Here is a 111,625-nt window from a genome sequence, read left to right on the forward strand (position 1 = left end):
TCGGCCGGCCCCCCCCCCCCGCCCCGGGCCGGGGCGGCCCCCGGCCCGGGGGGGCACCCCCCAACGCCGCACCCCCCCCGCGGCCTAGTGGTGCGTGGGCCCATGCGTGGGGATGTGCACCTCCTGTGCATGACATGTGCGCAACCACAGAGGTCCCGTAATGCAAGACGTTTCCGGGCCAGTCGTCGTGTCCCGGTCACGGCGACCGCCACAGCGGTCGCCGTCACTCTCGGCTCACCGCTGACGCCGGCAGCCGGCCGCGGCCACCCCGTCCGGGGAACACGCAGGAGTGGCTGGACAGTGTGACGAAGGCGACAACGGCCACGCTGCCGGTCTCGTACGACGACGGAAAGACCTGGCGGCCGGTGTCGCTGCACAACCCGCACGGCGGCCGCTGGACCGCCGAGATCCGGACTCCGCGCACGTCAGGGGGGTTCGTGTCGCTGAGGGCCACCGCCGGCGACGGGGCGGGCGGCACCGTCAGCCAGGAGATCATCCGGGCCTTCGGGCTGAGCTGATGGGGATGCGTTCGGAGGGGGTGGTGGTCGGCAGCACCCCCTCCGACCACGTATGATTGTGCCGTTGGTGAGCGCCGTTAGCTCAATTGGCAGAGCAGCTGACTCTTAATCAGCGGGTTCGGGGTTCAAGTCCCTGACGGCGCACCTCCACGAGGCGCCCTTCCTCCGGGAAGGGCGCCTTCGCGTTTTCCCCTTCGATTTCCCCTCTCATGAGAAAATGGGGGTCGAACAGGACCTGTCTTCACTGCGGCCCGTACGGAGGGCGGGTGGCGGCTACGCTCCCGTACACCGTTTCGGGGGTAGGCGGCAGGAAAGAGGACCGGTATGCGTACGCACGACCTCGGGGCCAGGGTCGGCGAGGCAGACGCGAAACAGGGAGACGTCAGCGCCGCGCCTGGCGGGCTGCTGGACTTGTTGCGGGTCGCCGCATTCGTCCTGGACTACGACGGGCGGGTCACCCTCTGGAGCCCCGAGGCGGAACAGCTGTTCGGTTACACGCCGGACGAGATCCTGGGCCACAGCGGTGCGAGGCTGGTCGCCCCGGAGAACTTCGCCCTGGTCACGGAGCTGTTCGAGCAGGTCAGGGCGGGCGAGGCCTGGGCGGGCGTCTTCCCGGTGCGGCGCAAGGACGGTACCGACCAGTACGTGGAATTCCGCAACATGCGGCTGGACGACGTCGACGGGCGGATCTACGCCCTCGGTATGGGCGCCGACGTCGCCACCGTACGGAGCGTCGAGACCGACCTGGCCATCTCCAGCAGCCTGGTCGAGCAGTCGCCGATCGCGATCGCGGTCTTCGACACCGACCTGCGGCTGGTGCGGGCCAACCAGGCCGAGGTGGAGATCACCGGGATACCCTCGGCCGCCATGCTGGGCCTGCGCGCCGGCGAGATCGCGCCCGAGGTCGACTCCGAGGCGATCGAGGCCGCCATGCGCGAGGTGCTGGCGACCGGGCAGCCGCTGATCGACCGCCAGCTCATCGGCCGGACCCTGGCCGACCCGGACCGTGACCACGCCTGGTCGGTCTCGTACTACCGGATCGACGACCCCGCCGGGAATGTGCTGGGCCTGGCGGCCTCGGCCATCGACGTGTCGGAGCGGGTACGGCAGACCAATGAGATCGCCGAGGCGCGCGGCCGCCTCGCCCTGATCGCCGAGGCCGGTACGCGGATCGGCACCACCCTGGACCTCAACCAGACCGCCCGCGAGCTGGCCGACGTGGCCGTTCCACGGCTCGCCGACATGGCCGCCGTCGACGTCCTCGACTCCGTCCTGAGGGGGCGTACCTCTGCCGACGCGGCCATGGCCGACGACGGCTCCGCGCAGTTCCGGGCGCTGGCGGTCGCGTCCGAAGACCCCACCGACGCCATCAACGCCGCCGACCCGGTCGGTGAACTCGCCTCGTACGGGCCGACCCGGCTGATCACCAAGAGCGTCCGGCAGGGCAAGCCCGTTCTGGTACGCCAGGTGGACGCCCGCATGATGCGGCGCATCGCCCGCAACGACGAGGCCGCGGGAGTGCTGCTGGCCTCCGGCGCCCACTCCTATCTGGCGGCGCCGCTGATCGCGCGCGGCGATGTGCTGGGCACGCTCAGCCTCTTCCGTACGAAGAACCAGCGCCCCTTCGACGACGAGGACCGCACCCTGGCCTGCGAGCTGGCCGCCCGCGCCGCGATATCCATCGACAACGCCCGGCTCTACGCCGCCGAGCGCGAGACCGCCCTCGCCCTGCAGCGCAGCCTGCTCCCGCAGGCGCCGCCGGAGATCGACGGCATGGAGATCGCCTTCCGGTATCTGCCGGCGGTCAGCGACATCGGCGGGGACTGGTTCGACGTCCTGCCGCTCAAGGGCGGCAAGGTCGGGCTCATCGTCGGCGACGTCATGGGCAAGGGTGTGCAGGCCGCCGCCATCATGGGCCAGCTGCGCACCGCCACCCGGGCCTTCGCGCAGCTCGGCCTCGCCCCCGACGAGCTGCTGCGGCACCTCGACGACATCCCGGTCACGCTGGGCGCCGAGACGATCGTGACCTGCGTCTACGCGGTGTGCGACCCCCGCACCGGGCGCTGCGTCTTCTCCAGCGCCGGGCATCTGCCCCCGGTGATGATCCCGCCCGAGGGACGGGCCCAGCTGCTCGACGTCCCGGTCGGCGCGCCGCTCGGCGTGGGCGGCGTTCCGTTCGGCATCGCCGAGTACACGCTGGAGGAGGGCGCAATGCTCGCCCTCTTCACGGACGGGCTGGTGGAGGACCGCCGCAAGGACATCGACGTCGGGCTGCAGCTGCTGCTCGGCCTCCTCGAAGGCGACCACCGGCCCCTAGAGCAGACCTGTGACCTGGTGCTCGACGCCCTCCACCGCGCGCCCGACGACGATGTGGCGCTGCTGCTGGCGCGGCTGGGTTAGGGCCAGTCTTGTGCATCAGGCTGGATCAGGGAGCCGCAAGGTGCCGTGCCTGGGGGCACTCCCCCGGCCTTCGGCCGGGGGGACCCCCACCCAGCGTCCAGCTGGGGGAGCGTCGCGAGCCCGGCATGATCCGGCCGACAGGCCCTAGCGGACCACCACCGCCCGGCTCAGCCGCGGATCGGCCGCCGACGCGGCCAGATGTACCGCCCGTCGTCCCGTCCCCAGCACCCAGCGATGGGCCGCGGGGTCCCAGGAGGACAACAGCCGGGCCGGGATGCGCAGGGTGAGCGTGCGGGAGCGGCCGGGCGCGAGGTCGATCCGCTGGTAGCCGGCGAGGGTCTTGCGGGCCTGTGGGAGGGCGAGGTCCGGCGACGGGCCGACGTAGACCTGGGGGACGTCGCTGCCGCGCCGCTGCCCGGTGTTGCGTACGGTGAAGCGCACCCGCAGGCCGTGTCCCTCGGGCTCGGCGGCCAGGCCCGAGTAGGCGAACGTCGTGTACGACAGTCCGTGCCCGAAGGGGAAGAGCGGCTCGACGCCCTCCTCGTCGTACCAGCGGTAGCCGATGCGGATGCCCTCGGCGTAGCGTTCCTCGCCGCCCACGCCGGGATAGCGGCGGTGATCGCCGGACACCGGGTGCCGGTCGTCGGCGGCAGGGAAGGTCTGGCTGAGCCGGCCGCCGGGGTTGGCGTCGCCGAAGAGCAGGGCGGCGGTGGCGGCGGCGCCCTCCTGGCCCGGGTAGTACATCTGCAGCACGGCCGCGGTGCGGTCCAGCCAGGGCATGGCGGCGCTGGAGGAGGTGTTGAGGACCACCACGGTCCGGGGGTTGGCCGCGGTGACCGCCTCGATCAGCGCGTCCTGGTTGCCGGGCAGCCGGATCGTCGTACGGTCCCGGCCCTCGGTGGCGTCCTCGTACGCGAAGACCACGGCCGCGCGTGCGGCCCGTGCCGCCTTCGCCGCCGCCGCGACGTCCTCGGCGCGCGAGGCGCTGGTGATCCTCGCGAGGCGGAAGGTCCGGCCCCCGGTGCCGCCTGTGCCGGTGACGGTGAGCCGGTGGGCGCCCGCCGTCAGCTTCAGGGTCCTGCGGCGGACGGACATGCCGTCGGCGGTCGTGGAGATCAGCCCGCCGCTGAAGTTCTCGGCGTATCCGGCGCGTTGGGGGAACAGCTCCGTGCCGCCGTCCAGGACGACCTCGGGGCGGTCGGCGTGCGCGCCGGTGTAGTGGATGAGGAGGGTCCACGCGTCGTCGTCCCGGTCGGCCGTCACGTCGATGTCGTGGGTGTAGGTGGCGCCGGGTGCGATGGCGTGCTCGTGGAAGACCCTGCCGTAGACGTCCTCTCCCAGCGCGTACGTGACCTCGCCGCCCCGCTCGGCCCGCGCCCGGATCGCCTTCAGGGGGCTGTCCGCCCGGTCCGCCACGACATGCGCGCTGCCGCCGCCGCTCACGAACGGCACCGAGCCGGTCGGGCCGATCACGGCGATGCTGCGGGCCGCCGCGCCGGCCAGCGGCAGCGCCGCGCGCTCATTGCGGAGCAGCACCCCACCCCGCGTGGCGACCTTCAGCGCGGTGCGGGCCCCGGCGGAGGCGTCCCGGGCCGGGCGGGCCGGCACGGCCCCGCCGAGCAGCCCGAAGCGGTCCATGACGATCAGGACGCGCCGCACCGAGCGGTCGACCAGCGCCTCGGGGACCGTGCCGTCGGCGACCGCCTTCTTGAGCGCGGCCCCGAAGTACGTACCGTCGGGCATCTCCATGTCCAGGCCCGCCCGGATCGCCGGGGCCGTGCTGTGGGCGGCGGACCAGTCCGTCATCACCCAGCCGCCGAAGCCCCACTGCTCGCGCAGCACCGTGCCGAGCAGATACGGGCTCTCGCAGGCGAAGGTGCCGTTGACCTTGTTGTACGCCCCCATCACCGCGCCCACCCCGGCGCGGACGGCGGCCTCGAAACCGCGCAGCTCGGTCTCGTGCATCGCCTGCTCGTCGGCCACGACATTGATCGACTCGCGCTCGTACTCCTGGTTGTTGAGCGCGAAGTGCTTCACCGTCGCGATCAGCCCCTGGCTCTGGATCCCGCGCACCTCGGCGCCGACCAGGTCCGCCGCAAGCAGCGGATCCTCGCTGAAGGTCTCGAAGTTGCGGCCCGCGTACGGGGTCCTGATGAGGTTGACCATCGGCGACAGCAGTACGTCCTGGCCCAGCGCCCGGCCCTCCCGGCCGATCACCCTCCCGTACTCCCGCGCCAGCCCCGGATCGAAGGCCGACGCCAGCAGCGCGGGCGCCGGCAACGCCGTCGCGGGCGCGGTCACCCTCACCCCGGCCGGGCCGTCCGACAGCCGCAGCGACGGAATCCGCAGCCGTGCCACACCCGGGATGTACCCGGCCTGCCCGAGCGGCGCCGGGTCGGTCGCCCCATGCAGCAGGCTCAGCTTCTCGTCGAGCGTGAGCCGCCCGAGCAGCCGCTCGACCCGTCTCCCGTCGGCCGCCCTGGCCCGTCCGGTCGTGGCGGTGACGACGGCCACGGCCCCGCCGAGGATCCGTAGAACGGTACGGCGGGAGACGGACGCGGACGCGGGTGCGGGCATGCCGGGCTCCTTCCCTGAAGCTGACCCCCCATCAGCTACCAGGGAAGGACCCCGAAGTCACGCCCACCGCGCCGGGCCGGCCGGGTGGTCAGCCGCCGTGCACGCCGTTCGTCGCGGCGATCTGCTTCCAGGACTTGGGCTGCTCGGCGTCGGCCCGTACGCCCAGGGCAGTCGCGGCGGGGGCGGCGGGCTTGGCGGTGGCGTAGAGCCAGGTCTGGAACAGCGCGCCGAGGTCCTGGCCGGAGATCTGCTCCGCGAGGGCCTGGAAGTCGGCGATAGTGCCGTTGCCGTAGCGGCGCTCGGTGGGCCAGGTCTTGAGGAGCTGGAAGAAGTCGTCGTCACCGATGGCGTTGCGCAGGGCCTGGATGGCGAGGGCGCCGCGGTCGTAGACGGCGATGTCGAACTGGTTCTCCGGGCCCGGGTCACCGGGCGCGACGGTCCAGAAGGCGTCCGTGGCGGGGTGGAGGTCGTAGACGTAGTCGGCGAGTTCCTGCGCGGTGCCCTCGTCCTCGTGCTCGGACCAGAGCCACTGGGCGTAGCGGGCGAAGCCCTCGTTGAGCCAGATGTCGGACCAGCGCTCCAGGGAGACACTGTCGCCCCACCACTGGTGGGCCAGTTCGTGCACGACCACCGAAGTGTTGGAGCCGTTGGCGAACTGCTTGGGGCTGTAGAAGACCCTGGTCTGGGTCTCCAGCGCGAAACCGCTCTTCACGTTGGGCACGTAACCCCCCGCCATGCTGAACGGGTACGGGCCGAAGTAGCCGCTGAGCCAGTCGACGATCTCGCCGGTGCGCTCCACACTGGCGCGGGCGGCGCCGTCGTTGTCGCCGAGGTCGGTCGAGTAGGCGTTGATGACGGGGACGCCGCCGTCGCTGGTGCTGGTGGTGATGTCGAAGTGGCCTATGGCCAGCGTCGCGAGATAGGTCGCCTGCGGCTTGTTCTCCCGCCAGTTGTAGCGCGTCCAGCCCAGCTTGGAGCTGCTGGAGACCAGCACCCCGTTACTGATCGCCTGGGTACCGTCCGGCACGGACACCGACACGTCGTACGTGGCCTTGTCGAGGGGATGGTCGTTGCTGGGGAACCACCACCACGCGGCCTCGGGCTCGTTGGCGTTCACCCCTCCGTCGGGCGTGCGCTGGTACGACGTGAAGCCGTAGCGCTGAACCGCGGACGGAACGCCGTGGTACCGCACGACGACCGTGGCCTGTTTGCCCTGCTCGAGCGGCTTCGCCGGGGTGATCTCCAGCTCCTGCTCACCGGTGGCTGCGAACGCGGCCTTGGTCCCGTTGACCCGCACCTCGTCCACGTCCAGTGCGAAGTCGAGGTTGAAGCGGGTCAGTCCCTGGGTGGGCGTGGCCAGGATGGTCGCCGTACCCTCCAGCTCGTCGGTGGCCGGCTGGTACTTCAGGCGCAGGTCGTAGTGGGAGACGTCGTAGCCGCCATTGCCGTACGTGGGGTAGTACGGATCGCCGATACCGGCGGCGCCGGGTCCGGCGTCGGCGGCCGATGCCGGGACGGCCAGCAGCAGTGCGGCGGTTCCGGCAGTAAGGGCGAGCAGTCTCTTGCGCACAGGGGTCCTCCGGTGCGGTGGGGAGAAGGGACACTCGGACCCTAGGCAGTCCCACCCGCCCCGGGAACCACATTCCCGGCCGTTGCCACAGGGATTTCACAGTGCGCAACGCCCCGGTCGTCACGGCTCCCTGGGCCGCCCCCGCCCTCATCCTTCCCGCCGCGGCCACGACGTCGGGCCTCAGCCGGCCGACGGACTCGGCGAGCTCGATCCACCGCTCGCCCCGGACTGGATCGCAGCGCAATCGAACACTTCACCGGCTATGTAGCGCGCGGCGATGGTCGCAGCCGAGGTGAATGCCTTGCCCAGTTCACCGTCGAGCGTTCGCATCGAAGGAGGGTTGTCCTTCACCTCGACCTGGAGCAGATGATGCTCACTCGTGGGCGTTCCCGGGATAGAGCACGGAATGACCACCCGCGCCCGGTTCCTCTCGACGTACCCAACAGCCGAACCAACCCTGAAGGTCTTGGCATTGGACGGACTCGGCGACTTGACACGCTCCAGGTCGGTGATCGTGTCCGAGTACCAAAGATAATCAATCTCTACGAAGTGCTCTTTACTGTAGAGGTTGCAGTACCCATACGCCGTCCACTTCTTCGGGCGGAAATCGCTGGTCCTCTCCTCGATCACGCCGCCGCTTCCAACAACCGTTTCGAAGGCATCTCCTGTGAGCTTCCCGTCGCACACCGATGTGCTGCGCTTGTCCGTCCGGTCGCTTCCGCTACTGCTGCACCCGGATACGGTCATCAGCATCACGACGAGCGCAGCCGCGCACCGGAGTTTCTGCCGCGATCCGGAAGTCCCGCGTAGTTGAGGGGGGCAAAGCAGCATAGAGATCATCGTCCACTCACCGAAGAGTTCCAGGCGGTTCCTGCGGTATATCCACTTTGAGCAGCTGACGCTACTGAACCGGCCAGCTGATTGAGGTTGGTTTCGGACATGTGCCGCCCCGAACGTGCGATTGCCTGGCGTACCGATTCCGCACTGGAGTCACCCACGGCATTCCAACCGTCCGCATACTTGACATTTGCATCCTGCCTGGCCTCGTCCGTGGTGTCCTTCTGAATCTGCTCCACCACGAGAGCCTGCATATCCTCGACGGCCCAGCCAGCAATTGTTCCCACGATCGGTGCGGAAGCGCTCGTGGCCGCACCAACCGCCATGCCCAGGCCGCGGCCCGCCCATTTATCACCGGTTGACACCGCGTCGTTGAAGTCCTGGTCGGCTGCTGAGTGCTCTTCGTAGATAGCCTGGTCGCGCGCATCGCTCATAATGCCGGCCACGACGCCCCCCGGCTTCGCAACGTTCTCCATCGCGGCGGTCAGGTCTGATGGGTTGCTCTCGGCAACATGCTGCATCCAGATGGCGGTGTTTGCCTGTTGGGCCTCGGTGATCGCGACGTACGCGCCGGGATCCCGCCCTACCGTCGCAAGGAAGGGTTCGAGGGTGCCCATGTCGAGGTTGGCATCGGTCCCGAAGGTCTTGATAGAGCCCTGTTGATTACCGATGGCGGACTGCACGTCCGCCATGTACTCGGCCGTCATGTTGCCCAGGCTGTCCCGCATCGAGTCCCGCGGCGAGTCACTGATCAGGCTGGGGTCGCTTCCGATGGTGTCGACCAGTTGCTTCATCAGCGCTGCCCGCTCGGGAGTGTGCTTCACCGGGGCACCGTCCTCGTCATCGAAGGAGCGGCCCGTCGTGGCTGACTCCATTGCATGGCCGAGGTTGTTGTAGCCACTGGGGTCCTTGGAGTCGCCTGTGTACTCCGCCCCTTCGGGCCACTTGCGGTCCTTCAACAGGTAGTCGAGGTGGTCGACCTGTTCCCCGTCGGCAGTGGAGTCGGAGGTGAGGAACTCGGTGGATGCCTCCGGGTTGTGGCCCAGGGCATCCATGAAGCCCGTCATCGGATCGAGCGCGCCGAGATGGGTTGAGCCCAGGGAACGCGTGCTGCCGCCGCTCCAATAGACATTGGGATTCTGGCCGCCGTTGGCACCGTTCTTCTCTGCGGCGATGAGATTGTCGCCGTAGCCCTGGAGGAAGTCGGTGTCCCATGTGCCGTTACCCATCAGGCTGCTGGTGAGCTGGTAGCCGTTGAGCCCGTAGGGGGACTCGGTGGGGTTGGCGTTGAAGTCGTGCTGGCCTGCTGCCAGGAGGTCGTTCTGGAACTTGGTGACAGCCGGGTCCGGGTGCTTGGCGTGGTCGTCAGAGGTGGTCGCAGTGGCCATGGTGGTGCCCAGGTTCTTCTGGAGTTCCTTGAGCTCGGCCAGCTGCCCCTTGGACAATGTCGTCCCGGCCGGCGGGTTGATGAGCTGGTTGTACTTGCTCAGCATGTTGTCCGCGCCCGTCTCGACCGCGAACCTGCGGGAGAACTCGGGGTCGTTCTTGTTCACCTCAAGGAGGTGATTGAGCTTCGTGATCTCGGCATCGGACAGGCGCCCCTTCTTCTTCATCAGCTTGGACGCCTCGTCGGCCTCGACGGCATCGAGGCTGGTGTAAACGCTGGTGTTGAAGGACTCACTGTCGCCATTGGCATCGCGGTTGAGGCCTGCGGCGGCGGCCTCGTCGGCGGCAGCGGCCTGTTCGAGGATCTCCGTCAACCGGGACTTCAGCGACTTCAGCTTCTTCTCGCGCTCAGGTGCGAAGTCCGGCGCATTGGAGGCGGTCGGGCTGTCCCAGCGGGAGTCCACGTCCTCGATGGCGCCGTTGTCGGATACGCGGAAGCTGTCGTCTGATGCCTCGTCGAGCAGGGCACGCAGCTTGTTCTGGTACTTGGCGAACTCGGTGTGGGCGTCCTGAAGGAGCTTGGCCACGCGGCCGGCCTCGGTCGCGGCGTCCTTGTACTGCTGGCGGGCCTTCTTCATGGTGGCGAACGCCGAGTCTGCGGCATCGCCCTCCCAGTGCCCCTTCAGGTGGTTGATAACCCGTCGGTCGAACTCGCCGTGCAGGCTCTCGTACTTGGCGGGCAGGGCCTTCCAGGAATCGGCGGCGGTGGCCAGCGGGCCGAGGTCGGCCTCTTTGAGGTAGACGAGGGACAGCATGTGCGATGTGGCTCCAGTCCAGCTTCCGGTCTTGTCTTCGGGACTTCCGACTCATCCGAAAGCGGAAGGGGGCGCGGACATGCGCGCCCGTTCTTCTTCCTCGGTTCGGGTGTAATGACCGGTGGTGGTGTGGAGCTTGTCGCTGATGTCCTGAAGCATGCTCTTGAGGTTGAGGACCTGGGTGCCCCAGCGGACGTCCATACTCATCAAGGCGCCTGCGGTCTCCCAGGAACCCCCGTCGGCGACGGCGCCGCCGGCGTGCTTGTTGAGGCCCCTGATCGCGCCGAGGGTGTCGTCATCGGCGGTGTTGTCGACGTTCTCGGTGTCACCGCGCAGCTCGACCAGCGCGTTGGCCGCCTGGTCCATCCGCTGCGTGTCAGCCTTACTGACGCCCGAGGAGCCGCTTCCGCCCCCGCCGCCGGGGTCCGCAGCGACGGAGTTCAACTCCATCGGAGTGCTCCCACCGCTGTCCCCTCGCGCATCGAAGGGAGTACTCATACCTCGCCCCGTCCCCGTTGACAACAAATGCCTGGCATCGTCATCCCAAAATGACGATCAACCGAAGGCATGATACGACCGCCGGAGGACCCTGCCCGTCCGTTCGGCGATCCTCCTCGAGTTGTTCAACGCCTCACTGGTTCGACCACTGGTTGGGGTTCGGGGGCTGCTGATACGGGTTCGGCTGGCTCTGGGGGTACGGGTAGTTCTGCGGCGTGGGCGCGGGCTGCTGCTGGCCGTACGGCGGGTAGCCCGGGCCGGGGCCATAGGCGCCGGGAGTACCGCCGCCGGGGCCGTTGCCGCCACCGCCGCCGTTGCGGCGCGAGGCCTTGACGACCAGGAGGATGACGACGACGAGGACGATGATGCCGACGATGCCCAGGCCGACCCAGAGGAGCGTGTTCCCGCTGCCGGAGTCAGTGGAAGAGCCGGACTGGGGGGCAGCCGTGGCCTTCGACGACGGGTCGGCCGACGCGCTCTGGTGGGCCTGGAGGGACTTGGGGACCGAGAGGGGGCCGTACTCGGAGCCCGCCGGAATGTCCTTGGTCAGGGCGGCAAGGGGCTGGATGAAGCCGTAACCGTAGTGCTTGTCGGGGAGGCTGAGCCCCTTGGCGGAGGTGGGGAGGCCGGCCGTCTTGGTGAGGCGGTTCACGATCTGGCCGGCCGTGAGCTTGGGGAACTTGGCGCGGAGCAGGGCAGCGGCGGCGGAGACGTAGGCGCTCGCCTCAGAAGTGCCATCGCCCGAGCGATATGAGGTGCTGGAGACTGCTCCGGCAGAAACAATGCTCGTAGCCGGGGCGGCTAGCAGAACTTCGGGTCCGTAGTTGGATTTCTCCCAGATCTCGCCGTCATTCTTTACGCCCCCGACCGCGACCACTCCCGGGTACTTGGCCGGATATGCCCCTGCCTGCCTGCCATCATTACCAGTTGCCGCTACTACGACGACGTTGTGCTTCAGTGCGTAGGCGATCGCGTCCTCTTCAGCGCCTGAATCGAGCGCGGCGCCACCGCCCTGTGAAATGTTGATCACCTCGGCACCATGGTCCACCGCATAGCGAATCGATGCGGTGAACTTGTCGTCGTTCTGACCCAGGTCACGGATATCCAGAATCTTCGCCTCCGGCGCGAGCCCCATCACGCCGTCTGCGGAACCCGGCCCGTGACCGTGCCCTGCAATGATCGAAGCCATCTCGGTGCCGTGGTTGTCACCGGCATCCGGCGTGGTCGCCCCTCCGTCCACGAAATCCTTGCCTTCAATCACGCTGCCCTTCAGGTCGACGTGCTGGGCGTTCACTCCGGTATCAATTACAGCGACGGTGACGCCCTTGCCCTTCGAGACCTTCCAGATGGATTCGGCGTCGAACGCCTTGAGCGGCCACTGGTCCTGTCGAGTCTGGTCGGCAGCGGCCATAGGAGCCGATGCGAAGACGAGCGCACCCGCTAGAACCGTGCCGCTCACTGCTCGCAGCGTCCGTCCGAAGCCCATCTGTGTTCCTCTCCCAGCCGTGTGGGGGCGAGCCTGTGTCGGCTACGCCCCCACGCGTCACTAAGTGCTTCCGCACTTCCGTTGGCTACTCGATCACCCTGGGGGCCACGTTCACGTCCGACACCCAGGTGTCTTCGTCCTCGACAAGGTAGTCGGGCCTCTGGCCGGTGCGGGACTCTTCCTCTTCGGCTTCGGTGTTCACGCCCCTGCCGCCCATGCGGCCGCTTCCCTTGCCGACCTTGCCGGCTTCCTTGCCGCCACGGCTCTTGTGGAGGCCGGAGCCACCCTGGGAGCCCTTGCCGGTGCCACCCTCGGCTTCGCCGACGACACCGCCGCGCTTTCGGGCGAGGCTGCTGCCCTTGCCCGTTCCGGTCTTGGACTCCCCCAGCTTGCCCGCGCCGGCGCCGGACTGACCGGACATGCCACGGCCGGCTGCACCTGTACGACCCGCGGTGCTGCTGCCGGAGCCGGCAGTGCCGCCACTGACTCCGCCGAAGGCACCCGCCGCAGTAGCCGACGAGCCACCGACACTGCCTCCGGCCGAGCCACGGGCACCGGTGCCGGCACCGGTACTCACGCCCGAGGCGCCGCCTCCGGTGGTCCCCGCACCCGTCCCGGTCCCGGAAATGCCGTCCAGCCCGGTCCCAACCTGTGGCTTGCTTACCGTGGTCGCCTGCCGCGTGCCGCCGCTGACCGCCGCCTCGCGTGAACCGGTTCCGGAGGTGTTGGGCGATGTCACCGACTTGGAGGACGAGCCCGTACTCCCGCCGCTGGTGGAGCTGCGCCTTGATGTCGTGGCGCTGGGAGATTCTACCGAAACAGGGATGAACGCCACGGGAACGTTGCCACCCGGATCGCCTGGGTAGTTGTCATCTTTATCGCCAAATGTCCCTGTTGGCTTTGTGGTCTTCGTCCACGAACCCATCGTCTGCCTCTGGGTGCTGTAGACGACCGCCAGCTCTTCCATCTTCACGGCCATCTCCAGCTGGGCTTCCTTGCCCTTGGAGAGGTCGCCACGGTTGCTGTCCAGCGCCTGCTGCGTGGTGACACCCTTCGCCAAGTCGGCCTTCAGGCCGGCGTCACTGCGGTGGTGGCCGGTGAAGGCGTCCTTGATGTGGTCGCCGAGGCTGGAGGACTCGTCAGGCTTCTGCATCTTCTCGACGATGCCCTTGTAGTGGGTCAGGGCGTCCGCCGCGCTCTGCATCGCGGTCCCGGTGTACTTGGCGTATGTGGCACCGTCGGTGATCTTCTTGCTGATCTTCTTCGCCTCGGCGGCGAAACCGTCGGCGGAGGACCCTTCCCAGGTCTGGAGGATGTGGTCGACGGCGGTTTCGAGCAGGGCCTTGGCGCCGTCGGCGCCGACGAGTTGCTGTTCGACGGACTTCCAGGCCTTGGCGACGCCGTCGACGGCACCGGGGTCGGCATTGGAGAGCATGGCCTTCATCTCGTCCATGTTCTTGCCCATGGCGAAGTCGGTCTCGACGTGGCCGACGTACGGGCCGTACTGGGGTCCGTGGTACTGGTACTCGGTCGAATCGGTCATGGTGTCAGTTCGTCCCGCTCATGCTCGACTGGGCGTCGTACTCCGAGTTCTGGTAGTTGTCGTGGACTTTCTTCGCTTTCGTACCGAATGCGTCCATGACTTCATGGAGATGCTCGACGATCTCTTCCAGATGCGCCTTCATCTCGACATGCGCCTGCTCAAGCTGATGCGCCTCCGTAAAGCTGGTGCCGAGGGCACCTTTCGGGAGGTGCGTGGTGTGCTTGGCGTCCGTACTCGTCTTGCCCATGGCGCCGATGATCCGGTTGAGCTTGGTGATGGTGGAGTCGAGCTCGCTGAGATCGACTCTGTACTGATCGGCCATGCTGCGATCGCCCCCGTTCGCTACGCCGCCGGGCCCCCAGCACGACCCGCGCAACCTACTCGGCTCAGGCCGTCAACTCCGGTGGGGCGGAGCGGCTTTCTGACGGTGAGCTTTCAATCGACTACGACAAGAGTAGTAGATGGACCCCACAGCCGTCACATGCCCCACCCCCCTATCCGACCTATCCGAGGCTCCCGCACCACACGGCGCCGGTCAGCTCGATCCGAGGGCCGCCTTCATCATCGACCTCGCGATCGGCGCCGCCAGCCCGTTGCCGCTCACCTCGGAGCGCGCCGCGTCGGACTGCTCGACGACGACGGCGACGGCGACCTCCTTGCCGTTGCTGCCCTTGGCGTAGGAGACGAACCAGGCGTAGGGCGTGCCGCTGTTGTTCTCGCCGTGCTGCGCGGTGCCGGTCTTGCCGCCGACCTCGACGCCGCTGATCTTCGCGTTCGTACCGGTGCCGTTCTGGACGACGTTGATCATGGCCTGCTGGAGCTGGGTGGCGGTGCTCTGGCTGACCACGCGGGTGGTGGCCGAGTCCGGGTACGAGGTGATGGCCTTGCCGTTGCCGTCGGTCACCTTGGACACCATGTGCGGGGTGGCGAGCCGGCCGCCGTTGGCGAGTGCCGAGACGACCATGGCCATCTGCAGCGGGGTCGCGGTGTCGCTGAACTGGCCGATGCCGGACAGGGCGGTCTGGGGCTGGTCCATGCCGGAGGGGTAGACGCTCGTGGCCACGCGGACCGGGATGTCGAGCTGGGCGGCGTTGAAGCCGAACTTCTCGGCGGTCGCCTTCACCTTGGCCTCGCCGAGCTGGACCGCGAGCTTGGCGAAGACGGTGTTGCAGCTGTACTGCAGGGCGGTCTCGATGCTGGCGTTCTTGCAGGGGGCCGAGGTGTTCTCGTTCGTGATCGGGGTGCTGGTGCCGGGCGCGGTGTACGGGGCCGGGGAGTTGGTCTTCTGCGTGACCGAGCTGTAGAGCCCGTTCTCCAGCGCGGCCGCCGCGACGACCAGCTTGAAGGTCGAGCCCGGCGGATAGGTCTGGCGCAGCGCGCGGTTCAGCATGGGGCTCGCGCTGTCGGCCTGGAGCTTGCTGAAGGCCTTGCCGTCGGCGGTGGAGCTGCCGCTGAAGGTGGAGGGGTCGTACGAGGGCGTGGAGGCGACCGCAAGGATCTCGCCGGTGGCCGGGTCGATCGCGACGGCGGCGCCCTTCTTGGAGCCGAGCCCGGTGTAGGCGGCCTTCTGCACGGCCGGGTCGATGGTCGTGACGACGTCGCCGGGCTTGGCGGGCGTGTTGGTGAGGGCGTCCTTGACGCTCTTGAGCCGGGTGTCGGTGCCGTCCAGGACGTCCTGGTAGATGCCCTCCAGCTGGGTCGCGCCGTAGACCTGCGAGCTGTAACCGGTGACGGCGGAGTACAGCGAGCCGTCCGTGTAGGTGCGCTTGTACTTCAGGTCACCGCCCGTGGTGGCCTTGGAGCTGGTGACCGGCTTGCCGGCCACGATGATGTCGCCCAGCGGATTCGCGTACTGCGCGATGATGTTCCGCCGGTTGTGCGTCTGGTCCGCGAGGGCCTTGGAGTCGACGGCCTGGACCCAGGTGGCCCGCACGAGCAGCGAGAGCACCAGGAGCAGACAGAAGACCGAGGCGCGCCTGATCGTCGTATTCATCCCACTGGAAGGAACGGGTGAATCGGATGGGATGGTTCCGCCCGATCCGCACAGGTTTTCCACAGCGGCGGCGCTCGGGAGCCCAACCCGTACCCCTACCCCTGTCACGGCGGTGGTGGCCCGCGCACTCATGGGGCGCACGGTGCATCCCACAGGTGTCTCAAAGAGCACATACGCCCTGTTTCCAACTGGTTTCGTCCTTGCGATCAAGAAGGACGTTCCTGGACGCTTGGGATCAAGGACGTGTAATGCACCAATCCGGCCTTTAACAAGGCGAGTTGAGAACGAAGGGAGTGCGTTCAAGGCGTTACCGGGCGATGCCGCGGTCGTTGATGAGTCATAGCCAGCCTCATCCGGACCGAGCACCACCTCACCTGTACGTACGCCCGGGCGGCGGGGGGCCGCAGCTGCCCGGGAACGTGATGCCGTAAGAGATACGGCACACATGCTTCGGGGGGAGCATTGATGACGCCGACACCGACCGGCGCCCAGCAGTACACGACCACCGAACGTCCCGCCGTTCCCCAGCAGTGGCAGCGCGACCCTGCCACACCGGGCCCACGGTACGACTACGAGCATTACAGCCGGCTCGCCGGGCCCATGACCGAGGCGCCCGCCGACCGTCCGTATCGAGTCAAGTACCGCAGCCTGCTGTCCGACGAACCCCACCGCATACGCGCGGCCCTGCTGCTCGGCGCCGCGCCCGTGCTCTCCGCGATCCTGCTGGCCTGGCTGATGCAGCCCGGGCACTGGACCCGCAGAGCCGGCGCCCCGGCCTGGATGACGGTGTGCGACACCGTGATGCTGGTCTCGATCGGGCTCATCGAGCTCTTCCGACTGATCAACGTAAGCTCGAACGCCCACGCGACGCTCGTCGCCCGCGACCCGATACCCGTGGTCCCGGAGGTGGGCACGAAGGTCGCCTTCCTGACCACCTTCGTCCCGGGCAAGGAACCGCTGGCCATGGTGGGTGCCACTCTGGAGGCCGCCACCAGGCTCCGGCACCGCGGCATCCTCCACATATGGCTGCTGGACGAGGGCGACGACCCGGTCGTCAGGGAGCTGTGCGACCGGCTCGGCGTACGGCATTTCAGCCGCAAGGGCGTCGAGAGATGGAACCAGCCCAAGGGCGCCTTCCGCGCGAAGACCAAACACGGAAACTACAACGCCTGGCTCGACGCCCACGGCGACGACTACGAGTTCTTCGCCTCCGTCGACACCGACCACATACCGCTCGCCAACTTCCTTGAGCGGATGCTCGGTTACTTCCGCGACCCCGACACGGCCTTCGTCGTCGGTCCGCAGGTCTACGGCAACTACGAGAACGCCGTGACCAAGGCCGCCGAAAGCCAGCAGTTCCTCTTCCACGCCCTCATCCAGCGGGCCGGCAACGCCTACGGCTCCCCCATGTTCGTCGGCACCAACAACGCGGTCCGGATATCCGCCCTCAAGAGCGTCGGCGGCCTGGCCGACTCCATCACCGAGGACATGGCCACCGGCCTCGAACTCCACCGGCACCGCAACCCCTACACCGGCCGCAAATGGCGCTCCGTCTACACCCCGGACGTCCTGGCCGTGGGCGAGGGCCCGGCCTCGTGGACCGACTTCTTCACCCAGCAGCTGCGCTGGAGCCGGGGAACGTACGAGACCGTGCTGAAGCAGTTCTGGAAAGCGCCCTTCACCCTCTCTCCCGGCCGGTTCCTCAACTACGGCCTGATGCTCGTCTACTACCCGATGACGGCCTTCAACTGGCTTCTGGGCGCGCTGAGCTGCGCCCTGTTCCTCGGCCTCGGCGCCTCGGGCATCCAGATCAACTCCGAGGTCTGGATGATGCTCTACAGCGACGCCGCCGCCCTCCAGATAGGCCTCTACATCTGGAACCGCCGGCACAACGTCAGCCCCCACGAACCCGAGGGCTCCTCCGGCGCCGCCGGCATGGTGATGTCGGCGCTGTCCGCGCCGATCTACGCCCGCTCGCTGCTGGACACCCTGATCCGCCGGAAGAGCAGCTTCGTGGTCACCCCCAAGGGCGACTCGGCCAGCCCGGACCGGCTGCTGTCGACCTTCCGGATCCACATCTTCTGGACGCTGGTCTTCGGCGGCTCGCTCGCGGCCAGCTTCTTCAACCACCACACCCACGTCGCGATGCGCACCTGGGCGACGCTGGCGCTGGTCATCACCACCGCGCCGATCGTCGTCTGGTCCCTGTCGCTGATCCGGGCCAAGTCCGGGAGTGACGGCCGATGAGATACCGACCCAGCCGGCGACTGAGGAAAATGGTCGCCGGAGGCGCCGCCGTGGGCGTGCTCGCCGGTATGAACACCCCCGCGATCTACGCCTACACCACCGAGAAGTACCACGAGTACAAGATCAACCAGCCCGCGTACAAGGCGAAGTACGGCCACTGGGACTTCGTCGACGTGCCCGCGAAGTACCGCATCAACTCCATCCACGCCGCCATGCTGCACACCGGCAAGGTCCTGCTCATCGCCGGCTCCGGCAACGACGAGAAGAACTTCAAGGCCAAGACCTTCCAGAGCGTCCTGTGGGATCCGGTCAAGAACACCTTCAAGGAGATCGACACCCCGAAGGACATGTTCTGCTCCGGCCACGTCCAGCTCGCCAACGGCAATCTGCTGGTCGCCGGCGGCACCGCCCGCTACGAGAAGCTCAAGGGCGACGTCACCAGAGCCGGCGGCGAGATGATCATCAAGAACGAGGACCCGGACAAGCCCCGGGCCTTCCCCCAGGGCACGATCTTCGTCAACAGCGAGAACGGGAAGAAGTTCCACACCGACTTCCCGATCAACGTGCCGCGGGCGACGAAGACGGTGGACAAGAAGACCGGCAAGGTCACCGTCACGGCCAGCAATGCCCGGATCTTCGTCGAGTCCGAGGTCAAGGGCGACAAGGGCATCGTCAACACCGCCGCCCAGTACGAGATCCAGGGCCTCACCGGCGACGACAGGAACAACCTCTACGGCCTCGCCACCAAGCTCGGCATGGACAAGAAGGACTTCCAGGGCATCAAGAACGCCTACGAGTTCGACCCCGTCGCCGAGAAGTACATCCCGGTCGACCCCATGAACGAGGCCCGCTGGTATCCCACCCTGGTCACCCTCGAGGACGGCAAGGTGCTCGCCGTCTCCGGCCTCGACGACATCGGCCAGGTCGTCCCCGGCAAGAACGAGATCTTCGACCCCAAGACGAAGAAGTGGACCTACACCAGGACCCGCTACTTCCCCACCTACCCCGCCCTCTTCCTCACCCAGGGCGGCAAGATCTTCTACTCCGGCGCCAACGCCGGCTACGGCCCCGCCGACAAGGGCCGCGTCCCCGGCATCTGGAACCTGAAGACCAACAGCTTCAAGGCGGTCCCCGGCATCAGCGACGCCAAGGACCTCGAGACCGCCAGCTCCGTGCTGCTGCCGCCGGCCCAGGACCAGAAGGTCATGGTGCTCGGCGGTGGCGGCGTCGGCGAGTCCAAGTCCTCCACCGACCGCACCGCGATCGTCGACCTCACCCAGGACAATCCGACCTTCACGGCCGGCCCCGACCTGTCCGAGCCCACCCGCTACCTCAACAGCGTCCTCCTCCCCGACGACACCGTCCTCACCACCGGCGGCTCCCGGGACTACCGAGGCCGCAGCGCCAGCGACATCCTCAAGGCGCAGATCTACGACCCGGCCTCCAACGCCTTCCTCCAGGCCGCCGACCCCGCCGTCGGCCGCGACTACCACTCCGAGGCCCTGCTCCTCCCCGACGGCCGGGTCGCCGTCCTCGGCTCCAACCCCCTCTACGGCGACAAGGACAACACCACCGTCGGCTTCTTCGAGCAGCGCATCGAGATCTACACCCCCGCCTACCGCTACCGCGACTCCAAGCCCGCCCTCTCCGGCGGCCCGAGCACCATCGAGCGCGGCGGCTCCGCCACCTTCCGTACGGACCAGGCCGCCGGCATCAAAACCGCGCGGCTCATGCGGCCCAGCGCCGTCACCCACGCGACGGACGTCGAGCAGCGCTCCATCGCCCTCGACGTGAAGAAACAGAACGGTGCCATCACCGTCACCATCCCCAAGGACCCGTCACTGGTCCCCTCCGGCTGGTACATGCTGGTCGTGACGGACGGTGCCGGTACGCCTTCGAAGGCGGTATGGGTGCGGGTGCCCTAAGGCCGGGAGGGGGGCGGGTTTGCGCCCTGGTGACCACGTTGCTTAGGTGGACGCCATGAGCAATCCCGCCCTTCCCCTGCGCGTCGGACTGGTCGGCTACGGCCTGGCCGGATCCGTGTTCCATGCCCCGCTGATCGCCGCCACCGACGACCTGACCCTGGACACCGTCGTCACCGCCAACCCCGACCGCCAGGCGCAGGCCCGCGCCGAGCATTCAGGCGTACGGGTCGCGGCGGCGCCGGAGGAGCTGTGGGCGCGGGCGGCCGAGCTCGACCTGATCGTGCTGGCCTCACCGAACCGTACGCACGTGCCCCTCGCGGAGGCCGCGCTCAAGGCCGGGCTGCCCGTGGTGGTCGACAAGCCGATCGCGGGGACCGCTGCCGAGGCCCGGGCGCTCGCCGCGCTGGCCGAGGAGCGGGGGCTGCTGCTGTCGGTCTTCCAGAACCGCCGCTGGGACAACGACCACCTCACCCTCTCCCACCTCATCGACGCCGGTGAGCTGGGCACCGTACAGCGCTTCGAGTCCCGCTTCGAGCGGTGGCGGCCGCAGCCCAAGGGCGGCTGGCGCGAGTCCGGCGACCCGGCGGAGATCGGCGGGCTGCTCTACGACCTGGGCAGCCACCTGGTCGACCAGGCCCTCACGCTGTTCGGGCCGGTGGCCACGGTCTACGCCGAGTCCGACATCCGCCGCCCGGGCGCGCAGGTGGACGACGACACCTTCATCGCGCTCACCCACACCGGCGGCGTCCGCTCCCACCTGTGGATGAGCGCCACGGCCGCCCGCCTCGGCCCCCGCTTCCGCGTGCTGGGCAGCACCGCCGGCTATGTCAAGTACGGCCTCGACCCCCAGGAAGCCGCCCTGCGCGACGGCCTGCGCCCCGGCCCCGGCTGGGGCACCGAGCCCGAGTCCGCCTGGGGCACGGTCGGCGCCGGCGACGACACCCGCACGGTCCCCACCCTCCCGGGCGACTACCCGGCGTACTACGCCGCCATCGCCGCCGCCCTCCGCGACGGCACGCCCCCGCCCGTCACGGCCGCGCAGGCCGCGGATGCCCTGGACGTCCTGGAGGCGGCCCGGCTGTCCGCCCGCGAGGGCCGTACGGTCACGATCCACGGGGACAAGGGATGACCGCCGGCACCGCGGAGGCCACCGCGCTCGTCGCGGAGATCGAGGCCCAGGAACGACGTCTCACCCTCACCCGCTTCACCAACGACGACGCCTGGCGGCTCGGCGTCCTGCTGGTCGACCTCGCCCGCGAGCGCGACGCCGCGGTCGTCGCCGACATCCGGCGCGGCGGGCAGCAGCTCTTCCACTACGCCCTGCCGGGCACCTCGCCCGACAACGACGCATGGCTGGACCGCAAGTGCCGGGTGGTGGACCGCTACCTGGAGAGCTCGTACCTCGTCGGGACCCGCTTCCGCGCCAAGGGCACGACCTTCGAGGCGGCCTCCCGTCTCGACCCGGACCGCTACGCCGCGCACGGCGGCGCCTTCCCGCTGCGCGTCGAGGGGGTCGGCGTCATCGGCACCGTCGCCGTCTCCGGCCTGCCGCAGGCCGAGGACCATGCCCTGGTCGTGGAGGCCCTGACCAGGTTCACGTAACAGTCCGCGCCCGGCCGGCGGATCCGCTCCCCCCGGAGGCCGCCGGCCGGACGCCCCTCACCCGTGGGCGGCCGGACTGCGGGAGAGGTCCGGCTGCCTGGGGAGGCAGGGAAAAACTCGGGTGACGGAATCGGTGACGGAATCGGTGACGGCACACGACCGGCCGCGCGCCGACGGCGTCGTGCTCATCGGGCGCTGTTCGTCCGGGCCTGGGGAAACAGGGGAGGCCACAGACGGCCGCCTACCCAGCGTAGAACAGCCGAGCGCCCGCACGGTAGGGCGACTTGACGCCACGTCACGTCCACGACGTCCGATCCAGCCCCGTTCGGCCCCATCTACACCACCTTCTGACGGTGTGGTATGTCAGGATTGGTACTGACCGGTCTCGTCCCGCCATCCAAGGGGGAGTGGATGCACGGCACCAACACCGGCCCGGTGCGCAGGGCCGCCTGCGCCGTCTTCGCGTTCGGCCTGCTGGCCACACTGCTCGGGGGCTGCATGAGCACAGGGAAGGGGCGCGGCGTCAGGCCCGCCCCGTCGGCCGCGATGTCCGGCGCGCCCTTCTGGGTCAACCCGGACTCCGAGGCCGCCCGCCAGGTCGCCCGCTGGAAGAAGGACGGCCGGGCCGGCGACGCCCGGCTCCTGGAACGGATCGCCTCCGAACCCGTCGCCGAATGGATCGGCATCGACGACCCCCAGGGCCAGGCCCGCGGCTTCACCGAGGGCGCGGCCGCCGCCGGCCGCCGCGCCCTGCTCGTCGTCTACGACATCCCGCACCGCGACTGCGGCCAGTACTCCAAGGGCGGCGCCGCCGACGGCGACACGTACCGGGCCTGGCTCAACGAGGTCGCCGCCGGCATCGGCAACCGCGAAGCCACGGTGATACTGGAGCCGGACGCGCTCACGCACATCGTCGACGGCTGCACCCCTGCCCGCTACCACGAGGAGCGTTACGCCCTCCTCATGTACGCCATCGACACCCTCAAGACCCTTCCCCGCACCAAGGTCTACCTCGACGCGGGCAACGCCGGCTGGGTCCGCGACCCCCGCCAACTCGTCGAGCCCCTCCAGCGGGCCGGCATCGGCCGGGCGGACGGCTTCGTCCTCAACACGTCCAACTTCTACACGACCGAGGCCAACACGGCTTACGGCATGGAGCTCTCCGCCGACCTCGGCGGCAAGCACTTCATCATCGACACCAGCCGCAACGGCCGCGGCCCCCTCTCCGGCGGCCACGACGAAGCCTGGTGCAACCCGCCCGGCCGCGGCCTCGGCGTCCCCCCCACCACCCGCACCTCCGACCGCCACATCGACGCCTACCTCTGGATCAAGCGCCCCGGCGACTCCGACGGCCCCTGCAAGGGCGGCCCCGCCGCCGGCACCTGGTGGCCCGAATACGCCCTCGGCCTGGCCCGCAACGCGGTGCCCTGATCCTTTCCGCCCGGGTTCGGGCCGGCCGTACGGCGAACGGGTGGGATTGGGGCGGGGTGGCCGCGTCGAGGGAGGAGGCGGCGGCGGGGGCGTGAGAGGTTCCGGTCATATGAGATGCCGGAAGAGACTGCTCGTGAGCGCCGCCATCCTGGTCGGCACCGTGGCCGGCGTGCCGCAGGCACAGAGGCCCGCACAGGCCGAGGACTTCCCGATCCGGGCGCGGCTGGCCGGCGGCCCGACGACGTACGAGGCCGGCGGCGAGCCCCACGGCTTCGACGTGGTGCTGCTCAACGCCGGTGGAGCCAAGCGCAGCGACCTGCATCCGGTGATCGTGCTGGTCGACCGGGAGCGGGCGCTGACGCCGCGTCGGATTCGCCTCGACTACGAGGACCCGGCGACCGGCACATGGCAAGCGGTGCACCTCGAACATACGGACAACGCCGAGAACGTCGGCGTCGTGGGCGGCGAGAACGGCCCCGGCACGACGCTCGCGCCGCATGGGAGCCTGACCGTGCGGTTGAGGCTGCGTTTCGAGCGGGGGACGGCACGGGGCCATGTCACGGCCTCGGCGACGGTGATGCAGCGCAGGGGGACGGACGGCGACTGGGTGGGCGAGTCGGGGCCGTACCAGTTCGACGTCACGCCGGCGGCCACGACGGCGGCGCCGACCCAGGCACCGGCTCATGCACCGACCCAGGCACCGGCCCAGACCCAGACCCAGGCACCGGCCCAGACCCAGGCACCGGCCCAGGCACCCGCACCGGCGGCCGTCCCGCCGCGACGCGACCCCGTCGCCGCGCCCCCGCAGCTCGCCGCCACGGGGACCGCCGGCCGCCCGGCCCTTGCCGCGCTGGGCCTGATCGCCATGGGCGCAGCCCTCCTCACGGTGGCGCGGCGCCGCCGTTAGGCTGAGATCATGTCGACACGCAAGCCGATCGAATCGTGGCTCACCGACATGGACGGGGTGCTGATCCACGAAGGCACCCCGATCCCTGGCGCCGACGCCTTCCTCAAGCGGCTGAAGGAGTCCGGGAAGCCCTTCCTGGTGCTGACCAACAACTCCATCTACACGCCGCGCGACCTGCACGCCCGCCTTGCCCGGATGGGCCTGAACGTGCCGGTCGAGAACATCTGGACCTCCGCCCTCGCCACCGCCAAGTTCCTGTCCGACCAGCGCCCCGACGGCACGGCGTACGTCATCGGCGAAGCCGGGTTGACCACCGCGCTGCACGACATCGGCTATGTCCTCACCGACGTCGACCCGGACTACGTCGTCCTCGGCGAGACCCGTACGTACAGCTTCGAGGCGCTCACCAAGGCCATCCGGCTGATCAACGCCGGCGCGCGTTTCATCGCGACCAACCCCGACGAGACCGGGCCGTCCCCCGAGGGCGTGCTGCCGGCCACCGGCTCGGTCGCGGCGCTGATCACGAAGGCGACGGGCAAGGATCCGTACTTCGTCGGCAAGCCGAACCCGCTGATGATGCGGGCCGGGCTCAACGGCATCGAGGCGCACTCCGAGACCAGCGCGATGATCGGCGACCGCATGGACACGGATGTCCTGGCGGGGCTGGAGGCCGGTATGGAGACGGTGTTGGTGCTCACCGGTCTGACGACGACCGCCGACATAGACCGGTACCCCTTCAAGCCCTCACGGGTCGTCAATTCGATCGCGGACCTCGTCGAAGAGATCTGACGGCGCCTGACTCGTACGGAGCATCACCGCGTGCGGCGGCACGCCAGGCGGCGGACCTTCGAAGTACCGGGTGATGACGTGAGCCCGGACGACTGGAGGTTTTCCGCCATGGGCTCTGTCCGTATCCCCTTGTACGCCGCCGGGGCAGCCGCCGCGCTGATGGGGCTGTCCGGCCCGGCCGCCGCCGCGTTCCCCGGGCAGGGGGAGGTGACGGTCACGCCGTCCGCCGTGTCGCCGGGCGGCGACGTGGACATCCGTACGTTGTCCTGCGGGCAGGCCGTTTCCGGCACCGTCAGCTCCAGGGCTTTCGTCTCCACGGTCAGGCTCGCCCCGGCGGCGGACGGCGGGCTGTTCGCCGAGGCGGTGGTCAGTTCCTCCACCACGCCGGGTTCGTACCCGGTGTCCATCAGCTGCGAAGGTCTGACCCGCGCGACCCAGGCCACGCTGACCGTCACCCGCTCGGACACACAGTCGGGCGACAACGGCGACCAGGAGAAGCAGTGGGGCGGCAACGGGGGCAGCAGCGGAGGCAGCGGAGGCGGCCAGGAGAAGCAGTGGGGCAACACCGGCGGCGGGGGCGGCGGGGGCGGAGGCGGCCAGGAGAAGCAGTGGGGCAACACCGGCGGCGGGGGCGGCGGGGGCGGAGGCGGCCAGGAGAAGCAGTGGGGCAACACGGGAGGCGGCAGCGGGGGCGGCGGCAACGGCGGCAGCGGGGGCGGGGGCGGCGGCCAGGACAAGCAGTGGGGCAGCAACGGGGGCAACCAACAGAACCAGCAGAACCAGTGGGGCGGCGGCGGCCAGGACAAGCAGTGGGGCAACACCGGGGGCAACGGCGGCCAGGACACTCAGTGGGGCGACATGCCCGGCGCACCGGTCCCGGCGGGCGGCGGCGGCGCGGCGAAGCTCCTCGCCAGCCAGGGGCAGCACTCGCATGACGCGGGCGTGCCGGGCGTCGTGGCGGCCGGCGTGCTCGCCACGGCCGGGATCGCGGGGCTCGCGATGCACCGCCGCCGGCGCGGCCGCGGCCGGGACTGACAGCCGTGACGCACGGCCGGACCCTGGCGGGCCTCGCCGCCGCGCTCGTCCTGCTGGCGGCCTGGCTCAAGGGCTACATCCACCTCGACGGTGCCGGCGCCCCTGCCCAGGCCGCCGTTTCCGCCGCGTCGGCCGCCAAGGACCGTGGCGGGCGGCCGCCCGCCGTCTACGCCCCGCACCTGCCGCTGCCCGCCGCCCGGCCGCTCCGCGTCGACATCCCGTCGATCGGCGTCCACGCCCCGGTCGTCGCACGCGGCCTGGACCGCTCCGGCGCCGTCGACCCGCCGCCCTACAGCACCCCGGACGTCGCCGGTTGGTACGGCGCCGGGCCGACGCCCGGTGCCAAGGGCGCCGCCGTCATCGTGGGCCACGTCGACACCAAGACGCGGCCGGCCGTCTTCTACCCGCTCAGTACGATCGCCGCCGGCGCGCTCATCGACGTCACCCGGTCGGACCACACGGTCGCCGAGTTCACCGTCGAAGCCGTCCAGGTGGTCGAGAAGTCCGGCTTCCGCCCCGAGCGCGTCTACGGTTCCGACGGGCGCCCCGAACTCCGCCTCATCACCTGCGGCGGCACCTTCGACCACGCCAAGCAGGCCTACTCGGCCAACGTCGTCGTCTACGCCGCCCTCACCGGCACCCACCCCGCGTAAGGAGGGAGGTGCGTGCCGGTGAGGCACGGCCGCAGCCCCGGACGGCCCGCTGCTACGCGCCCTTGAAAACCTGGCGCTGCCGGCCGAGGCCGTCGATCTCCAGCTCGACCACGTCGCCGGCCCGGAGGTACGGCTTCGGGTCCGGCTGACCGAGGGCCACGCCGGCCGGGGTGCCGGTGTTGATGACGTCGCCCGGATAGAGGGTCATGAACTGGCTGAGGTAGCGGACGACTTCGGCCACGGGGAAGATCTGGTCCGCCGTGCTGCCGTTCTGCTTCAGCTCGCCGTTGACCCAGAGCCGCAGGCCGAGCGCCTGCGGATCCGGCACCTCGTCCGCCGTGACGAGCCAGGGCCCCAGCGGGTTGAAGGTCTCGCAGTTCTTGCCCTTGTCCCACTGGCCGCCGCGCTCGATCTGGAAGGCGCGCTCGGAGACGTCGTGGGCGATGGCGTAGCCGGCCACGGCGGCCAGTGCCTCGTCCTCCGACGCGGCGTAGCGCAGTTCGCGGCCGATGACGACGGCGAGTTCGACCTCCCAGTCGGTCTTCTCGCTGCCGCGCGGCACCAGCACCGTGTCCTCGGGTCCGACGACCGTGTCGGGGGCCTTCATGAAGATGATCGGCTCGGCCGGGATCGCTGCGCCGGTCTCGGTCGCGTGGTCGTGGTAGTTGAGCCCGATGCAGACGATCTTGCCGATCCGGCCCAGCGGCGGTGCGACACGTACGCTCGCGTCGAGCACGGGCAGCGTGCCGTCCGCCTCGGCCTCGCGGATCCGGGCGAGTGCGGCGTCATCGGCCAGCAGCGATCCGTCGATGTCCGTCACGAGGGCGGACAGATCACGCAGGACCCCGTCACGGTCCAGCAGCCCGGGGCGTTCCGCCCCGGCGGCTCCGGCTCGCAGCAGCTTCACAGGAGACTCCTTCGTCAGTCCGGATCATTACGTCCGATGAGGACGGTCATCGGATGTCTTGTCAGATCCTCCAATGGCGGGCGCCGCCCCCGCAAGCCCCTTCCCATCTACTGGACGCTGCAGCCAGGCCCGCTCCGCCGCGGTCCAGGCGGTCGTCGTGGCCAGGTACAGGCCCACCGCCAGCGGTACGACGGCGGCCGTCACCAGCGTCCCGAAGGACAGCAGCGGTACGTACCTCGCGACGCCCTCCCCCTTGGGCGCCCGCCGGTACGTCCAGCCTGCCACCGCCGCGATCACCGCGAACAGGCCGAGGAAGACCAGCCCCCGCGCCCCGAGGACCCCGCCGTCCCGCAGCGCGTCGGTGAAGCGCCCGCCGACCGCGACGGCCGACGAGACGCGGTACAGCAGGAAGAACACCGGCAGTTGGGCGAGCAGCGGCAGCATCCCGGCGAAGGGCGACACCCCTTCCTTCGCGTACAGGTCGGACATCGCCCGCTGCAGCTTCTGCGGGTCCCCCTTGTGCCTGCGGCCGAGCTCGGCCACCTGCGGCGCGAGCCGGGCCCGCACCTTCTCACCCCGCGCGGCGGCCCGCGCCAGGGGATGCAGCGCCAGTCGTACGGCGACGGTGAACAGGACGATCGCCGCGCCGGTGGCGACGGCCGCACCACCGCCGCACAGGGGGCGGAGCAGGTCGGCGATGGACATCAGGACATGCGTGAACACGGACATGGCAGTGGAGCCCTCCACGGGTCTCGTCGAGCCGGAATCGGGAATTCGGCGTGACGAGCCGCGCAGGCGGCAGCCTGAAAAAAGGACCGAGCGCCTACGCGGCCGTCGGGACGAGACATCCCGGCGCTCGCGGCCGTGGCCGGCCCGAGGCGTCCGGATCGCGCTGCGACAGGAAGGCGGTACGCCGCTGCCGGTCGCGGACCGCGGTACGGATCCGCCCGTGCGGCACCGGGGTGGCGGCGCTCGCCGAGGCGAAGGCCCGGCAGAGCAGCAGCGCGGCGGCGGCGGCGGTCGCCGCGGTGGCGGCGGTGGCAGCCGCGCCGGCCGGCCCCGACTCGGTCAGCAGGAGCCCGGCCAGCAGGAAGAGAGCCGTACCGAGATACACGCGCAGCGCCGCGGCGTTACGGAACATCCGGCCCACTCCCTTCCCTCTGCCCAGAGCCTAACGCCGGGGGCCTGACTCAGCGCAGCTCCGCCGCCGTCAGCCGCCCCCACACCACCATCCGGTAGCGGGAGGTGAATTCGGGCGTGCAGGTGGTGAGGGTGATGTAGTAGCCGCGCCCGGTCAGCCGCGCCCCGGGATGCAGGCTGCTGTACGGCACCGGTGCGACCACGGTGCCGTCGTGGGCCGAGGTCTGCGGGAGGGTCTTGACGACGACGTACGTGAAGCGTGCGGTGGCCGTCTCGACGGTGACGGTGTCGCCGACGCGCACCCAGTCGAGGTGGCGGAAGGGCTCGCCGTGGGTGTTGCGGTGTCCGGCGACGGCGAAGTTGCCGGCCTGGCCGGGCTGGGCGGTGTGGGGGTAGTGGCCGACGTAGCCGTGGTTGAGGACCTTGGTCTTGCTGATGCCCTCGGCGACGGGGGCGGTGAGGCCGAGGCGGGGGATGCGGAGGACGGCGTACGCCTGAGAGGCGGCGGTTTCCTGCCGCGAGGGCGACGCGGATTGATCCGATGTCTCGGCCTTCGTCGAGGGGGCCGCCGTCGACGGCGAGGCGGCGTGCGGTGTGCCGCCCGCCGCCTCGCCGTCCCACTGCTGCTCCAGCCGGGTGACCTGCCGCTGGGCGGAGGCGTGCGCCCGCAGATTGATCCACCACAGCTGGTGAGCGACCAGCAGCAGTACGACGACCCCGAGGGTCATCGCCGCCTCGCCGAACCCCCACAGCACGCGCCCGGGCCATTTCACGCCCAGCACGATAATTGACGCACCGTCAGATTACTATCCCGAGACGACCCTCGACAGCGTGTAGATCACCAGCCCCGCCAGCGACCCGACGACAGTGCCGTTGATCCGGATGAACTGCAGGTCCCGTCCGACGTTCGCCTCGATCTTGCGGGTGGTCTGGTCGGCGTCCCAGCCGGCGATGGTGTCCGTGATCAGCGAGGTGATCTCGTCCCGGTAGGTGGTCACGACGTACGTCGCCGCGTCCTCCAGCCAGCCGTCCACCTTGGCGGTCAGCGTGGGGTCCTGCGCCATCCGCGCCCCCAGCGACATCAGCGACGCCCGGGCGCGCAGCCGCAGTTCGCTGCGCTCGTCGCCGGCCGCGGCCACCACCATGCCGCGCACCGCGCTCCAGGCCGACTCGATCAGGTCCTGGACCTCGCCCCTGGCCAGCAGGTCCTTCTTGAGCCGCTCCACCCGGGCCCGGGTGTCCGGGTCCGACTGCAGCTCGGTCGCGAAGTCCCCCAGGAAGCGGTCCACGGCGCCGCGCGCCGGATGGCCGGGCATGTCCCGCATCTCGGCGGTGAATCGCACCAGTTCCTTGTAGACCCGCTCCCCGACCTTTCGGTCCACGAAGCGCGGCGTCCAGCCGGGCGCGCCGCCCTGCACCGCGTCCATCACTGAGTCGCCGTGCTCGACCAGCCAGTCGTGGGCCCGCACGACAACCAGGTCCACCACCCGCCGGTGGCCGCCGTCCGCCACGACCCGCTCCAGCATCTTGCCCAGCCCCGGCGCGACCTCCTGCGCGTCCGCGCGGCGCGTGATGGCCTCGCCGACCACCGCCTGCACGTCCGAGTCCCGCAGCACGGTCAGCGCCCCGCGCAGCGCCGCGGCGGCCTGCTCGGTCACCCGGTCCACGTGATCCGGGTCCTCCAGCCACCGCCCGAGGCGCAGCCCGATGCCGACGGCACGCAGCCGGGTCCGTACGACGTGCGCGGACAGGAAGTTCTCCCCGACGAAATCGCCCAGCGACCGCCCCAGCACGTCCTTCTTCGTCGGAATGATCGCCGTATGCGGGATCGGCAGCCCCAACGGCCGCCGGAACAGCGCCGTCACCGCGAACCAGTCCGCCATCGCACCGACCATCCCCGCCTCGGCCGCCGCCGCCACATACCCGGCCCAGGCCCCCGCCCCCGCCGACTCCGCCCACTTCGCCAGCGCGTACACCACCGTCGCCGCCAGCAGCAGCCCGCCCGCCAGCAGCTTCATTTTGCGGACGCCGCGCCGTTTCGCCTCATCGGACGCGCTGTACGACCACGCCTGGGGGGACGCCGCCGTGACCTCCGCCTCCGGCGCCCCCGTTGTCTCCGTCCCGCTCACCGCCGCCCACCTCCCGCCACAGCCCGCCCCGCCGCCCCCGTACTTCCCGGGGGTACGGGGGGTGGCCCCCCGGGAGAACGCAGCATTTTGCGGACGCCGCGCCGTTTCGCCTCATCGGACGCGCTGTACGACCACGCCTGGGGGGATGCCGTGACATCCGGTTCGGTCATATCCGCAGCTCTCATTCGGGGCACCGGCTCCTCCCGTCGTATTGTCCACGCCACATTGCGCGCATTCATGGAACGAAGGACGGGTTCCCGGCGTCCGAGAGGACAGACGGGCAGGTCCAACCCTCTCCATGGGATCATGTGGCGGAGGCGGATACTCCTGTGCAGAACCCTTCCGCCTACCCCACCCTGAGCCCAGGAGACAGCACCGCATGGCCAGATCGACCGGTTATGCCCTGCTCGCGGCCCTCGCCGCACTGGTGGCCGTCGTTTCGGCGGTGATCGGCATCGGAGCCGGCAGGGGCAATGTGGCAACCCGCGTGGAGGCACCCGTGGGGCGGGCGTCCGCATCGGCGGTGCCCGCGGCCGCCGGGACGTGGGTCGGGACGTGGGCGACGGCCCCCGTCGGAGGCGAGCCGGGCACGGCGAACGGATACGCGGGGATGTCGATCCGCAACGTCGTGCACAGCAGCGTGGGCGGCACCTCGACGCGGGTCACGCTGTCCAACGCCTTCGGTACGCGGCCGCTGGCGATCACGCACACCACGATCGCCGTGGCGGCGGCAGGCGACAGCCCGGCGGCCGTGCCGGGGACCATGCGGGCGCTGACCTTCGGCGGGAGCGGCGCGGTGACGATCCCGGTGGGCGGGAGCGCGGTGAGCGACTCCGCGCAGCTGGCGGTGCCGGGTGCGGCGGATCTGCTGGTGACGACGTACTCCCCCACCCCATCGGGCCCGGTGACGTACCACCCGCAGGCCCGCGAGATCTCGTACACCGCGAGTGGCGAGCACACCACACAGACCACCGGCACCTCGTTCACCGGGCAGAGCCCGTACTGGCGCTACGTCACCGCCGTGGACGTCTTCACCGCGCGGTCGGCCGGCGCGGTCGTCGTCCTGGGCGACTCGATCACCGACGGCGTCACCTCCACCGTCGGCGCCAACCACCGCTGGCCCGACCAGCTCGCCGCCCGGATGACGGCCTCCGTCGGGAACACGATGCGGATGGGCGTCCTCAACGAGGGCATCAGCGGCAACCGCGTCCTGCGCGACGGCAGCGCGCTGACCAACCCCAGCGCCCTCAACCGGCTGGACCGCGACGTGCTGGCCAGGGCCGGCGCCAGGACCGTCGTCGTGGAGCTGGGCATCAACGACATCCTCCACTCGGGCGGCCGGATCGACCCCGACGCCATCACCAACGGGCTCCGCCTGATCGTCAGCCGCGCCCACGAGCACGGCCTGCGCGTCGTCGGCGGCACCCTGATGCCCATGCAGGGCAACCCCCGCTTCAGCGAGCGTGCCGAGTCCGTACGCCAGCAGGTCAACGCCCAGATCCGGGCGGGCGAGGTCTACGACGGCGTCATCGACTTCGACCGCGCCCTGCGCGACCCGGCCCACCAGATGCAGCTGCTGCCCGCGTACGATTCCGGCGACCATCTGCACCCCAGCGACGCCGGGTACCTGGCGATGGCCGACGCGTTCGCGCTCGGCGTGCTCAAGGCCGGAACGGTGAGCACCGCATGACCCGCACCGCAGGACTGCCCGGATACGCCGAGCACTTCAGTGAGCCCGAGGGCTACCTCGACTTCGCCCGCTACGGCCCGCCCTCCCGCGACGTCCTCGACGCCACGGCCGCCGCCCTCGCCGCGTCGGCCCGCGCCGACCACACCACCGTCAACGAGCTCATGCGGGCCGAGCCGCGCGCCCGGGCCGCCGCGGCGCGGCTCGCCGGGACGGACGCGGCGCACATCGCGCTGCTGCCCAACACCTCCACGGGGCTCTTCCACGCCGCGTTCGGCATCCCGGCCGGCGTCGTCCTCGTGCCGTCCGCCGACTTCCCCGCCAACCACTACCCCTGGCGCCGCACCGCCGCCCTGGGCCGCGCCGAGCCGCGCTGGCTCGACGCCCGGCCGACCCCGGAGGCCGTACGGGCCGCTCTGACGGGCTCCGATGACGTGGTCGCGGTGTCGCTGAGCGCCGTGGACTTCCGTACGGGCTACCGCGCCGACGTCGCCGCCATCCGCGAGGTCATCGGCGACCGGCTCCTGGTCGTCGACGCCATGCAGGGCTTCGGCGTCGCCGACCTCCCCTGGGAAGTGGCCGACGTGGTCGTCGCCGGCGGCCAGAAGTGGCTGCGGGCCGGCTGGGCCACGGGCTTCGCCGCGCTGTCCGACCGGGCCCTGGAGCGGCTGGAGCCGACGCTGACCGGGTGGACCGGCATCGAGGACGTCGCCGTCTTCGACGACACCGAGCACCCCGTCGCCCCGGACGCGCTGCGCTGGAGCATCACCAATCTGAGCCCGGTCACGGCGGCCGCCTTCGCGGCGGCGCTGGAGCTGGTCGAGCGGGTCACCGTCCCGGCCATCGCGGCGCACGTCGCGACACGGGTGGATGAACTCATCGACGCCCTCCGGGCCCACGGCGGCGAGATCCTCTCCCCCACCGCCCCGCACGAGCGCGCCGGCATCGTCTCCTTCCGCCTCCCCGGCACGGACCCGGCGCGGGTCGCCGAGGCCCTCCACGCCCACGGGGTCACCCCGTCCGTGCGGGCCGACTCCGTCCGGCTTTCCGCCCACGCCTCGACGACCGCCGGGGCGGTCGAGCGCGTACGGGCGGGCATCAAAGCAGCGGGCGACAGCCGATAGGCTCGATGCCATGTCTCGTATCGACGGCCGCACCCCCGACCAGCTCCGTCCTGTCACCATCGAGCGCGGTTGGAGCAAGCACGCCGAAGGCTCCGTCCTCGTCTCCTTCGGTGACACCCGTGTCCTGTGCACCGCCAGCGCCACCCAGGGCGTCCCGCGCTGGCGCAAGGGCAGCGGCGAGGGCTGGGTCACCGCCGAGTACTCCATGCTCCCCCGCGCCACCAACACCCGCGGCGACCGCGAATCCGTACGCGGCAAGATCGGCGGCCGTACGCACGAGATCTCCCGCCTCATCGGCCGCTCGCTGCGCGCCGTCATCGACTACAAGCAGCTCGGCGAGAACACCGTCGTCCTCGACTGCGACGTTCTCCAGGCCGACGGCGGCACCCGCACCGCCGCCATCACCGGCGCGTACGTCGCCCTCGCCGACGCCATCGGCTGGATGCAGCGCAACCACCTCGTCCGCCTCAAGGCCCGCCCCCTCACCGGCACCGTCAGCGCCGTCTCCGTCGGCATCATCGACGGCGTTCCGATGCTCGACCTCGCCTACGAGGAGGACGTCCGCGCCGAGACCGACATGAACGTCGTCTGCACCGGCGACGGCCGCTTCGTCGAGGTCCAGGGCACCGCGGAGGGCGCCCCCTTCGACCGCAAGGAGCTCAACGCGCTGCTCGACCTCGCGGTCGCCGGCTGCGCCGAACTCGACACCGCGCAGCGGCTGGCGCTGGCCGACGTCCTCCAGGCCTGAACTCCGCTGACTCCGCCCTGACTTGGCGGTTTACGCAACCCGGGGGGCGGCGCGGCGCGTATAGAGAGGTATGCCTTCACGCGCCCGCCGCCTCGTCCTTGCCGCCGCCGTCCCGGTCGTCGCCGCCGCTGCCCTCGTCGGCTGCAGCGCCGTCAGCAAGGCCCTCGACTGCGCCCAGACCGCCGCGACCGTCGCCAGTGACGTCAAGGACCTCCAGAACGCCGTCAGCAACGCCGGCGACAGCCCTCAGGCGACGGCCGACGCGCTCGACCAGATCTCCCAGGACCTCAAGTCCGTCAGCGCCGACACCGGTGACCCCGACGTCAGCGCCGCCGTCAAGGACCTCACCAAAGCCGTCGACAACGCGCAGGCCGCCGCCGACAAGGGCCAAGTCCCCGACATCTCCCCCGTCGCCGACGCCGCCGCCGAACTCACCAAGGTCTGCACCGCCGGCTAGCGCTGCGGGCTTTTCCCACCGGGTTGTGGGAGAACGTTCCGCAAGGCGAGCGGCCTACCCCAACCCGGGGGGCGGGGGCGCGGGCCGGGGGGCGGGGGCGGGGGGCCGGGGCAGGGGCAGGGGTCGGGATAATCGACGCCATGACCCGCCTCATTCTCGCCACCCGCAACGCGGGAAAGATCACAGAGCTCCGCGCGATCCTCGCCGATGCGGGGCTGCCCCACGAGCTGGTGGGCGCGGACGCGTACCCCGAAGTGCCGGACGTCAAGGAAACCGGGGTGACGTTCGCGGAGAACGCCCTGCTCAAGGCGCACGCGCTGGCGCGAGCCACGGGGCATCCGGCGGTTGCCGACGACTCGGGACTGTGTGTCGACGTGCTGGGCGGCGCGCCCGGCATCTTTTCGGCGCGGTGGTCGGGGAAGCATGGCGATGACCGCGCCAACCTGGAGTTGCTGCTGGCCCAGCTGTCCGACATCGACGAGGCGCACCGGGGGGCGCACTTCGCGTGTGCCGCCGCGCTCGCTCTTCCCGACGGGACGGAGCGGGTCGTGGAGGGGCGCCTGCTCGGGACGCTTCGGCATGAGCCGGCCGGCGAGGGGGGCTTCGGTTATGACCCGATCCTGCAGCCGCTGGGCGAGTCGCGGACGTGCGCCCAGATGACGCCGGAGGAGAAGAATGCCATCAGCCACCGGGGGAAGGCCTTCAGGGCGCTGGTGCCGGTCGTGCGCGAGCTGGTGAGCTGGTGAGCTGACCGGCGCATAAGCCAGAGCGAGGGGCCGCCGGAAAAGGCTCCGGCGGCCCCTCGCGGGCTGTGCGGCCGGTGGGACTCGAACCCACACGAGGGATTACCTCACTGGGACCTAAACCCAGCATGACTGCCAGTTCCATCACGGCCGCGTGCAGTCAGCCATATTACTGGGTGACCCCGGTGGGCCGGCCTCAGATTTTCAGGTCCTTGAGGAGCTTGGCGACGTGCCCGGTGGCCTTGACGTTGTACCAGGCGTGCTCGACCTTGCCCTCCTCGTCCACGACGACCGTGGAGCGGATGACGCCGGTGACGGTCTTGCCGTAGAGCTGCTTCTCGCCGAAGGCGCCGTAGGCCTCCAGGACGGCCTTGTCGGGGTCGGCGACCAGCGTGACCTTGAGGGATTCCTTCTCGCGGAACTTCGCCAGCTTCTCCGGCTTGTCGGGTGAGACGCCGATGACGTCGTAGCCGGCGCCCGCCAGCAGCTCCAGGTTGTCGGTGAAGTCGCAGGCCTGCTTGGTGCAGCCGGGGGTCAGGGCGGCCGGGTAGAAGTAGACGATGACCTTGCGGCCCTTGTGCTCGGCCAGGGAGACCGGGGTGCCGTCGGCGTCGGGGAGGGTGAAGTCGGGGGCGGTGTCGCCGGGGGTGAGGCGGTCGGCCATGGGGAGCAGCTCCTCGAAAACGGGGTGCCGACGGGCGTCGGAACGTGCGGACTGACAGACTGTCCGTCACGGTACCCGGCGAACTGATGGAGGAGTTGCGGTGTCGGAGGCGGACGCGAGGACCCCGGCGCAGATCGAGGCGGACATTGTCCGCAGGCGGCAGGATCTCGCCGCGGCGCTGGACGAGATCGCGGTGCGGGTGCACCCGAAGACGATCGCGGCCGATACGAAGGCGAAGGTCGCGGCCGCGGTGGACCGCACGGCCGGGAAGGCCTACGTGGCGGTGAACCGTGCGGTGTCGGAGGCGCGCGGGCAGTTCACGACGGAGGACGGCAGCCCGCGCCTGGACCGGATCGTGCCGGTGGCGGTGGGGGTGGTGGCCGTGGTCGCGGTGGTGGCCGGGCTCTCGTGGCGGAGGCGACGCCGGTAACGTCGTATCTGTGAGTTCGAACAAGACCGATACGGCGACACAGATCAATGACAAGCTCCCGATCCGGATGCTGCACGACCGCGTGCTCGTGCGCAGCGACAGCCCGGAGGGCGAGCGACGTTCGGGCGGCGGCATCCTGATCCCGGCCACGGCGGCCGTCGGGAAGCGGCTGGCCTGGGCGGAGGTGGTCGCGGTCGGCCAGAACGTGCGGACGGTGGAGGTCGGGGACCGGGTGCTGTTCGACCCGGAGGACCGGGCCGAGGTCGAGGTGCGGGGCACCGCCTACGTACTGATGCGCGAGCGCGACCTGCACGCGGTGGCGGCGGAGCGCCTCCAGGGGGCCGAGGACTCCACCGGGCTCTACCTCTGATCCCGCCGCCGATCCGCCACTGATCCGCCGCTGAGGCGGCTTACTGGAACGTGTTGTCCGTACCCTCCGTCGTGCCGCCGAAATCGAGCCCGTCGGTCGTCGCCCCGCCGCCCGTCCCGCCGGTCCCGCCCGTGGTGCCGTCCGTCGTGCCGCCGCTCGGGAGGAGAGTGTCGGGCGGGGTCGTGGTGGGCGGGGCGGTGGTGGTCGGCGGGGCGCTGGTGACCGGCGGGGCGGTGGTGGCGGGAGCGGTGGTGGCCGAGGCCGTGGTGGCGGGCGGGGCGGACGTGGGCGGTGCGGTGGCGCCCTTCTCCAGCTGGAGGTCGAAGCTCTGCGACGCGGTGCCCTTGAGGGCGCCGGAGGTGTAGGCGGCCCAGATCTGCGTCGGGTAGCCGCCGCCGTTGACCCGGGCGAGGCCGGTCGCGCCGTAGAGGGGTTCCTGCTTGCCGGTGTTGGAGTTCTGGCCCATGACGGCGACCACGGTGGCCAGGTTCGGGGTGTAGCCGCCGAACCAGGCGGCCTTGTCCTCCTCCATCGTGCCGGTCTTGCCCGCGGCGGGCCGGCCGGCGGCCTGCGCGGCGGTGGCGGTGCCGCCGTTGACGACCGAGCGCAGGATCGAGGTGGTGGTGTCGGCGGCCTCGCGCGTGACGACCTGCTTGGCGTCGCGCTTGGGGAGCGTGATGTCCGAGCCGTCCTTGCTGACCTTCGCGACGAGCGTGTACGGGATGTACTTGCCGTGGTTGGCCAGCGTCGCGTACGCCGACGCCATATCGAGCGGGCTGGCGGTGGCGGTGCCGAGTGCCATCGACGGGTTGGTGGTCAGCGACGGGGTGTTCTCCGGGAGGCCCAGGGCCACGGCGGTCGCCTTCACCTTGTCGGGGCCGACGTCCTGGGCCATCTGCGCGAAGACCGCGTTCACCGACTTGTCCATGGCCCGGGTCACGGTGATCTGCCCGTACGAGGCGTTGTCCTCGTTGGCGGGCGAGTAGCCGGTGGGGCCGTTGGGGCCGATGACCTCGCGCTTGTTGGTGCCGTTGTAGACCGTGTACGGGGTGATGGTCCGGCCGTCCTGGGTCTGGGACTTGTTCTCCACGGCGGAGGCGAAGATGAACGGCTTGAAGGTGGAGCCGACCTGGTAGTCGCGCCGGGTCGCGTTGTTGACGTACTGCTTGGTGTAGTCGACCCCGCCGTACATCGCGACGACGTTGCCGGTCTTGGGGTCGATGGAGGCACCGCCGGCCCGGACGTACTTGTCGACCTTGCGGGCCTTGGGGTTGAGCTTGTCGAGGAGCTGGTTCTGCGCCGCCTCGGTGAAGGCGGTCTCCTTCGGCTTCTGGATGGTGGTGGTGATGCGGTAGCCGCCGGCGCGCAGGGTCTCCTCGTCGAGGATGTTGTTGTCGGCGAGATAGTCCTTGACCGCCTCGACGAGGTAGCCGCGCTGGCCGGACATGCCGGTGGCGCCCTTGGCCTTGTCGGGCGTGGGGAACTTGGTGGCCGCGCGGTCGCTGTCGGTGAGCCAGCCCTCCTTGACCATGCCGTCGAGGACGTAGTTCCAGCGGGCGATCGCCTTGTCCTTGTTCTCGGGGTGGGCGATGACGTCGTACTCGCTGGGGGCGTTGAGGAGTGTGGCGAGGTACGCGCCTTCGGCGACGGTCAACTGCTCGGCGTCCTTGCCGAAGTAGGCCTGGGAGGCGGCCTGGATGCCGTAGGCGTTGCGGCCGTAGTAGCTGGTGTTGAGGTAGCCCTCGAGGATCTCGTCCTTGGTCTTCTCGCGGTCGAGCTTGATCGCGATGAAGAACTCCTTGACCTTGCGGACCGCGGTCTGCTGCTGGGTCAGGTAGTAGTTCTTGACGTACTGCTGGGTGATCGTGGAGCCGGACTGCCTGCCCTTGCCGGTCGCGCTGTTCCAGGCGGCGCGGACCATGGCCTTGGGGCTGACGGCGGACTCGTGGTAGAAGTTCCGGTCCTCTGCGGCGAGGGTGGCGTACTGGGCCGTTTTGGCGACCTGGCTGAGCGTGACGTTCTCGCGGTTGACGGCGCCGTCGCGGGCGAGCTGGGAGCCGTCCGCGTACAGGTAGACATTGGACTGGGCGATGGCCCCGGCGTTGGCCTTGGGGATGTCGACCAGCATGTAGCCGGCGACGAAGGCACCAGCCAGTGCCAGCACAAGCAACAGGAAGGAGCCGACGACCGTCCGCCAGGTGGGGACCAGCCGGCGCAGGCCGGTTCGCTGGGGCTTGCCGCTCGTGCTGCTACTGCTCATGCTCTGTTGGACTCCTCCGCTGCCGCCTGGGGTTGTGCCGCAACGGGAACATCTTGGGTCAATCGTTGCCTACGCCCCGTAAAACACTGTCGCATCAACGGTCCGAATACGGGCATCAGCACACACTTGTGACAGGCCTGTGACAGGCTGTTTGTCCGAATCCGCCCACTCGTAAGGGTGAAAAAGGGTTGGAGTCTCCGCCCGGTCCACCGCTAGGCTCGTGCACTTGCGCGCGATTCGGGGGACGTACGGGGAGGGGCGGCATGGGTCTGTACGCGGCGGTCGCCGTGAGCGGCTTCCGACGGCACTCGACGTACCGGGTGGCGACGGCGGCGGGGATCTTCACCAACACCGCCTTCGGCCTCATCATGGCGTACACGTACATCGCCCTGTGGGACCAGCGGCCGCACCTCGGCGGCTACGACCAGTCCATGGCCATCACCTACGTCTGGATCGGCCAGGCGCTCTTCATCACGGTCGCCGTCCTGGGCGGCGGCTTCCAGGACGAGCTGATCGAGCGGATCCGCAGCGGTGATGTGGCCATCGACCTCTACCGCCCGGCCGACCTGCAGGCCTGGTGGCTCGCCTCCGACCTGGGCCGGGCCGCCTTCCACCTCATCGGTCGGGGCATCGTGCCGATGCTCTTCGGCGCCCTGTTCTTCGACCTCACCCTGCCCGGCTCCCCGCTGACCTGGGTCTTCTCCCTCGTCTCGGTGGCGATCGGGGTCGTCGTCAGCTTCGCGCTGCGCTATCTCGTCGTCCTGAGCGCCTTCTGGCTCATGGACGGCGGCGGCGTGACGACGATCTCCGGGCTGGCGACGATGTTCTTCTCCGGGATGCTGCTGCCGCTCAACGTCTTCCCCGGCACGCTGGGCGAGGTCGCGCGGCTGCTGCCCTGGTCGGCGCTGCTCCAGGTGCCGGCCGACATCTTCCTCGGAGTGCATACGGGATTCGGTCTGCTGAAAGCACTCGCCTTCCAGGCCGGCTGGGCCGTGGTGCTGCTCGGCGCCGGGCGGGCCCTCCAGGCCGTGGCGACCCGGAAGGTGGTGGTGCAGGGTGGGTGAGAGCCGCGCCCTGTTGGAGGGGCTGCGCTGCTACGGGCTGATCAGCGCCATGTGGATCCGGTCGACGATGACCTACCGCGCCTCCTTCCTGATGACGACCTTCGGCAACTTCGCCGCGACCGTGCTCGACTTCGTCGCGATCCTGCTGATGTTCTCCCAGGTCCACACGCTCGGCGGCTTCTCACTGCCCGAAGTCGCCTTCCTCTACGGCACCTCCAGCACCGCCTTCGGCTTCGCCGACCTCCTCATGGGCAGCATGGACCGCCTCGGCCGCCGGGTCCGCGACGGCACCCTCGACACCCTGCTGGTCCGCCCGGCGCCGGTGCTGGCGCAGGTCGCCGCGGACCGCTTCGCGCTGCGCCGGCTCGGCCGGATCAGCCAGGGCTCCTTCGTTCTGGTGTGGGCGCTGGCGCATCTGGACGGCCTGGAGTGGACGCCGCTGAAGCTGCTGCTGATGCCGGTGATGCTGCTCAGCGGGGCGGGCATCTTCTCCGCGGTCTTCGTGCTCGGCGGCGCCTTCCAGTTCCTGGCCGGCGACGCCTCCGAGGTCCAGAACTCCTTTACGTACGGCGGGAATACGCTGCTCCAATACCCGCCCACCGTCTTCGCCAAGGATCTGGTGCGCGGCGTGACCTTCGTGGTCCCCCTCGCCTTCGTCAACTGGCTTCCCGCGCTGCGGATCCTGGGCCGCGACGACCCGCTGGGCCTGCCCGGCTGGGTGGACTTCGCCGGGCCGCTGGTCGCGGTGGCGTGCTGCGCGGTGGCGGGGCTGGCGTGGCGGGCGGGCCTGCGTTCGTACCGGAGCACAGGGAGCTGATGTGGAAGACGTACTGATCGAACTCGACGGGGTCGAGAAGGTCTTCGACGTACGCCGACGGGTTGGCCTGCTGCGCCGTGAGCGGCGGCAGGTGCGGGCGGTGGACGGCATCTCCTTCACCGTGCCGCGCGGCGAGATGGTCGGCTACATCGGGCCCAACGGCGCCGGAAAGTCGACCACCATCAAGATGCTGACGGGCATTCTGACCCCCAGCGGCGGCCGGCTGCGCGTCGCCGGCATCGACCCCTCGCGGGACCGGACCCGGCTGGCCCGGCGGATCGGCGTCGTCTTCGGGCAGCGCACCACCCTGTGGTGGGACCTGCCGCTGAAGGACTCGTACCAGCTCGTCCGGCGCATGTACCGGATCCCCGACGACCGCTACCGCGTGAATCTGGAGCGCTGCGTCGAACTCCTCGACCTGCGCGACCTGCTGGAGGTCCCGGTACGGCAGCTCTCCCTCGGCCAGCGGATGCGCGGCGACATCGCGGCGGCGCTGCTCCACGACCCCGAGGTGCTGTACCTGGACGAGCCGACGATCGGCCTGGATGTGGTCAGCAAGGCGAAGGTCCGGGAGTTCCTGCGGAGCGTCAACACCGAGCAGGGGATGACCGTCCTGCTGACGACCCACGACCTGACGGACATCGAGCAGCTCTGCAGCCGGGTCATGGTCATCGACCACGGGCGCCTCATGTACGACGGCGGCCTGGCCGAACTGCACGCGGTCGGCGAGAGCGAACGCACCCTGGTCGTCGACTTCGAGCGGGAGCTGCCGCCGGTTGAGCTGGCGGGCGCGCGCTGCGACCGGGTGGACGGGCCCCGGCAGTGGCTGGTCTTCCCGGCCGGCTCGAGCGCGGCGCCCCTGGTGGCGGAGCTCGCGGCGCGCCATCCGGTGGTGGATCTGTCGGTGCGCGAGCCGGTGATCGAGGACGTCATCGCGCGGATGTACGCGGAGAGCCGCGCGGCGGTATGACGAGTGGGTTGGGGGCAGTCGTCCCGCTGGGGCGGGACGGGTGGGCCCAACCCACCCGCGCCCGGCAACGGCGCGCACCCCGACGGCGCGTGGCCGGGTTGGGCCAGCCCTCCCCCAGCCTTCGGCCGGGGGACCCCCACCTCGCTTCGCTCGCCTCAGGCGGAACGACCTACCCCCAACCCGGCCGGGAGGCAGAGGCAGAGCTCACATCATGTCTTCGATGTCCGCGGCGATCGGGTCGGCGTCGGTGCCGATGACGACCTGGATGGCGGTGCCCATCTTGACGACGCCGTGGGCACCGGCGGCCTTGAGCGCGGCTTCGTCGACCTTGGAGGCGTCCTCGACCTCGGTGCGCAGCCGGGTGATACAGCCCTCGACCTCGACGATGTTCTCGATGCCGCCGAGCCCGGCGACGATCTTCTCAGCCTTGCTGGCCATCTCTCACTCCTGATTTCTCGGGATTTCTCGGGTCTCGCGTCTCGGCCGTTCGGTCCGAATCCACACGCTAATGCACGCTTGAGCTGCTTTTGCGGGCATACACAGTGCGTCGCGCACGCAACTGGTCTACACCACTTTACTGCCCAGGAGTATGCCCCATGAGCTCGGAAGCCGCCGCCGCGCCACAGCCTCGCAAGCCCTGGGTCCACATCCTCTTCCAGGGCCTGCAGAAGATGGGCCGCAGCCTCCAACTGCCCATCGCGGTCCTCCCGGCCGCCGGCATCCTCAACCGCCTCGGCCAGCCGGACGTCTTCGGCGCCGACGGCCTGGGCTGGGACAACGTATCCAAGGTCTTCGGCGGCGCAGGCGGCGCCCTGCTGGACGGCTCGCTCGGACTGCCGATGCTCTTCGCGGTCGGGGTGGCCATCGGCATGGCCAAGAAGTCCGACGGATCGACCGCGCTGGCGGCGGTCGCGGGCTTCCTCGTCTACTACGGGGTGCTGCACCAGTTCCCGGCCGACTGCCCGCCGGGCTCGGTCTTCACCGCCACCAGCTCGGTCAGTGGGGCCTGCATCCCGCACGGCACGTCGGCCTCGGCGGCAGCGGCCGCGTACCAGAACCCCGGCGTCTTCGGCGGCATCGTCATCGGCCTGCTCACCGCCTTCTTCTGGCAGCGCTTCCACCGCACCAAGCTGGTGGACTGGCTCGGCTTCTTCAACGGCCGCCGGCTCGTGCCGATCATCATGTCCTTCGTCGCCATCATCTTCGCCGTGCTGTGCGTCTGGGTCTGGCCGCCGATCGGTGACGGGCTCAACAGCTTCAGCCAGTGGCTGTCGGACCTGGGCGCCATCGGCTCGGGCATCTTCGGCGTGGCGAACCGCGCGCTGCTGACGGTGGGCCTGCACCAGTTCCTGAACGTGTTCGTCTGGTTCCAGTTCGGCGACTTCACCGAGCCCGACGGCACGGTCGTCCACGGTGACATCACGCGCTTCCTGGCGGGCGACCCGACGGCCGGTCAGTTCACCTCCGGTTTCTTCCCGATCATGATGTTCGCCCTCCCCGCGGCCGCGCTCGCCATCACGCACTGCGCCCGCCCGCACCGCCGCAAGGAGGTCGGCGGCCTGATGCTCTCGGTCGCCCTCACCTCGCTCGTCACCGGCATCACCGAGCCCATCGAGTACTCCTTCCTCTTCATCGCCCCTGCGCTGTACGCGATCCACGCGCTGCTCACCGGCGTCTCGATGGCGGTCACCTGGGGGCTCGGCGTGCACGACGGCTTCAGCTTCTCGGCGGGGCTCATCGACTACGTCATCAACTGGAATCTGGCCACCAGGCCGTGGCTGATCATCCCGATCGGGCTGGCGTTCGCGGCGGTTTACTACGCGCTTTTCAGATTCGTGATCACCAGATTCGACCTGGCGACGCCGGGCCGCGAGCCCGAGGAGATCGCGGAGGAGATGGAGAAGTCGGTGACGAAGGAGTGACGCGACGTGTCGTGACGCAGATGTGACCAGGGCAAACGGGAGTGAGGCATTCCACCGAGTACTCCATACGTGCTAAAACACTGGTCTAAACCACCGAGTGGTATAGACCAGGAGGAACCACATGACCACCGCCACCGCTCCGGCGGCTCCCGCAGCGAAGAAGCGGGGATCCGGCCTGTTCCAGGGTTTGCAGAAGGTCGGCCGCAGCTTGCAGCTGCCGATCGCCGTACTGCCGGCGGCGGGCATCCTGCTCCGCTTCGGCCAGCCGGACGTCTTCGGCGCCACGGGACTTGGCTGGGACAAGGTCGCGTCCGTATTCGCCACGGCGGGCGGCGCGGTATTCGACAACCTGCCGCTGCTGTTCTGTATAGGCGTCGCCATCGGCTTCGCCAAGAAGTCCGACGGCTCGACCGCGCTCGCCGCACTGGTCGGGTTCCTGGTCTACAAGAACGTTCTGACCGCTTTCCCCGTCACCGAGGCGAAGATCCAGAACGGCGCCGACATAGCGGCGACGTACAACAACCCCGGTGTCCTCGGCGGCATCATCATGGGTCTGCTGTCGGCCATCATCTGGCAGCGCTTCCACCGCACGAGGCTCGTCGACTGGCTGGGCTTCTTCAACGGACGCCGGCTCGTCCCGATCCTCATGGCCTTCGTCGGCACCGCGGTCGGCGTCTTCTTCGGCCTGGTCTGGGAGCCCATCGGCCACGTGATCAGCGACTTCGGCACGTGGATGACCGGCCTCGGCTCGCTCGGCGCGGCTCTGTTCGGTCTGATCAACCGCGCGCTGATCCCGGTCGGCATGCACCAGTTCGTGAACTCCGTGGCCTGGTTCCAGCTGGGTGACTTCACCAACTCCGCCCACCAGGTCGTGCACGGTGACCTGACCCGCTTCTTCGCGGGCGACCCGACCGCCGGGCAGTTCATGAGCGGCTTCTTCCCGATCATGATGTTCGGCCTGCCGGCCGCCGCGATCGCCATCGCGCACAGCGCCCGCCCGGAGCGCCGCAAGGCCGTCATGGGCATGATGATCTCGCTGGCCCTGACCTCGTTCGTCACCGGCATCACCGAGCCGATCGAATTCTCGTTCATGTTCATCGCCCCGGTGCTCTACGGCGTCCACGCGGTGCTCACCGCCCTCTCGATGGCCGTCACCTGGGGCCTCGGGGTACACGACGGCTTCACCTTCTCCGCCGGCGCCATCGACTACGTACTGAACTGGAACCTCGCGACCAAGCCATGGCTGATCATTCCGATCGGCCTGGTCTTCGCCGCGATCTACTATTCGGTCTTCCGATTCGCGATCGTCAAGTTCAACCTCACCACGCCCGGCCGCGAGCCGGACGAGGAGATCGAGGACCTCACGAAGGCGTAAGGCCCGAAGCGCGAAAGCCCCGGCACCGAATCGGTGCCGGGGCTTCGTGCTGTCTAGTGCCGTGACCGGCAATGTTTGCCCGTCAAGGAGCGTCGTCCGGTGCGTGCGATCGCAAGGCGGCCGGAAGTCCTTGTAGCGGAGCTACCAGGGCTTTTGGCCAACGCCGCGAGCGTGCGTGCTGGGCGGCGCGACAGGGCAAAGCTTGCCGGGAGGGGCACTAGAACTCGTAGACCGCGCCGGGGACTGCCAGCTCCACCGGGCCGTCGAAGACCGCGCCGGCGTCCGCGAGGTTGACGGCGGGGTCGGTCCACGGCGGGATGTGGGTGAGGACCAGACGGCCGGCGCCGGCGCGGCCGGCGTGCTCACCGGCTTGGCGGCCGTTGAGGTGCAGCTCGGGGATGTCCTCCTTGCCGTCCGTGAAGGACGCCTCGCAGAGGAAGAGGTCCACGCCCTCGGCCAGGCCCAGCAGCGCCTCGCTCGGGCCGGTGTCCCCGGAGTACGTGAGCGACCTGCCGCCGTGCTCGATCCGGAAGCCGAAGGCCTCGACGGGATGGCTGACCCGATCCGTGGTCACCGAGAACGGCCCGACGCGGAAGGTGCCGGGCTCCAGGGTGCGGAAGTCGAAGACCTCGCTCATGCACTTCTCGTCGGGCACGTCGCCGTACGCGGTGTTGAGGCGGCGCTCGGTGCCTTCGGGGCCATAGACCGGGATGGCCTCCGCCGGGCCGGCCTCGTGGCGGTAGTAGCGGGCGACGAAGTACGCGCACATGTCGATGCAGTGGTCGGCGTGGAGATGGCTGAGGAGGATCGCGTCCAGGTCGTACAGGCCGCAGTGGCGCTGCAACTCGCCCAGGGCACCATTGCCCATGTCGAGCAGCAGCCGGAAGCCGTCGGCCTCTACGAGGTAGCTCGAGCAGGCCGATTCCGCGGAGGGGAACGACCCTGAGCAGCCGACGACGGTGAGCTTCATGTGCAGAAACCTCCGTGGGATGGTCCGGGGGTCTTGCGTTGGCGCGCCACGGTACCCCGCTCCCACCGGAGGGGAGGGGGGTCGACGGGAGCGACCCGCCTCGTGCTCTTGAGCGTAAGCCGCCTTGCCCGCGCCCGCGCCTCCCCGGGCCGCCGTTGTGGGCGGAATCACCAGTCCGGACGCCGGACGCCGAGCCTCCGCCCCCGGGCCCCGGGTTGTGGGAGAACGTTCCGCAAGGCGAGCGAAGCGAGATGGGGGCACCTCCCAGACGGAGTCTGGGGGAGGGCTGGCACAACCCGGCCACGGACCGTTGGCCGTCGAGGCACCCCCGGCCACCCACCGTCGTGGTGCGCGCCCGTCGCCGGGTGCGGCCGGGTTGGGCCAGCCCGTCCCGCCTCAGGCGGACGGCCTACCCCCAACCCGAGGGTAGGGGGCTACGCCCAGAGCTGGCCGTGCAGGGCCGCCACCGCGGCCTCCGTGGAGGGGGCGGTGTAGATGCCGGTGGAGAGGTACTTCCAGCCGCCGTCTGCGACGACGAAGACGACGTCCGCAGCCTCGCCGGCACGCTCGGCCTTCCGCGCGACGCCGAGCGCAGCGTGAAGCGCGGCACCGGTGGAGACGCCGGCGAAGATGCCCTCCTGCTGGAGGAGTTCGCGGGTGCGGGCGACGGCGTCGGCGGAGCCGACGGAGAAGCGGGTGGTGAGGACGGACTCGTCGTAGAGCTCGGGGATGAAGCCCTCGTCGAGGTTGCGGAGGCCGTAGACGAGGTCGTCGTAGCGCGGCTCGGCGGCGACGATCTGGATGCCGGGGACCTTCTCGCGCAGGAAGCGGCCGACGCCCATCAGGGTGCCCGTCGTGCCGAGCCCCGCCACGAAGTGGGTGATCGACGGGAGGTCGGCCAGGATCTCGGGCCCGGTGGTCGCGTAGTGGGCGCCCGTGTTGTCGGGGTTGCCGTACTGGTAGAGCATCACCCAGTCGGGGTGCTCGGCGGCAAGGTCCTTGGCGATGCGCACGGCGGTGTTGGAGCCGCCGGCCGCCGGGGAGCCGATGATCTTGGCGCCCCACATGGCGAGGAGTTCCCGGCGCTCGCGCGAGGTGTTCTCGGGCATCACGCAGACGATCTCGTAGCCCTTGAGGCGGGCGGCCATGGCCAGCGAGATGCCCGTGTTGCCGGAGGTGGGCTCCAGGATGGTGCAGCCGGGGGTGAGGCGGCCGTCACGCTCGGCCTGCTCGATCATGTGCAGGGCGGGGCGGTCCTTGATGGAGCCGGTGGGATTACGGTCCTCCAGCTTGGCCCAGACGCTCACCCGGTCGGACGGGGACAGGCGCGGCAGCCGCACGAGCGGGGTATTGCCGACGGCTGCCAGCGGGCTGTCGTACCGCATCAGCGCATTCCGCCGGAGCCGCCTGCGACGGCCGGAAGGATGGTGACGCTGTCGCCGTCGGCGAGCTTGGTGGCGATGCCGTCGAGGAAGCGGACGTCCTCGTCGTTGAGGTAGACGTTCACGAAGCGGCGCAGCTCACCGTCCTGGACGATGCGCTCGCGGATGCCCGCGTGCCGGGTTTCGAGGTCGGTGAAGAGCTCGTCGAGCGTGGCCCCGCTGCCCTCGACGGCCTTCTGGCCGTCGGTGTAGGTGCGGAGGATGGTGGGGATTCGGACCTCGATGGCCATGCGTCGGCTCCAGTGACGTAAGGAAAAGTGCGGGCTGCGGGTGGCGTCAGGCGCACGAACATGCCGCGCTGGCGAGGCGGCACAGGTCGACGTGCAGCCGCGCCACGAGCAGCATGCCCGGCGCCTTGTCGCTCACGTCGTGGAAAACCATGCGGTCATCGTATCGATTCCCCCGACGGGCTCAGGAAGGCCGTCCCATGATGCGGACGGCCGGTGGACGTCAGACGACGCTGACCTCTTCTTCTGTCACTTCGCCGTCCACGATGCGGAACGAGCGGAACTGGAAGGGCCCCGCGCCGTCGGTGTCGGCGGTGGAGACCAGGACGTAGTGGGCGCCCGGCTCGTTCGCGTACGAGATGTCCGTACGGGAGGGGTAGGCCTCGGTCGCGGTGTGGGAGTGGTAGATGACCACCGGCTCCTCGTCGCGGTCGTCCAGCTCGCGGTAGAGCTTGAGCAGATCCGTCGAGTCGAACTCGTAGAACGTGGGCGAGCGAGCCGCGTTGAGCATCGGGATGTGCCGCTCGGGCCGGTCGGACCCCGCCGGGCCCGCGATGACTCCGCAGGCCTCGTCCGGGTGGTCGGCGCGGGCGTGGGCGACGAGGGCGTCGTGGAGGGCCTGGGTGATGGTCAGCATGTTCGTCAGGATAAGCAGGCGGCCCCCGCACGGTCGTACGGAGGCCGCTTGCTGAGACGTACGTCTTACGGCTGGACGGCCAGCACCGCGCGCCGCTTGGCGACCTGGTAGCCGACTCCGAGGACCGCGAACCACACGGCCCAGACGTACAGGCCGAGCCGCGTGTCGGCATCGGTGGCCATCAGGACGACCACGAAGCCCAGCGCGAGGATGCCGATCCAGTTGGTGACGGGCGCGCCCGGCATCCGGAAGTCGGCGGCGGGCAGGGTTCCGGCGCGGACCCGCGAGCGGTAGCGCAGGTGGGCGCCGAGGATGACGATCCAGGTCCACAGGCCCGCACAGGTGGCGACCGACGTGATGTACACGAAGGCCTTGTCCGGCGAGACGATGTTGACGATCACGCCGATGCCCATGACCAGCGTGGACAGCACCAGCGCGGGCAGTGGGAGCTGCCGCCCGCTGAGCTTCTCCATGGTCTTCGGGGCCTCGCCGTTGACGGCCAGGCCGCGCAGCATGCGGCCGGTGGAGTAGATGCCCGAGTTGCAGGAGGACAGGGCGGCGGTCAGGACCACGAAGTTCATGATCCCGGCCGCTCCCGGGATGCCGACCTGGGCGAAGACCTGCACGAAGGGGCTGACCCCGGGCTTGTAGTGGGTCCAGGAGAAGACCGAGAGCAGCACGATGAGCGCGCCTACGTAGAAGATGCCGATCCGGACCGGGAGGGTGTTGATCGCCTTGCGCAGGGTCTGCTTGGGGTTCTCGGCCTCGCCCGCGGTGATGCCGACCAGCTCGACGCCCAGGTAGGCGAAGATGACGCCCTGCATGGCGAGCATGGCCTGCCAGGCGCCGTTGGGCGCGAAGCCGCCGTCGGCCCAGAGGTGGCTGACGGAGGCGGTGTCACCGGCGGAGGAGAAGCCGAAGGTGAGGACGCCGATGCCGATCACGATCATGGCGATGATGGCCACGACCTTGATCGTGGAGAACCAGAACTCCAGCTCGCCGAAGAGCTTGACCGAGACCAGGTTCGCGACGAACAGCGCGACCAGGGCGACCGCCGCCGTGCTCCAGACCGGGATCGCCGGCCACCAGTAGTTGATGTACGCGCCCGCTGCCGTCACCTCGGACATGCAGGCGGTGACCCACAGCGCCCAGTACGACCAGCCGGTGGCGAAGCCCGCGAAGGGGCCGAAGAACTCGCGGGCGTAGTCGGCGAAGCTGCCGGAGGTGGGGCGGTAGGTGAGGAGTTCGCCCAGCGCCCGCATGATGAAGAAGATCACGACGCCTGCGACGGCGTAGCAGGCGATCAGGCTGGGGCCAATCGCGGCGATCGACTTGCTGGATCCGTAGAAGAGGCCGGTGCCGATGGCACCGCCGATGGCGATCATCTGGACCTGGCGGGAGCCCAGCCCGCGTTTGTAACCCTCTTCGGGCGTGGCCCCCAGGGCCTTGCCGCCGTCGGATTCGCCCTCGTGTCGCTCGACCTGCGTCGAGGTCATGGTGATGCGCCTTTCGCTCCAGTGCCGGTGTCCCCCCGGAAGGTGGAGTTGCGCGCCGACGGTCGGCCGGCGCAGCGCACCGGCCGCGACAGGGGTGGCGTCACGGCCGGCAGTCGTGGATTCCTATCACGCAGAGGATTGCGGGCAGATTGCGCGAATGTGGGCTGCGCCACAGCGAGAAGCGGACATAGCGTCGTGAATTTGGGAAAACCACCCGATCGAGTTGATCGGATCGTTATCCGGAATTGAGCGTCCGCTGAGCGAACACCTGCGGCGAGTGCGGCCGGAAGTCCGGCGGCGAAGCCGTTACGGCAGCAGCGTCTCGATGAGCGTCTCCTGGAGGCCGCCCAGCCACAGATAGGCCATCACCATCGGCTTGCGCGGATCGGAGTCCGGCAGCCGGTAGAGGTCGTTGTCGTCCTCGCTGACCTCGAGCCGGGTCCCTATCGTCAGCCGCAGGTCGTTGAGCGCCCCGAGCCACTGCCGGGACTCCTCGGGGCTGAGCTTGAGGACCGGTCCGCCGGCGGCGGCGTCGAGGGTGCGTACGACCGCGAGCGCGTCGTCGCGCTTACGGGTCCGCAGATCCTTCTCGGTGAAGCGGCGGAAGTCCGAGGACTCGGTGTCGTCCTCGTACGCGTCCGGGAAGAGCCGGGCCAGGGCCGGGTCCTCCGGGGGCTTGCTGGGGCCGTCGGCGAAGAGTTCCGCGAGCGGGTCGGCGTCGGAGTCCTGGACGTCGCCCGGGCCGAGCAGCTCAAGGAACTGCACGCTGAGGCTGCGGAGGATGGAGACCTCGACCTCGTCGAGCGCGATGGCGGCGCCGCCGCCGGGGACGGCCTCGAAGTAGCCGGTCATCAGCGGTCCTGCTGCAGGGTGGCCCACAGTCCGTAACCGTGCATCGCCTGCACGTCGCGCTCCATCTCCTCGCGGGTGCCGCTGGAGACCACGGCCCGGCCCTTGTGGTGGACATCCATCATGAGCTTGGTCGCCTTGTCCTTCGGATAGCCGAAGTACGCCTGGAAGACGTAGGTCACATAGCTCATGAGGTTGACCGGGTCATTGTGGACGATCGTCACCCACGGAACATCCGGTGCCGGAACCGCGAAGGGGGCTTCCGCCTCGGCTTCACGCTCGATCTCGACTGGGGTGGCCACACTCACACCCCCATCGTGTCACCCGGGGTGGGGGCCATGGCAAACGGGGTCCAGAGAAATCGTCACTCTGACGAGAGGACGCGCTAGCATCTTCGCCATGAGCACTGCAGACCTGGGGCTGCCCGTGACAGTCCCGTCCACCGCGCTGTTCACCGACCGTTACGAGCTGACGATGCTGCAGGCGGCCCTGCGCAGCGGAGCGGCACACCGGCGGTCGGTATTCGAGGTCTTCACCCGGCGGCTGCCGGAGGGCCGGCGCTACGGCGTCGTGGCGGGCACCGGCCGGGTACTGGACGCGGTGGAGAACTTCCGCTTCGACGACAGCGTCCTCGGCTTCCTGGAGCAGGAGCAGGTCGTGGACGCGCCCACCCTGGAATGGCTGGCCGGCTACCACTTCCGGGGCGACATCGTCGGCTACCCGGAGGGCGAGGTGTACTTCCCCGGCTCCCCGATCCTCCGGGTCGAGGGCACCTTCGCCGAGGCGGTGCTGCTGGAGACGGTGATCCTCTCCATCCTCAACCACGACAGCGCGATCGCCGCCGCCGCGTCCCGGATGGCCGTCGCCGCCGTCGGCCGCCCGCTGATGGAGATGGGCGCCCGCCGCACCCACGAGCTGGCGGCGGTCGCCGCCTCCCGGGCCGCGTACGTCGGCGGCTTCGTCTCGACCTCGAATCTCGCCGCCGGCTTCCGCTACGACCTCCCCACCATCGGCACCAGCGCCCACGCCTTCACCCTCCTGCACGACAACGAGCGCGACGCCTTCACCGCCCAGGTCGCATCGCTGGGCCGGGGGACGACGCTGCTGGTGGACACCTACGACGTCGCGTCGGCGGTCCGGGCGGCGGTCGAGATCGCCGGGCCCGAGCTCGGCGCCGTACGGATCGACTCGGGCGACCTGCTGCTGCTCGCGCACCGGGTGCGGCAGCAGCTGGACGACCTGGGCGCGAAGTCCACGAAGATCGTGGTGACCTCCGACCTGGACGAGTACGCCATCGCCTCGCTCGCGGCCGCCCCGGTGGACGCGTACGGCGTCGGCACGTCGCTCGTGACCGGCAGCGGGCATCCGACCTGCTCCATGGTCTACAAGCTGGTCGCGCGGGCCGTGTCCGACGAGCCGGACGCCCCGCTGGAGGCCGTGGCCAAGAAGTCGATGGGCGCCAAGACCAGCGTCGGCGGCCGCAAATGGGCCGCCCGGCGCCTCGACGAGGACGGCGTCGCCGAGGCCGAGATCATCGGCACCGGGCCGGTCCCCGCCGAGTTGGCCGAACGGCTGATCCAGGTGCCGCTGATGCGGGACGGCGAGAGCGTCGGGCGCGAGCCGATGGCCGCGGCACGCGCCCGGCACATCGAGGCGCGCGCCGGGCTCCCGCTCTCGGCGACCCAGCTGTCGCGCGGGGAGCCGGTGCTGCCCACTGTGTACGCGTGAGCCGTCCGCCCCTAGAGTCAGTGACGGACCACCCACGCACCTCCGGTCCGGGGTCGGCGAGTGAGCCGAAGCGGAGCGGCCGCTGTCGAAAAGGAGAACGCGCGGAGGCTGCGAGGAACGAGCAGTCGAGCACGATCGACTGTCGACAGCGGCTCAGCGCAGCGGAGGCGAACGACGCCTCAAAAAGGAAGGATGCGCCATGCACCGCGCACTGATCGTCGTGGACGTCCAGAACGACTTCTGCGAGGGCGGGAGCCTCCCGGTCGCCGGTGGTGCGGACGTCGCCGCCGCGATCACCGACCTCGTCGGGCAGTCCAACACCGTCGGCTACCGCCACGTCGTCGCCACCCGCGACCACCACGTCTCCCCCGGCAACCACTTCGCCGACCGCCCCGACTTCGTCCACTCCTGGCCCGTCCACTGCGTCGCCGGCACGGAGGGCGTGGGCTTCCACCCGAACTTCGCGCCCGCCGTCGCCTCCGGCGCGGTCGACGCCGTCTTCGACAAGGGCGCGTACGCGGCCGCCTACAGCGGCTTCGAAGGCCTCGACGAGAACGGGGCGGGTCTGGCGGACTGGCTCCGGGCCCACGGTGTCACGGAGGTCGATGTGGTCGGCATCGCCACGGACCACTGCGTGCGGGCCACCGCGCTTGACGCGGTGCGGGAAGGGTTCCATACCCGCGTGCTGCTCGATCTGACGGCGGGGGTCGCGCCCGGCACCACGGAGAAGGCGGTCGAAGAGCTCCGCGACGCCGGCGCCGAGCTCACCGGCAAGCCCATCGTGGCCGAGGCCTGAGGGTCTCCCCCACCCCCGAACGCCCTTCTGGGGGTGCCCCCTCTGGGGGAGGGTCCTCAATCGCCGGGCGGGCTGAATTCGCCCTCAGCGCAGCGCCGAGAAGGACTGCCAGCCGACCGCGTCGGTCGCGGCGACGTCGCGCCAGACGAGGCCGTCCGGGTGGTGAAGAACCGCCCGGACCTCGTCCGGCGTGGGCGGGTGGGCGTTGCCGACGAGGCGGACGGCGCGGAAGCCGAGGTTGCGGAGGCGGGTGAGGGCGCGTTGGCGGTTGGCGGCGAGGACGATGACGCGGATGTCGTCGCCGGGGGTGGCGCCGGGGCGGGGCAGGCGGAGGGCGACGACGACGTCGCCGCTGGGGAGCCGGGTGAATCCGCCGGAGGCCATAGGCACATGATCAGCTGAACGGCCCCCGTCCACCAGGGGCGGGGGCCGATCGGGTCATTTCGAGTGAATTTCGATCAAGAAGTGATCACTTCGTGGAGGGGCCGACCGCGACGGTGACCGTGCTGCCGCCCTTCGTCTGCCAGAGGATCCTGATCTTCGTGTTGGTGTCGGGCACCTGCACGCCCCCGTACGGGTTGGCGGCGTAGTAGTACGTGCCCTTGCGGTCGTCGAAGACCGACGCGCCCTTCTGGCTCTTGATCTTCGTGGTCACGCTCAGCTTGTGGAGCGTGAGCGCGTCCGTCGGCTCCAGCGTGAAGGTCGAGTCGTAGGCCTGGATGCGGTTGCGCATCACCGTGCCGTCGGACCACTTCAGCGGCTTGGCGTGGGCGTCGATCGGGAGGACCAGGCCCTGGCCGGGGTGGGCGCTGACGTTGTTGTCGCCCTGCGAGGTGTCCCAGAGCCAGATGAGCAGGCCGTTCTGGTAGGGGAAGTGCTCGACCCAGTTCTCCTTGGTGTCCAGGAAGCCGAAGTTGTACGGGCCGACCTTGAGGGTCTTGTCGTACGAGACGTACTGGCGGTTCTCGGCGATGTAGTACTGCGCGTACTCGTCGGAGAAGGACGCGCCCTTCACCGTGAAGCCGTCCGCCGTCCAGCCGTTGTCGCCGTTCTCGGCGCCGTCGGTGAGGAGGGTGGAGCCGTCGGCGGTGATGGTGATGTCGTCGGCGGTGAAGCCCTTCTGGGCGACACCGCTGTCGGTGGCGTAGCGGAAGCGCAGCTTGACGGACTGACCGGCGTAGGCGTCGAGCGGGTAGACCAGGTCCTGGTAGGCGTCGACGGTGCCGGTGAGGGCGGGCTGGTCGCTGGCGTCGCCTGGGATGGCGGCGCCGCCGACCATGCCGTCGACGGGGGTCCAGGAGGTGCCGCCGTCGGTGGACACCTCGGTGTAGAGGTAGTCGTAGGCGGTCTCGATGTCGTAGAAGCCCTTGAGGGACAGGCTCGCCGAGGTCTTGCCGGTGAGGTCGACATCGCGGGTGAGGGTGTTGCTCAGGCTGTTGCCGCTGCCGCTCCACCACTGGTACGAGCCGGAGGCCGGGGTGACCAGGTCGGTGGTGACGGTCTTGTCGGGCAGGTCGACGACGAGCGCCTGTTTGTCCTTGGTGTTGTACTCGGCGACACCGAGCTTGGTGACGGACTTCGTCGCCGCCTTGGCGGTGGCGTAGTTGAGCCAGCCGAGCTGGAGCTTGTCCCAGGCGCTGAAGTCGCCGGGGGTGTCGCCGATGGTGTTCTTGCCGGTGCCGAGCCAGGAGCCGGAGGACATCAGGGTCCAGAAGCCGGTGGAGTTCTCGGCGGTGTTGGTGGTGTCGTAGTGGTCCGGGAGGCCGAGGTCGTGGCCGTACTCGTGGGCGAAGACGCCGAGTCCGCCGTTCTCCGGCTGGACGGTGTAGTCGCCGACCCAGATGCCGGTGTCGCCGATCTGGGTGCCGCCGAGCTTGTTGTTGTCGGGCCCGGTGTTGCCGGCGTCGGTGCCGTACGCGTACCAGCGGTGGGCCCAGATCGCGTCGGTGCCCTGGGCGCCGCCGCCGGCGGACTCGTCCTCGCCGGCGTGCACGATCTGGAAGTGGTCGATGTAGCCGTCGGGCTCGTTGAAGTCGCCGTCGCCGTCGTAGTCGTAACGGTCCCACTGGTCGTATTCGGCCAGCTGCGCCTTGATCTCGGCGTCGGTGTCGCCGGCGGCCTTGCGGTCGGCGGCCCACTGGGTGACGGCGTCGCTGACCAGGTTCCAGGTGCAGGTGTCGCAGAGGTTGGAGCCGTAACGGGCCTCGTTGTAGTCGACCTTGACCCAGTCCTGGACGGTGCCGTCGACCGAGTAGCGGCCCGAGGAGGCCTTCTCGTAGAACTTCTTCAGGGAGTCCTTGTCCTTCGCCGAGGAGAAGTAAAGGTCCTGGAAGTGCTGCTGGTTGTAGTCCGCCTGCCAGGCGGTGGAGTTGTCCGTGGAGCGGTCCGGCTGGGCTATCTGGTTGTGCGCGGGGCCGGCGGTGCCGCCGTACGCCGGGTCGACCTGGTCGCCGAACTCGGCGAGGATCGTGAAGATCTTGTCGGTCTTCTCGCGGGCGAGCTCGACGTACTTGCCGCCGCTGAGCTTCACGACCTTCGAGTCGCCCCGGTCCTTGACCGTGGACTTCCCGGATATGACCTGTTCGAGCGCCTGCTGCTTCTGGGCTTCCTGACGCGCGGTCAGCGGGCCGTCACGGTCGTCCTCGACCGGTGCGACCCGCGCCGGGTCCTCACGCACGACGGCGGAGGAGGAGCCTGAAGCCGATGCGGCCGTTGCCGCCGTGGTGGGTATCACGGCGGCGCCGATCGCGGCGATCGCCACGGCCAGAGCGGCGGATCTGATGGTCCGTCGGTGGCTATTCACGATGTCTTGACCTCCCTTTGGTGAGGCCATTGCATCGAAGTGGCGGGAGAAAAAACAGATCTTGACTTGTTCATGACGGGTCAACTACGGTGATCGGTCGGCCGGTTGCGCATAGCGGACACATTGCCGCCACAGGGAGAGCGCGATGCGACCCCGTGCGCCCCCTGTGCTTCCGCACCGTGGGTTAGGTCACGCTTACCAGCCGTTCCCTAGGGGCATGTCGGAACGTAGAGTCTGTGGTTGGCGCACCACGCACATAACCACACAAAGCGTGAAGTACCCGCCCTACCCGACGCTCGACACCATCGACGTATACGAGGACGGACCCCCGACATGCCGCGTCCTACCACTGCCCAAATCGCCTACGGTTCAGCCACCGTGGTGCTCTCCACCCTCGCGATGCTGCTGCTCTCCGAGGCGCGATCGGGTATCGGCGTCGTCGTCATCGCGGCCGCCGGTCTCGTGCTCGGCGTTTTGGTCGCCGTGACGGTGCCGATCCCACTGACCGCCCGCTCCAGGGCCCGTACGGCCGCGGCTAATGCCACAGCCGTGGCGGGCACCCCGATACCGCGCGTGCGCATACCCAGCAACGCCGAGTCGCGCGTGACCGAGCACTCGCTGCGCCGCTGACACCACCGCTGACACCGCGAAAAGCGAAAAGGCCCCGGACCGAGGTCCGGGGCCTTCGTCAGGTCAGCCTGCTTGTACGACCACGGTCTTGGCCGCCTTGTCGTGCAGGCACTGCTGGTACGGCTTGTCCCAGGTGCACCACAGCACGTTCAGCAGCCAGAAGACCGCGCCGATGCAGATCGCCGACAGGATGCCCGGCAGCACGTAGACCGCGGCGCGCTGCCAGCCGTCGTTGCCGGGGGCGTTGCCGTCGGCCAGCCGGGCGACGCGGATCTTCAGGGCCATCTTGCCGAGGGTCTGGCCGGTACGGGAGACCATGACGCCCTCGTAGACGAAGTACACGCCATAGACGATGACGTAGACGAGCAGCTGCCTGCCGAAGCCGATGCCCCCCGCGTCGGACCAGTTGCCGGCGAAGACCACGACGCTCACGATCACCCAGAGCACGATGAGCGGGACCGTGTCGATCAGCCGGGCCAGGAAGCGCTGGCCGTGCGTCGCCAGGGGCGGCATGCCGGGCGGGACCCCGGGGGCGTAGCCCGGGGGATAGCCGGGCGCGGGGCCAGGGCCCGGGACCGCGCCGGGGCCCTGCCCGGGACCGGTGGGTTGAGTGCCGTAGAAGGGCTGGCCGTACGGATCCTTATCACTCATACGGTGAGTGAAGCAGCCAATCGGATGGCCGTACAGATCCCCGGCGGGATGTCAGGCAGCGGAGACGACGACCGTCTGAGCCGCCTTGTCGTGGAGGCACTGCCGGTACGGCTTGTCCCAGGTGCACCACAGCACATTGACGAGCCAGAAGATCGAACCGCAGCAGGGGATGATCGGCACCAGCGCATAGGTGGACTCGCGCTTGAGGGCCGCCTGGGTGGTGGGATGCGAGCCGTCGGCGAGCATGCCGACGCGCACCTTCAGCAGCATCTTGCCGAGGCTCTGGCCGTACCGGGGCAGCATGAACACCTGGTAGATGACATAGACGACCGCGTAGATCACCGACTCGCCATAGGACGCACCGGTGTTGCTGTAGTCGTAGTTGTTGAAGGCAGCGCCCGTGACGGCGTACACCGGGATGCCGACGATGAGCGCGTCGACGATCCGGGCGAGCAGCCGGCGGCCTCGGTTCGCCAGCGGCGGCATGCCCAGCAGCGGGTCGGGGGCCGGCTCGCTGCCGTACGGGCTCGCCGACGGCGGCGGGGGCGGAGGCGGCGCCGACGGGGGCCGGTCGTACGGCGAACCGCTCGGCGGAGGCGGCGGGGGCTCCTGAGCGGATTCCGGCTTCTTCGCGAACGGGTCGTCATCGGTGCTCATGCACCGAGTGAAACCCGGACAATACGGCGGCGCCTCTGGCAGGGTCCGTTCGGGTGTCAGCCGGAGTGAGCGTCAGTCGCCCGCCACGAAGGTCCTGGCCGCCTTGTCGTGCCAGCACTGCCGCCAGGGCCGGTCGAACAGGCACCACGCCAGCCCCACGAAGCCGATCACCACCGCGTCGAGCAGCGTGTGCGTCAGCCAGCGGCGCAGGGCGGCGGCGAAGCCCGGCTCGTACTGCGACTCGATGTCCAGCACCTTGAGCTTCAGCAGCTTCTTGCCGAGAGTACGGCCCCACTTGGCGGTCGGCAGCACCTCGTAGAGCAGGCCGGTGACGAGGACGACGGCCGCGATGATGCCGAGCTGCACGCTGGTCGTGCCGTCGATGAGCCACACCGTGACCGTCTCGCCGGTCTGCCGCGCCGCGTCCGTCTTCTGCTGGATGTGGTCGTACGCCGCCGAGCCCAGCGGCACCGCTGCCACGGCGGCGACGGCTCCCACGACCAGCGAGTCCACGATGCGGGCCGCCAGCCGCTTGCCGAGCGACGCCGGCCGCGCCTGCTCCTGCGCCGCCAGCAGGAAGGGATCGCTCACCGGCGGCTTCCACGGCATCGGCGCCGACTCTTCCGCCTGTTCGCCCGGGCCCTGCCCTTGCCGCGCCAGGTCGTGCACCTGCTGCGCCCACGGCGCGGGCGCGGCCTGCGGGCGGGGCTCCTCGCGGGTGGGGGCCGGGGCGGGCGCCGGAGTCGGGGCGGCCTGGGACTGCGCGGGCACGGCGGGGCGAGGCGCCACGGTGGCCGGGGCGGGGCCCGGGGCCGGGGCGGCCTGGGCCTGCGCGGGAGCGGGATCCGGGCTCCGGGCGGGGGTGGGCGCGCCTGCCTCGGGCCACCCGGTGGACGGCCCGGCCCCGGCGGTCGGCCTCTCGGCCGCAGGGGCCTGGGTGGCCGGGGATTCGGCGACCGGCGCCTCCGGGTCCTCGTCGAGGAACATCGGCCCCGACTCCTCCATGGAGGGTGTCCGCGCCAAGCGCGGCGGCGCCACGTCCTCCCCGGGCCGCGGCGCGGGCCGGCTCGTACCGGGAACCCAGGAGGAGCCATTCCAGTACCGGATGTAGCCAGGAATGGACGGGTCCGGATAGTAGCCCGGAGTGGGGGAGGTCATCGTCCGTACGTCCCGTATCTGCTCGGCCGTATTGGTGGGGGTGGGTGAGGGGTGCGGGGTCCACATTTATCAGACACGGGGGTCGTCCGGGCCCCGCCCTCCGCCGGAACCACCCCCACGTGCCTACCCCATGGATACCTCCGCCGCGCCTCCTTCTTAAAAAATCCTCCCGATCCCGCGAAGCCGCGTAATGGTGAGAGCTGTATGCGCTCTCTCCCGGTGCAGGCCCTTTGGCAGCACCCGCTGCGCGACAAGACCGCAAGGGGCCGCCGCGCCGAGGAAAGGACGACGTCTTCATGCACACCGTGGTGGAACGCGAACTCGAAATGCACCTGGTGCTGTCGCCGGAGCGCAGCATCGCCGTACCGGCCAAGCTGGCCTACCGCTCGGACGATCCCTTCGCCGTGCACATCACCTTCCACGTCGGCTCCGACTCCCCCGTCAACTGGACCTTCGCCCGCGAGCTGCTGGTCGAGGGCGTCTTCCGGCCCTGCGGCCACGGCGACGTACGCGTCTGGCCCACAAAGGCCGACGGCCGCAGCGTCATCTGCGTGGCGCTCAGCTCCCCCGACGGCAACGCCCTGCTGGAGGCGTCCTCGTCGCCCGTGGCGGCCTGGCTGGAGCGCACGCTGCATCTGGTGCCACCGGGCACGGAGCAGGACCAGCTAGCCCTGGACGACGGGCTGAGCGAGCTGCTGATGCCCACGACCCCGCGCGACGAGCTGTGGCTGCGGGATCCGTGGCGCAGGGAGGACGAGACGACGCCGGAGGCGTGACGGCCGGCGTGGTGACAGTCGTTGGCGTCGCGTCAGAAGAGCTTGCCCGGATTGAGAATGCCGAGCGGGTCGAAGACCTCCTTGATCCCGCGCTGCATCTCCACCCCCACCGGGCCCAGCTCGCGGGCCAGCCACTCCTTCTTCAGTACGCCGACGCCGTGTTCGCCGGTGATCGTGCCGCCCAGCTCCAGGCCGAGCGCCATGATCTCGTCGAACGACTCCCGCGCCCGTCGGGACTCGTCGGGGTCGGCGGCGTCGAAACAGACCACGGGGTGCGTGTTGCCGTCTCCGGCGTGCGCGCACACCCCGATGGTCAGGTCGTACTTCTCGGCGATGCCGGCGACTCCGTCCAGCATCGCCCCCAGTGCGCTGCGCGGCACGCACACATCGTCGATCATCGTCGCCGACGAGATCCGCTCCAGCGCCGGAAACGACATCCGGCGTGCCTGGAGCAGCATCTCCGACTCCGCCTCGTCGTCGGCCGGGACCACCTGGGTCGCTCCGGCCGCTGTGCACAACTCCCCGAGCGCCGCCAGATCCGCTCCCGGGTCGTGCGTGTCGAAAGCGGCGAGCAGCAGGGCCTCGGTGCTGTCCGGCAGCCCCATGTTGGCCAGGTCGTTGACGGCCCTGATCGTCGTGGAGTCCATCAGCTCCAGCAGCGACGGTGCGTGGCCCCCTGCCATGATCGCGCACACCGCCTCACAGGCCGCTGCCACGGACGGGAACTCGGCGGCGAGTGCCAGCTGCAACGGTGGCGCGGGCTTCAGGGCGAGGGTCGCCTCGACCACGATGCCCAGGCTGCCCTCCGAGCCGACGAAGAGCCGCGTCATGTCATACCCTGCCACCCCCTTCGCCGTCCGGCGGCCCGTCTTCAGCAGCCGGCCGTCCGCCAGCACCACCTCCAGGCCCAGGACGTACTCGGCGGTCACGCCGTACTTCACGCAGCACAGGCCCCCCGAGGCCGTGCCGATGTTCCCGCCGATCGTGCACTGCTCCCAGCTCGACGGGTCCGGCGGGTAGTACAGCCCCTGCTCCGCCACCGCCCGGGACAGCACGGCATTGACCACCCCGGGCTCCACGACCGCCACCCGGTCGACCGGATTGATCTCCAGGATCCGGTCCATCCTGGTGAGCGACAGCACGATGCACCCCTCCGACGCGTTCGCCGCCCCGGACAGCCCCGTCCGCGCCCCCTGCGGCACCACGGGGACCCGCAGAGCCGTGGCGGTGCGCATCACATGCTGCACCTGCTCGGTGGTCCGGGGCAGCACCACGACCTCCGGAGCGCCCGAGGGGCAGAAGCTCGCCATGTCGTTGGCGTAGGACGTGGTGACGTCGGGGTCGGTCAGGATCGCGTCGTCCGGCAGTCCCGCGCGCAGGTGGTCAATAAGGTCGCCCATACGTCCAGCGTGGCACCGGCGCGCTGCGCGCGGAAGATCCGCGTCGGGCTACGCGTGCCAGATGACGCGTACGACAACGATCATGCGATCCGGCGCATAGGCCATGAACAACAGGAACCCGCGCCCTTCCGACAGATCCACCGTACGCAGACCGCCCCCGTGTGCAGGGCCACGGCCCACCTGCGACGCGTCACGGCCCAACACAGCGAGGGAGCCTGCGATCCGTTCCACCTCGCTCAGTGCCTCGGGTGGCAGACCGCCGACCACATGATCGGCGTCCGGATCGTACGCCCAGCTCCACTCATCGCTCACACCCGCGCCTCTGCGCGGGCCACGTCCACAATGGCACCGATCTCGCTGATAGCCGCGCGACCCGCCTCCGGGTCCAGGCCGTCGTCCACGATGGCCTCCAGCTCGTGGAAGCGCGCGGCGCGAGTCGGATCACGCTCTATAGCGACCACTATTCCCCAGTAGTCCGTGAAGGATCGCAGCGGCGCAAGGCTGTCCAGCTCCTGCGCCTGCGTCGCTGCACGGGCGAGGTGAGTGTTCAACTCGGCAAGTCTGCTGGGAGCAAGCTTGGCAACCGCGGCGCGCAATGACTCCGGGGTGAGCGGAGGCATGGGGAAACTCGGGTGATCGGCAGAGGCGACTGGCTGGGCACTCATGCGTCCATCCTGCCACCGCGAGCCTCAAGCTCCCCAGAGTCCACCCGAACGAGTATTCCTCGGCCGCTCGGCTTGCGCGCACGTGAAACCTGAAGTCATATGCGCGGCCCTATGGCAGCAGACCGCGGTCGCCAAGCCAGAAACCACCCTCGCGTCGTTGCGTCGACCGTGGCCATGATCACCCCCCACAGGACCTGGCCCACTTCGATCGAGAGCTCACGCACATCACGATCGCCTTCCAGCCACACAGCTGCGGTCTCAACACCCCCCGCGCACCCCCCGTGACACCCTGTCACCTTCGTCGGAAGAGAACCGCTCCACGAGGCTGTCGATGACAAGTCCGCAGATAAACGCAGCGACGAAGAAGACCACGAAGAACGTCACGTTGTCGTCCGGGCGCCCCAGCGCCTGACGTACGCCCTCCCCCACGAGCGCGCCCACCGGAATGGGCAACGCTTCCAGTGCCTTGCGCTGCCAGCGCTTCACGCCTGCGCCGTGTACCGGACGAACGCGGCCCAGGCGTCGGACCCGAAGGCGAGGGCGGGGCGGGCGGTGTCCTTGGAGTCGCGGACGTGGACGGCGTGGGCGCAGGTGGCGACCTCGACGCAGTCGCCGCCCTCGTTGCCGCTGTAGGAGGACTTGCGCCACTCGTAGGCGACCTCGACACAGTTGCCGCCGGCATTGCCGCTGTAGCTGCTCTTGAACCAGTCGAGCGTGCTCATAGCTCCTCTGCCAACTTCCTGATCAGATCTGCCGAGTCCCTGGGGGTAAGAGCCTGGGCTCGGATGATCCCATAGCGCGCCTTGAGGACGCTGACCTCTGTCGGATCCGCAAGCAGGACGCTCACTTCCTGTACCTCGATGTAGGCCAGGTCTCGACGGTCGACCCCCTCCACCAGGACGAACGGGCCATCCATGCCTGGGTGTTCCTCGACCTCGGTCGGCATGACCTGGATCTGCACATTACGCATGCTCCCGCATTCCAGCAGGCGTAGCAGCTGGTTTTTCTGCACCATCCGCCCCCCGATCGGATGCCGCAGTGCCACCTCATCGAGGACAAAGCCCGCGATGAGCGGCGGCTTACGCGTAAGCGCAGCCTGGCGTCCGACCCGAGCCTGAACGCGACGCTCGATCTCGTCGTCGTCCAGCGGCGGACAGTAGGCGCCGATCACTGCGCGAGCGTAGGCCTCGGTCTGCAGCAGGCCAGGGATCGCATGGTTCTCGTACGAATAGAGGGTGACCGCCTCGGCCTCAATAGCTGCGAAGTTGGCGAAGAACGCCGGAAGGCCGTCCGCGCTGATCGTCTTCGCCAGCTTGAACAGCGCGTCCCGCGCGCCAAGTACTTCCTCCGCCTTCGCGACAAAGTCCGGCAACGCCAACCGTCGGCCCTGCTCGACCGACGCGACCTGTGACTCGGAGTAGCCCATCCGCTGCCCCAACTCGGCCTGGGTCAGCCCCTTCAGGCCCCGGTAGTGCCCGAGCATCAACCCGAACGTGCCCCAGCTCTGCGGCACTCCGTCGCCCATCCGCCTCAACCCTCCCCGTACCGAGCCGTACAGGGCCCACCGCCGGGCCGTACGAACGCTCAGTGACCGCGCAACTACTCGCAACGGTAGACGGATCAAGCCACCGTGGATGGCATGACGACGGAATTTCCACCCCGCACCCCGGCTGCCTGGACCTGGGCGGACGCCGACCCCGCCGGGGAACCGCTGCCCATGCTGCTGCTTGCCCATCCCGCAGGGCTCGGGATGGCCGAGCTTGCCGCACGGCTCGGACTGGCCGCCGCCGAGGCGCCCGTGGCCGAGCTCGGCGAAGTGCTGACCGTGCGCCCGGGAGCCGGGGTCAGCCTCGACCTGGGGACGGCGGAGCTTCCGCTGCCCGCTCACCCGCAATGGACCCGGCTGCTGCTCGTACGCCGCCACGCCGCCCTCATCGTGGGCCTCGACCCGCTCCCCCGCACGGCCGGTCTCCCCGAGGTCGACCGCTACCTCACCGCCGCCCTTCTCGACCGGCGACTGCTGTTCGGGCACGCCTACTGCGCACACGCACAGCGCCGGGCCACGCCCCTCCCCCGTGGAGGCACGACCCGGCGCTTCTGCGGCGGTTGAGGCGATCGTTGATCACTTCAAAGAGGGCCGTCAGGTAAGCCCTTGCCAAAGCCCATCGAACCGTGTCGCTCGATCATTTCGACGAAGACCTTCGGGCGATCCTGAACAGGCTTGGTGAAGATCTACGGCTGCCCGGTATGGCCCCGCAGCTCATAGTGCGCAATGGTTCCCTCAGTCGCTGGACACTATGTACAGCGAATCACATAATCAGCCGCGCATTATGAGCACCGGAGTCATGTACATGGGGATCGACGAGCTGGACGGCCGGATCATCAAGCTTCTCGCCGACGAGCCCCGGATCGGGGTGCTGGAGGCGTCCCGGCGGCTCGGCGTCGCGCGCGGGACGGTGCAGGCGCGGCTGGACCGGCTGCGGGCCAATGGGGTGATCCGGGGGTTCGGGCCGCAGGTGGATCCGGCGGCGCTGGGGTATCCGGTGACGGCGTTCGCGACGCTGGAGATCAAGCAGGGGCAAGGCGTCGACGTACGGGCGCATTTGGTGGGCGTGCCGGAGGTGCTGGAGCTGCACACGACGACCGGGCACGGGGACATGCTGTGCCGGCTGGTGGCGCGGTCGAACGCGGATCTTCAACGGGTGATCGACCGGGTTGTGGGCTTTGATGGCATTGTGCGGGCGTCCACGGCGATTGTTATGGAAAATCCGGTTCCATTGCGGATCATCCCGTTGGTGGAGCAGGCAGCGGCGGAGGAGACGTGAACTTCTGGGAGTACCTCGGCAACCAGCGTCAGCAGTTGCTGATCGACGCTTATCAGCATGCCAGTGCCGTCTTCCAGTGCATGGTGATCGCCACCGTCATCGGCGTGCTCCTCGGCGTCCTCACCTACCGCAGTGACTGGGCCGGGAACCTGGCCATCACCTCGACCGCGACCATCCTCACCATCCCCTCCCTGGCCCTGATCGGTCTGCTGGTCCCGCCGCTGGGGCTGGGCGTGCCGCCGACCGTGACGGTGCTGGTGCTGTACGGGCTGCTGCCGATCGTCCGGAATTCCATCGTCGGGCTGCGCGGGGTCGAACCGGCCCTGGTGGACGCGGCGAAGGGCATCGGCATGTCGCGGCTCGGGCGGCTGCTGCGGGTGGAGCTGCCACTGGCGTGGCCGCCGATCCTGACCGGGATCAGGGTGTCGACCCAGATGCTGATGGGCATCGCGGCCATCGCGGCGTACGCCTCCGGGCCCGGGCTCGGCAACGAGATCTTCCGGGGGATCGCCTCGCTGGGCAGCGCGAACGCGCTCAACCAGGTGCTCGCCGGGACGCTCGGCATCGTCATCCTCGCGCTGCTCTTCGACGCCGTGTACGTGCTGATCGGCCGTCTGACCATCCCGGGGGCCATCCGTGTCTGAGGGCGCCGCGATCGTGCTGGAGAACCTGACCAAACGCTATCCGGGCAACCCGGAGCCGGCGGTGGACAGCGTCAGCATGGAGATCAAGGCGGGCGAGACGGTGATCCTCGTCGGGCCGTCGGGCTGCGGGAAGTCCACCACCCTGAAGATGATCAACCGGCTGATCGAGCCGACCTCCGGGCGGATCCGGATCAACGACGAGGACGTCACCGACATGGACCCGGTGAAGCTGCGCCGGAAGATCGGTTACGCGATCCAGTCCTCGGGGCTGTTCCCGCACATGACGGTGGCCGAGAACATCGCCCTCGTACCGAAGATGGTCGGCTGGCCGAAGGCGCGGGTGAAGGACCGGGTCGAGGAGATGCTCGACCTGGTCGGGCTGGACCCCAGGGAGTTCCACGGGCGGTATCCACGGCAGCTGTCGGGCGGTCAGCAGCAGCGGGTGGGCGTGGCGCGGGCGCTGGCGGCGGATCCGCCGGTGCTGCTGATGGACGAGCCGTTCGGGGCGGTGGACCCCATCACGCGCGACCATCTGCAGGACGAGCTGATCCGGCTGCAGCACGAGCTGCACAAGACCATCGTGTTCGTGACGCACGACTTCGACGAGGCCATCAAGCTCGGCGACCGGATCGCGGTGCTGCGGGAGCGTTCGCACATCGCGCAGTTCGACACCCCGGAGGCGATCCTCACCAACCCGGTCGACGACTTCGTCTCGGGCTTCGTCGGGGCGGGCGCCGCGCTCAAGCGGCTCAATCTCACCCGGGTGCGGGACGTGGGCATCGCCGAGTTCCCGACCGTGAGCGTGGACGATCCACTGCAGTCCGTCTTCGACCGGCTGCGGGGTACGAACACCAACGAGCTGCTGCTGCTCGACCGCAGGGGCCGCCCCTACAAGTGGCTGCGGCGCGGCGACCTGATGCGGGCCCGGGGCTCGCTGGCGCGGGCCGGCACGATGGTGCAGGACACGGTGACCATGGACGCGACGCTGCGCGACGCGCTGGAGGCGGTGCTCCTCGACAGCAGCGGGCGGGTCGCGGTGACCGGGCGGCGTGGGGAGTTCATCGGCGTCGTGGACATGGAGACGCTGATCAACTCGGTGCACGAGATGCTGGAGGCCGACCGCCTCAACGCGATCGAGCACCACCACGACCTGGAGGAGACCCGGGCATCGCAGACCCGGTCCGAGCAGGAGGACGTCGGCGGCGAACCCGGGGAGCGGGCGTGAGCTCACCCGGCACCCCGCAGCCCCTCAAGCGCCCGCAGGAGTCCGAACCCGGGCTCGAGGCGGAGCGCAGCTTCGTGGCCGAGCGCCCGCCCCGGCGGCTGACCTGGCAGAAGGCCGTGATCACGCCGGTGGTGCTGGGGCTGACCCTGTTGGCGACGTATCTGTGGTTCACCAACATCCACCTGGACACGATCGCCGAGAACTCCGTCGTCGGCGACACCGTCCGGCTGCGGATGTGGCAGCACATCAGGCTCACCGCCATCTCCACCTTCTGGGTGCTCATCATCGCCATCCCGCTCGGCATCGCCCTCACCCGGCGCCGCCTGCGCCGCGCCGCGCCCGGCGTCACCGCCCTCGCCAACGTCGGCCAGGCCACCCCGGCCATCGGCCTCCTGGCGCTGCTGGTCATCTGGCTCGGCATCGGCGCCCGTACGGCCATCATCGGCATGGTCATCTACGCGGTCCTGCCGGTCCTTTCCAACACCGTCGCCGGGCTCAAGGCCATCGACCCCACCCTGGTCGAGGCCTCCCGCGGCATCGGCATGTCGGCGCTGGGGACCCTGACCCGGGTCGAACTCCCTTTGGCCGTACCGCTGATCCTCGCGGGTGTGCGGACGGCGCTGGTCCTCAACGTCGGCACCGCCACGCTCGCCACCTTCGGCGGCGGCGGAGGCCTCGGCGACATCATCACCTCGGGCATCGTCACCCAGCGCATGCCGGTGCTCATCCTCGGCTCCGTACTCACCGTGGTGCTGGCCCTGTTCGTGGACTGGCTCGCCTCCCTCGTGGAGGCCCTCATGCGCCCGCGCGGCCTGGAGGTCGGCTGATGCGCCGCGTACGGCGGTCCGCGGCCGTACGGTGTGCGGCGTGCGCCCTGACGCTGGCCACCGCCCTGGCCGCGTGCGGCCTCAAGAGCGGCAGCCCCATGACGGACGACGTCTCGCCCGGTTCCATCGGCCAGGGCCGGCCCCTCAAGGGCGCCTCCCTCACCGTCACCTCGAAGAGCTTCAGCGAGAACATCATCCTCGGCCAGATGATCGGCCTCGCCTTCAAGGCCGCCGGCGCCGAAGTCCTGGACCGCACCAGCATCCAGGGCTCCATCGGCGCCCGGGAGGCGGTCCGTAAGGGCCAGGCCGACGCCATGTACGAGTACACCGGCACCGCCTGGATCACGTATCTCGGCCACACCAAGCCCATCGCCGACCCGCAGAAACAGTGGCAGGCAGTCCACGACGAGGACCTCAAGAACGGCCTGACCTGGCTGCCGCAGTCCTCGCTCAACAACACCTACGCGCTGGCGATCAGCAAGGCCAACAACAAGAAGTACCGGCTGAGGACGCTGTCCGATGTCGCGGCCCTGGCGAAGAGGGACCCCAAGGCGGTGACCCTCTGCGTCGAGAACGAGTTCGCGGCCCGCGAGGACGGCCTGCCGGGCATGGAGAAGGCGTACGGCATGAGCATCCCGGCCTCCCAGACCCAGAAGATGGACACCGGGATCATCTACACGCAGGTGGCGAAGAGCAGTTCATGCCTGCTGGGCGAGGTCTTCACGACGGACGGCCGCATCAAGTCCCTTGACCTGGACGTCCTGGCGGACGACCGGAAGTTCTTCCCCAACTACAACGCGGCCCCGGTCGTCAACACCAAGACCCTGGACAAGTGGCCCGCGATCCGGGGGCTGTTGGACCCGATCACGAAGAAGCTCACGACCTCGGTCGCCCAGGAACTCAACGGCCAGGTGGACGTGGACGGCGACGACCCACACCAGGTCGCCAAGCGCTGGCTGGTCAAGGAGGGTTTCATCAAGGAGGGCGGCTGACCCTTGCGCGGGCCGGCCCGGCCGGGGCTCAGCAGCTGGGGACCTTGCCCCCACCGCCGTTCAGGGCCCTGAGGGCGCTGATCGCGCTGTCGAGCGTGGTGACGGGGACCAGGCGGAGCCCGGAGGGCAGTTCGGCCTGGGCGTCGGAGCACTCGCCCTGGGGGACGATGAAGACGGTGGCGCCGTCACGCCGTGCGGCCTGGGTCTTGAGGGGCACGCCACCGACGGCGCCGACCTTGCCCGCGGATGTGATGGTGCCGGTGCCGGCGATCTTGCGGCCGCCGGTGAGGTCCCCGCCGGAGCCGTTGCCGTCGATCTTGTCGATGATGCCGAGCGTGAACATCAGTCCGGCGCTGGGTCCGCCGACGTCGGCGAGGTGCAGGCTGACCTTGACCTTGGAGGAGGACAGGCCGAGGTGATCGAGGGCGGCGGCGGTCGCGGCGTCCTGGGACTGGGTCATCTCGGCCTGGTTGTGCTTCTCGATCTCCTTGACGGTCCCGCCGGTCGGATAGACGGCGTCGCGCGGCATCGCCGCCTCGTCCTTGGCGAACCACGCCTTGACGATGTCGCTGAAGTGCACGCTCGCGTCCGGCTGCGTCGCCGCGATCGTCGTCATCCGCAGCTGCCCGCTGGTCTCACGGGTCGTGGTGCCGGTGACGGTGATCACCTGCTGGCCCTTGTTCTTGCCCAGGACGTCCGCTGTCAGCCCGGGCACGACGATCGACACCGGCAGCGGCGCCAGGGCCGCCACCGCGAGCAGGGCGATCACCAGGGCGGCGCAGACGGCGAGGACCCGGTTCCGGGGTGAGGCAGCGGCGGCGGCGAAAGACATGGGGGAGAATCTAGTTCACGCGACCGCTAGCGCAGCGCATCGGCCACCTCAAGGGCCGCCTCGACCACCCGCGGCCCGACCCGCTCGGGTATCGCGTTGGCGAGCATGACGACGCCCACGCTGCCCTCGATGCCGGTCACCCCCAGCAGCGGCGCGGCCGCACTGCTCGCGCCCGCCTCCAGGTCGCCGTGGCTGAGCACGAAACCGGGCTGCCCCTCGACGCACCGCTGCTCCGGCACGTACGGGTGGACACCGCGCCCCGCCAGGATCGCGCGGCCCGCGGCGCCGCGCTCCAGGGTGTGGCGGAAGCCGGTGCGGTAGGCCACGTGGTAGTCGGTCCAGCTGGGCTCGACGACGGCGACGGCGAGCGCTTCGGTGCCGTCGACCAGGGTGAGGTGGGCGGTGGCGCCGATGTCCTCGGCGAGCGAGCGCAGCGCCGGCAGGGCGGCCTCGCGCAGCAGCGGGTGCACCTGGTGGGCGAGCCGGAGCACGCCGAGGCCGACGCGGGCGCGACCGCCGAGATCACGTCGTACGAGGGCGTGCTGCTCCAGCGTGGCCAGCAGCCGGTAGACGACCGTCCGGTTGACCCCGAGCTTGGCCGCCAGCTCGGTCACGGTGAGCCCGTGGTCGGTGTCGGCGAGCAGCTTGAGGACTCTGAGGCCCCGGTCGAGCGTCTGAGAGGTCTCCGCGGTCACGACGCCCCCTTCTCGTGAGTGGCGGCGTCTCCTCTGCCGGTCCCGCGGCAGAGCGCGGAGATGCCGCCGGTTTGGCGGTGGATACCGGCTGCGCTCCGGGGCTGCGATGACACGGAGCGCGTTGCGTGAGCGGCACGCTATCCACTCCGTACCGCTCAGCGGAAGACACCGTCCACAATCCGGTCAGGTTTTATGCGAATGAGCGCATACTTCCGGCATGTGACACCGGTCACCGTCGCCGGCGCCCCGCGTCACCGCATACGGGTGGCCCACTCCTGGACCTTCTTGATGCGCTCCCCCAGCTGCCCCGCCGTGGCCTCCGCGCTCGGCGGACCGCCGCACACCCGGCGCAGCTCGTTGTGGATCACGCCGTGCGGCTTGCCGCTCTGGTGGTTGTAGGCGGCGACCAGGGTGTTGAGCTGCTTGCGCAGTTCGAGGAGCTGCTTGTGGGTGACGATCGGGCGCCGTTCGGCGGGGAGTTCGATCAGGTCGGCTTCCGCGTCCGGCTTCTTGCGGCTGTGCGCGATCTGCCGGGCCTGCCGCCTCTGCAGCAGCATCTGCACCTGGTCCGGCTCCAACAGCCCCGGGATACCGAGGTAGTCCTGCTCCTCCTCGCTGCCCGGGTGCGCCTGCATGCCGAACTCGGCGCCGTCGTACAGCACCCGGTCGAAGACGGCGTCGGACTCCAGCGCCTCGAAGGGCAACTGCTCCTCGTCGCCGGTGTCCTCGTCCTGCTCGCGCTCCGCCTCCGCGAGGAGCTTGTCCTCCTCGGCGTAGATGTCCTCGTCGCCGCCGTCCTTCTTCGGCTTGTCGAGGACGTGGTCGCGCTCGACCTCCATCTCGTTGGCGAACTCCAGCAGCATCGGGATCGTCGGCACGAACACCGACGCCGTCTCGCCCCGGCGGCGCGACCGTACGAAACGGCCCACGGCCTGCGCGAAGAAGAGGGGCGTCGAGATCGTCGTGGCGTACACCCCGACCGCGAGCCGCGGGACGTCGACGCCCTCCGACACCATCCGCACCGCGACCATCCACCGGTCGTCGCTCGCCCCGAAGTCCTCGATCCGCTTCGACGACCCCGGGTCGTCCGACAGCACCACGGTCGCCTTGTGCCCGGTGATCTCCTTGATCAGCTTCGCGTACGCGCGAGCGCTGTCCTGGTCGGTCGCGATCACCAGCGCGCCCGCGTCCGGGATGCCCTTGCGGACCTCCGTCAGCCGCTGGTCGGCGGCCCGCAGGACGTTGGGGATCCAGTCGCCGGTGGGCGCCAGCGCCGTCCGCCAGGCCTGGCCGATCGCGTCCTTCGTCATCGGCTCGCCGAGGCGGGCGGCGATCTCGTCGCCCGCCTTGGTGCGCCAGCGCATGTTGCCGCTGTAGGAGAGGAAGATGACCGGACGCACGACGCCGTCCGCGAGCGCGTTGCCATAGCCGTAGGTGTAGTCGGCGGAGGACCGGCGGATCCCGTCGTTCCCCTCCTCGTACGTCACGAAGGGGATCGGGTTCGTGTCCGACCGGAACGGCGTACCGGTGAGGGCCAGTCGGCGCGTCGCCGGCTCGAACGCCTCCAGGCACGCCTCGCCCCAGGACTTGCTGTCGCCCGCGTGATGGATCTCGTCCAGGATGACGAGCGTCTTCCGGCTCTCACACCGGTTCCGGTGCAGCATCGGGCGTACCCCCACGCCCGCGTACGTCACGGCCACCCCGTGGTACTCCCGGCTCACCGGACCCGCGCTGTACTCCGGGTCCAGCTTGATCCCTATCCGCGCCGCCGCCTCCGCCCACTGCTTCTTCAGGTGCTCGGTCGGCGCGACCACCGTGATCTGCTGCACGAGGTGGTTGTGCAGCAGATACGACGCCAACGTCAGCGCGAACGTCGTCTTTCCGGCGCCGGGCGTCGCCACGGCCATGAAGTCGCGCGGTTGCGTCGCGACATAGCGGTCGATCGCGCCCTGCTGCCAGGCGCGCAGCTTGTTCGCCGTACCCCACGGGGCACGGCCCGGAAAGGCCGGGGACAAGCTGTGCGAATGGGCGCCGCTGGAGGTGGCTGCGGTGGTAGTCACGGTCTCCGGTGTGTCGGTCGGGGCCTGCGTTCGGGGCTTCCGCACGGGCTTGGGTACGGGCTGAGGTACGGGCTTAGGTACGAAAACCCGGCCAGCCTACCGGCGCCCCGGCCGCCACTCCGGCAGAACGCCGCCGCGTCCGTCGCATGTGCGACAGGGGTCACACCGCATCGTGCAGGGCTCGCAGGCGGCGGGCGATGTCACCTACGTCGTCTGTCGCTCCGGCCGCGACGCTGACGACCAGCTTGTACGCTTCGTCCTGGTTCGCATCGAGCATCTCGGCGCCATTGACGTCGAGAAAGACGACCGTGCACATCCAGGCCACCGGCTTGTTGCCGTCCACCAGCGGATGGTGGACCGCAAGCGAATGCAGAAGCGCGGCCGCTTTCTCGAAGAGATCGCTGTAGGCCTCGACGCCGAACATCCGCGAGCGCGGTCGGTGCACCGCGGAACTCAGCAGCCCCAGGTCGCGTACGGCGACCTCCTGGCCTGCGCAGGCAAGTTCCGCCAGGTCCAGGACCTCCTGGACCGTCAGGTACTTCACCTATTCCCCCAGCCTCCGCAGCAGGTCAGCATGGCGCGCCGCGTACTTCGCCCCCAGGCGGCGGACTTCTGCCCGGTCCGTCTCTTGTTCCAGATATCGATCGACCGCCTGAAGCACTATCGCGTGCATGCTCCGCCCCTCCTCCTCCGCACGCAGCTTGAGGGCTTCCTGCTGATCCTCACGCAGCCTGAGATTCATCGCCATACCAGAACGGTACCGCGAGTGGGGTCATAGTGGTACCACCCTAGGGGACGGGGTCCCGCAGGCGCGCCGCGACCCAGACACCCGTGAGGGCGATCGCGGCGAGGGGGAGGAAGACCGCGGCGAACGCCGCAGCGTGCGCGGCCCCGCCGAGCGCAGCGAAGGCCGTGCCCGTGGCGCTGACGAGGACGACGTTGGAGAGGGCGTCACTGACCTGGAGGGCGGCGGAGTTGGCACCGGCCTCGGCGGGGGGTGAGAGACGGAGGAGGAGGACGCTGAGGGAGGCGATGACGAGGCCGAGGCCGAGGCCGCCGACGGCCCAGGCGATGGCGGCGGTCCAGGCGGGGGCGCCGGGGAGAAGGGTGAGCCCGGCGCCGGCGATGGCGAGGGCGGACAGGACCATGCCGGCCCGGACGAGGCGGTCGCGGTGCGGCTCGAGACGGGGGCGGCTCTGCAGATAGGAGCCGAGGCCCCACGTGACGCCGCCCCCGGCCAGCGAGAGCCCGGCGAGGGTCGGGGAGAGGCCGCGCTGGGTGACCAGCATCAACGGGATGAAGCTCTCGGCACCGATGAACGTACCGGCCGCGACCCCGCGCAGCAGGACCACCGCCGGCAGCCCCCGCCCCGCCCGGAACGTACCGCGCGGCAGCAACCGCAACGCCGACGGCACGAGCAGCGCGGCCCCGGCGGCGGCCGGGACCAGCGACACCCAGCGCAGATCCTGGCCCGCGTACTGAAGCAGCGCAGCGCCCAGTGCGATGCCGCCCGCCAGCCGCAGCCGGCGCCGGTCCAACGGCGCCCCGGCCCCGCCCTCGGCCCCGTCCTCGTCCGTGCCCGCTGCGTCGAGGCGCCGCAGCGCCGGCAGCGCGGTGAGCAGCGGTACGACGACGAGCACCGGGATCGCCAGGAACACCCAGCGCCAGCTGAGCTGTTCGGTGATCGTCCCCGACACCAGCGGGCCCACGATCGACGGGACGACCCACGCCCCGGAGAAGGCCGCCATGATGCTGGGCCGCAGCCGCTCGGGGTAGGCGCGGCCCACGACGACGTACAGGGCCACGATGAGGAGGCCGCCGCCGATCCCCTGCACGGCCCGGCCCAGCACGAAGGGCCACATGGACTGCGCGGTGCCGGAGATGACCAGGCCCGCCGCGAAGCCGCCGATGCCGGCCGCGAGCGGCGGCAGCGGGCCGTTGCGGTCGCACCACTGGCCGCTCACGACCATGGCGAACAGCGAGGTCGTGAAGAACGCGGAGAACGCGAACGCGTACAGCGCCAGCCCGTCCAGCTCCCGGGCCGCGATCGGCATGGCCGTCCCGATCGCGGTCGCCTCGAAGGCGATCAGCAGGACGACGGTCACGATGCCGAGGGTGAGGGCGCGATAGGGGCGCCCCCACACGGTCACGTCGTCCGGCGCGGGTACGGGGGTGCGGGTCTGCTCGGTGTTCGACTGCGGCTCTGCGGTTGTCACCCCGACAGAGTAAGGGGCGTATCCCCGTTTCACCCCTGCCGTTCGGCTGACGCCCGCTCGGTCCTTGGACTTAGGCCCGCCCGGCAGGGAAGACCTACCGCATGCCGACCTTCACCTCGTACGACGGAGCCGAGATCGCGTACCGCACCACCGGCGAGGGCCCCGTCCTCGTCTGCCTGGCCGGGGGCCCGGCCCGGGATGCCGCCTACCTCGGGGATCTGGGCGGCCTGGACGCGACCCACACCCTGGTGATTCCCGACAGCAGGGGCACCGGGGACTCGCCCCCGGCGGAGGATCCGGGGTCGTACGCCTTCACGCGGCTCGCGGAGGACGTGGAGGCACTCCGCGAACACCTCGGCCTGGAGCGCTTCGCCCTGCTGGCGCACGACGCGGCCGCCGCGACCGCGCAGGCGTACGCGGCGGCGCACGCCGGCCGGCTGACCCACCTCGTCCTGGTCACCCCCGGCTCGCGACTGCAGGGCGAGCTGCCGGAGGACGCCCGGGAGATCTTCCAGGAGCGGGCCGCGGAGCCATGGTGGCCGGAGACGATGGTGGCACTGCACGACCTGGAGGAGGCCGCCGACTTCGACGAGGTCAAGGAGCTCCTGTTGAAGATCGCGCCCATGGCCTACGGCCGCTGGGACGAACCCCAGCAGGCACACGCCGCCGCCGAGGCAGACCAGCTGAACCCGGTGCCGCGAGCGGGCTTCTGGCAAGGGGTCGACGAACCGACCCGGCTGGCCCTCCTGCGGCGCCTACGGGAGGTGACCTGCACGGTCCTGGTGATCACGGGCGACCGGGACTCGGTCAGCGGGATGCACGCGGGCAAGGTGGTGGCCGAGTCCTTCCCCCACGGGCGCTGGCAGCCGCTGCACGAGGTCGGGCACTACCCCTGGGTCGACGAGCCGGAGCTGTTCTGCCCGGTGGTCGAGGAGTTTCTCGAGGAGTCACCTGCCGATTAGTGGGCATAAAGTCTGATATGGGGCATACAAAGAGCTACGAACTCACGTTCCCGGAGTCCGGTGACACGGTCGTCGTCAACGAGACCGAGCGCAAAGGCGCCGGTGGCTACCCCGTCTACGCCGACGACACCGGCATCGTCCAAGCGGAGATAAGCGACCGCGGCGAGGTCCGCATGCTCGCCAGCGGCGGCCACCAGAGTCACGACCTCCCCTCCCGCGCCATCGAGCGCTCCTGAGCCCCTCCCGGGCCGTTCATGAACTTCACGTTGCAGCCCAGCCCCGATCATTGACCGCCCCCGGGCCGCCCCGCCTATGGTCTACGTACGTGGTCACCATGGCGGTGTGCCCGAGTGGTTTAGGGACTCGCCTGCAAAGCGAGTTACGCCGGTTCGATTCCGGTCACCGCCTCCAGGGGAACGTGTAAGGACCCGGCACCACCTGGTGCCGGGTCCTTACACGTGTGTCTGCTTACGCCTGCTGGGGCTTGGCCACGGCGTGCTGGGGCCGGATGGGGAGGCGGCTGACGGGGCGGCCGGTGGCGGCGCGTACGGCGGCGGCGACGGCGGCGGGGGATACGACGACGGGGACGGCGCTGACGGCCTTGGCGCCGAAGGGGGCGACGACGTCGCGCTCTTCGACGAGCTTGACGATGCGGACGTCGGGGGCGTCGAGGGCGGTGGGGAGTGAATAGCCGGTCAGGGTGGGCCGCTTGATGATGCCGCGGGGGGCGCGGAGATCTTCCATGAGGGCCATGCCGACGCCCTGGGTGACGCCGGCCTCGATGCGGGCGGCGAGCTGGCGGGGGTTGAGGACCCGGCCGACGTCCTGGGCCACGGCCATCTCGACGACGCGGACGGAGCCGAGTTCGATGTCGACATCGACCACGGCCCGTACGGCGCAGAAGGCGAGGCCGACGAAGGCGTCGCCCTGGCCGGTGTCGTCGAGCTCGTCGGTGGGGTGCGGGCGACACTGGGCGGTGGCCCAGAGCTCCTTGCCGGCCAGCTCCTCCTCGACGGTGGTGGACAGCACGCCGTCGTACGAGGTGATCTTGCCGTCGGCGATGGTGAGCAGCTCGACGGACATGCCGAACTTCCCGGCGAGCGGCTGGAGAAGCTGCGTACGGACCATCTTGGCGGCGCGCTCGACCGCACCGCCCGACACCCAGGTGTGGCGGCCGCGCGCCGAGGCGCCGGCGGGGGGCTGGTCGGTGTCGGAGGGCAGGACGCGGACCTCCTCGACGCCCAGCACCTCCTGGACGATCTGGCGGGCGAGGGTGGTGAAGCCCTGGCCGGTCTCGACGGCGGCGCAGATGACGGTGGCCTGGCCGTCGTGGATGCGCACGGTCGCCGTGGAGACCTCGTCGGTGCCCTCGGCGCCGAGCATGTGCACCATGCCGAGCGCGTAGCCGACGCCCCGGCGGACCGCGCCGGGCTCGCCCGCGCCTTCCGGGCCGCCGGGGAGCAGCCACTGCGACTCGTCGTCGTCCACGGGGAGGGGCGGCAGGTCGGCGTCCCGTACGGCCTTGAGCAGCTCGCCGACCGGTGCCGGGCAGGTGACGCTCTGGCCGGTGGGCAGCAGGTCGCCGGTCGCCATGACGTTGCGCATGCGGATCTCGGCCGGGTCCAGGCCGAGCTTGGCGGCGAGCTTGTCCATCTGGCCCTCGTAGGCCGCGCAGACCTGCATCGCGCCCTCGCCCCGGACGTGGCCGGAGGGCGGGTTGTTGGTGCGTACGGCCCAGCCCTCGACGAAGACGTGCGGGACGACGTACGGGCCGGCGGCGAAGGCCACGGCGGCGGCGAGCGCGTCGGAGGAGGTGTCGGCGTACGCGCCCGCGTCCAGCAGCACCTGGGCCTCGACCTTGACCAGGCGGCCCTCGGCGTCGGCGTGGTGGCGGTAGCGCAGCAGCGTCGGGTGCCGGTGGGAGTGGCTGAGGAAGGACTCCTCGCGGGTCGCGACGAACTTGACCGGGCAGCCCGTCCTGAGGGCCAGCAGGCCGAGCGGGATCTGTACGCCCGAGTCCTCCCGGTCCCCCATCGCGCCGGGCACGCCGGTCACGACGACCTTGACCCGGTCCGGTTCCAGGCCGAAGCAGGCGGCGGCCAGGTCGCGGTCGGTGTGCGGGTCGGTGGACGCCACGTACAGCTCCACCCCGCCGTCGGGGCGCGGCACGGCCAGCCCGGCCTCGGCACCGATCGGGGCCGGGTCCTGGCGGCCCACGCGGTACAGGCCCTCCACGACGACCTCGCCGACCGCGTCCGGGTCGCCGAAGCGCAGCGGGATGTGCCGGATCAGGTTGCCGTCGGGGTGCAGCGGCTCCGCCGAGAAGGCCCGCTCCGGGTCGGTGACGGGCTCCAGCACCTCGTACTCGACCTGGATGGCGGCGGCCGCCAGGCGGGCCGTGTCCGGGTGGTCGGCGGCGATGGCGGCGATCGCCTCGCCATGGTGCCGGACGGTGTCCCCGGCGAAGACCGGCCGGTCGGCGACCCGTCGGCCGTGCGTCGCGTCCCCGGGCACGTCGTCGTGGGTCACGACGGCCCGTACGCCGGGCATGGCGGCGGCCTCGGTCGTGTCGACGGACACGATCCGGGCGTGCGGGTGCGGTGAGCGCAGCACGGCCGCCCACAGCAGGCCTTCGGCCCACAGGTCGGCGGCGTACGGGTACGTGCCCTGGGCTTTCGCCACGGCGTCGGTGGGGGGCAGGGAGACACCCAGGCCGTGCGGCGCCGCGTCCGGATTCTCGGTCGCAACCGGGGTGCCCACGGCGGGAGTCGCGGTTGCCGCGTCGGGGCCGGTCATGCGGTTTGCCTCTCGGTGCGCTTTCTTGAACCCCGGGTTGTGGGTAGGCCCTCCGCCTGAGGCGGAGGGGCTGGCACAACCCGGCCAGGGACCGTCGCCCGCCGACGCACCCCCGGCCACCCACCGTCGTGGTGCACGCCCGTCGCCGGGTGCGGCCGGGTTGGGCCAGCCCGTCCCGCCTCAGGCGGACGGCCTACCCCCAACCCGGCGGTGCGCATCACTGGTCACCGCCGGGACCGGTCTGGTGCGGGATGCGGGCCGTCTCGGACACGCCGTCGGCGTCCGCTTCGCGGGAGGCGACGATGTCGCGGACGGCGTCGAGGACGCCGCGGTAGCCGGAGCAGCGGCAGAGGTTGCCGCAGATGGCTTGGCGGGTGTCGAGCTCGGTGGGGTTGTGGTTGCCCTCGAGGAGGTCGTGGACGGTCATGGCGAGCCCGGGGATGCAGAAGCCGCACTGGACGGCGCCGCATTCGGCGAGGGCGCGCTGGACGTCGGAGGGGCGGCCGTCCTCGCCGAGGCCCTCGACCGTACGGACCTCGGAGCCGGCGGCGGTCGCGGCGGGGACGAGGCAGGAGGCGACGAGGCGGCCGTCCACCTGGACGGAGCAGGCGCCGCATTCGCCCTCTTCGCAGCCGTCCTTGGCGCCGGCGAGGCCGAGGCGCTCGCGGAGGACGTAGAGCAGGGACTCGCCGAGCCAGGCGTCGGTGACGGGGCGGTCGGCGCCGTTGACGCGGAGGACGTACGAGGCGAGGGGGTGGTCGCTGTGGGCCTCTTGGGGGGCGTGCTCGGGCTCTTCGGGGGCCTCGGGCTGCCCTATGGGGTATTCGCCGGTCTCCTCGGGGCCGCCGTCCTCGGCCGCGAAGGGCAGCTTCCACTGGCCGCTCTGCTCGGCGGACCGCGCGGCCGGGATGTCGGCGGACTCCGCTAGGGCGACGGCTTCCGCAGGACTCGTCCGGGCCGCCGGCACGTACGAACCCAGCGAGTACTCGCCGGACTCGTCGGCGGCGGCGTCGCCGACCGTCGGGATGGTCCAGGAGGTCGCGGCCGCGTCGACGGGGTCGGCGCCCTGCTCGGACATCGGGAGCTGGGCGGCGAAGGAGACGTGCATGGTCTGGTCGGCGTCGTACTCGGCGCCTTGCGGGAGCGGCTGCCACACTCCGTCGGTCATTCCTTCGCCTGTCACTTCGTCGCTCATGCCAGCGCCCTCCCCAGTGCGCGGCGGGCCAGTGCCGCCACCGTACGCCGCAGCTGGATCGCGGCGGGGGGCAGTTCGGATGCCGGGGTGCCGTCCTCGCCCGGGAGGGGGTCGGGGATGCAGGCCCCGGCGACGTACTCGCCGAAGGCTGTGCAGGCCTCGGGGGCGAGGGTGCGCTGGCCGTCCCAGTCGATCAGGGAGGCGACCCACCGCTCGGCCTCCAGCGGCCGCAGCGGCACCGGCGCAACCGCGCCCACCGCGCAGCGTACGCCCCTGCGCGCGGGGTCGAGCACGAGAGCGACGGACGCCGTGGCGCGGCCCGGGCCGGTGCGGCCGGTGGCCTTGAGGAAGGTCTGCGGGGCGTGCAGCAACGGGACGCGTACGTACGCCAGCAGTTCGCCGGGGCGCAGCGGGTCCATGCCGGTGAGCAGGTGGCTGACCGGCAGCTCGCGGTTGCCCTGCGGCCCGGCCAGCAGCACGGACGCCTCCAGGGCGGCCAGTACGGGGAGGGCGTCCCCGGTGGGCGCCGCCGTGACGATGTTGCCGCCGAGGGTGCCCGCGTTGCGGATCTGCGGGGGCCCGGCGGCGCGGGCGGCGGCGGCCAGGGCGGGGATCAGCGCGGCGAAGTCGGGGCGGCCCATGCGGGCGTGGGTGAGGCCGGCGCCGAGGAGGGCGGCGCCGTCGGCGTACTGCCAGCCGCGGGTCTCGTTGATGCGGCCGAGGCCGACGAGCCCGGCGGGGCGCAGCAGCCCGGCGTTCACTGACGCCATGAGGTCGGTGCCTCCGGCGACGGGCACGGCGGTGGGCATGGCGGCCAGTGCCGCCACGGCCTCTTCGAGCGAGGACGGCAGCGCGACATTGCGCGCCTGCGCCGTCTGCCGTGCGTACGTGCTCACGCAGCTGCCCCTTCCCCGGCTGTCCGCGATGCGGTAGCCGTACGGTACGTGCTGACAGCCCGGACGTGGCAACTCTGGCACATCTTCACGGCCGATCAACGCGAGGGTCGCAAAGGAAGGGTCGGCTTCTTGGGCTTACGGGGCGTTCCCGGTGGGAAGGATTACCTTTCTGTCTCTTCCTGCCCGATTGGACGTTTTTACCCTCTTCGCGACTGTTGTGATGTTTGAGCAACCCACCCTCCCAGTCCCGACCTTGCTCTGGGCAGAGCTCGCGCCGTACCTCACACGATCGGGGGCGGTCCGTCGAGCGGGCGTCCGATCACCCCGGGGCGCTGCTGCCAGGGAAGCGGACCACCCGGTCGGCGGTATTCAACGCCGAGGGCGTCAAGGCGGGTGTAGTGCGCCGTCATTCGCGCGTCGAAGCCGTCGTAGTCCCGGTCGGCGGGCGCCGGCAGCTGTGACCAGGCCACTTCCGCGAAGGCGACGAGACGCGGGAACGCCAGGTAGTCCACCGCGCGGGCCGAGTCCGCGGTCTCCGTCCAGATGTTGGCCTGCGCGCCAATCACATGAGCGGCCTCCTCGGGCGTCAGCTCGTCCGGCACCGGTTCGAAACGGTAGACGTCCTCCAGGGTGCGTACGTGGGCGATCGGGATCGGCTCGTCCTCGCGGTCCGACTGCCGCCAGTCGAGATAGACATGCGTCTCGGGGCACATGACCACGTCGTGGCCGGCCTGGGCGGCGGCGATCCCGCCCGCGTAACCGCGCCAGGAGGAGACCGCTGCGCCCGGCGCGAGGCCGCCCTCCAGGATCTCGTCCCACCCGATGAGGCGACGGCCGCGCCCGGCCAACCAGCGGTCGAAGTGCCGGATGATCGAGCTCTGCAGCTCGTCCTCGTCGGCCAGGTCCAGCTCCTTGATGCGGGTCTGCGCGGTCGCCGAGGCCTTCCACTGCTCCTTGGGGCACTCGTCGCCGCCGATGTGGAAGAACGGGGAGGGGAAGAGCCCCAGCAGCTCGTCGAGGACGTTCTCGTAGAAGCGCAGGGTGCTGTCAGTGGGGGCCAGTACGTTGGGATTGACGCCCCAACTGGACAGCACGGGGAGGGTGGTGGTGTCGATGACGTCGGTGTTGCCCAGCTCCGGGTATGCGGCGATGGCCGCCTGGGAGTGCCCGGGAATGTCGATCTCGGGGACGACGGTGATATGCCGCTCGGCGGCGTAGGCGACGATCTCGCGGATGTCGTCCTGGGTGTAATAGCCGCCGTGCGGCCGCTCGTCCCACAGCGGTGACTCGCGCAGGCCGACCTTGGTGCGGCTGCGCCAGGAGCCGACCTCGGTGAGCCGGGGGTAGCGCGTGATCTCCACCCGCCAGCCCTGATCGTCGGTCAGGTGCAGGTGCAGCACGTTGAGCTTGTGTGCGGCCAGAAGATCGAGGTAGCGCAACACCCCGTCCTTCGGCATGAAGTGGCGAGCGACGTCGAGCATGACGCCGCGCCAGCCGAAGCGTGGCTCATCCTCGATCGTGGTCTGCGGTACGGCCCATGCCGCCCCCGGCACGGGCGCCTTCCGGTACGCCGCCGGGCCGAGCAGCTGACGCAGCGTCTGGGCACCCCAGAAGACCCCCGCCGCGCTTCCGCCGGTGATTTCGATCCCGTGGGCGTCCACGGTGAGCCGGTACGCCTCCGTGGCCAGCGCGTTGTCGAGCGCCAGCACGATGCCACCCTCCCCCGGCGGCAGTCCGAACCCGGTGGCCGCCCCGAGCGTCGCCCGCAGCGCCCGGGCGACGCCCTCGGTCCCGGGAGCGGCCAGGAGCGCGGTCGTGTCGGTCAGGACGTAGGGCGGCAGGTCCGGTGACGCGTCATGCGAGCGGCTGGGCGCCGGGATCAGATCCATGCGTCCTATCGTGCCGCGCGAGAGGGTGACTGGTCCAGACCACTAGGCCCTGTCGTCAAAATCCCGCCTGTCCCGCGACGCCTGGCACGGCGCCTCGCTGCGTTGTCGAATCGCCCGAGTAGCCCACTACGAGGGCGAATCTCCGCCTTGCGATGCACCGCGCCAGACGCCGCGGGACCCGCCCTCCGGGCGGCCGGCGCCATTTTGACGACAGGGCCTAGGGCTACATCTGCGGCGCGGCGCGGCGGCGCCGCTCCCGCCTGAGCGCGACCACCGTGAGGCCGAACCCGACGAAGACCCACAGGAAGTGCGCGGCGGCCAGGGCCGTCCACCACCCCACCGACGTCGTCCCCAGCAGCGACAGGGCCACCGAACAGCCCACCAGCACGCCCACGACCCCCAGCTGCAGGGCGGCGAAGCCGCTCGCCGGGATGTCGCGGCGCAGGAAGGCGGTGCCGTACCACCAGCCCACGGCCCGCGCGCCGACGAGTACCGCGACGACGGCGCCGCCGGCCGCTGCGCCGACGGCCCAGGTGGACCAGGGGGCGCCGTCTCCCCCGGCGGCGCAGGCGAAGCCGGTGGTGGTCAGAGACAGGAAGGGGAGGACAGAAGTGGTGCCCAGGGCCGCGATACGGACCTTGGCGGGGTCGCGGTCCAGCTCGGCCCGGGCGAGGGCACGCATGGTCAGCAGGCGCCCCGAGGCCGTCGAGCCGGACGAGCGGGCCTGGACGACCCACAGCGCTGCAGCGAGCCCGGCTCCCCCGGCCAGCGCGGCGGCGAGGGCCCAGCCGTGGACGTACCGGATCACGACGGCGGCCACCACCAGCGGGATGTAGTGCAGCCACCAGCGGGACGACGCGAACTGCTCCGGGTCCGCACCCAGTTCCACCGCCCGGCGCGCTGTGCCGGCCAGCTCGGCGCGGCCCTTCCGGGTCCGCCCGAGCGCCCGCCACAGCGCGACGTACGCCTCCGCCTCGTCCGGCGCCAGCGCGACGGCACGCCGCGCGGCGGCCACGGCGTCGGGTATGCGGTCGAGAATGCGGCAGGCGTCGGCCCTGAGGACCTGCGCCTCCCAGCTGTCCGGCTCCGCGTCGGCGGCGCGCAGCGCCACGGACAGCGCCGCGTGCGCGTCGCCGACCATCAGCAGGAGGACGCCGGCCAGGACCAGGACGTCCACGTCACCGGGTTCGGCATGGGCCAGCGCCCAGTCGACGGCCTCACGGGCCTCGGCGGCACGCCGCTCGTCGGCCAGGGCTTTCGCCCGTACGAGGTACGCGTAGCTGTCCTGTGGGCTGTCCTGTGGCAAGGCGCGGAGCTACTTCTTGCCGCTCTTGTCCTTGTCGCCTCCGCCGCCACCCAGCGGCATCGACTCGAAGATCTCCTTGCACATCGGACAGACCGGGTACTTCTTCGGGTCGCGACCCGGTACCCAGACCTTGCCGCAGAGCGCGACGACCGGGGAACCGGAGAGCGCGCTCTCCATGATCTTGTCCTTCTGGACATAGTGCGCGAAGCGCTCGTGGTCGCCATCGCCGTTCGACACCTGCGGGGTCGGCTCGACGAGGGTGCCGGTGCCCGCCCCGCGCTCGGGCTCAAGAGTGCTCATGACGGACAAGCCTAATTGAGAGACGGATCGTCGGGATACGTAGCCACCATCGCCAGTTCGCTGCGTTGCCGCCGCAATACGGAGCGCCACAGCTGCTCCGGGTCCGGGGCCGAGACGTCGCCGGGTTCGGACTCGACCACGTACCAGGCGCCCTCCACGAGCTCGTCCTCCAGCTGACCCGGGCCCCAGCCCGCGTAACCGGCGAAAATCCGCAGCGAGCCGAGCTCGGCGGCGAGCAGTTCCGGCGGCGCTTCGAGGTCGACCAGGCCGATCGCGCCGTGCACGCGCCGCCAGCCCAGCGGCTCACCGTCCTCCGCGTCCCGGGAGCGGGCCTCGCCGGGGACGACGGCCAGGGCGAGGGCGGAGTCCAGGGAGACCGGTCCGCCCTGGAAGACCACGGACGGCGCGCCGGCCAGAGTCGCCCAGGGCTCCAGCACATCACCGACGCCAACGGGGGTAGGCCGATTGAGGACAACACCGAGCGTCCCCTCCTCGTCGTGGTCGAGAAGGAGCACCACAGCCCGGTCGAAATTCGGGTCCGCGAGCGCGGGCGACGCCACGAGCAGCCGTCCGGTGAGCGAGGACACCTCGGTCATGGTCAACATGATCCCGCATCCGGCGACATTACGGAGGGGCAATGCGTACGGGTGACAAGGTCGCCACCCTCCGCCGCCACGCGTGCGCACAGGGTGCTGTAGCGAAGCTGCGACATGAGCGGTGCCTCACAGCCCTCTCCCAGCCCCTTCCGCGCCCATTACCCTTGCTGCTTGGTGCCTGCGGGGACCCCGCTGCTTCAATCCGCGCTGCCTTACCCCCGCTTCTTGATCTGCCCGTCTTCCAGGAACGAGAGCAATGACCGGCTCAGACGACGTACTGCTTGTCCACGGCGGCACCCCGCTGGAGGGCGAGATCCGTGTCCGCGGTGCGAAGAACCTCGTCCCCAAGGCCATGGTGGCCGCCCTGCTCGGCAGTGAGCCGAGCCGCCTGCGCAATGTCCCCGACATCCGCGACGTACGCGTCGTGCGGGGGCTGCTGCAGCTGCACGGGGTCACCGTGCAGGCGGGCGAGGAGTCCGGCGAGCTGGTGCTCGACCCGTCCAAGGTGGAGAGCGCCAACGTCGCCGACATCGACGCGCACGCGGGCTCGTCCCGCATCCCGATCCTGTTCTGCGGCCCGCTGCTGCACCGCCTCGGCCACGCCTTCATCCCGGGCCTGGGCGGCTGCGACATCGGCGGCCGGCCGATCGACTTCCACTTCGACGTGCTGCGCAAGTTCGGCGCCGTCATCGAGAAGCGCCCCGAGGGCCAGTACCTCGAGGCCCCGCAGCGGCTGCGCGGCTGCAAGATCGAGCTGCCCTACCCGTCGGTCGGCGCGACCGAGCAGGTGCTGCTGACGGCCGTACTGGCCGAGGGTGTCACCGAGCTGCGCAACGCCGCCGTCGAGCCCGAGATCGAGGACCTCATCTGCGTACTGCAGAAGATGGGCGCGATCATCACCATGGGCCTGGACCGTACGATCCTGATCACCGGCGTCGACAAGCTCGGCGGCTACAACCACCGCGCCCTCCCGGACCGGCTGGAAGCCGCCTCCTGGGCCTGCGCGGCGCTCGCCACCGAGGGCAACGTCTACGTCCGCGGCGCCAGCCAGCGCGAGATGATGACCTTCCTCAACGTCTTCCGCAAGGTTGGCGGCGCCTTCGAGGTCGACGACCACGGCATTCGCTTCTGGCACCCCGGCGGCCCGCTCAACGCCATCGCCCTGGAGACCGACGTCCACCCCGGCTTCCAGACCGACTGGCAGCAGCCCCTGGTCGTCGCCCTGACGCAGGCCGCCGGGCTCTCGATCATCCACGAGACCGTCTACGAGTCCCGGCTGGGCTTCACCTCCGCCCTCAACCAGATGGGCGCACACATCCAGCTCTACCGCGAATGCCTCGGCGGCACCCCCTGCCGCTTCGGCCAGCGCAACTTCCTCCATTCGGCCGTCGTCTCCGGCCCCACCAAGCTCCAGGGCGCCGACCTCGTCATCCCCGACCTCCGCGGCGGCTTCTCCTACCTCATCGCAGCCCTCGCCGCCCAGGGCACGTCCCGGGTCCACGGCATCGACCTGATCAACCGCGGCTACGAGAACTTCATGCGCAAGCTCGCGGATCTCGGTGCGAAGGTCGAGCTGCCGTCTGCTGCGCAGGGCTGACCCGCCCGACTCCCGCCGAACCGGGGCCGGGCTTGCGCTACCGCGCAGGGCCGGCCCGGCGGGCCTCCCGGCTGGGGGTACGGGGGTCATCCCCCGGGAGACAGCAGCATGCGCAAGCTCACGGATCTCGGTGCGAAGGTCGAGCTGCCCTCCAGTACGGCTTGAGGCACGTGAAAGGGCGGCCACCCCGGTCCGGGGTGGCCGCCCTTTGCGTACTGATTCTTACTTGCCCTTGGCGGCTTCCTTGAGCTTCGAGCCCGCGGAGACCTTGACGCTGTAGCCGGCCGGGATCTGGATCGGGTCACCGGTCTGCGGGTTCCGGGCGGTGCGAGCGGCACGGTGGGTGCGCTCGAAGGTCAGGAAGCCGGGGATGGTGACCTTCTCGTCGCCCTTGGAGACGATCTCACCGACGATCTCGGCGAAAGCGCCAAGAACGGCGTCGGCGTCCTTGCGGGTCACCTCGGCGCGCTCGGACAGAGCAGCAACCAGCTCACTGCGGTTCATCTGAATCTCCTTGCATGGAAACCCCGGGGTGCGTTCACCGTCGGGGAAGACGCATTGAAGACGCTTCTCGCGCTTCTTGCGGTGCGGCCCTCACCGCCCGGGTACGCATCCTGCCCCCATTTCTGGGGGAAAAGCCAATCCGGCACCCGGGAGAGTCACAGAAAATGCGGGTGACGCCCGGCACACCGGCTTTCCGGGGTCATCGATCCACTACGGACAGTCACACCGTGACGGAGGCGCCCTGGGCCCTGGCGGCGTCCCGTACGGCTCCGGCGACGGCACCGTGGACCTTGTCGTTGAAGACGCTGGGAATGATGTAGTTCGGATTCAGCTCGTCGTCGCCCACGACGCCCGCCAGAGCCCGCGCGGCGGCCAGCATCATCTCCGTGTTGACCGTACGGCTCTGCGCGTCCAGCAGGCCACGGAAGACGCCCGGGAAGACCAGTACGTTGTTGATCTGGTTCGGGAAGTCCGAGCGGCCCGTGGCGACCACGGCGGCGGTCTCGCGGGCGACGACCGGCTCGACCTCGGGGTCGGGGTTGGCAAGGGCGAAGACGATCGCGCCGTCGGCCATGGCGGCGACGTCGTCGCCGTTCAGGACGTTGGGGGCGGAGACACCGATGAAGACGTCCGCGCCGCGCACGGCCTCCTTGAGGGTGCCCGTGATGCCCTCGGGGTTGGTGTTGTCCGCGATCCAGCGCAGCGGCGACTCCGGGTCGGCGTCGACCAGGTCCTTGCGGTCGGCGGCGACGACACCGTGGATGTCGGCGACCACGGCGTGCTTGACGCCGGCGGCGATCAGCAGCTTCAGGATGGCCGTACCGGCGGCGCCCGCGCCGGACATGACGACCCGTACGTCGCCGATCTTCTTCTCCACGACGCGCAGTGCGTTGGTGAGCGCGGCGAGCACGACGATGGCGGTGCCGTGCTGGTCATCGTGGAAGACCGGGATGTCGAGGGCCTCGCGCAGCCGCGCCTCGATCTCGAAGCAGCGGGGAGCCGAGATGTCCTCGAGGTTGATGCCTGCGAAGCCGGGGGCGATCGCCTTGACGATCGCCACGATCTCGTCGGTGTCCTGGGTGTCCAGGCAGAGCGGCCACGCGTCGATCCCGGCGAAGCGTTTGAAGAGCGCCGCCTTGCCCTCCATGACCGGCAGGGCGGCCTTCGGGCCGATGTTGCCCAGGCCCAGGACGGCCGAGCCGTCGGTCACCACGGCGACGCTGTTGCGCTTGATGGTGAGCCGGCGGGCGTCCTCGGGGTTCTCGGCGATCGCCATGCAGACACGGGCCACGCCCGGCGTGTAGATCATGGAGAGGTCGTCGCGGTTCCGGATCGGATGCTTGGACTGCATCTCGATCTTGCCGCCGATGTGCATCAGGAACGTACGGTCCGAGACCTTGTCGACCTCGACCCCGTCGATGCCGCGAAGCTTCTGCACGATCTCGGCGGCGTGCTCCGTGGAGCTGGCCGCGATCGTCACGTCGATACGGAGCTTCTCGTGGCCCGAGGCGGTCACGTCGAGGCCGTGTACGGCCCCGCCGGAGGATTCCACGGCGTGGGTGAGCTGGCTGACCGCGGATCCGCTCGCGGGCACCTCCAGCCGCACCGTGATCGAGTACGAGACGCTGGGCGCCGTTGCCATGCCGGTCTTCCTCCGCTGTAGCTGGTGTCGCGCCCCTGATGCTCCCACCTACCGGTGGGTACACGTAACCCGGGCTTCTTTGCGTACTTAACGTTCGCACGGACCCGGAAACGACGATGGGGCGCCCTCGTGAAAGGGCGCCCCATCGGACGCAGTGACACCGACCCGCCATGCTCGCCTCGCGGCAAGTGGGCGCTCGAAGCGCCTAAGGTTGGGCCCGGGGGCTTGGATCGAGCCGGTGCCTCACCCAGGCTAACAAACGATCCCCGATTGTCATTCCGGACGCGGCAACCAATCCCTCGCTCGGCCCCGGGTCAGTCCCGGAGCAGGTCCGGGACGCCGTCCTCGCCGGGCTGGTCGCGCGGCCCGGACAGGACGGTGAGGCGCTGCGTCGCCCGGGTGAGGGCGACGTAGAGGACCCGCAGGCCCGCCGGGGACTCGTCGGCGACCTCGGCCGGAGAGACGACGATGGTCGCGTCGTACTCGAGGCCCTTGGCCTCCAGGCTGCCGAGGGCGACGACCCGCTCGCCGAGCCCGGCGAGCCACTGCCGGGCCTGGGCGCGGCGGCCCATGGCGACGACGACGCCCACGGTGCCGTCGACCTCGGCGAGCAGCCGTTCGGCCTCGGCGCGGACCGCCGGGCCCAGGTCGCTGCCCTCGGCGACGGCGAAGTGCGGGATCACGCCGGTCGAGCGGACCGCCCGCGGCGACTCCATGCCGGGCATGGCGAGGGCCAGGACCTTCGCCGCGAGGTCGGCGATCTCGGCGGGGTTGCGGTAGTTGACGGTGAGGGTGAAGCGGCGGCGGGAGCGGGCACCCAGGGCCTCGTCGCGGGCGGCGGCGGCTTCGTCGGGGTCGGTCCAGGAGGACTGCGCGGGGTCCCCGACGATGGTCCAGGTGGCGGTACGGCCACGGCGGCCGACCATGCGCCACTGCAGGGGCGTGAGGTCCTGCGCCTCGTCCACGATGACGTGCGCGTACTCCGTGCGCTCCGCGTCCAGCCGCTCCTGGCGGGAGCGGCGGCCGCCGGCCATCCGGTCGGCGAAGGTCGTGACCTCCTCCAGGCCGGTGAGCTGGTCGAGTGGATCCGCCTCCCGCGTCTTGACCTTGGGCGGCGGGCCGAGCAGGGCCTCCAGCTCGTCCAGCAGCGCGACGTCGTGCACGGACAGCGGCCCGGTGCCGGCCACCGCGTCGAGGCGGCGCAGCGAGCGCGCGACCCGCCGTACCTCGGGCGGGGTGAGGACCCGCCGGGCCCATCGTCCGAGCCGCTTCTCGTCGGCGAGCGCCGCGAGCACGCCGCGCGGGGTGAGCACGGGCCACCAGGCCTCCAGGAAGTCCGTGAAGACCTCCTCCGTCGCCAGGTCCTCGTCGAAGCCCTGCCGCTCCTCGGCGGCCAGTTCGGGGTCGTCGGGCAGTTGCCGTCCGGCCTTGCGCCAGAGCGCGTCGAGCAGCAGCCGGCGAGCGCGCGGCCGCAGCAGGTTCACCGGCGCGGTGCCGCCGAGCACGGCGTGCCGGATGGCCGACAGTTCCTGCTCGTCCAGCTCGAGGCGGCGCCCGTACGCCACGACACGCAGCCGGTCGGGGCAGCGGGGGCTGTCCAGGACGCCGCGTGCGGCCTTGTGCAGCACCTTGAGCATCCGCAGGGAGCCCTTGATGCGGGCGACGGCCGGATCGTCGTACGTGTCGGCCTCGGCGCCGTCCACGAGGGAGCCGACGGCGCGGATGGCGACCTGGCCCTCCTCGCCGAGGGACGGCAGCACGCCCTCCGTATAGGCGACGAGCAGTGGCGTGGGGCTGACGACGAGGATGCCGCCGGCGTAGCGGCGGCGGTCCTGGTAGAGCAGATACGCGGCGCGGTGCAGGGCCACGGCGGTCTTGCCGGTGCCGGGGCCGCCGGTGACCTCGGTGACGGAGGCTGCGGGGGCTCGGATCACCAGATCCTGTTCCGCTTGGATACTGGATACGATATCCCGCATGGTGTGGCTACGGGCCTGCCCCAGGGCCGCCATCAGCGCCCCGTCCCCCACCACCGGCAGGTCGGTCACCAGCTCCGGGCGCAGCAGGTCGTCCTCGACGCCCAGCACCTTGCGGCCCCGCGAGCGGATGACGCGGCGCCGCACGACCCGCCCCGGAGCGACCGGCGTCGACCGGTAGAACGGTGCGGCGGCCGGCGCGCGCCAGTCGATGACCAGCGGCGAGTAGTCGGCGTCCAGGACGCCGATCCGCCCGATGTGCAGGGTCTCCGCGATCTCGGCCCGCTCCCCGTCCACGACGGCGTCCTCGGCGGGCTCGACGGAGATGTACGCCCCGTCCGGGCCCTTCTTGCCGTCCTTGCCGCGCAGGAGGTCGATCCGGCCGAAGAGGAAGTCCTCGAACTCGGCGTTGAGCCGGTTCAGATGCATCCCCGCCTGGAACACCTGGGCGTCGCGCTCGGCGAGCGCGCCGGGCGTGCCGACCTGGCCCCGTTTGGAGGCGTCGTTCACGAGGAACTCCGCCTCGTGGATCTTCTCCTCCAGCCGGTCGTAGACCCGGTCCAGATGCGTCTGCTCGACCGCGATCTCCTGGTCCCGGACGCCAACCCCGACCCCACCCGGTGCTGCGGTCTGCGCTGCCAACGCGAGACCCCCTTCTTCACTGTGCCTCGTACGCTCCGCGCACGGCGCGGGGCAGCCTGCAACCGTACGCGAATCCCGGCGGTTCCGCCCAGCCCGGCGTTCAGGCCTGCACCATGCCGGGCCCCGCGACGGCGCGGCGGCGGTGCCGGGCGACGCGTTCGCGGTTGCCGCAGACCTCGCTGCTGCACCAGCGGCGGCGGCGCCCACGGGAGGTGTCGAGGTAGACCAGGGAGCAGCTTTCGCCCTCGCAACGGCGCAGCTGGGCGCGGGCGTTGGGGTCGGTGAGGAGGTCGACGGCGTCGCGGGCCACGGCTGCCAGCAGGCTCTCGGAGGGCGGTTCGGCGGCGAGGGCGCGGACGAGGAGGCCGTCGGCGGTGCGGGTGACGCGGGGCGCGGGCGGGGGTGCGAGGGCGGCGGCGTTGAGGCGCTCGAGGTCGGCGTGGTCGGCCGGGCGGGACTCCAGCTCGGCGTCCACCAGCCTGTGCAGGAGGGCGCGCAGATCGCGGAATCCGGTGAGCCAGGCGGCGTCCGCCGGGAGGTGCGTGCCGGGCGGTACGAGTCCGGTGCCGTGCAGCCACTCCGTGAGCCGGGCGGGGCTGGTGAGCCGGTCGGCGGGGCCGTCCGGCGGGCGCCCGGACGCCGTCGCCACGAGGTCCAGGCTGATCCGCCCGGTGTCGTATCGGAGGTCGGCCATGCCGCTGTCACCTCTCCGCCGCGGGGACCTAGCGGTCCGCCCCACCAGGTTGCCCTGCCGCCCGGCTCCGCCTCAACACTCCGGTTCAACACTCCGGCTCAGGTCCGCGCTGGATCCCCCACCCCGCCCCTTTGTGGCACCCCCAGGAGGGCGTTCGGCTGAATTACGCTACGCGGAGGGCGCGTACTTCGCGTCGGCGGAGGGGTCGAGGGCGAGGCGGTAGCCGCGTTTGACGACGGTGTGGATGAGCTTGGGGGCGCCGAGGGCGGTGCGGAGGCGGGTCATGGCGGTTTCGACGGCGTGTTCGTCGCGGCCGGCGCCGGGGAGGACGCGGAGGAGGTCGGCGCGGGGGACGACCCAGCCGGGGCGGCGGGCGAGGGCGCGGAGGAGGGCCATGCCGGCGGGCGGGACGGTGCGGAGCTCGCCGTCGACGAGGACGGCGTGGCCGCGGATCTCGACGCGGTGCCCGGCGATGGGCAACGGGCGTACGCGGCCGGGCAGTTCGCAGGACAGCAGCTGAACGAGGGGCCCGAGGCGGAAGCGTTCGGGCTGGAAGGTCGGCACGTCGTGGGCCTCCAGCGGAAGCGCGGTGACCGGCCCGACGCAGGCGGGCAGGACGTGGTGCCGGAAGGCGTCGAGGACCTCGCCGAGCATGCCGCGCCGCTGGGCGCGGTCGAGCAGCGAGGCGGCGGCGGGGGCGCTGGTGAAGCTCACGGCATCGAGCCCCCGGCCGACGATCGCATCGAGCATACGATCGACAGGCGCGATGTCCTCCGGCGGCATCCAGCGGTAGACCGGGACGCCGACGACATCCGCACCCGCCTGACGCAGGGCCTCGATGAAGCCCGGCAGCGGCTCGCCGTGCAGCTGCACCGCGACTCGCCGGCCCTCCACGCCCTCGTCGAGCAGGCGCTCCAGGACCTCCGCCATCGATTCGGAGGCCGGTGACCAGGCCTCCCTGAGCCCGGCCGCGCGGATCGCACCGCGCACCTTGGGCCCGCGGGCGAGCAGTTCGACACCGCCCAGCACCTCGAGGAGCCCCTCACCCAGGCCCCACCCGTCGGCGGCCTCGACCCAGCCCCGGAATCCGATCGCGGTGGTGGCGATCACCACATCCGGCCGATGGTCGAGCAGCTGCTTGGTCGCGGCCAGCAACTCCGCGTCGTCCGAGAGCGGCACGATCCGCAGGGCCGGTGCCCGCAGTACGGCCGCGCCCCTCCGCTCCAGCAGCACGGCCAGCTCGTCGGCCCGCCGCGCAGCCGTCACGCCGACGGTGAATCCGGCCAGCGGCAGCACGGCGTGCTGCCCGTCCGGGTTCTGCGCTTGCCTCGCCTGCATGGCTCTGCCCCACTCCACTGGAGGTACACGTGCAAGGGCAGTGGGGAGCCGTCCCTGGCTCCCCTCCGCCTGACACCGGGCGCCGCGCCGCCCCGGTTCCGCCGCATGCTGCCAACACGGCGTGACGGACGCGGTTCGCCCGGATTTCACCAGCGTTACGCCACTACGGCGCCTACACCTCCGCGTAGCTCAGCTGCGGCTTCGGCTCTGCCTGAGCCGCCGCTGCGGGCGCCGCCACCTTGCCCCGCAGGTATACGGCCCAGGTCAGCGCGAAGCACAGCGCGTAGAAGACCAGGAAGGACACGAACGCCGGGGTCCCGGTGCCCTGCGTCAGGAAGGACTGCCGGAAGGCGAAGTTGATCCCGACGCCGCCGAGCGCTCCGACCGCGCCGATCAGGCCCATCGACGCGCCGGACAGCCGCCGCCCGTACGAGGCGGCCTCCTCGCCCGTCAGGCCCTTCGCGAGGGCCTTGGCGGCGTAGATGGCCGGGATCATCTTGTACGTGGAGCCGTTGCCGAGCCCGGTGAGTACGAACAGCGCGATGAACGCGGTCGTGAACAGGGGCAGCGACTTCTGGGTCGAGGCGATGACGATGACGCCGGTCGCGACCGCCATGGCCAGGAAGTTCCACAGCGTGATCCGGCCGCCGCCGAAGCGGTCGGCGAGCCGGCCGCCCACCGGGCGGATCAGGGAGCCGAGGAGCGGGCCGATGAAGGTGATCGACGCGGCCTGGAGCGGGGTGCGGGCGAACTGGTTCTGCAGAACCAACCCGAAGGCGAAGCTGTAGCCGATGAACGACCCGAAGGTGCCGATGTAGAGGAAGGACATGATCCAGGTGTGCACGTCCTTCACGGCCTCCTTGGCGGCGCCGGTGTCGTTCTTCACGGGCGCGAGGTTGTCCATGAACAGCGCGGCGAGGGTGGCCGCCACCACGATCAGCGGGATGTAGACGGTGAGCAGGATCCGGGGGTGGGTGGCCCCGGCCGTCCCGATGATCAGCAGACCGACCAGCTGGATGACCGGCACGCCGATGTTGCCGCCGCCCGCGTTCAGGCCGAGCGCCCAGCCCTTCTTCTTGAGCGGGAAGAAGGCGTTGATGTTCGTCATGGACGACGCGAAGTTGCCCCCGCCGACCCCGGTCAGCGCCGCGACCAGCATGAAGGTCCCGTACGAGGTGCCCGGCTTCATCACCAGGGCGGCCGCGACCGTCGGCAGCAGCAGCATCAGCGCGCTGAAGACCGTCCAGTTGCGCCCGCCGAAGCGCGCCACCGCGAAGGTGTACGGGACCCGTACGAGCGAGCCGACCGCGGTCGCGGTGGCCACGAGGAAGAACTTGCCGGCCGGGTCGATGCCGTACTCCGGGCCCATGAACAGGACGAGGACGGACCAGAGGGTCCAGATCGAGAAGCCGATGTGCTCGGACAGGATCGAGAACACCAGATTCCGGGTCGCGGTCTTCTTCCCGCCGCCCTCCCAGAACTCCTGGTCCTCCGGGTCCCACTGCTCGATCCAGCGGCCCCCCTTGCGTGCGGTGGTGGTGCTAGCGGCACTCATGACGCCTCGCCTCCATGGCCCTACTGACAGATTTCGGGGTGATGTCCACCGACAGTAGGAACACTGCGTTTCCGGCCGATGCCCTGAGGTGACCGGTACGCAACCTTGCTCTCACCCTCCGGGTCGGACCGCTGTGAGCCTCGCGTCCGCCTCGGGAAGCCAACTGCCCGGCGGGCGGGCCAGCCACTGGTCGGCGGCGCACCGCCTGGCGATGACCCGGTGCAGGGCGGTGAGGCCCGCATGCCGCAGGCCCCGGCGCCAGACGATGGAGACGGGCGAGAGCGGGACGGGGTCGGTGAGGGGCCGCAGGACGAAGCCGGCGGTTTCGATGAACTCGGTGCTGGCCAGAACGGGCCAGCGGTGCTTGCGGACGAGGCGGATGAATTCGTCGGGGCCCTCGATCTCCGGGAAGGGCTCGGCGACGGCGATGCCGCGGCCGGCGAAGAGCCGTTCGGCCAGGTCGGTCCACTCGGCGGTGGCGGGGTTGCCGGCGGCGGCGTAGAGGGCTTCGCCGGCCAGCGCGTCCACCGGGACCTGCGGCAGGGCGGCGAGGCGGTGGTCGTCGGGAAGCAGGACGGCCATCCGCTCGTACCGTACGGGGCGGTGGTCGAGGGCGCCGAGGACGGCGGGGGCGAGGCCGGCGACGCGGCCGAAGGAGACGTCGAGGCGGCGGGCGAGGATGTCGGCGGCGGCGCCGGTGAGGCCGCTGTGGAAGCGCGCCGTCATCTCGATGTCGGGCGCCGCCTCGCGGGCCTCGGCCAGCACCCGGTGGGCCGTGCCGACCGGGGCGCCGATGTCGACGAGCAGCGGCCTCGCGGCGGCCGCGAAGGCGGAGGTCAGCTCGTCCTGGGCGGCCAGTACGCGGCGGGCGTACGGCACCAGCCGCTCGCCGTCGGCGGTGAGTTCGACCCTGCGGGTGCTGCGGAACAGCAGCTCGGCGCCCAACTCCCGCTCCAGGCGCCGGACATCGCGGCTGAGCGCCTGCTGGGCGACGTAGAGCCGGGCGGCGGCCCGGGTGAAGTGCAGCTCCTCGGCGACGGCGAGGAAGGCGCGGAGCAGGCGGGGTTCGATGTCGTACGGCGGCGGCATCCGGCCATTCAACAACACAGGTGCGTTAATCGCCTCGGATGAGGTGTTGGACCGGCGGAGGCCCGCGCCACGACCGTAGAGCCATGATCCAGTACCGACGCCTCTTCGACGCCCCCGGCAGCGCGGCCTTCACGGCGGGCAGCGTGCTCGCACGGCTGCCGATGGCCATGGCCGGAGTGAGCCTGATCGTGATGATCGCCACGGCCCGGGGGTCGTACGCGCTCGCGGGCGCGGTGTCCGCAACCGGACTGGCGGCGGGCGCGGTCGGGGCCCCGCTGATCGCCCGGCTCGTCGACCGGTACGGGCAGGCGCGGGTCGCCGTGCCCGCCACCGTCGTCTCGGTGACGGCCGGGCTGCTGCTGGTGCTGCTGGTCCATGAGGACGCGCCGACGTGGACCCTCTTCGCCGCCTACGCGGGAACCTCCGCGACCCCCAACACCGGCGGCATGGCCCGGGCCCGCTGGGCGCACCTCCACCGCGACAGCCCCGAAAGCCTCCACGTGGCGAACTCCTTCGAGCAGGTCGCCGACGAGGTCTGCTACATGGTCGGCCCGGTGCTCGCCGCCTTCCTCGGCACCGCGCTCTTCCCGGAGGCCGGCACCCTCGTCACGGAAGTGCTGCTGCTCGCCGGGGTGCTGCTCTTCGCGGCGCAGCGCAGGACCGAGCCGCCGGTCCAGCCCCGGCAGCCGGGGGGATCGCTCCGTATGCCGGGGCTTGCGGGGGTGGTCGGCACGTTCCTGTGCACGGGGATGATCTTCGGCGCGATGGAGGTCACCACGGTCGCCTTCACCGCCGCCCACGGCCGCGCCTCGGCGGCGGGGGTCGCCCTGGCCCTGCAGGCCGCCGGGTCCTGCGTGGCGGGCCTGGTCTACGGGCTGGCCCGGCCGGGCGGGACGGCGGCCGGCCGCTTCGTCACCGGGGTGGGGGCGATGGCCGTACTGATGGGACTGCCGCTGCTCGCCGGGGCGTCCGGAAGCGTGGTGGCCCTGTCGGCGGCGCTCTTCCTGGCGGGCAGTGCGACGGCCCCCACCATGGTCAACGGTATGGCCCTGGTCCAGGAGCGGGTACCGGCCGCGCGGCTCAACGAGGGCATGACGCTCGCCGTCACCGGCATCCTGGCCGGCATCGCCGCCGGGGCGGCCCTCGGCGGCACGGTCGCCCAACGCCTCGGCCCCGGCTCGGGTTGGGGGTACTGCATACCGTTCGTGGCCGGCGCGTTGGCGCTGGCCACGGCGCTGGCAACCGCGCCGCGCAGGTCAGTCCGCGTAGACCGTGAGCACGGCGCCGTCCACCTCGATCCGCCGGGGGGCCGGTCCCTCGCCCCGGCACAGGGCGGCCAGACATCGCCGGAAGAGCTGCATCTCCTCGCCGTCCAGCACGGCGGCGGCAAGGTCGAGAAGGCCGGCGATGCTGGCGTCGGTGAGCACTTCGGGCAGTTCCCCGGAGAGCAGGACGACGGATTCACCGGTACGGCCGCGGACGACGGCCGTGGTGGGTCCACCATGCACGAACAGCACAATTCCCCCTCGCACCGGAGGGGTCGTGCGGCTCACGCGCCTCGGGCGGATTGAGACGTTAGTCGCGGATCTTCGCCTGTTGCGGAGTTTCCGGGTTCTTTTCCCGTAATCACCCACCCCGGGAACCGGACTCCGCGACAGCGCGTCTCAGTCCGTTTTGGGCGTGCGGTCCAGCAGGGATTCGACGAGCGCGGCGACATGGCGCCGGTCGTCGGCGGACAGCCGTTGGACACTGGCGATGAGCACGTCCACCTCGGGGTCCGCGGTGGCCCCGGCGGCGGCGCCGGGCGACTCGCCCGAGTAGACATGGATTCCACACGCCTCGGCGGCAGCCCCCCGTACGGCGTCCAGGGGCAGTTCGAGGCCGCGGGCCAGGCCTTCGAGGGTGGTCGGCTGCGGCATGCGCACCAGACGTTCGGTGGTGGCCAGGTGGTGGACCGTGGAGCGCGGGATGCCGCCGCGGCGCGCGACCTCCCCGTATGACCAGCCCTGCCGGTCCAGCCGCTCTCTCATGATCTGTTGCAGTGCGTTGGCCACTGGTGGTCGCTTCCCGCTCGCGGCCGGGCCGAACCCGTCCGAGTGAGACCGATTCTACGGAACCCCCTTGCGCCGGGTGCCGGGCGGCTACTACTGTCCAATCTCGTTGGACAGTACGTCCGACCAAGTTGGACAGAGTTCGGGGGGAACCTGCCTCTGTCTGACCGGAAACGCCCATCCCTGAGGGGGAATTGTCATGCTCGACCCGCGTGAGCTCGACGCCGAGTCCGCCGAACTGCTCCCCGGCCGCGAGGCCCTCGGCCGGCTGAAGTTCAGCTTCACCAAGACCGTCAACGTCACCAAGCACATCGCCAACGTGCAGGCCCACAACGAGTCCGCCGCCCTGAACGACCACTCGTCCGCCTCCGTCGCGCAGTCCCTGGCCAACCAGGGCATCAGCGTCACCCAGTAGTCCGCGGTCCACATCGCGGCACCGCACCACCGCACCACCGCACCACCACACCCCGTCCGACCTCACACGAAAGGCACCACCATGAGCATGGACCCCCGCGAGCTCGACGCCGAGGCCGCCGCCGAACTGCTGCCCGGCCGCGAGGCCCTCGGCCGCCTGAAGTTCAGCTTCACCAAGACCGTCAACGTCACCAAGCACATCGCCAACGTGCAGGCCCACAACGAGTCCGCCGCCCTGAACGACCACTCCTCCTTCTCCACCGCGGAGTCCGAGGCCAGCCAGGCGATCAGCATCACCCAGTAACAACCGGCGGGCCGCACCAGGGGAGGGTGCAGCCCGCAACCGGCCGGCAACCGGCCCACAGCCGGGGGCTATCGGGGCTACCGGGGGCAATCGGGGGGAGAGAGCAGATGACGGTGCTCGGAAACGACGAGCGCGAACGCAGTCCGCATGCCCGCCACCGCCTCGGCGGCGGTGGGGGTCGTCCGGACCACACACTCGCGTACGACACCGGCACTCTGCCGGTACCCGGTCCGGGCGGCTTCCCGGTGGCCTGCCAAGACCTCACCGAGAAGCCGGCCCAGCGGCCCGGCGCCGAGTCCGGGGCTGTCGTCCCCCGGCTCAGCGCCGGGCTGAGGCTGCACGGCGAGTACCAGGGTTCGGGCTTCAACGAGCCCAAGTACATTGCCCGCCGGGGGGACGGGCAGGTCGTGCAGCTCTCCAGACTGCTTCACCTCGTCGCGGACGCCATCGACGGAGTCCGCGACATCGAGACCATCTCGTACCGGGTCAGCGCCCGCTTCGGCCGCGAGGTCAGCCCCGACAACATCACCTACCTGGTCGAGAACAAGCTCCAACCGCTCGGCGTCACCGTGCCGTTCGGGCAGGAGGACGACCAGGTCGACGGCCCGCGCTCGGATCTGCTGCTCGCGCTCAAGGGCCACCGGGTGCTCTTCGACGAGCGCCGGGTGGCCCGTATCGCCCGTTCGCTGGCCTGGCTGCACCGGCCGGCGGTGGTGGCCGCGGTGCTGCTGTCGGCGGTCGCGCTCGACGTCTGGCTGTTCGGCTTCTTCGGCGCGATGGACCCGGTGCTCCAGGCGCTGGACCAGCCGGTGCTGCTGCTGGTGGTCTTCGGGCTGACCGTCGCCTCGCTGGTCTTCCACGAGTTCGGCCACGCCTCGGCCTGCAGATACGGCGGCGCGAGCCCCGGCTGCATCGGCTGCGGGCTGTTCCTGATCTGGCCGTCCATGTACACCGACGTCACCGACGTGTACCGGATCGGCCGGGCCGGCCGGCTGCGCACCGACCTCGGCGGGGTCTACTTCAACGTCGTCTTCATGCTCGGAATGGCCGGCGGCTACTTCCTCACCGGCCAGGAGTTCTTCCTCAGCGCCGTCTACCTCGCCCACTTCGAGGTGCTGGAGCAGCTGATGCCCGCCGTCCGGCTGGACGGCTACTACATCCTCGGCGACCTCGCCGGGGTGCCCGACCTGTACGGCAAGATCAAGCCGATCCTGCTCAGCATGGTGCCCGGCCGCCCGATACCGCCCGAGGTCGCCGACCTCAAGCGCTCCGCCCGCGCCATCGTCACCACCTGGGTCGTGACCATGGTGCCGCTGCTGCTCGCCGAGCTGGGCTACGCCCTCTGGAACCTCCCCCGCATCATCAGCACCGGCGCCCGCTCCCTCACCGAGCAGCTCACCGGTACATACGCCGCCTTCGCCGACGGCCAGATCGCCAGCGGCCTGGCCGGCACCGTCGGCAGCACCATGCTGGTCTTCCCGCTGGCCGGCATGGTCTACCTGTCCATCCGGCTCGGCGGCCGCCTGATCCGTACGACCGTACGGGCCACCCAGGGCAAGCCGAGGCTGCGGGCCGCCGTGGGCGCCCTGGCCCTGGCCGGGCTGGCCGGGCTCAGCTACGCCTGGGTCAGCGGGGTCACCCCCAAGCCGCTGCCTCCGAAGCCGCCGATCGCGCCGATCCTGCAACCCGGGGTGTCCGCCGCCCCGGACCCGGCCAGGAACGCGGACGCGCCGTCGCCCTCCGGTACCGGCTCCGCCTCGCCCTCCGCCGTCCCGGGCGCCGTCCCCGGCGTCAGCGGCACGCCCGCTCCCGGGCTCAGTCCCTCGGACGGCGCGTCGGCCTCGGCCACCGCCTCCGCCTCGGCGGCCGGCAGCCCCGCCGCCGGCCGCACCCCGCGCCGTACGACCTCCGCCGCGGCCTCGGACCCCTCGACCCCGGACGTCGCCGGGCCGTCCGAGTCCGGCAGCGCGGCGCCGTCCGACACCGCCGCACCCTCCGCCTCCGGCTCGGCGTCTCCCCCGCCGGCGTCGGACAGCCCGGCGCCCTCCGGGAGCGCCGGCAATGCCGGGCCCGCCCCGGCCACCACCTGACACCAGCACGTCTCGCATCCGATTGCACGGGAGCTCCCATGAGCCATCGCAAACCACGACCGAGCCGGAATCCGCTGACCAGCAAGGCCTTCCGGCTCAGCCTCCTCGCCGCCGGCATCGCCACCGCCGCCGCGGCCGCCCCGGCCCAGGCCGCCGCACCCAGCTCGCACCTGCCCCGCGTCGCCGTGGCCAACGACGGCGCCCACACCCACGCCAACCAGGCGGACCACACCCAGGTCCAGGACACCCTCACCGTCCACCAGTTCGGCACGGTGATCGCCGCCGGCGTACGCAACCAGGCGAACGCGATCTCCTCCGGCTGCTCCGTCGATGACCACTGCCGCTCGGTGGCACTGTCCTTCCAGGTCGTCACGATGGCGGGCACCCACACCCACCTCAACGCGGTCAACCTCAGCGACGCCGTCAACAAGCACTGCGACGGCTGCCAGACCCTGGCCGGCGCGTACCAGTTCGTCGTCAGCACCCCCCGGCCCTTCACCCTGGACAGCACGGCGCAGCGCGGGCTCGCCGACGTCCACCGCCGGCTGGACGCCCTGACCCGCTCCAAGGACTCCGCCGCCGACCTCCAGAAGCAGGTCGACCAGCTCGCCGCCGAGGTCAAGGCCATCCTCAAGACGGCCGTCGACAGCGCCGACTTCGCTCCCGACGTCGCCGTGCACCGCCACTTCGACGGCGGCTGGCGCTGACCACCCGAAACCGCCGAAAACCCGGCCTGAAAAACGACGAGGGCCCCGCCGGAATCGGCAGGGCCCTCGTCGTACATGGGATGAGTGGAGATGGCGGGAATCGAACCCGCGTCCTGTGGTGCAGAAACAGGGCTTCTCCGAGCGCAGTCCGCTGTGCTTTTCTCGGCCCCGGCAGTCACGCGGACAAGCCGCCGACGGGCCCAGCCACTGTTTGGTTTCCCACTGTGCCCCGTGGCCGGGCTCAGTGGTTTAGTTCCCTAGTTGACGCCAGGAACCGGGTCGGGAACACTCCCGGGCTGACGCTCCTTAGAGCTTTGCCTTAGCTACTGATTAGGCAGCGAGGGCGAAAGCGGGAGTATCGCTGTTTGAATTGGCGATTATTTTTTGCGACATATGGTTTACGAGATCATTGCCGCTTCCTCGGCTCGCTTCCCCTGCCTCGACATCCCCAGTCGAAACCGATCATCCCCATGTTGATTTTTCAAGGTGCGACCGCCCTCCCGGGCGGCTGCTGTTCCCATCATACGTGGGAAGCGTACTCCGGTGCCAACGCATTCCCCCGCGTCACCGTCACCGTCGGCGTCAGCGGGCGCGCTCGCGCCGCTTCACCGCGGAGATCGCGCGGTCGGTCTCCCGGCGGTCCTGCTTCTCGCGCAGGGTCTGCCGCTTGTCGTACTCCTTCTTACCCCGGGCGAGGGCGATCTCGACCTTCGCCCGCCCTTCCTTGAAGTAGAGGGCCAGCGGCACGATGGTGAGGCCGCTCTCCTGGGTCTTCTGGACCAGCTTCTCGATCTCCGCACGGTGCAGCAGCATCTTGCGCTTGCGCCGCGCCGAGTGATTGGTCCAGGTCCCCTGGGTGTACTCGGGGATGTGGACGTTGTGCAGCCACGCCTCACCGCCGTCGAGCTGCCCGAAGCCGTCCACCAGGGAGGCGCGACCCTGGCGCAGCGACTTGACCTCGGTGCCGGTCAGCACCAGACCGGCCTCGAAGGTGTCGAGGATGTTGTAGTCATGCCGCGCCTTCTTGTTCTGCGCGATCAGTTTGCGACCCGTCTCTTTAGCCATAGCGGGCCCATTCTCGCACTACGGAGGGGTGCCGAGGCCACTCAATACCTCACGGGCTTCCGCCTCCGCGTCCCTGCCCGCCGCGACCTCGACATCGGGCACGACGCCCACCCCGTCGACGCTGCGCCCGGCAGGGAGCTTGTAGTGGCCGACGGTGAGCTCGGCGACCGAGCCGTCGGCCAGCCGGCTGGGCATCTGGACGGACCCCTTGCCGAAGGTGGGGCTGCCGATGACCACCGCGCGCCCCCGGTCCTGCAGGGCGCCGCTGAGCAGCTCGGCGGCGCTCATGGTGCCGCCGTCGACCAGCACGACGAGGGGGGTCTCGGTGTCGCCGCCGTCGTCGGCGTACAGGGCGCACTGCTTGCCGTGGACGTCGTACGTGGCCACCAGGCCGCCGTCCAGGAAGGCGGAGGCCACGGAGACCGCCTCGGCGACCAGGCCGCCGGAATTGCCGCGCAGGTCGAGTAGGACGCCGTCGGTGGCGCCCTTGACGGCCTTCCGGACATGGGTGCCGACGCCCTTGGTGAAGGCGTCGATCTTGACGTACGTGATGCCGTGCGCGAGGTGCTGCACGATGACGGTCTCGGCCGGCAGCAGGGCGCGATGCAGGGTCGCCTCCCACGCCTGGTCACCGCGCCGCAGGCCGAGCCGTACGGGGGTGCCCGCCGCATTGCTGCCGCGCAGCCTCGACACGACCTCCGTCACCGGGCGGCCGGTCACGTCGACGCCGTCGATCGCCGCGAGCCGGTCGCCGGCCCTGATCCCGCCCTTCGCGGCGGGGCTGTTCTTCTGGACGCGGGCGACGTCTATCCGGCCGTTCTCCTCGCGCCGCACCCAGAGGCCGACGCCGACGTACCGGCCGTCGAGGGACTGCTGGAAGCCCTCGTACTCCTGGGCCGTGTAGAAGGCCGACCAGCGGTCACCGCTGCGGCTGACCAGGGCTTCGGCGGCCTTCGAGCCGACCTTGCCGTCGTCGATGGCGGCGGCGATCTCGTCGGTGTCGGCGACCGAACCCGCCGCGAAGGGAGTGCTCCGGGCCGGCTTCCGCTGACCGCCCTGCGCCGCGTCGCACCACGAGCCGGTCGCGGCCCCGGTCGCGAGCAACGCCCCGAACACCAACGTCAGGGCTGCCCCGCGGCGGATGCGGCGGGGCCTCCCTGACATCGAGAGTCTGAGCACGACGGGCAGTCTAGGCCAGAAGCGGGTGCTATACGGCAAGTTGGAAAGTTGACCGTAAAGCACCCTTGACCGCGGCGACCATCAGACCTTGAGGTACTTGCGCAGCGCGATGAACGCGGCGAAGGCCGGGATCAGCACGCCCGCCAGGAAGACCAGTGGCAGCACCTGGATGACGTCGCTCCAGCCCAGGAAGTCGATCAGGGTGATCTTCTGGGAGAGCGCGAGGCCGTGGTCGATCAGGAAGTAGCGGCCGATCAGCAGCATCACGCTGGCCAGACCGGCGCCGACGATGCCCGCGAAGGCCGCCTCCATGATGAACGGCATCTGGATGTAGAAGCTCGACGCGCCGACCAGCCGCATGATCCCGGTCTCACGGCGGCGGCTGAAGGCCGAGATGCGCACCGTGTTGACGATCAGCAGCAGCGCGATGGCGAGCATAAACACCACGACCGCCCAGGCGACATACGTCATGCCGTTGAGGAGGTTGAAGAGGTTGTTCAGCAGCTTGCGCTGGTCCTGGACCTCCTGGACGCCGGCCCGGCCGTTGAAGGCGCTCGCGACGACCTCGAACTTCGTCGGGTCCTTCAGTTTGACCCGGTAGGACTCCTGCATCTGGTCCGGGGTGAGCGAGTCGACCAGCGGGGAGTCCTTGAACTGCTCCTTGTAGTGCTTGTACGCCTCTTCCGCCGACTCGTAGTAGACGTGCTGGACGACGGGGAGCTTGTTCAGGTCCGCCAGGATCTGCTTCTTCTGCACGTCCGTTACGGCACCCTTGGTGCAGTTGGGGTCGCTCTTCGCGTCGTTCTTGTTGCAGAGGAAGATCGAGACCTGGACCTTGTCGTACCAGTAGCCCTTCATCGAGCTCACCTGCTTGTTGGCGAGCACCGCACTGCCGGCCAGGGCGAGCGAGAGGGCCACGGAGATGATCACCGCGAAGGTCATGGTGAGGTTGCGCCGGAGACCGACGCGGATCTCCGAGAGCACGAACTGGACGCGCATGATGTCCTTTCGGAAGGCTGACGAGTCGTACGGCTACAGCTGCCGCTAGTGCTGGTAGCCGTAGACGCCGCGCGACTGGTCGCGCACCAGCCGCCCCTTATCGAGTTCGATGACGCGCTTGCGCATCTGGTCGACGATGTTCTCGTCGTGGGTGGCCATCACCACGGTGGTTCCGGTCCGGTTGATCCGGTCCAGGAGCCGCATGATGCCGACCGAGGTCTGCGGGTCCAGGTTTCCGGTCGGCTCGTCCGCGATCAGCAGCATCGGGCGGTTGACGAACGCGCGGGCGATCGCCACGCGCTGCTGCTCACCACCGGAGAGCTCGCCCGGCATCCGGTCCTCCTTGCCGCCGAGGCCGACGAGGTCGAGGACTTCGGGGACCGTCTTGCGGATGGTGCCGCGCGGCTTGCCGATGACTTCGAGGGCGAAGGCCACGTTCTCGGCGACGGTCTTGCTGGGGAGCAGCCGGAAGTCCTGGAAGACCGTGCCCAGTTGGCGGCGCATCTGCGGCACCTTCCAGTTGGACAGCCGGGCCAGGTCCTTGCCGAGCACGTGCACCGCGCCGGTGTCCGTCCGCTCCTCGCGCAGGATCAGGCGCAGGAAGGTTGACTTCCCGGACCCCGAGGAGCCCACCAGGAAGACGAACTCGCCCTTCTCGATCTCCAGCGACACGTCCCGAAGTGCAGGACGGTTCTGCTTGGGGTAGGTCTTGGTGACATTGTCGAATCGGATCACGTTCGCACTCCGGATACAGGGGAACGGAGGCGACCTTACGCGAATGGCGTTGACAAGCGCAGTCCGCGTCCGGGGTTGGTGGGTTTATTCACCGCGCGCATGGGGACGAAACAGGCATTGGCCTCATATGTCACTGTGCGGAATCGTGGGGAATCCTGTGGGCCGCGCCGAACGGCCCGGAACCTGGCACAGTGGATGGTAAGTCCCGAGGAACCCCCAGGGCTCCTGGCGCGTTGGACGGACAAAGGAGGAGCCGCATGACCTGCGATCATCTGGTGTGCGCCAACTGCGCCGGCCCCGTCAGCGAAGGCCGCTGCGCGGTCTGCCGCGCCGAGCGCGCCCGCCTCCACCAGGACAATCCCTTCGCGTCCCTGACCCCCGCGACCCTGATAGCACTGCTCGTCGCGCTACTGGCGGTCGTCTGGGCCGTCCACGAGGCCGCGGCGGTCTGAGCCCGCCGACCACAGCCGTACAGACGTAAGGGACCCGGAGCGCCTGAGCGCTCCGGGTCCCTTTTACGCGTCTACGCGCCGTACGCGTTCGGTCAGGCGGCGATGTTGCCGCGGCCGCCGATCAGGCGCGGCATCAGGCGGAAGCCGATGCCACCGGCGATCATCGTCGCGGCGCCGACCAGCAGGAAGATGGTCTCGCCCGCACCGGTCTCGGCGAGCTGCTCCTTGGAGGAGCCCTGGGTGACGACCTGGGACGAGCTGGCATTGTCGGTGCCGGTGTTGTCCGCGCAGCTCACGCTGTCACCGTCGAGGGTGCAGGTGCTGGGGTCGCCGCCGGTGGTGGAACCGGAGGAGGACGAACCGGAGGACGAGGAGCCACCGGTGCTCGAGGAACCGCCGGTGCTCGAGGAACCGGAGCTGGACGAGCCGGAGCTCGAAGAACCACTGCTCGAAGAGCCGGAGGAGCTGGTGTCACCGGTCGTGGAGGTGTCACCGGTCGTGCTGGTGTCACCCGTGGTGGAGGTGTCACCGGTCGTCGAGGTGTCGCCCGTCGTGGACGTGTCGCCCGTGGTGGAGGTGTCACCGGTCGAGCTGGTGTCACCGCCGATGCTGATACCACCCGTGACGGTGGCGTCACCGGTCGTGCTGGTGTCACCCGTGGTGGAGGTGTCACCGGTCGTCGAGGTGTCGCCCGTCGTGGACGTGTCACCCGTCGTGCTGGTGTCACCGGTCGTGCTGGTGTCACCCGTGGTTCCATCGGTCGTGCCCGAGGTCACGCCGGCGGTCGTACCGTCGGTGTCGCCGCCGAGGTCGACCGCGGCGGAGATGCCGTCGCTGCCGATCCCGACATTGATGCCGACGGCCTGCGCGGCGCCGGCGGCCGTCAGTGAGGCGCCTCCCGCGATCACGACGGCGGCGGCTATGCGAGCCATCCGCAGTCGCGTGTTCTTCTTGCTCATCTGGCAACTACCCCCAGTAGCTGATTAGTCAACGGAGCAGCGTGCACAGGGGAGCTTCCATACGAGGCGCGCGAGTATCCGGACCATGTGACGGTCCGCCTCGCCCCCGTTCGCTCACGCCCCCGTTCATACGCGTGCCGCGGCTCACCCTTCCCACTTTTCACAGTTGAGTCAAGGTCATTGCATACGTAATGCCTGAATTGGCGTGCTATGCCGCCCACTTACTTATGGGGCTGTGACCTAAAGCGGCAACTGCCACCCATCGGGCGGCAGTTGCCGGAGTGTGATATGCGCCGGAAGGATCCGGTTCAGCCGCGTGCGGCCTGTTCCTGCTGCTTGCGCCAGCGAATGCCCGCTTCGAGGAAGCCGTCGATGTCGCCGTCCAGGACGCCCTGCGGGTTGCCGACCTCGTAGTCGGTGCGCAGGTCCTTGACCATCTGGTACGGGTGCAGGACGTAGGAACGCATCTGGTTGCCCCAGGAGTTGCCGCCGTCGCCCTTGAGGGAGTCCATGAGCGCCTGCTCTTCCTGGCGGCGGCGCTCGAGGAGCTTGGCCTGGAGGACGTTCATGGCGCTGGCCTTGTTCTGGATCTGCGAGCGCTCGTTCTGGCAGGAGACGACGATCCCGGTCGGGATGTGGGTCAGACGGACCGCCGAGTCGGTGGTGTTGACGCCCTGGCCGCCGGGGCCGGAGGCGCGGTAGACGTCGACGCGCAGCTCGGACTCGTCGATCTCGATGTGGTCGGTCTTCTCGACGACCGGCAGCACCTCGACGCCCGCGAAAGAGGTCTGGCGGCGACCCTGGTTGTCGAAGGGCGAGATCCGGACCAGCCGGTGCGTGCCCTGCTCGACGGAGAGGGTGCCGTAGGCGTACGGCGCCTTGACGACGAAGGTCGTCGACTTGATGCCGGCCTCTTCGGCGAACGAGGTCTCGTAGATCTCGGTGCTGTAGTTGTGCCGCTCGGCCCAGCGCAGATACATGCGCTGCAGCTGCTCGGCGAAGTCGGCGGCGTCGACCCCGCCCGCCTCGGCGCGGATGTTGACCAGCGCCTCGCGCACGTCGTACTCGCCGGACAGGAGGGTACGGACCTCCATCTCGTCCAGCGCCTTGCGGACCGAGGTCAGCTCGGCCTCCGCCTCGGCCTGCGCCTCCGGGTCGTCCTCGTCCTCGGCGAGCTCGAACATCACCTCGAGGTCATCCAGGCGGGAGCGCAGTGCCTCGACCTTGCGGAGCTCCGCCTGCAGGTGCGAGAGCTTGCTTGTGATCTTCTGCGCCGCCTCCGGGTCGTCCCACAGCGACGGCGCCGCGGCCTGCTCCTCGAGCACGGCGATGTCGGCCCTCATCTTGTCGAGGTCCAGGACGGCCTCGATCGACCCCATGGTCGATGAGAGGGACTTCAGCTCTTCGGATACATCCACGACTGCCACGCCCCCAGCCTACCGGCTGCCCGCCGGGCCCGAGCCTGTCGTGCCGCCCGCCGGGCCCGGGGCCGGGGTCACAGCAGCGGCGGCGCCGGCTCCGCGCCAGCGGATTCCGCCGCGCGCTGCAGAGCGCTGGCCAGCAGCGCCAGGTCGGTCGGCCCGTTGCCCAGCTCGCGTACGGGGCGGCGGGTGGGCGGGTCGCCCATGCGCTCCCACTCCAGGGGGACGACCGTCGGCCGCAGGGTCGCCGTACGCGGGATGCGGGCGCTGACCCGGCCCGTCTGGAAGGTGGTGACGGCGCCACCGGGGCGCAGCAGGTAGCCGCGGCCGGGGACGGAGTCGTCGAGGCCGGCGGGGTCGTCGAGGTGGACGAGGAGGGACGCTGATTCCGCCTCCTCCGCGCGCAGGGAGATACGCAGCCGGGCCGCGTCGTCCGCGTCCGTACCGGTCGTGCGCTCGGGGCGGCCGGTGGCGGCGACGAGGTGGACGCCGAGGCGTTCGCCGTCCCGGGCGACTGCCTCCAGCGCGCGGACGACGGAGCCGGCGGCGGGCCGTCCCGTGCTGCCGAGGGCGGGGGCGACGAGGGCGTCGAAGTCATCGACGAGGACCACGAGGCGGGGCAGCGGGGTGGCGGTGCGGGTCTGGACCTTCAGCGCGCCCTGGGAGGAGGGCTTGCGTCCGTCGCTCGCCCGGGCGGCGGTGCTCTGGCGGGGGACGACGGCACGGCGCTGGGCGTGCCACTGGCCGAAGTCGGCACCGCCGAGGAGGACGTCGCGGCGCTTGAGCTCCGCGCCGAGCGCCTGCGCGAACTCCCGCATGCGCAGCGGGTCGGAGGCGGACAGATAGGTGGTGACATGCGGCAGGTCGGTGCAGACCCGCAGGCCTTCACCTCGCTCGGTGCCGGCGCCGTCGACCAGGACCAGGGCGAGCCGGTCCGGCCGTTCGCCGGCGGCCAGGGCGGCGGCGAGGGAACGGAGCAGCTCGGTCTTGCCGGAGCCGGGCGCGCCTCCGGCCATGAGGTGCGGGCCCTCGGAGACCAGGTCGATGACGACGCGGCCCTCGGATCCCGCGCCCAGGACCGCCGTCGCGGCGCCGCCGGCAAGCCCCGCCTCGGCCCAGCGGGCGGCGACCTTGGCCGGAGTGGCCAGAGCGAGGTCCAGCTCGTCCAGCAGCCGGGCGGCGGCGGGCAGCGCGGTGCGCGTCGGCCGGGGCACGGCGGCGTCCCCCTCGCGCAGCGGTGCCAGGGCGCGGGCGAAGCGCTCGGCCCAGGCCGTGGAGACCGCGTCGAGGGTGAGCCGTTCCGGGCCGTGCGGCTCGATGCGCAGGGTGGTGGCGACGTCGCCGTCGAGCACGGCCAGCACCCCGCACTCGACGGCCAGCCGGTCGGAGCTCTCGGCGAGGCAGAGCACATGGACGCCCACGGACGGCCCCGCGGCCGCGATCCGCCCCACCGCCTCGCGCAGATACGCCGAGCCGGGGTCGCCGTCCACCACGAGCAGCGTGTACGGACCCTCGCGGCGGTCCGCCGCCGCGCTCACGGCCGCCGGGTCGGCCGCGGCCCAGCCGGGGCCCAGCGGTCCCTCCTCGCAGCGCCGGACCAGCTCGGCGGTCCGCGCCTCGGCCTGCTCCCGGTCGAGGGCGGTGAGCAGGCGGCAGTCCTGGCCGTGGGCGGGGCGCACGTGCGGCAGCCAGTTGAGCCAGGACCACTCGTCGGCCCGCTGTTCGGCGGAGCGGCCGCGGTCGGCGCTGACGAGGACGACCTCCAGCACGGTGGGCGAGTGCAGTGCGCAGAGCTGGGCCAGGACGGCGCGGGCCAGCCCGGACAGGCGGGGGCGCGGGCCGGCCAGGCCCATGACGTACGTATGCGGGTCGCGCAGGTCGATGGTGAACGGTACGGACGGCAGCATGCCGAAGCCGTCCTCGGCGGGCAGGTCGGTCGTGCCGAGCCGGACGGTGAGGGCGTCAGGGTGGCCCGGGGACCGCTCCCACAGGCGGGGGCCCGGTCCCAGCGCGGTCAGCAGTACGGAGGCCGGGTCCGGCCAGCGCTCGCGCAGCGTCGCGGCCTCCGCGGCCAGCCTCGCGGCGTCGCCGGCCTGCGCCGGGCCGCCGTCGGTGGCGGTCCGGCCCGCCGCGAGCTTGCGGGCCCAGGCGCTTATCGCTTCCGCGACCTGGCGGGCGGGGCGTGTTTGCGGTTGCGGGAAGCGGACGACGCGGGTCAGGTCTGCGGCGTCGGTGCCGTCGCCTCCGGCGGGGATTTCTCCCACCCCCCCGCCCGTTGCCCCCAGCGGTGAGGGCACCGCCTCTCGCGGTGCTTGCGCGCCGTCGGCGTCCGCGCGTTCGCCGGCGGCCCGCACCGGTCGGGGCACGGCCGCCGCGCCCGGGATGCGGTCGGGCCATTGGGTGGGGGGGAGGGAGACGCGGAGGTGGCCCTCGCCGTCGGGGATGGCGGGGATGGAGGCGGGGGGCGGGGGGACGGGGGAGCCGGGAGGGGAGGGTTCGAGGCGGAGGTCGGATTCGCCGATACGGAGGAGGGCGCCCGGTGGGAGGGGCGCGGGGCGGTCGCCGACGGGGCGGTCGCCGACCTTGGTGCCGTTGGTGGAGCCGAGGTCGGTGACGGTGACCTGCCCCTCGCTGTCGACGCTGACCGCGCAGTGCAGCCGGGAGACGTCGGGGTCGTCCAGCGCGACGTCGGCGTCGGCCGAGCGGCCGATCCGGGCCTGGCCGCCCTGGAGCAGGTGGACGCCGCCCGCGTCGGGGCCGCCGACGACGTGGAGGCGGGCGGCCGAGGGCTCGCCGGGGCGCGGGCCACTGTGCTGGTCGGCGGGGGCGTGCAGGGCGAGCACGGCGCCGTCGACCAGGGGCGGGACGCCGAGCACGGCGGTGGCGGGGTCGAGCCGGTCGGCGCCGGCGTAGAGCGCGGGCGTGGAACCGGAGGCGCGCGCGGGCTGGCCGGAGCCCGAGCCGGACGCGAGCGCGCCTGCCACCGCCCCGAGCCGGGTGCCCGCGGGCGCGGTGACGAGCACGTCGTAGGAGCGTGCTGCGCGGCCGCTGCGCGGCCCGAGAACGGTCAGCCGGATCTGCATCGCCGTCCGCGGTCCCTTCTGCTCGGGACGCCCGGGGCCCGGCCGGAAGGCGGCCGCTGGGCCCCTCCCCGCCGCGCACGGGCGCGTCGACACGTACGAGGGTGGGGTGGGGCGGCCGTGTGCCCGCCGCCCCTCCCACCCGTCCGGTGGTGCTGTGCTCGCCGGCTTCCGCCGGGTTCCCGGTGAAGGCCTGCGGTCACAGCACTAGGCATCCTCCCACCAGTCACTGACAACCCGCCGCCAGTCCCTCCCCCAGAGATCTTGAATGATCACCTTCGAACAGAACAGGCAACCAAGCGACCGTACCCCGCGTCCTATCCCCGAGCCTGTGCCGCGACCGAACGTCCCCGGAACCAGCGGTGTTCTCAGGCGGCGGCACTACAGTGGGCCGGAAAGGCTACGGACCAGGGAGCGCAGATCGTGCGGCCGGTAGGCAGCAAATACGTACTGGAGGAGCCGCTCGGGCGCGGTGCCACGGGCACCGTGTGGCGGTCCCAGGTGCGCGACACCGGCGAGACGGTCGCGATCAAGGTGCTCAAGGAAGAGCTCGCGAGCGACCCGGACATCGTCATGCGGTTCCTGCGCGAGCGCTCGGTCCTGGTACGGCTCACGCATCCGCACATCGTGAAGGTCCGCGACCTGGTGGTCGAGGGCGATCTGCTCGCGCTGGTCATGGACCTCGTCGACGGCCCGGACCTCTACCGCTACCTGCGCGAGAACGGCCCCTTCAGCCCGGTCGGCACCGCCCTGCTCACCGCCGCCGTCGCCGACGCGCTCGCCACCAGCCACGCCGACGGCGTCGTACACCGCGACCTCAAGCCCGCGAACGTCCTGCTCGCGACGGTCACCGGGGCCGACGGCAGCCCGCAGATGCACCCGATGCTCACCGACTTCGGCATCGCGCGACTGGCGGACTCCCCCGGCGTCACCCGTACGCACGAGTTCGTCGGCACGCCCGCCTACATAGCGCCG

106 protein-coding genes, 3 tRNA genes, 1 other RNA gene and 2 pseudogenes (1 of these 112 cut by a window edge) are annotated in these 111,625 nt (G+C 70.5%); 45 read left to right on the forward strand and 67 right to left on the reverse strand.

Annotated features, from left to right (window positions below):
• The first annotated feature begins 302 nt into the window (after window positions 1–302).
• From ACFXJ5_RS23190 to ACFXJ5_RS23200, 3 genes are all read left to right on the forward strand, one after another.
• On the forward strand, window positions 303–518 hold the full coding sequence (locus ACFXJ5_RS23190; RefSeq protein ID WP_384634132.1) for a hypothetical protein: 216 nt from the start codon (window positions 303–305) through the stop codon (window positions 516–518).
• Between the two features lie 71 nt (window positions 519–589).
• Window positions 590–662 (forward strand) — tRNA-Lys (locus tag ACFXJ5_RS23195).
• 180 nt (window positions 663–842) lie between these two features.
• The gene (locus tag ACFXJ5_RS23200; protein ID WP_384634135.1) at window positions 843–2,918 is read left to right on the forward strand and encodes a SpoIIE family protein phosphatase; all 2,076 of its coding nucleotides are present in this window, start codon (window positions 843–845) and stop codon (window positions 2,916–2,918) included.
• 144 nt (window positions 2,919–3,062) lie between these two features.
• Here ACFXJ5_RS23200 and ACFXJ5_RS23205 read toward each other — a convergent pair whose 3' ends face one another.
• The 9 genes from ACFXJ5_RS23205 to ACFXJ5_RS23245 all read right to left on the reverse strand — a co-directional run bounded on the left by ACFXJ5_RS23205 (window position 3,063) and on the right by ACFXJ5_RS23245 (window position 15,623).
• On the reverse strand, window positions 3,063–5,495 hold the full coding sequence (locus ACFXJ5_RS23205) for a beta-glucosidase (protein ID WP_384634138.1): 2,433 nt from the start codon (window positions 5,493–5,495) through the stop codon (window positions 3,063–3,065).
• A gap of 88 nt (window positions 5,496–5,583) precedes the next feature.
• Window positions 5,584–7,065 carry a M1 family metallopeptidase gene (locus tag ACFXJ5_RS23210; RefSeq protein WP_384634141.1) on the reverse strand — a complete coding sequence of 494 codons (1,482 nt, stop codon included), beginning with the start codon at window positions 7,063–7,065 and terminating at the stop codon, window positions 5,584–5,586.
• A gap of 180 nt (window positions 7,066–7,245) precedes the next feature.
• Window positions 7,246–7,818 carry a hypothetical protein gene (locus ACFXJ5_RS23215; RefSeq protein WP_384634144.1) on the reverse strand — a complete coding sequence of 191 codons (573 nt, stop codon included), beginning with the start codon at window positions 7,816–7,818 and terminating at the stop codon, window positions 7,246–7,248.
• A gap of 83 nt (window positions 7,819–7,901) precedes the next feature.
• Window positions 7,902–10,103, reverse strand: coding sequence for a DUF6571 family protein (locus ACFXJ5_RS23220; RefSeq protein WP_384634147.1), 2,202 nt, complete (start codon window positions 10,101–10,103; stop codon window positions 7,902–7,904).
• Window positions 10,104–10,154: 51 nt separating this feature from the next.
• Window positions 10,155–10,553: a hypothetical protein gene (locus tag ACFXJ5_RS23225; RefSeq protein WP_384634149.1), complete on the reverse strand. Its 399-nt coding sequence runs from the start codon at window positions 10,551–10,553 to the stop codon at window positions 10,155–10,157.
• A gap of 181 nt (window positions 10,554–10,734) precedes the next feature.
• Complete coding sequence (mycP, locus tag ACFXJ5_RS23230) at window positions 10,735–12,060, reverse strand: type VII secretion-associated serine protease mycosin (protein WP_384634152.1); 1,326 nt, start codon at window positions 12,058–12,060, stop codon at window positions 10,735–10,737.
• A gap of 112 nt (window positions 12,061–12,172) precedes the next feature.
• Window positions 12,173–13,630 (reverse strand): WXG100 family type VII secretion target, encoded by a 1,458-nt coding sequence (locus tag ACFXJ5_RS23235; RefSeq protein WP_384634156.1) that lies wholly within the window; start codon window positions 13,628–13,630, stop codon window positions 12,173–12,175.
• A 4-nt stretch (window positions 13,631–13,634) separates the two neighbouring features.
• A complete protein-coding gene (locus ACFXJ5_RS23240) occupies window positions 13,635–13,952 on the reverse strand; it encodes a hypothetical protein (RefSeq protein ID WP_384634158.1) in 318 nt (105 codons plus the stop codon).
• Window positions 13,953–14,165: 213 nt separating this feature from the next.
• The gene (locus tag ACFXJ5_RS23245) at window positions 14,166–15,623 is read right to left on the reverse strand and encodes a peptidoglycan D,D-transpeptidase FtsI family protein (protein WP_384634161.1); all 1,458 of its coding nucleotides are present in this window, start codon (window positions 15,621–15,623) and stop codon (window positions 14,166–14,168) included.
• Window positions 15,624–16,088: 465 nt separating this feature from the next.
• On the opposite strand from ACFXJ5_RS23245, the gene ACFXJ5_RS23250 reads away from it, so the two are divergent.
• The 9 genes from ACFXJ5_RS23250 (at window position 16,089) to ACFXJ5_RS23290 (ending at window position 26,212) form a co-directional block, all read left to right on the forward strand.
• Window positions 16,089–17,870, forward strand: a complete 1,782-nt coding sequence (locus ACFXJ5_RS23250; protein ID WP_384634164.1) for a glycosyltransferase family 2 protein — start codon at window positions 16,089–16,091, stop codon at window positions 17,868–17,870.
• A complete protein-coding gene (gene glxA, locus ACFXJ5_RS23255; protein WP_384634167.1) occupies window positions 17,867–19,795 on the forward strand; it encodes a radical copper oxidase GlxA in 1,929 nt (642 codons plus the stop codon). The genes ACFXJ5_RS23250 and glxA overlap by 4 nt, the downstream gene beginning before the upstream one ends.
• Window positions 19,796–19,850: 55 nt before the next feature.
• Window positions 19,851–20,924, forward strand: a complete 1,074-nt coding sequence (locus tag ACFXJ5_RS23260; protein ID WP_384634170.1) for a Gfo/Idh/MocA family oxidoreductase — start codon at window positions 19,851–19,853, stop codon at window positions 20,922–20,924.
• Window positions 20,921–21,397 carry a heme-degrading domain-containing protein gene (locus tag ACFXJ5_RS23265; RefSeq protein ID WP_384634172.1) on the forward strand — a complete coding sequence of 159 codons (477 nt, stop codon included), beginning with the start codon at window positions 20,921–20,923 and terminating at the stop codon, window positions 21,395–21,397. Before ACFXJ5_RS23260 ends, ACFXJ5_RS23265 begins: the two co-directional genes overlap by 4 nt.
• 411 nt (window positions 21,398–21,808) lie before the next feature.
• Complete coding sequence (locus tag ACFXJ5_RS23270; protein ID WP_384634174.1) at window positions 21,809–22,828, forward strand: glycoside hydrolase family 6 protein; 1,020 nt, start codon at window positions 21,809–21,811, stop codon at window positions 22,826–22,828.
• Between the two features lie 133 nt (window positions 22,829–22,961).
• On the forward strand, window positions 22,962–23,735 hold the full coding sequence (locus ACFXJ5_RS23275; RefSeq protein ID WP_384634177.1) for an LPXTG cell wall anchor domain-containing protein: 774 nt from the start codon (window positions 22,962–22,964) through the stop codon (window positions 23,733–23,735).
• Window positions 23,736–23,744: 9 nt separating this feature from the next.
• Window positions 23,745–24,524, forward strand: a complete 780-nt coding sequence (locus ACFXJ5_RS23280; protein WP_384634180.1) for an HAD-IIA family hydrolase — start codon at window positions 23,745–23,747, stop codon at window positions 24,522–24,524.
• Window positions 24,525–24,632: 108 nt separating this feature from the next.
• A complete protein-coding gene (locus ACFXJ5_RS23285) occupies window positions 24,633–25,559 on the forward strand; it encodes a hypothetical protein (RefSeq protein WP_384634183.1) in 927 nt (308 codons plus the stop codon).
• Between the two features lie 5 nt (window positions 25,560–25,564).
• Window positions 25,565–26,212, forward strand: a complete 648-nt coding sequence (locus ACFXJ5_RS23290) for a class F sortase (RefSeq protein WP_384634185.1) — start codon at window positions 25,565–25,567, stop codon at window positions 26,210–26,212.
• A gap of 52 nt (window positions 26,213–26,264) precedes the next feature.
• On the opposite strand, the gene ACFXJ5_RS23295 is transcribed toward ACFXJ5_RS23290, so the two are convergent.
• The 5 genes from ACFXJ5_RS23295 to ACFXJ5_RS23315 all read right to left on the reverse strand — a co-directional run bounded on the left by ACFXJ5_RS23295 (window position 26,265) and on the right by ACFXJ5_RS23315 (window position 30,277).
• On the reverse strand, window positions 26,265–27,119 hold the full coding sequence (locus ACFXJ5_RS23295; protein WP_384634188.1) for a fumarylacetoacetate hydrolase family protein: 855 nt from the start codon (window positions 27,117–27,119) through the stop codon (window positions 26,265–26,267).
• A gap of 27 nt (window positions 27,120–27,146) precedes the next feature.
• Window positions 27,147–27,848, reverse strand: coding sequence for a YidC/Oxa1 family membrane protein insertase (locus ACFXJ5_RS23300; RefSeq protein WP_384634191.1), 702 nt, complete (start codon window positions 27,846–27,848; stop codon window positions 27,147–27,149).
• Window positions 27,849–27,942: 94 nt separating this feature from the next.
• On the reverse strand, window positions 27,943–28,260 hold the full coding sequence (locus tag ACFXJ5_RS23305; protein ID WP_384634194.1) for a DUF6412 domain-containing protein: 318 nt from the start codon (window positions 28,258–28,260) through the stop codon (window positions 27,943–27,945).
• Window positions 28,261–28,309: 49 nt separating this feature from the next.
• Complete coding sequence (locus ACFXJ5_RS23310; protein ID WP_384634197.1) at window positions 28,310–29,032, reverse strand: class E sortase; 723 nt, start codon at window positions 29,030–29,032, stop codon at window positions 28,310–28,312.
• 33 nt (window positions 29,033–29,065) lie between these two features.
• Window positions 29,066–30,277, reverse strand: coding sequence for a DUF445 domain-containing protein (locus tag ACFXJ5_RS23315; RefSeq protein ID WP_384634478.1), 1,212 nt, complete (start codon window positions 30,275–30,277; stop codon window positions 29,066–29,068).
• Window positions 30,278–30,767: 490 nt separating this feature from the next.
• Between ACFXJ5_RS23315 and ACFXJ5_RS23320 the strand changes: the two genes are divergently transcribed.
• From ACFXJ5_RS23320 to rdgB, 5 genes are all read left to right on the forward strand, one after another.
• The gene (locus tag ACFXJ5_RS23320; protein ID WP_384634199.1) at window positions 30,768–32,078 is read left to right on the forward strand and encodes an SGNH/GDSL hydrolase family protein; all 1,311 of its coding nucleotides are present in this window, start codon (window positions 30,768–30,770) and stop codon (window positions 32,076–32,078) included.
• Window positions 32,075–33,199, forward strand: a complete 1,125-nt coding sequence (locus ACFXJ5_RS23325; protein ID WP_384634202.1) for an aminotransferase class V-fold PLP-dependent enzyme — start codon at window positions 32,075–32,077, stop codon at window positions 33,197–33,199. The genes ACFXJ5_RS23320 and ACFXJ5_RS23325 overlap by 4 nt, the downstream gene beginning before the upstream one ends.
• 10 nt (window positions 33,200–33,209) lie before the next feature.
• A complete protein-coding gene (gene rph, locus ACFXJ5_RS23330; RefSeq protein WP_384634205.1) occupies window positions 33,210–33,947 on the forward strand; it encodes a ribonuclease PH in 738 nt (245 codons plus the stop codon).
• A gap of 70 nt (window positions 33,948–34,017) precedes the next feature.
• A complete protein-coding gene (locus ACFXJ5_RS23335; RefSeq protein ID WP_384634208.1) occupies window positions 34,018–34,404 on the forward strand; it encodes a hypothetical protein in 387 nt (128 codons plus the stop codon).
• 140 nt (window positions 34,405–34,544) lie between these two features.
• Window positions 34,545–35,150 (forward strand): RdgB/HAM1 family non-canonical purine NTP pyrophosphatase, encoded by a 606-nt coding sequence (rdgB, locus tag ACFXJ5_RS23340; protein WP_384634211.1) that lies wholly within the window; start codon window positions 34,545–34,547, stop codon window positions 35,148–35,150.
• Window positions 35,151–35,216: 66 nt separating this feature from the next.
• Here the strand turns inward: rdgB and ACFXJ5_RS23345 are convergent.
• Window positions 35,217–35,301: transfer RNA gene (locus tag ACFXJ5_RS23345), tRNA-Leu, on the reverse strand.
• A 42-nt stretch (window positions 35,302–35,343) separates the two neighbouring features.
• A complete protein-coding gene (bcp, locus tag ACFXJ5_RS23350; protein ID WP_384634214.1) occupies window positions 35,344–35,811 on the reverse strand; it encodes a thioredoxin-dependent thiol peroxidase in 468 nt (155 codons plus the stop codon).
• Window positions 35,812–35,911: 100 nt separating this feature from the next.
• Here bcp and ACFXJ5_RS23355 point away from each other — a divergent pair, with 100 nt between their 5' ends.
• Entirely contained in the window at window positions 35,912–36,241 is a 330-nt protein-coding gene (locus ACFXJ5_RS23355; RefSeq protein WP_384634216.1) for a DUF3618 domain-containing protein, read from the forward strand.
• A gap of 67 nt (window positions 36,242–36,308) precedes the next feature.
• Window positions 36,309–36,611 carry a GroES family chaperonin gene (locus ACFXJ5_RS23360; RefSeq protein ID WP_127358706.1) on the forward strand — a complete coding sequence of 101 codons (303 nt, stop codon included), beginning with the start codon at window positions 36,309–36,311 and terminating at the stop codon, window positions 36,609–36,611.
• Between the two features lie 40 nt (window positions 36,612–36,651).
• Here ACFXJ5_RS23360 and ACFXJ5_RS23365 read toward each other — a convergent pair whose 3' ends face one another.
• On the reverse strand, window positions 36,652–38,871 hold the full coding sequence (locus tag ACFXJ5_RS23365; RefSeq protein ID WP_384634219.1) for a transglycosylase domain-containing protein: 2,220 nt from the start codon (window positions 38,869–38,871) through the stop codon (window positions 36,652–36,654).
• Window positions 38,872–39,134: 263 nt separating this feature from the next.
• Here ACFXJ5_RS23365 and ACFXJ5_RS23370 point away from each other — a divergent pair, with 263 nt between their 5' ends.
• Genes ACFXJ5_RS23370 through ACFXJ5_RS23380 form a run of 3 tightly spaced genes read left to right on the forward strand, consistent with a single transcriptional unit; the run spans window position 39,135 to window position 41,722 of the window.
• Window positions 39,135–39,935 (forward strand): ABC transporter permease, encoded by an 801-nt coding sequence (locus ACFXJ5_RS23370; protein WP_384634222.1) that lies wholly within the window; start codon window positions 39,135–39,137, stop codon window positions 39,933–39,935.
• On the forward strand, window positions 39,928–40,752 hold the full coding sequence (locus ACFXJ5_RS23375) for an ABC transporter permease (RefSeq protein ID WP_384634225.1): 825 nt from the start codon (window positions 39,928–39,930) through the stop codon (window positions 40,750–40,752). Before ACFXJ5_RS23370 ends, ACFXJ5_RS23375 begins: the two co-directional genes overlap by 8 nt.
• Before the next feature lies 1 nt (window position 40,753).
• A complete protein-coding gene (locus tag ACFXJ5_RS23380) occupies window positions 40,754–41,722 on the forward strand; it encodes an ATP-binding cassette domain-containing protein (protein ID WP_384634228.1) in 969 nt (322 codons plus the stop codon).
• 204 nt (window positions 41,723–41,926) lie between these two features.
• On the opposite strand, the gene ACFXJ5_RS23385 is transcribed toward ACFXJ5_RS23380, so the two are convergent.
• A complete protein-coding gene (locus tag ACFXJ5_RS23385; RefSeq protein ID WP_384634231.1) occupies window positions 41,927–42,160 on the reverse strand; it encodes a glucose PTS transporter subunit EIIB in 234 nt (77 codons plus the stop codon).
• Between the two features lie 158 nt (window positions 42,161–42,318).
• Between ACFXJ5_RS23385 and ACFXJ5_RS23390 the strand changes: the two genes are divergently transcribed.
• Both ACFXJ5_RS23390 and ACFXJ5_RS23395 read left to right on the forward strand, forming a co-directional pair.
• The gene (locus tag ACFXJ5_RS23390; RefSeq protein WP_384634234.1) at window positions 42,319–43,644 is read left to right on the forward strand and encodes a PTS transporter subunit EIIC; all 1,326 of its coding nucleotides are present in this window, start codon (window positions 42,319–42,321) and stop codon (window positions 43,642–43,644) included.
• A gap of 121 nt (window positions 43,645–43,765) precedes the next feature.
• The gene (locus ACFXJ5_RS23395; protein WP_384634237.1) at window positions 43,766–45,019 is read left to right on the forward strand and encodes a PTS transporter subunit EIIC; all 1,254 of its coding nucleotides are present in this window, start codon (window positions 43,766–43,768) and stop codon (window positions 45,017–45,019) included.
• A gap of 217 nt (window positions 45,020–45,236) precedes the next feature.
• On the opposite strand, the gene ACFXJ5_RS23400 is transcribed toward ACFXJ5_RS23395, so the two are convergent.
• The 8 genes from ACFXJ5_RS23400 to clpS form a co-directional block, all read right to left on the reverse strand.
• Window positions 45,237–45,989, reverse strand: coding sequence for an MBL fold metallo-hydrolase (locus ACFXJ5_RS23400; RefSeq protein ID WP_384634240.1), 753 nt, complete (start codon window positions 45,987–45,989; stop codon window positions 45,237–45,239).
• A 434-nt stretch (window positions 45,990–46,423) separates the two neighbouring features.
• A complete protein-coding gene (locus ACFXJ5_RS23405) occupies window positions 46,424–47,374 on the reverse strand; it encodes a PLP-dependent cysteine synthase family protein (RefSeq protein ID WP_384634243.1) in 951 nt (316 codons plus the stop codon).
• Window positions 47,374–47,661 carry a MoaD/ThiS family protein gene (locus ACFXJ5_RS23410; protein WP_384634245.1) on the reverse strand — a complete coding sequence of 96 codons (288 nt, stop codon included), beginning with the start codon at window positions 47,659–47,661 and terminating at the stop codon, window positions 47,374–47,376. Before ACFXJ5_RS23410 ends, ACFXJ5_RS23405 begins: the two co-directional genes overlap by 1 nt.
• A gap of 46 nt (window positions 47,662–47,707) precedes the next feature.
• Window positions 47,708–47,812: a putative leader peptide gene (locus ACFXJ5_RS23415; protein WP_384634248.1), complete on the reverse strand. Its 105-nt coding sequence runs from the start codon at window positions 47,810–47,812 to the stop codon at window positions 47,708–47,710.
• A gap of 69 nt (window positions 47,813–47,881) precedes the next feature.
• A complete protein-coding gene (locus ACFXJ5_RS23420; RefSeq protein ID WP_127358683.1) occupies window positions 47,882–48,295 on the reverse strand; it encodes a M67 family metallopeptidase in 414 nt (137 codons plus the stop codon).
• Between the two features lie 65 nt (window positions 48,296–48,360).
• Window positions 48,361–49,791: an amino acid permease gene (locus ACFXJ5_RS23425; RefSeq protein WP_384634252.1), complete on the reverse strand. Its 1,431-nt coding sequence runs from the start codon at window positions 49,789–49,791 to the stop codon at window positions 48,361–48,363.
• Between the two features lie 306 nt (window positions 49,792–50,097).
• Window positions 50,098–50,643 carry a DUF2017 domain-containing protein gene (locus ACFXJ5_RS23430; RefSeq protein ID WP_384634255.1) on the reverse strand — a complete coding sequence of 182 codons (546 nt, stop codon included), beginning with the start codon at window positions 50,641–50,643 and terminating at the stop codon, window positions 50,098–50,100.
• Window positions 50,643–50,948, reverse strand: a complete 306-nt coding sequence (gene clpS, locus ACFXJ5_RS23435) for an ATP-dependent Clp protease adapter ClpS (RefSeq protein WP_127358680.1) — start codon at window positions 50,946–50,948, stop codon at window positions 50,643–50,645. Before clpS ends, ACFXJ5_RS23430 begins: the two co-directional genes overlap by 1 nt.
• 91 nt (window positions 50,949–51,039) lie before the next feature.
• Between clpS and ACFXJ5_RS23440 the strand changes: the two genes are divergently transcribed.
• Window positions 51,040–52,368 carry a nicotinate phosphoribosyltransferase gene (locus ACFXJ5_RS23440; RefSeq protein ID WP_384634259.1) on the forward strand — a complete coding sequence of 443 codons (1,329 nt, stop codon included), beginning with the start codon at window positions 51,040–51,042 and terminating at the stop codon, window positions 52,366–52,368.
• 199 nt (window positions 52,369–52,567) lie between these two features.
• Window positions 52,568–53,164, forward strand: coding sequence for an isochorismatase family protein (locus ACFXJ5_RS23445; RefSeq protein WP_384634262.1), 597 nt, complete (start codon window positions 52,568–52,570; stop codon window positions 53,162–53,164).
• Window positions 53,165–53,248: 84 nt separating this feature from the next.
• Here ACFXJ5_RS23445 and ACFXJ5_RS23450 read toward each other — a convergent pair whose 3' ends face one another.
• On the reverse strand, window positions 53,249–53,548 hold the full coding sequence (locus ACFXJ5_RS23450) for a hypothetical protein (protein ID WP_384634265.1): 300 nt from the start codon (window positions 53,546–53,548) through the stop codon (window positions 53,249–53,251).
• An 85-nt stretch (window positions 53,549–53,633) separates the two neighbouring features.
• Window positions 53,634–55,997 (reverse strand): immune inhibitor A domain-containing protein, encoded by a 2,364-nt coding sequence (locus tag ACFXJ5_RS23455; protein WP_384634268.1) that lies wholly within the window; start codon window positions 55,995–55,997, stop codon window positions 53,634–53,636.
• A 303-nt stretch (window positions 55,998–56,300) separates the two neighbouring features.
• Between ACFXJ5_RS23455 and ACFXJ5_RS23460 the strand changes: the two genes are divergently transcribed.
• Complete coding sequence (locus ACFXJ5_RS23460) at window positions 56,301–56,597, forward strand: hypothetical protein (protein ID WP_384634271.1); 297 nt, start codon at window positions 56,301–56,303, stop codon at window positions 56,595–56,597.
• Window positions 56,598–56,660: 63 nt separating this feature from the next.
• Here the strand turns inward: ACFXJ5_RS23460 and ACFXJ5_RS23465 are convergent, their stop codons facing one another.
• From ACFXJ5_RS23465 to ACFXJ5_RS23475, 3 genes are all read right to left on the reverse strand, one after another.
• Window positions 56,661–57,248 carry an RDD family protein gene (locus ACFXJ5_RS23465; protein WP_384634274.1) on the reverse strand — a complete coding sequence of 196 codons (588 nt, stop codon included), beginning with the start codon at window positions 57,246–57,248 and terminating at the stop codon, window positions 56,661–56,663.
• A 51-nt stretch (window positions 57,249–57,299) separates the two neighbouring features.
• Window positions 57,300–57,905 (reverse strand): RDD family protein, encoded by a 606-nt coding sequence (locus ACFXJ5_RS23470; protein ID WP_384634277.1) that lies wholly within the window; start codon window positions 57,903–57,905, stop codon window positions 57,300–57,302.
• A gap of 72 nt (window positions 57,906–57,977) precedes the next feature.
• Window positions 57,978–59,063: an RDD family protein gene (locus tag ACFXJ5_RS23475; RefSeq protein WP_384634481.1), complete on the reverse strand. Its 1,086-nt coding sequence runs from the start codon at window positions 59,061–59,063 to the stop codon at window positions 57,978–57,980.
• 296 nt (window positions 59,064–59,359) lie between these two features.
• On the opposite strand from ACFXJ5_RS23475, the gene ACFXJ5_RS23480 reads away from it, so the two are divergent.
• Window positions 59,360–59,839, forward strand: coding sequence for an SsgA family sporulation/cell division regulator (locus tag ACFXJ5_RS23480; RefSeq protein ID WP_384634280.1), 480 nt, complete (start codon window positions 59,360–59,362; stop codon window positions 59,837–59,839).
• A gap of 32 nt (window positions 59,840–59,871) precedes the next feature.
• On the opposite strand, the gene ACFXJ5_RS23485 is transcribed toward ACFXJ5_RS23480, so the two are convergent.
• The 6 genes from ACFXJ5_RS23485 to ACFXJ5_RS23510 all read right to left on the reverse strand — a co-directional run bounded on the left by ACFXJ5_RS23485 (window position 59,872) and on the right by ACFXJ5_RS23510 (window position 63,429).
• Complete coding sequence (locus ACFXJ5_RS23485) at window positions 59,872–61,239, reverse strand: FAD-binding oxidoreductase (protein WP_384634283.1); 1,368 nt, start codon at window positions 61,237–61,239, stop codon at window positions 59,872–59,874.
• A 48-nt stretch (window positions 61,240–61,287) separates the two neighbouring features.
• Window positions 61,288–61,551, reverse strand: a complete 264-nt coding sequence (locus ACFXJ5_RS23490; RefSeq protein WP_384634286.1) for a hypothetical protein — start codon at window positions 61,549–61,551, stop codon at window positions 61,288–61,290.
• Window positions 61,548–61,904 (reverse strand): hypothetical protein, encoded by a 357-nt coding sequence (locus tag ACFXJ5_RS23495; RefSeq protein WP_384634289.1) that lies wholly within the window; start codon window positions 61,902–61,904, stop codon window positions 61,548–61,550. Before ACFXJ5_RS23495 ends, ACFXJ5_RS23490 begins: the two co-directional genes overlap by 4 nt.
• 258 nt (window positions 61,905–62,162) lie before the next feature.
• Window positions 62,163–62,390, reverse strand: a complete 228-nt coding sequence (locus tag ACFXJ5_RS23500; protein ID WP_384634292.1) for a hypothetical protein — start codon at window positions 62,388–62,390, stop codon at window positions 62,163–62,165.
• Entirely contained in the window at window positions 62,387–62,626 is a 240-nt protein-coding gene (locus ACFXJ5_RS23505) for a DUF397 domain-containing protein (RefSeq protein WP_384634295.1), read from the reverse strand. Before ACFXJ5_RS23505 ends, ACFXJ5_RS23500 begins: the two co-directional genes overlap by 4 nt.
• Window positions 62,623–63,429 (reverse strand): Scr1 family TA system antitoxin-like transcriptional regulator, encoded by an 807-nt coding sequence (locus tag ACFXJ5_RS23510; protein WP_384634298.1) that lies wholly within the window; start codon window positions 63,427–63,429, stop codon window positions 62,623–62,625. The genes ACFXJ5_RS23505 and ACFXJ5_RS23510 overlap by 4 nt, the downstream gene beginning before the upstream one ends.
• A 114-nt stretch (window positions 63,430–63,543) precedes the next feature.
• On the opposite strand from ACFXJ5_RS23510, the gene ACFXJ5_RS23515 reads away from it, so the two are divergent.
• Entirely contained in the window at window positions 63,544–64,014 is a 471-nt protein-coding gene (locus ACFXJ5_RS23515) for a hypothetical protein (protein WP_384634301.1), read from the forward strand.
• Here the strand turns inward: ACFXJ5_RS23515 and ACFXJ5_RS23520 are convergent.
• Window positions 63,995–64,136 (reverse strand): annotated as a pseudogene (locus tag ACFXJ5_RS23520) (4-hydroxyphenylpyruvate dioxygenase); the annotation flags it as partial. The gene ACFXJ5_RS23515 and the pseudogene ACFXJ5_RS23520 sit on opposite strands and share 20 nt — an antisense overlap.
• Window positions 64,137–64,255: 119 nt before the next feature.
• Here ACFXJ5_RS23520 and ACFXJ5_RS23525 point away from each other — a divergent pair.
• Genes ACFXJ5_RS23525 through ACFXJ5_RS23545 form a run of 5 tightly spaced genes read left to right on the forward strand, consistent with a single transcriptional unit; the run spans window position 64,256 to window position 68,417 of the window.
• Window positions 64,256–64,729, forward strand: coding sequence for an Lrp/AsnC family transcriptional regulator (locus ACFXJ5_RS23525; RefSeq protein ID WP_384634484.1), 474 nt, complete (start codon window positions 64,256–64,258; stop codon window positions 64,727–64,729).
• A complete protein-coding gene (locus tag ACFXJ5_RS23530; protein WP_384634304.1) occupies window positions 64,726–65,373 on the forward strand; it encodes an ABC transporter permease in 648 nt (215 codons plus the stop codon). Before ACFXJ5_RS23525 ends, ACFXJ5_RS23530 begins: the two co-directional genes overlap by 4 nt.
• Window positions 65,366–66,598 (forward strand): betaine/proline/choline family ABC transporter ATP-binding protein, encoded by a 1,233-nt coding sequence (locus tag ACFXJ5_RS23535; RefSeq protein ID WP_384634307.1) that lies wholly within the window; start codon window positions 65,366–65,368, stop codon window positions 66,596–66,598. The genes ACFXJ5_RS23530 and ACFXJ5_RS23535 overlap by 8 nt, the downstream gene beginning before the upstream one ends.
• Window positions 66,595–67,425: an ABC transporter permease gene (locus tag ACFXJ5_RS23540; protein WP_384634310.1), complete on the forward strand. Its 831-nt coding sequence runs from the start codon at window positions 66,595–66,597 to the stop codon at window positions 67,423–67,425. The genes ACFXJ5_RS23535 and ACFXJ5_RS23540 overlap by 4 nt, the downstream gene beginning before the upstream one ends.
• The gene (locus ACFXJ5_RS23545) at window positions 67,425–68,417 is read left to right on the forward strand and encodes a glycine betaine ABC transporter substrate-binding protein (protein ID WP_384634313.1); all 993 of its coding nucleotides are present in this window, start codon (window positions 67,425–67,427) and stop codon (window positions 68,415–68,417) included. The genes ACFXJ5_RS23540 and ACFXJ5_RS23545 overlap by 1 nt, the downstream gene beginning before the upstream one ends.
• Window positions 68,418–68,445: 28 nt before the next feature.
• Here ACFXJ5_RS23545 and ACFXJ5_RS23550 read toward each other — a convergent pair whose 3' ends face one another.
• From ACFXJ5_RS23550 to ACFXJ5_RS23575, 6 genes are all read right to left on the reverse strand, one after another.
• Complete coding sequence (locus ACFXJ5_RS23550) at window positions 68,446–69,249, reverse strand: S16 family serine protease (protein WP_384634315.1); 804 nt, start codon at window positions 69,247–69,249, stop codon at window positions 68,446–68,448.
• A 26-nt stretch (window positions 69,250–69,275) separates the two neighbouring features.
• The gene (locus ACFXJ5_RS23555) at window positions 69,276–69,944 is read right to left on the reverse strand and encodes an IclR family transcriptional regulator (protein ID WP_384634318.1); all 669 of its coding nucleotides are present in this window, start codon (window positions 69,942–69,944) and stop codon (window positions 69,276–69,278) included.
• Between the two features lie 251 nt (window positions 69,945–70,195).
• On the reverse strand, window positions 70,196–72,004 hold the full coding sequence (locus ACFXJ5_RS23560; RefSeq protein WP_384634321.1) for a DEAD/DEAH box helicase: 1,809 nt from the start codon (window positions 72,002–72,004) through the stop codon (window positions 70,196–70,198).
• Window positions 72,005–72,164: 160 nt separating this feature from the next.
• A complete protein-coding gene (locus tag ACFXJ5_RS23565) occupies window positions 72,165–72,548 on the reverse strand; it encodes a type II toxin-antitoxin system death-on-curing family toxin (protein ID WP_384634324.1) in 384 nt (127 codons plus the stop codon).
• Window positions 72,549–72,746, reverse strand: a complete 198-nt coding sequence (locus ACFXJ5_RS23570) for an Arc family DNA-binding protein (RefSeq protein ID WP_384634487.1) — start codon at window positions 72,744–72,746, stop codon at window positions 72,549–72,551.
• A gap of 46 nt (window positions 72,747–72,792) precedes the next feature.
• Window positions 72,793–74,220, reverse strand: coding sequence for an MFS transporter (locus ACFXJ5_RS23575; protein WP_384634326.1), 1,428 nt, complete (start codon window positions 74,218–74,220; stop codon window positions 72,793–72,795).
• Window positions 74,221–74,321: 101 nt separating this feature from the next.
• Here ACFXJ5_RS23575 and ACFXJ5_RS23580 point away from each other — a divergent pair, with 101 nt between their 5' ends.
• The 3 genes from ACFXJ5_RS23580 to ACFXJ5_RS23590 all read left to right on the forward strand — a co-directional run bounded on the left by ACFXJ5_RS23580 (window position 74,322) and on the right by ACFXJ5_RS23590 (window position 75,593).
• Complete coding sequence (locus ACFXJ5_RS23580) at window positions 74,322–75,182, forward strand: alpha/beta fold hydrolase (protein ID WP_384634329.1); 861 nt, start codon at window positions 74,322–74,324, stop codon at window positions 75,180–75,182.
• A gap of 17 nt (window positions 75,183–75,199) precedes the next feature.
• Window positions 75,200–75,418: a DUF6296 family protein gene (locus tag ACFXJ5_RS23585; protein ID WP_384634331.1), complete on the forward strand. Its 219-nt coding sequence runs from the start codon at window positions 75,200–75,202 to the stop codon at window positions 75,416–75,418.
• Between the two features lie 100 nt (window positions 75,419–75,518).
• Window positions 75,519–75,593: transfer RNA gene (locus ACFXJ5_RS23590), tRNA-Cys, on the forward strand.
• Between the two features lie 57 nt (window positions 75,594–75,650).
• Here the strand turns inward: ACFXJ5_RS23590 and ACFXJ5_RS23595 are convergent.
• From ACFXJ5_RS23595 to ACFXJ5_RS23625, 7 genes and pseudogenes are all read right to left on the reverse strand, one after another.
• Window positions 75,651–77,978 carry a xanthine dehydrogenase family protein molybdopterin-binding subunit gene (locus ACFXJ5_RS23595; protein WP_384634334.1) on the reverse strand — a complete coding sequence of 776 codons (2,328 nt, stop codon included), beginning with the start codon at window positions 77,976–77,978 and terminating at the stop codon, window positions 75,651–75,653.
• A gap of 217 nt (window positions 77,979–78,195) precedes the next feature.
• Window positions 78,196–78,747, reverse strand: a pseudogene (locus ACFXJ5_RS23600) ((2Fe-2S)-binding protein); the annotation flags it as partial.
• Window positions 78,748–79,169: 422 nt separating this feature from the next.
• A complete protein-coding gene (locus ACFXJ5_RS23605) occupies window positions 79,170–80,069 on the reverse strand; it encodes an FAD binding domain-containing protein (protein WP_384634337.1) in 900 nt (299 codons plus the stop codon).
• A gap of 281 nt (window positions 80,070–80,350) precedes the next feature.
• Window positions 80,351–81,958: a beta-N-acetylhexosaminidase gene (locus tag ACFXJ5_RS23610; RefSeq protein WP_384634340.1), complete on the reverse strand. Its 1,608-nt coding sequence runs from the start codon at window positions 81,956–81,958 to the stop codon at window positions 80,351–80,353.
• A gap of 223 nt (window positions 81,959–82,181) precedes the next feature.
• Complete coding sequence (locus ACFXJ5_RS23615; protein WP_384634343.1) at window positions 82,182–83,264, reverse strand: hypothetical protein; 1,083 nt, start codon at window positions 83,262–83,264, stop codon at window positions 82,182–82,184.
• A gap of 9 nt (window positions 83,265–83,273) precedes the next feature.
• Window positions 83,274–83,564 carry a DUF3039 domain-containing protein gene (locus ACFXJ5_RS23620; protein WP_127360220.1) on the reverse strand — a complete coding sequence of 97 codons (291 nt, stop codon included), beginning with the start codon at window positions 83,562–83,564 and terminating at the stop codon, window positions 83,274–83,276.
• 11 nt (window positions 83,565–83,575) lie between these two features.
• Window positions 83,576–84,160 carry a YqgE/AlgH family protein gene (locus ACFXJ5_RS23625; RefSeq protein WP_384634346.1) on the reverse strand — a complete coding sequence of 195 codons (585 nt, stop codon included), beginning with the start codon at window positions 84,158–84,160 and terminating at the stop codon, window positions 83,576–83,578.
• 256 nt (window positions 84,161–84,416) lie between these two features.
• Here ACFXJ5_RS23625 and murA point away from each other — a divergent pair, with 256 nt between their 5' ends.
• Window positions 84,417–85,757 carry a UDP-N-acetylglucosamine 1-carboxyvinyltransferase gene (gene murA, locus ACFXJ5_RS23630; RefSeq protein ID WP_384634349.1) on the forward strand — a complete coding sequence of 447 codons (1,341 nt, stop codon included), beginning with the start codon at window positions 84,417–84,419 and terminating at the stop codon, window positions 85,755–85,757.
• Between the two features lie 222 nt (window positions 85,758–85,979).
• Here the strand turns inward: murA and ACFXJ5_RS23635 are convergent, their stop codons facing one another.
• The 7 genes from ACFXJ5_RS23635 to ACFXJ5_RS23665 form a co-directional block, all read right to left on the reverse strand.
• On the reverse strand, window positions 85,980–86,261 hold the full coding sequence (locus tag ACFXJ5_RS23635) for an HU family DNA-binding protein (RefSeq protein WP_127360223.1): 282 nt from the start codon (window positions 86,259–86,261) through the stop codon (window positions 85,980–85,982).
• 220 nt (window positions 86,262–86,481) lie between these two features.
• Window positions 86,482–87,903 (reverse strand): NAD-dependent malic enzyme, encoded by a 1,422-nt coding sequence (locus tag ACFXJ5_RS23640; protein ID WP_384634352.1) that lies wholly within the window; start codon window positions 87,901–87,903, stop codon window positions 86,482–86,484.
• Window positions 87,904–88,217: 314 nt separating this feature from the next.
• A complete protein-coding gene (locus tag ACFXJ5_RS23645; protein WP_384634354.1) occupies window positions 88,218–90,518 on the reverse strand; it encodes a HelD family protein in 2,301 nt (766 codons plus the stop codon).
• Between the two features lie 100 nt (window positions 90,519–90,618).
• On the reverse strand, window positions 90,619–91,212 hold the full coding sequence (locus tag ACFXJ5_RS23650) for a CGNR zinc finger domain-containing protein (protein ID WP_384634357.1): 594 nt from the start codon (window positions 91,210–91,212) through the stop codon (window positions 90,619–90,621).
• A gap of 168 nt (window positions 91,213–91,380) precedes the next feature.
• Window positions 91,381–92,550 (reverse strand): uroporphyrinogen-III synthase, encoded by a 1,170-nt coding sequence (locus tag ACFXJ5_RS23655; RefSeq protein WP_384634360.1) that lies wholly within the window; start codon window positions 92,548–92,550, stop codon window positions 91,381–91,383.
• Window positions 92,551–92,722: 172 nt separating this feature from the next.
• Entirely contained in the window at window positions 92,723–94,105 is a 1,383-nt protein-coding gene (locus tag ACFXJ5_RS23660; protein ID WP_384634363.1) for a nitrate/nitrite transporter, read from the reverse strand.
• A 111-nt stretch (window positions 94,106–94,216) separates the two neighbouring features.
• A complete protein-coding gene (locus tag ACFXJ5_RS23665; RefSeq protein ID WP_384634365.1) occupies window positions 94,217–95,194 on the reverse strand; it encodes a LysR family transcriptional regulator in 978 nt (325 codons plus the stop codon).
• An 83-nt stretch (window positions 95,195–95,277) separates the two neighbouring features.
• Between ACFXJ5_RS23665 and ACFXJ5_RS23670 the strand changes: the two genes are divergently transcribed.
• Window positions 95,278–96,765: an MFS transporter gene (locus ACFXJ5_RS23670; protein WP_384634368.1), complete on the forward strand. Its 1,488-nt coding sequence runs from the start codon at window positions 95,278–95,280 to the stop codon at window positions 96,763–96,765.
• A 93-nt stretch (window positions 96,766–96,858) separates the two neighbouring features.
• On the opposite strand, the gene ACFXJ5_RS23675 is transcribed toward ACFXJ5_RS23670, so the two are convergent.
• Window positions 96,859–97,248, reverse strand: a complete 390-nt coding sequence (locus tag ACFXJ5_RS23675; protein ID WP_384634371.1) for a helix-turn-helix domain-containing protein — start codon at window positions 97,246–97,248, stop codon at window positions 96,859–96,861.
• Between the two features lie 196 nt (window positions 97,249–97,444).
• Here ACFXJ5_RS23675 and ACFXJ5_RS23680 point away from each other — a divergent pair, with 196 nt between their 5' ends.
• The 4 genes from ACFXJ5_RS23680 (at window position 97,445) to ACFXJ5_RS23695 (ending at window position 100,760) form a co-directional block, all read left to right on the forward strand.
• Entirely contained in the window at window positions 97,445–97,660 is a 216-nt protein-coding gene (locus ACFXJ5_RS23680) for a hypothetical protein (RefSeq protein ID WP_384634374.1), read from the forward strand.
• 81 nt (window positions 97,661–97,741) lie between these two features.
• On the forward strand, window positions 97,742–97,963 hold the full coding sequence (locus ACFXJ5_RS23685) for a hypothetical protein (protein WP_384634377.1): 222 nt from the start codon (window positions 97,742–97,744) through the stop codon (window positions 97,961–97,963).
• 107 nt (window positions 97,964–98,070) lie between these two features.
• On the forward strand, window positions 98,071–100,053 hold the full coding sequence (locus ACFXJ5_RS23690; RefSeq protein WP_384634380.1) for a hypothetical protein: 1,983 nt from the start codon (window positions 98,071–98,073) through the stop codon (window positions 100,051–100,053).
• Between the two features lie 38 nt (window positions 100,054–100,091).
• A complete protein-coding gene (locus ACFXJ5_RS23695; protein ID WP_384634383.1) occupies window positions 100,092–100,760 on the forward strand; it encodes a hypothetical protein in 669 nt (222 codons plus the stop codon).
• Window positions 100,761–100,842: 82 nt separating this feature from the next.
• On the opposite strand, the gene ssrA is transcribed toward ACFXJ5_RS23695, so the two are convergent.
• From ssrA to ftsE, 5 genes are all read right to left on the reverse strand, one after another.
• Window positions 100,843–101,230: a transfer-messenger RNA gene (gene ssrA / locus ACFXJ5_RS23700) on the reverse strand.
• 112 nt (window positions 101,231–101,342) lie between these two features.
• Entirely contained in the window at window positions 101,343–101,825 is a 483-nt protein-coding gene (smpB, locus tag ACFXJ5_RS23705; protein WP_127360230.1) for an SsrA-binding protein SmpB, read from the reverse strand.
• 18 nt (window positions 101,826–101,843) lie between these two features.
• The gene (locus ACFXJ5_RS23710) at window positions 101,844–102,989 is read right to left on the reverse strand and encodes a S41 family peptidase (RefSeq protein WP_384634490.1); all 1,146 of its coding nucleotides are present in this window, start codon (window positions 102,987–102,989) and stop codon (window positions 101,844–101,846) included.
• Between the two features lie 96 nt (window positions 102,990–103,085).
• The gene (ftsX, locus tag ACFXJ5_RS23715) at window positions 103,086–104,003 is read right to left on the reverse strand and encodes a permease-like cell division protein FtsX (protein ID WP_384634386.1); all 918 of its coding nucleotides are present in this window, start codon (window positions 104,001–104,003) and stop codon (window positions 103,086–103,088) included.
• Between the two features lie 45 nt (window positions 104,004–104,048).
• Window positions 104,049–104,738, reverse strand: a complete 690-nt coding sequence (gene ftsE, locus ACFXJ5_RS23720) for a cell division ATP-binding protein FtsE (protein WP_127360232.1) — start codon at window positions 104,736–104,738, stop codon at window positions 104,049–104,051.
• Between the two features lie 257 nt (window positions 104,739–104,995).
• On the opposite strand from ftsE, the gene ACFXJ5_RS23725 reads away from it, so the two are divergent.
• The gene (locus ACFXJ5_RS23725; RefSeq protein ID WP_127360233.1) at window positions 104,996–105,190 is read left to right on the forward strand and encodes a hypothetical protein; all 195 of its coding nucleotides are present in this window, start codon (window positions 104,996–104,998) and stop codon (window positions 105,188–105,190) included.
• Between the two features lie 92 nt (window positions 105,191–105,282).
• Here ACFXJ5_RS23725 and ACFXJ5_RS23730 read toward each other — a convergent pair whose 3' ends face one another.
• The 3 genes from ACFXJ5_RS23730 to ACFXJ5_RS23740 form a co-directional block, all read right to left on the reverse strand.
• Complete coding sequence (locus ACFXJ5_RS23730; protein WP_384634390.1) at window positions 105,283–106,149, reverse strand: hypothetical protein; 867 nt, start codon at window positions 106,147–106,149, stop codon at window positions 105,283–105,285.
• Between the two features lie 308 nt (window positions 106,150–106,457).
• Window positions 106,458–107,576, reverse strand: coding sequence for a peptide chain release factor 2 (prfB, locus tag ACFXJ5_RS23735; RefSeq protein ID WP_384634392.1), 1,119 nt, complete (start codon window positions 107,574–107,576; stop codon window positions 106,458–106,460).
• Between the two features lie 68 nt (window positions 107,577–107,644).
• Entirely contained in the window at window positions 107,645–110,653 is a 3,009-nt protein-coding gene (locus ACFXJ5_RS23740; protein WP_384634395.1) for an FtsK/SpoIIIE domain-containing protein, read from the reverse strand.
• Between the two features lie 420 nt (window positions 110,654–111,073).
• Here ACFXJ5_RS23740 and ACFXJ5_RS23745 point away from each other — a divergent pair, with 420 nt between their 5' ends.
• Window positions 111,074–111,625: the start of a serine/threonine-protein kinase gene (locus ACFXJ5_RS23745; protein ID WP_384634398.1), read on the forward strand. The gene runs 1,080 nt beyond the window's last position; only the first 552 of its 1,632 coding nucleotides appear in the window; its start codon is at window positions 111,074–111,076; its stop codon lies off the right edge, out of view.

The organism is Streptomyces sp. NPDC059373 (assembly GCF_042751495.1).
In the GTDB taxonomy this organism is placed as follows: Bacteria; Actinomycetota; Actinomycetes; order Streptomycetales; family Streptomycetaceae; genus Actinacidiphila.

Coding starts and splice junctions, on each gene's coding strand:
- ACFXJ5_RS23200 (WP_384634135.1), top strand. CDS start 843: ATGCGTACGCACGACCTCGGGGCCAGGGTCGGCGAGGCAGACGCGAAA.
- ACFXJ5_RS23205 (WP_384634138.1), bottom strand. CDS start 5,495: ATGCCCGCACCCGCGTCCGCGTCCGTCTCCCGCCGTACCGTTCTACGG.
- ACFXJ5_RS23215 (WP_384634144.1), bottom strand. CDS start 7,818: ATGCTGATGACCGTATCCGGGTGCAGCAGTAGCGGAAGCGACCGGACG.
- ACFXJ5_RS23220 (WP_384634147.1), bottom strand. CDS start 10,103: ATGCTGTCCCTCGTCTACCTCAAAGAGGCCGACCTCGGCCCGCTGGCC.
- ACFXJ5_RS23225 (WP_384634149.1), bottom strand. CDS start 10,553: ATGGAGTTGAACTCCGTCGCTGCGGACCCCGGCGGCGGGGGCGGAAGC.
- ACFXJ5_RS23235 (WP_384634156.1), bottom strand. CDS start 13,630: ATGACCGATTCGACCGAGTACCAGTACCACGGACCCCAGTACGGCCCG.
- ACFXJ5_RS23240 (WP_384634158.1), bottom strand. CDS start 13,952: ATGGCCGATCAGTACAGAGTCGATCTCAGCGAGCTCGACTCCACCATC.
- ACFXJ5_RS23245 (WP_384634161.1), bottom strand. CDS start 15,623: ATGAATACGACGATCAGGCGCGCCTCGGTCTTCTGTCTGCTCCTGGTG.
- ACFXJ5_RS23250 (WP_384634164.1), top strand. CDS start 16,089: ATGACGCCGACACCGACCGGCGCCCAGCAGTACACGACCACCGAACGT.
- glxA (WP_384634167.1), top strand. CDS start 17,867: ATGAGATACCGACCCAGCCGGCGACTGAGGAAAATGGTCGCCGGAGGC.
- ACFXJ5_RS23260 (WP_384634170.1), top strand. CDS start 19,851: ATGAGCAATCCCGCCCTTCCCCTGCGCGTCGGACTGGTCGGCTACGGC.
- ACFXJ5_RS23265 (WP_384634172.1), top strand. CDS start 20,921: ATGACCGCCGGCACCGCGGAGGCCACCGCGCTCGTCGCGGAGATCGAG.
- ACFXJ5_RS23270 (WP_384634174.1), top strand. CDS start 21,809: ATGCACGGCACCAACACCGGCCCGGTGCGCAGGGCCGCCTGCGCCGTC.
- ACFXJ5_RS23280 (WP_384634180.1), top strand. CDS start 23,745: ATGTCGACACGCAAGCCGATCGAATCGTGGCTCACCGACATGGACGGG.
- ACFXJ5_RS23285 (WP_384634183.1), top strand. CDS start 24,633: ATGGGCTCTGTCCGTATCCCCTTGTACGCCGCCGGGGCAGCCGCCGCG.
- ACFXJ5_RS23300 (WP_384634191.1), bottom strand. CDS start 27,848: ATGTCCGTGTTCACGCATGTCCTGATGTCCATCGCCGACCTGCTCCGC.
- ACFXJ5_RS23305 (WP_384634194.1), bottom strand. CDS start 28,260: ATGTTCCGTAACGCCGCGGCGCTGCGCGTGTATCTCGGTACGGCTCTC.
- ACFXJ5_RS23315 (WP_384634478.1), bottom strand. CDS start 30,277: ATGAAGCTGCTGGCGGGCGGGCTGCTGCTGGCGGCGACGGTGGTGTAC.
- ACFXJ5_RS23320 (WP_384634199.1), top strand. CDS start 30,768: ATGGCCAGATCGACCGGTTATGCCCTGCTCGCGGCCCTCGCCGCACTG.
- ACFXJ5_RS23325 (WP_384634202.1), top strand. CDS start 32,075: ATGACCCGCACCGCAGGACTGCCCGGATACGCCGAGCACTTCAGTGAG.
- rph (WP_384634205.1), top strand. CDS start 33,210: ATGTCTCGTATCGACGGCCGCACCCCCGACCAGCTCCGTCCTGTCACC.
- ACFXJ5_RS23335 (WP_384634208.1), top strand. CDS start 34,018: ATGCCTTCACGCGCCCGCCGCCTCGTCCTTGCCGCCGCCGTCCCGGTC.
- rdgB (WP_384634211.1), top strand. CDS start 34,545: ATGACCCGCCTCATTCTCGCCACCCGCAACGCGGGAAAGATCACAGAG.
- bcp (WP_384634214.1), bottom strand. CDS start 35,811: ATGGCCGACCGCCTCACCCCCGGCGACACCGCCCCCGACTTCACCCTC.
- ACFXJ5_RS23360 (WP_127358706.1), top strand. CDS start 36,309: ATGCTGCACGACCGCGTGCTCGTGCGCAGCGACAGCCCGGAGGGCGAG.
- ACFXJ5_RS23365 (WP_384634219.1), bottom strand. CDS start 38,871: ATGAGCAGTAGCAGCACGAGCGGCAAGCCCCAGCGAACCGGCCTGCGC.
- ACFXJ5_RS23370 (WP_384634222.1), top strand. CDS start 39,135: ATGGGTCTGTACGCGGCGGTCGCCGTGAGCGGCTTCCGACGGCACTCG.
- ACFXJ5_RS23385 (WP_384634231.1), bottom strand. CDS start 42,160: ATGGCCAGCAAGGCTGAGAAGATCGTCGCCGGGCTCGGCGGCATCGAG.
- ACFXJ5_RS23390 (WP_384634234.1), top strand. CDS start 42,319: ATGAGCTCGGAAGCCGCCGCCGCGCCACAGCCTCGCAAGCCCTGGGTC.
- ACFXJ5_RS23395 (WP_384634237.1), top strand. CDS start 43,766: ATGACCACCGCCACCGCTCCGGCGGCTCCCGCAGCGAAGAAGCGGGGA.
- ACFXJ5_RS23400 (WP_384634240.1), bottom strand. CDS start 45,989: ATGAAGCTCACCGTCGTCGGCTGCTCAGGGTCGTTCCCCTCCGCGGAA.
- ACFXJ5_RS23405 (WP_384634243.1), bottom strand. CDS start 47,374: ATGCGGTACGACAGCCCGCTGGCAGCCGTCGGCAATACCCCGCTCGTG.
- ACFXJ5_RS23410 (WP_384634245.1), bottom strand. CDS start 47,661: ATGGCCATCGAGGTCCGAATCCCCACCATCCTCCGCACCTACACCGAC.
- ACFXJ5_RS23415 (WP_384634248.1), bottom strand. CDS start 47,812: ATGGTTTTCCACGACGTGAGCGACAAGGCGCCGGGCATGCTGCTCGTG.
- ACFXJ5_RS23420 (WP_127358683.1), bottom strand. CDS start 48,295: ATGCTGACCATCACCCAGGCCCTCCACGACGCCCTCGTCGCCCACGCC.
- ACFXJ5_RS23425 (WP_384634252.1), bottom strand. CDS start 49,791: ATGACCTCGACGCAGGTCGAGCGACACGAGGGCGAATCCGACGGCGGC.
- ACFXJ5_RS23430 (WP_384634255.1), bottom strand. CDS start 50,643: ATGACCGGCTACTTCGAGGCCGTCCCCGGCGGCGGCGCCGCCATCGCG.
- ACFXJ5_RS23440 (WP_384634259.1), top strand. CDS start 51,040: ATGAGCACTGCAGACCTGGGGCTGCCCGTGACAGTCCCGTCCACCGCG.
- ACFXJ5_RS23445 (WP_384634262.1), top strand. CDS start 52,568: ATGCACCGCGCACTGATCGTCGTGGACGTCCAGAACGACTTCTGCGAG.
- ACFXJ5_RS23450 (WP_384634265.1), bottom strand. CDS start 53,548: ATGGCCTCCGGCGGATTCACCCGGCTCCCCAGCGGCGACGTCGTCGTC.
- ACFXJ5_RS23455 (WP_384634268.1), bottom strand. CDS start 55,997: ATGGCCTCACCAAAGGGAGGTCAAGACATCGTGAATAGCCACCGACGG.
- ACFXJ5_RS23460 (WP_384634271.1), top strand. CDS start 56,301: ATGCCGCGTCCTACCACTGCCCAAATCGCCTACGGTTCAGCCACCGTG.
- ACFXJ5_RS23465 (WP_384634274.1), bottom strand. CDS start 57,248: ATGAGTGATAAGGATCCGTACGGCCAGCCCTTCTACGGCACTCAACCC.
- ACFXJ5_RS23470 (WP_384634277.1), bottom strand. CDS start 57,905: ATGAGCACCGATGACGACCCGTTCGCGAAGAAGCCGGAATCCGCTCAG.
- ACFXJ5_RS23475 (WP_384634481.1), bottom strand. CDS start 59,063: ATGACCTCCCCCACTCCGGGCTACTATCCGGACCCGTCCATTCCTGGC.
- ACFXJ5_RS23480 (WP_384634280.1), top strand. CDS start 59,360: ATGCACACCGTGGTGGAACGCGAACTCGAAATGCACCTGGTGCTGTCG.
- ACFXJ5_RS23485 (WP_384634283.1), bottom strand. CDS start 61,239: ATGGGCGACCTTATTGACCACCTGCGCGCGGGACTGCCGGACGACGCG.
- ACFXJ5_RS23495 (WP_384634289.1), bottom strand. CDS start 61,904: ATGAGTGCCCAGCCAGTCGCCTCTGCCGATCACCCGAGTTTCCCCATG.
- ACFXJ5_RS23505 (WP_384634295.1), bottom strand. CDS start 62,626: ATGAGCACGCTCGACTGGTTCAAGAGCAGCTACAGCGGCAATGCCGGC.
- ACFXJ5_RS23510 (WP_384634298.1), bottom strand. CDS start 63,429: ATGGGCGACGGAGTGCCGCAGAGCTGGGGCACGTTCGGGTTGATGCTC.
- ACFXJ5_RS23515 (WP_384634301.1), top strand. CDS start 63,544: ATGACGACGGAATTTCCACCCCGCACCCCGGCTGCCTGGACCTGGGCG.
- ACFXJ5_RS23525 (WP_384634484.1), top strand. CDS start 64,256: ATGGGGATCGACGAGCTGGACGGCCGGATCATCAAGCTTCTCGCCGAC.
- ACFXJ5_RS23545 (WP_384634313.1), top strand. CDS start 67,425: ATGCGCCGCGTACGGCGGTCCGCGGCCGTACGGTGTGCGGCGTGCGCC.
- ACFXJ5_RS23550 (WP_384634315.1), bottom strand. CDS start 69,249: ATGTCTTTCGCCGCCGCCGCTGCCTCACCCCGGAACCGGGTCCTCGCC.
- ACFXJ5_RS23570 (WP_384634487.1), bottom strand. CDS start 72,746: ATGAATCTCAGGCTGCGTGAGGATCAGCAGGAAGCCCTCAAGCTGCGT.
- ACFXJ5_RS23580 (WP_384634329.1), top strand. CDS start 74,322: ATGCCGACCTTCACCTCGTACGACGGAGCCGAGATCGCGTACCGCACC.
- ACFXJ5_RS23585 (WP_384634331.1), top strand. CDS start 75,200: ATGGGGCATACAAAGAGCTACGAACTCACGTTCCCGGAGTCCGGTGAC.
- ACFXJ5_RS23595 (WP_384634334.1), bottom strand. CDS start 77,978: ATGACCGGCCCCGACGCGGCAACCGCGACTCCCGCCGTGGGCACCCCG.
- ACFXJ5_RS23610 (WP_384634340.1), bottom strand. CDS start 81,958: ATGGATCTGATCCCGGCGCCCAGCCGCTCGCATGACGCGTCACCGGAC.
- ACFXJ5_RS23620 (WP_127360220.1), bottom strand. CDS start 83,564: ATGAGCACTCTTGAGCCCGAGCGCGGGGCGGGCACCGGCACCCTCGTC.
- ACFXJ5_RS23625 (WP_384634346.1), bottom strand. CDS start 84,160: ATGACCGAGGTGTCCTCGCTCACCGGACGGCTGCTCGTGGCGTCGCCC.
- murA (WP_384634349.1), top strand. CDS start 84,417: ATGACCGGCTCAGACGACGTACTGCTTGTCCACGGCGGCACCCCGCTG.
- ACFXJ5_RS23635 (WP_127360223.1), bottom strand. CDS start 86,261: ATGAACCGCAGTGAGCTGGTTGCTGCTCTGTCCGAGCGCGCCGAGGTG.
- ACFXJ5_RS23640 (WP_384634352.1), bottom strand. CDS start 87,903: ATGGCAACGGCGCCCAGCGTCTCGTACTCGATCACGGTGCGGCTGGAG.
- ACFXJ5_RS23650 (WP_384634357.1), bottom strand. CDS start 91,212: ATGGCCGACCTCCGATACGACACCGGGCGGATCAGCCTGGACCTCGTG.
- ACFXJ5_RS23655 (WP_384634360.1), bottom strand. CDS start 92,550: ATGCAGGCGAGGCAAGCGCAGAACCCGGACGGGCAGCACGCCGTGCTG.
- ACFXJ5_RS23660 (WP_384634363.1), bottom strand. CDS start 94,105: ATGAGTGCCGCTAGCACCACCACCGCACGCAAGGGGGGCCGCTGGATC.
- ACFXJ5_RS23665 (WP_384634365.1), bottom strand. CDS start 95,194: ATGCCGCCGCCGTACGACATCGAACCCCGCCTGCTCCGCGCCTTCCTC.
- ACFXJ5_RS23670 (WP_384634368.1), top strand. CDS start 95,278: ATGATCCAGTACCGACGCCTCTTCGACGCCCCCGGCAGCGCGGCCTTC.
- ACFXJ5_RS23680 (WP_384634374.1), top strand. CDS start 97,445: ATGCTCGACCCGCGTGAGCTCGACGCCGAGTCCGCCGAACTGCTCCCC.
- ACFXJ5_RS23685 (WP_384634377.1), top strand. CDS start 97,742: ATGAGCATGGACCCCCGCGAGCTCGACGCCGAGGCCGCCGCCGAACTG.
- ACFXJ5_RS23690 (WP_384634380.1), top strand. CDS start 98,071: ATGACGGTGCTCGGAAACGACGAGCGCGAACGCAGTCCGCATGCCCGC.
- ACFXJ5_RS23695 (WP_384634383.1), top strand. CDS start 100,092: ATGAGCCATCGCAAACCACGACCGAGCCGGAATCCGCTGACCAGCAAG.
- smpB (WP_127360230.1), bottom strand. CDS start 101,825: ATGGCTAAAGAGACGGGTCGCAAACTGATCGCGCAGAACAAGAAGGCG.
- ACFXJ5_RS23710 (WP_384634490.1), bottom strand. CDS start 102,989: ATGTCAGGGAGGCCCCGCCGCATCCGCCGCGGGGCAGCCCTGACGTTG.
- ftsX (WP_384634386.1), bottom strand. CDS start 104,003: ATGCGCGTCCAGTTCGTGCTCTCGGAGATCCGCGTCGGTCTCCGGCGC.
- ACFXJ5_RS23725 (WP_127360233.1), top strand. CDS start 104,996: ATGACCTGCGATCATCTGGTGTGCGCCAACTGCGCCGGCCCCGTCAGC.
- ACFXJ5_RS23730 (WP_384634390.1), bottom strand. CDS start 106,149: ATGAGCAAGAAGAACACGCGACTGCGGATGGCTCGCATAGCCGCCGCC.
- ACFXJ5_RS23740 (WP_384634395.1), bottom strand. CDS start 110,653: ATGCAGATCCGGCTGACCGTTCTCGGGCCGCGCAGCGGCCGCGCAGCA.